The organism is Terriglobus sp. 2YAB30_2, assembly GCF_052114765.1.
In the GTDB taxonomy this organism is placed as follows: Bacteria; Acidobacteriota; Terriglobia; order Terriglobales; family Acidobacteriaceae; genus Terriglobus.
Map to the genome: position 1 here is coordinate 1 of NZ_JBFRFJ010000016.1, position 115,343 is coordinate 115,343.

Consider the following 115,343-nt stretch of genomic DNA (forward strand, 5'->3'; position numbering starts at 1 on the left):
TCGCCGTCGCCGCCACCGCCTACAACCTCAAACGCATCTACATCCTCCAGAAATCCCACTAAAACAGCTCCCATCCACACTCAACAATGAAATCCTCCAACAACGGCTCACTCATCCAGAGAGATGATGCCTCTCTCACACAGACTCTTTAGCCCATCTTTTATCGAACCGGTAGACCGTGGGCTGAAGCCCACGGCTCCCACCAGGTTCGAGCTTCGCTCGAATAGTTCGCTGCGAACCAAATTTACCAGGACCTCCGAATATCCCACCCATTGCGATGCAATGGGTGGGCAGCCCAGTTCGAGGTCAATTTATCGTTGCCCCCTGGTTCTGCAGCTCATAAGTGACGGGCGTCACCGCAAAATTTACCCTCATTCCACACCATAAGGGCAGGAGGTTCCTCTGCCATGGCAACTACGATCCTCGACCCAGCCCACATGGAGACGACACCCGTCTCATTCCGCCGAATACTCGTGACGACTGACTTTTCGGCACAGGCGCATATGGCCCTGGCGGATGCCGTGCGGTTGGCCATGCTGTTCGCCGGGGAGATTTTTGTGCTCCATGCATTGCCTCCCATGGATGTGCGGTATGGCGATGTCCTCGGAATGGAAGTACGGCAGGCGGCTATGGCCGCGGCCCAGACGGCGATGGCGCGGGAGGTCGAGTCGATTCCCGATTTCGCCCGCATTCCGTGTATGACGCGTGTCGAAGAAGGGTCGCTGGATCTGCAGGTCGAACAGATGGTGCGGTCGCATCATATCGATCTGGTGGTCGCAGGCTCGCGGGGAGCGCAGGGGCTGGATAAGCTGCTGTTCGGCTCCTCAGCGGAATCTCTCATTCGCCGGGCGCCATGCCCGGTGTTGATTGTGGGTCCCAACGCCAAGCGAGTCGATTCACTGCAATCGATCCTGTTCGCAGCGGATCTTGAGCTCGGTTCGTTGCGAGCCGCACAGTATGCCGCCGCTTTGGCGAAGACGATGCAGGCGACGCTTACGGTGATGCATGTGGTGAATCGTGTCGGGCCGCCTCAGCGGGAGCTACGCAAAGATTTGGAAGAACGTTTGAGGCATCTTCTGCCTCGCGATGCCGCTATGTACTTCAAGGCACACGTGCAAGTGGATCATGGCCTTCCGGCGCCGCGCATTCTTCGCGCGGCAAACCTGGGCGGCACCGAACTCATCTTAACTGGATGTCGGCATAACGGCGCCTTCGGAGATCACGCAGCCTGGCGCACATTGAGCAAGCTGATTCATGACGCGGTGTGCCCGGTTCTTGTCGTCAATGGCCGTCTGGGAGAACGCGCTCCGGCGTAAGAACTGTGACCTCCATCGAGGTCTGTGACCTCCATCGAGGTCTGTGACCTCCATCGAGGTCTGTGACCTCCATCACTGCCGCTGCCGGCAACTGCTGTAACTCTCTCATGGAGAGGAGGAGACCATGCTGAAATGCGCGATTCCGGGATGTGACGCTCAGGAGAAGTTCCTGCGGTCTGGCACGCTACAAATTGTCGATACGGCCCAAGAAGAGCGGATGACAAAAAGAATGATCTGGTTCTGCAGTGCCTGCACGCCGAAGTACGTCGTTCAGTGCTGGCGTCCTAGCGGGGAACAGGTACAGCCTCGCAATGAAATATCGGAATACGTGTTGCCGGAGAACATGCCATCACAGCAGACGCCCTGGTACTGGCAGCCGGTTCCAGCGCACAACAGAACTTCCCGGCCGCCTGCTGAAAGCCGGCACTCACGGGAAAATGTATCGAATACCGTAGAAATATCGCGGAGGATCTGGAACTCCCGCCCAACCGGCGATCGGCTACACCTTGAAAAGAGCCAGCCGGCCGCTCATGGCCACCACAAAGGCCGTTGAAAATCTAAAACATCCCGCTCGCGGGTCCTTTCTCCAGCTGAGATCGCGGCGAGCGGGATGGAGCATTTTCCCTGTAGATGTAATGTAGAGCCTCCACATCCATGGGCGTTTTCCGCAATGAAAACGCCGCCGCACGCCTCTTTCGGGATACCCAGCAACAGGGAAAACGCTCTTTTTTTGCTATCTTTCCGTCAGCATGCGCAGAGTTGCCGAAGCTGGGCAGGTTCCAGAATCGTAAGCGAAATTCCTTTGATCGCTATCAGCTTTTCTTTGCGGAAACGGCTGAGGGTACGGGTGACCGTCTCCCGTGTCGTAGCGGTCATGGAAGCCACCTCTTCATGAGTCAAAGGCATCGTGATGGTGGAAGCAGGCAAGGCCTGTCCATTCTCAGACCAGTCAAGAATAAGCCGTGCAACACGGCCTGCGGGGCTGTCAGGCAGAGCGATCCGCCGAATCTCCTGGAATGCGGCTTGATAGTGCTGGGCAAGCATACTGCTGGCAGCCATCGACGCATCGCTGAACTGTGTGAGCAGTTGCATCAGCAGCCGGGTCTGCAGAATTCTGATCTTGCAGGGTTCAACTGCCTCTGCACTCGCTTCATAAACAGTGCCATTGAGCGCTGCGCCGAGCCCGACAACGTCACCAGCGGCGGCGATGCGGAGGATTGCCGTCTTGCCTTCAGCGGAGCTCGCCGCAATCTTCACGCGGCCGGAGCAGAGGATGTAGACAGAATCGCTGGATGTTCCTTCACGAAAAAGCAAAGCTCCCCGGGGATATTCCACGGTCGTCGAATTTGCCTCCAGGAAGGCGCGCGCCTGGGAGCCGAGCTCACAGAATGGATGTTTTCCGGCATGGGGGCAGTTCTGGCAATTCAACATATCGTGCTCCTTCGTGTCAGGTTCACACTTCCTTCTGGCAACCGTGATGCCAAACACAGCTCATAGTGATTTCAAACACTTGGCTGTCCCCGCAGCCATTTGGGGCTGAGTCTTCCCACCCAGGCTGCGTCATTTGACGCAGGTGTTAGGGCGTGTCATCAAACTCCTGTCGTCAGAGCATTTTCCCTGTTGCTAGGTATCCCGGCAGTATCGTGCAGTGGCGTTTGCATTGCGGAAAACGCCCATAGATGCGGAAGCCCTACTTGACACCCACAGGAAAAATGCTCCAGCGTTGCGCCGCAACCCGAAGGGCCGGGGCAGATTTTCTTCACCCCAGCCAGCAAAGCTGACTGGGGACCCCGATTCCCGATCTCTTCGTCACTCGTCGTTCCAGTAGGCCAGCTACAGTTCACTCCTCACTCCTCGATCTCGTAAAAATCTGCTCCCGGCGCTGACTGGCACGAGTTTGATGACACGCCCTAGCCGCCATGGAATGGGGTACGATCAGCAAGAGTTACGGCCATGAGTGGTGTGATCCGGATAGTCATCATCGACGACAACATGAGCAGCCTGGAGCTGCTCAGCACCGCCCTGGAACGGGAAGGTCTGTCGATCCACACCGCCAATGATCCCAGGCAGGGACTCGAGCTCGTGCGCTCGCTTCGCCCCCGCATGGTCATTACGGATCTGGTGATGCCGGGGATGACCGGGCTGGACGTCCTGCGGCAGGTGATGCACATCGATCCGACCATTGATGTGCTGCTGATGACGGCACATTACACGACGGAAACAGCGGTAGAGGCCATTCGCAGCGGTGCAGCTGACTACCTGCAGAAGCCGGTCAAAATCGCCGATCTGCGAGAGCGTGTCCGCCGCCTTCTGGAGGCCGCGGAAAAACGTCGTCTTGCCGGCAGCGCCGGCGACAATGAGAGCGATGTCCGCTTCGAGGGACTCGTCGCAAAGAGCGAAGCCATGTGGAGCCTCTTCGCGATGGTGGAGAAGATCGCCCCACATTTCCGGTCGCTGCTTCTGCAGGGCCCGACCGGCTCCGGCAAAGATCTGGTTGCGCAGGCTCTGCATCAACGCAGTGGCGTGAAGGGCAGGTTTGTTGTGCTCAACTGCTCGGCGGTCGTTGAAACTTTATTCGAAAGCGAGTTGTTCGGTCACGTCCGCGGAGCCTTCACCGGCGCCGATCGCGACAAGGTGGGCCTCTTTCAATTGGCCGACGGCGGCACGCTCTTTCTGGATGAGATCGGCGACATGCCGCTCAACACGCAGGCTAAGTTGCTGCGCGTGATCCAGAATCAGGAGGTCATGCCGGTAGGATCGCTGACGCCGAAGCGCGTGAATGTCCGTATCATCGCCGCAACCCACCGCAACCTGCGGCAGGCGGTGCAGGAAGGCAGATTCAGAGAGGATCTCTACTATCGTTTGTCGATGGTAGAGCTTACCCTGCCGCCTCTCGCTGTGCGCAAAGAAGATATTGCTTTGTTGGCCGTCATCTTTCTCCGGAAGTTCGCGAAGGACTTCGGGAAACCGATCGAAGGTATCTCGCAGCGAGCACTCCGCATTCTGGAGCGGTACTCCTGGCCAGGGAACGTCCGTGAGCTCGAACATGTCATCGGACGGGCATGCATGCTGGCCGACAAGACGACGATTGATGTGGATGATCTGCCGGCAAGCATCATCGACGCCTGCAGTGAGGTTCTCGTCAGCGCTTCCGAGCCGGGCACATCCGTGCTTGAGAATCAGGAACGCGTTGTCATGGAGCGCGTATTGCGCGAGAGTAATTGGAACCAGTCAGAGGCGGCTCGCAAATTGGGCATCGGGCGCGACGCCCTGCGATACAAGATGAAAAAGCACGGGCTCAACCCGGGCTCCGCGATCAGCAGTTGAAATTAGCCAGCGCCTCCCGCAGAACAGCGGGGCGGATTGGTTTGGCAAGCCAACCGGTAAAACCGGCCTTCGCGAGGTCGTCGGGAGCTGATTCTCCAAGCCCCGCAGTAAGGGCAAGAATTGGCGTCCTGTAAAAATGCTGGATCCGCCGCAGCGCAGCCACCACACCGTATCCATCAATCTTCGGCATGCTGATGTCGAGAATCACGAAGCTGGGAATATGCTCAAGAGCAAGATCGATCGCCTCCTGCCCGTCACGGGCTTCGATGACTTCTACTCCTCGGCCTTCGAGGATGTATCGAAGAAGCTCTCTTGCTCCGTCAGCATCATCAGCAATTAGGCACTTCAACCGGTTCACCCCAATCGGGCCCTGACAGGCCCGAATCAACATTAAGAGTAGGATTTCCAGGAAACGGCCACAGTGACCTGAATCACAGGGCCTAGAGCATTTCTCCTGTAGGTGTAGTGTAGGGATTCCGTATCTGTGGGCGTTTTCCGCAATGAAAACGCCGCTGCACTCCCCTTCCGGGCTACCCAGCAACAGGAGAAATGCTCTAGCGTTACTGGGCCCAACGGGGCAGTGTGAAGGTAAACTCGCTTCCCGCACCTTTGGAGCTCGTAACTTCCAGGCGTCCTCCATGCATCATGACGATCTGACGGCTGATGGTCAGTCCCAGGCCGGTGCCTTCCTTCACTCCGCCCGTGGTAACACCGGCCTGGTAAAACTTGTCGAAGATCAACTCCTGCTCCTCAGGCGCGATGCCGATTCCGGTGTCATGGACTGCGACCCGCACCCAATCCTCGTCGACGGCTGCTTTGACGGTTACCGAGCCGCCGGACGGAGTGAACTTAATGGCGTTGCTCAAAAGGTTGAGGAGTACCTGGCGCACCCGCGTCAGGTCGGCGGAGGCATATAAATCGTCCTCGCTCTCGATGCGAAGAACGATGCTCTTCTCCGTTGCCTGGCCCCGCACGGACTCCACCGTCTGCTGCAGCAGGCTGGGTATGTCAATCTCTTCCGTACGAAGGGAGAGTCCGCCGGCCTCAATCCGGCTAAGATCCAGCACATCATTGATCAGAGCCAGCAGATGCTCCGAATCCCTCTGGATATGCTCTACGAACCGGAGCTGTTTCGGATTCAGGGCTCCATTACTCTCTTCTTTCAAAAGGTCAGTAAACCCAATGATCGTGTGTAGCGGAGTCCGCAGCTCGTGGCTTACGCTTGCCATGAACTCGCTCTTCAGACGATTCAGGCGCTCTGCCTCATGCTGACGCGCCACCAGTTCATTGAAGTAACCCTCCTGCAGGGTCCGCAGTTGTTGCTCGGCCTTGCGCCGTTCCGACACGTCACGGATGACGACTACGATCAGAACCTCCTGTGCGTTTCTGATCGGGCTCAGGCTGATCTCGACGGGAAACTCTGACCCATCCTTACGGCGTGCATTCAGGTCCAGCCCCTGTCCCATAGGACGGGTCCTGCCGCTTCGCACAAACCTTGCAACATTGTCAGCGTGATTGTTCTGATGCGGCATTGGCACAAGGATCTCGACCGGTTGGCCAAGCAACTGCTCGCGTGTGTAGCCAAAAAGAGTCTCGGATGTCTTGTTGGCGATCACGATATGCCCGGCCTGATTCACTTCGAGAATCGCGTCAGGCGCCTCTTCGATCATCTCCCGGAACTTACGCTCGGCAAGCACCTCCGCATGGGAGCGAGCAATCTGCTCCTCGGCCAGTCTGCGGTCGGTAATATTCCTGGCAATCTCGGCGATGCCTACGATCTTCCCGTCAGCATCCTCAACGGGGAACATGCTGAGGGAGACAAAGACCTGTGAGCCGTCTTTATGTCTCCGCGCTGTCTCGTATCCATCGATACGCTCCCCGTCCCGCACGATACCGAGCAACTCATTCATCGCCTCTGCTTCGCCGGGCCATGCAAGAAAGAGGACTGGTTTACCGATCGCCTCTTCGGCTGAGTATCCGAACATCTCTGTCGCGGCACGGTTCCAGCTGGTAAGAGTGCCATCCAGAGATTCACCCATAATCGCCGCATCGGACGAGTCGACAATCGCGGCAAGCCAGCGTTCAGGGTTTGTCCAGTTCGCGGGAGTGGGCGTATCGCCACTTTTGGGAGTCTTTTCCACGCCTTAGTGTAACGCTGGGTTTTTTGACGACGAGGCCGGAGCCGTGACTCAATTCTGTGACGGCGATCACTGAGCCAAGGCGGCAAAGCTCTGTACGCTCCTGTATACGGGAGGGACTCCGCGATGCGAAAGGTGCAGCTCGGAACAATCGTCATCCCAACGGATTTTTCGAAGGCGTCGAAGCTGGCGCTCGGATTTGCACATAGCCTGGCTCAACAGTATGGCTTTGATCTGAGTCTGATCCATTTCTTTCCTTACGTGGCGCATCACCGCTACGCAGCCCCGGCCGGCTGGATGATTTCGGATCTGCGTTCTCGAAGCAGGCGGCGGCTGATGGCGGCAAAGGCGAAGGTGCTTGCGACCGGTACCGGCATCCGCCTTTCTGTAGTCGATAGCGTTGGAGATATCCCTGGTCAGATCATCAACACCGCCGTCTCCGAGGGCGCGTCCCTCATTGTGATGGGGACGCATTCACGCGACGGAGTGGAGCGATTTCTCGTAGGGTCTACCGCGGAGGAAGTTCTGCGCCACGCCGTTCTGCCAGTGGTCGCGGTTGGGCCACACGTCAAGGACTATAGCCGCCGTAAGATCCAAACCCTGGTTTATGCCACCGATCTGAGCGCGCGCTCACTTGGCGTTCTTCGAATCCTGCCTCTCTTGATGGCCGGAGACACGCGGCTCTCAGTGGTGCATGTCAGGGAAGACCAGGCGCACGCACCGGCGTCAGTCGGTTGGGAGGTCTCCGTCCGCAACAGCCTGCTCGGTGTCCTCCCTGCCGACATCCTGGAGAGGCGAGTGGATTTCAAGACGCTGGAAGGCGATGATCCCTCCCGAGCGGTAGAGCGTCACCTGAAGCTGGTTCATGCGGACCTCCTGCTGATCGGCGTTCACAAAGGCCGCGGAATGACCACTCACATGGCTCCGCGTACAGGATTCCGCATGATTATGGCTGCTCCATGTGCGGTGCTTTCCATTTGCGAATAGGGAAAATGCTCTTTAGGACCGCGAAATCTGTTCAGGTCCCACGTTGCTATTAGCAGTCATTGACACAAGACAACAGAGGTTTCGATCTGACGTGCGGGGACGTCCCAATATTTCCGCAACAACTGATCCTTCTTGTCTGCTTCGACGACCCGAAACCCATGTTTCTCATAAAAGCGAATCGCCCAGGCAGCGTCTGCCCAGGTGCCGACGAGTAGAGGGCGCTGAGTCGACGCTTTCAAGTGATCTAACAAGAGGCCCCCGATGCCACAGCGCCGCATTCTGGTCCGAACGTACGCATGCCGAATCAGGGTGACATCCTGCGCGTCTTGCATCCCCATTACGGCTTGAAGTGCCCCGTTCTGTTCGTATCCCCAGAACGTCACTCCATTCGCGAGTTCGTCCCGGAGCTTTTCTCGCGTCATGTACGGTTCGTGCCAGCGGTCTTCGGGGATGATGCCGCGGTAGGCTTCGGCGCCATCGTTGATGACGGCCCAGATCTGGTCGAAGTCGGCTTCTTCACAGCGTCGGATCATGCCTCATCATCAGGTCATTGCCCGAATCGCGTCTTGAACGAAATTGCGTGAGACAGGTTCGGGCAAACGGCTGCCCGATAACGAGCGGGGGTGACACCTAATTGCCGCACAAAGGCACGGGTCATATGGCTCTGATCCGCGAATCCTGCTTCACAGCTCACTTGAACCAGTTCTTTTCCGCTTGCAATCAGTCTTCGCGCGAGTCGCACTCGCTGCTGAAGAATGTAGGCATGAGGTGTTGCACCCGTTGCGTACGCAAAAGCTCGAAGGAATTGAAATCGACTCGTATTGGCCAGGATCGCCATCTCCTGAAGAGAGTGCGGCAGCCCTGGTGACAAATCGATCTGTCTCTTCACCTTATCGATGCTGGGTGGAAGTACCTGCTTCCAGGAGCGCTGTGTACTGTGATGCCTGAAAGCATGAGCGACTGTATGCAGAAGACATTCTTCGCTGTGTCTTGGATCCGGGCAGCGCTCTGTGAGTGCACCGAACAGGCGTGAAAAGTGGATCGCCTGGCGCGAGTCGCGGATTCGGGGCAGCAGAACGGCGGCACTCACGTCTACGTCGCCATCAAACAGCTCGCAGATCACCTCCGGGGCAAAATAGATCATCTGCCAACGACGGCCGTTGCTGTCCAACGAACTGCCATCGTGCATCTCTCCGGGATTCACCATAATGAGGTCGCCTGCTCTGGCATCCACCCAGCCGAACCCGCTCCACGACCGATGAGCTCCTGATACGATCAGGCCGATCCCGAACTGGTCGTGCGAGTGACGTGGAAACCGCCTCGTCGAGGCGAGGCCGAACGCCTCGATTCCTGGAATCCCAGTGCGGAATGGTTGAACGGTATGCATCATCTCTCCATGTGCCGAGGCCCTACACCTACAGGGAAAATGCTCTAGCTGAGTCCCCGCTCCACCATGACGACTAGTCTCTCTCCCAGCGCCAGCACCATCTCCCGCGGCATCTTGTGCAGCGGTCCCTCAAGCGCCAGCAGCGCCAGACCGTGCACTGTCGACCACGCGAGATATTCCGCACCCTTGCGATCTTTTCTGTTGAGCAAGCCACTCTCCTGCATGCGATCCAGGGCTAGTGAGAGCAGCTGAAATGGGTTCAAGCCCAAAGACGCCGTATTCGCTGGGTCAGGAGAATGAACCGCTGGCGGTACCGAGAAAGCTGTGCGGAACATTCCCGGCTCTCTCATCGCGAACCCCAGATAGCCCATACCCACAGCGTGCAGACTCTTTCGCGCGAATGCCTGCGGATTGCGTCCGGCTTTGTGCTTCTTCATCTCGTCTTCAATTGCCGCGGCGACCCGCGACAGGCATGCTGACCGTACTGCATCCAGCAGCTCCGCCTGGCCGGCGAAATGTCTGTAAGCCGCATTCGGAGCGACTCCCGTCTGCCGGGTCGCCTCCCGCAGAATGACCGCATTGGGCCCTCCGGCGCGGGCCATCTCGAGCCCGGCAGCCACCAATGCGTTGCGCAGATCTCCGTGGCGAAAGGTTGTGCGCTTCTCAAGAGAGACGTTCTTTTTCATGGTGTATTCAAGAAGAGTGTACCGTGTAATGAGTGGAAAGTGGACAGTGTTCACTTTCCGGTGGTAGCGTATGTGGACGGTGTTTACTTTGAAGCGATAAAGCGCCGATGGAAGGGTGTGAAATGGCAGACGGTTTCATCTGGTACGAACTTGTCACGAACGATATGGGCAAGGCGGTCAACTTCTACAAGAAGGTAGTCGGGTGGGACGTCAAAGATGCCGGTATGCCTGGCTTCACGTACATGATCTTTGGCAAAGACGGCAAAGACGTCGGCGGCATGATGACCTGGGCTGGAGCCGGCGCTCCTGAGCTTCCTACGCAGTGGATGGGCCATATCCACACCACAAAGCTCGACGAAGAGCTTAAGGCTGTTACAGCCGATGGCGGCACGATTATGAAGCCGGCCCAGGAGATCCCTGGTATAGGTCGTTTTGCCGTCGTGCTTGACCCTCAGCAGGTAAAATACCTGCTCTTCGAACCAGGTAAGAAAGAGGCGCCACCTCGTCTGGATCAAATGGCAGTGGGAAACGTGGGCTGGCACGAACTGCTCACCGACGATCCGGCGAAGGCCTTCGACTACTACTCGAAGCACTACGGCTGGCAAAAAGACTATGCGCATGACATGGGACCGATGGGCACCTACCAGACCTTCCGGATCGACAAGCCCCTCTACACCGGCGGAATGATGGCTCGTAAGGGTCCGGGCATGCCCGAAGGGATTCCGCCGCACTGGCAGTATTACTTCCTGGTCGATGACATTGAAGCGGCGCAACAACGTGTGATCGACGCCGGGGGCAAGGTCCTTATGCCTCCCATGGACGTACCTGGAGGTTCACGCATCATGCAGGCTTTGGATGATCAGGATGGCCACTTTGCGTTGATGCAGGGACCAAAAGCGTAGCTGCGGCGCGAGTCATGTTGGGCGCGGCCGCTCTTCGCTCACAGCAGAGCGGCTGCAGAACCTGCGTTGAGATCTGACAACCCAAGAGGAGAAAGCAACATGTCCGAGAAGATGATCACCTGTCTGTGGTTCGACCATGGGAAAGCACGGGAAGCAGCGAAATTCTATGCCGCCACCTTTCCCGATAGCTCCGTCGGGAAAACAAGCACCTCCCCCATCGATACGCCATCCGGTCCGGAGGGACAGGAGCTCGTCGTTGAGTTCACCGTGTGCGGCCGCAAGTTCATGGGGCTGAACGGCGGCCCGAACTTTGTCCCGAACGAGGCGGTCAGCTTTGTGATTCTTACCGACGACCAGGCTGAAACGGACCGGCTGTGGAACGCCGTCGTAAGCAACGGCGGCCAGGAGAGCATGTGCGGCTGGTGTAAGGACCGTTGGGGTTTTTCATGGCAGATTACGCCACGCGCCCTGCTGGCGGCGATGGCGGACCCAGATCGCGCTGCGGCGAAGCGTGCGATGAGCGCAATGATGACGATGCGAAAGATCGACATTGCCGCAATTGAGGCCGCGCGCGCGAACCGATAGAGCATTTTTCCTGTAGGTGTGGATAGGGCTTCCGCATCTATGGGCGTTTTCCGCAATGAAAACGCCGCTGCACTCCTCTTTCGGGCTACCCAGAAACAGGGATGATGCTCTAGCAGATCATCCATCCCAGGACTTCACCCAGCTACGATGAAGTAGCGGGGTGAAGTGCTCCCCCGGCGGGTGAAGAGGGTGCGGATGACTCTACAGGAGCAGTTTGGACAGATTGATATCTATCTGTTCGACCAGATATTGCGCGGGAATATTTCGCCGGGCATGCGGGTGCTGGACGCGGGGTGCGGCGGCGGCCGGAATATCCGGTATCTGCTGCGTGAAGGGTATGAAGTGTTCGGCGTGGATATAAGCGCCGAAGCTGTGGCGGCGGTGCGGCAGATGACAAGTGAGCTGGCGCCGAAGCTGCCGGCGGAGAACTTCCAGGTGGCGGCTGTAGAGGCGATGCCGTTCGCGGATGAGTTTGCGGACGTGGTGGTGTGCAACTCAGTGCTGCACTTTGCGCAGGATGAGGCGCAACTGGAGGCGATGGTGCGAGGGCTGTGGCGGGTGCTGCGGCCGGGTGGAATGCTGTTCTGCCGGCTGGCGTCGACGATTGGAGCGGTGCAGGGGATAGCGTTCGAGGCGGTGAGAGGGCGGCGGTTCAGGATGTCGCATGGGGTGGAGTGGCTGCTGGTAGATGAAGCGCTGTTGATGGAACTAACGCGCGGTCTGGATGGGGAGCTGGTGGATCCACTGAAGACGACCGTGGTGCAGCGGCAGCGATGCATGACGACGTGGGTGGTGAAGAAGAATGATCTGAGTTCCCGTAGAAAATCGCAGGCGCCTTCTTGATTTGTTCCAGAATTGGAATTCTGTTTTCCAGTATCTGTTGACTCGTCTCCTCATGGCAAAGAATCTCTTCTATCGAGGCGACCGCGATTCTGGCGCCGCCATTCGAAGGGAGATGTATATGAAGGCACTGCGCATCAACGACTATGGGGCAGCTCTGCACCTGGATGAAGTACCTGTCCCAACTGCCGGCCCCGGACAAGTGTTGGTAGAGAATCACTTCACCAGCATGAATGGGGTAGATCCCGGGCGCGGTCTCGGCTTCTTGCGCCAGGTCTTTCCATTGCAGTTTCCATGGACGCCGGGTGGCGATGTTGCAGGCCGGGTGGCTGCGATCGGTGAAGGCGTCACAAGCTTCAAAGTGGGCGATGAGGTGTTTGGCTATACAAGGGAGGCTGGTGCGTACGCCGAGTTTGTGGTCGTCACGGCTACCAGTCTGGCCCACAGACCGGCAGCCATTCCCGCCGAGGAAGCAGCCGGAATCGCGGTGGTCGGCCAAACCGCGATGCAGATGCTGGAACTCTCGAAGGTCAAGGCGGGACAAACGTTGCTGATCCTGGGGGCATCGGGTGGAGTGGGATCGCTGGCGGTACAACTGGCGCGAAACGCCGGCGTTCATGTCCTCGCCACAGCCCGCCAAAGCAAGGCCGCTGCTCTTCAACAACTGGGAGCGGAGCGCGTCATCGACCTTGCACAGCAGCGGTTGGAAGAGACCCAGCAGGTTGACGCTGTCCTCAATCTGATAGGAGGAGACACTGTCGAGCCTTCCTACGCACTTGTGAAGCCCGGTGGCGTCGCAGTGACGGCGAATCGACCGCCGATCGCAGAGGAGGCGGCACGTCTTGGAATTGAAGCCGCATTCGTTGAGACTCACGTGACGACCGAAGGGCTAAATACCTTCGCAAAGCTGGTCATCGGCGGGAAGGTCAAGCCGCAGATCGCTGCCATCGAGACGCTCTGGTCGCCGGCCACGCTGTGGGAGAAGCGCGAACTTGATGGAATTGGCAAGGTCGTCTTCTCGATCCGGGCATGACGGCTTAGGAACATCAGGCCAGAGACTGAAGAGTCTCTGGCCTGATGCATGCCCGAAGGACTTTCATCGCAGTTGGAATAGTGCCCGCAGAAGAAAGCCGGGCTGCATAAGAACAGCCCGGCTGGAGGCAGCATGAGGCACTGCAACGTTAGAAGTTAAGTTTGAGAGCGAACTGGTACAGCCGGGGTGTGTAGTTCGAGTCGGTTGCGGTCACTGTGCCAAAGGCGGAGTTTCCCATCTTCACGTTGCCGCTGCCCTGGCCGATGATCCAGCTCGGTGTGTTGGAGATGTTGAAGGCTTCGGCACGGAACTGTACCTTCGCGCGCTCCGTCAGGAAGAAGTCCTTGAACAGTGACAGATCCACGTGCCGGAAGTTCGGACCGGACAGTGAGTTTCGTTGTGCCGTACCGATGGTGCCGAGTGTCTGGGGTGCGAATGCTGCCGTATTGAACCAGTGCTGGAAGCTCCGCTCAACGGCATGCGGATCACCGACCTGGTTCGGACGATCGCCTCCACCATTGTTGATGGGCGTAGCGCGATTGCCATAGCCGCCGGCGGCACTGTCATTCAGAATGGAGAACGGTTTGCCCGTCTGCCAGATGGTGATGGTATTCATCTGCCATCCGCCCAGCGTTAACCGCTCCAACGAGTTACTGAAGGTGTGGCCGGCCGCGAACTGATAGTTCAACGAGAGAGCAAAACGGTTCTGAATGTTGTTCTCCGCGATGCCGTAGTCGATCTGCCGGATGCGTGTCGGATCGGCGTTGTAGGCTCCCTGTGCGCCTTCCTGGCTGAAGCCGGTTACATCGCTCAGGCCCTTTGCCCAGGTGTAATTTGCGTCGAAGGCCAGTCCTTTCACAAAGCGCCGCTGGAAGCTGGTCTGCAATGCGTTGTAGTTGGAAATACCTTCGCTTACCAGCCAGTTGACGCCTGCGAGGTTTGGCAGGACGCCGCTGAGTGGGCGCGCGCTGGAGGCTCCACCGCTGACGCTGTTGGCTGGTCTCGGCACGTTGATGTCGTTGATGGTCTGCGGCAGATGTTGAGCGACGTTGCCCACATAGCCGATGGTCAGTACATTGGAGCTGAACTGCTGCTGCACCTGCAGGTTGAACTGCTGAATCATCGCCGACCGGAAGTTTGGAGACTCGGCGACGAAGCTCAAACCGGTGCTGTTGATCGTCTGTGGCTGCGGCAGCGGCAGGCCCTGGCTGAAGCTGGTGTTGGCGCCCGAGATGGTGGCACAGTCCGGGTTGCTGGCGCTTGCCGGAGCTCCATTTCGTGTCGTCTGGATCTGGAAGGCGACGCTCGAGATGCAGTTGGGGGAATAGACCGAGACGAATGGCGCATTCTTCAGGTCGGCGTTGGAGGTGTAGTTGCCGGGGAAGAAGCTCAGGCCATAGCCGCCACGCAGTACTGTCTGGGGCGCCAGTGACCAGGAGAAACCAACTCGTGGAGCCAGGTTGCTGTAGTCGGTGCTGATGCCGGCATGTCCGTCCACACCGTTTTGGTTTGCGACCTTCAGCGCCTGCCCGATGTTGCTGCTGTTCAGCGACAGCGCCTGATTGAAATCGAAGTTCGAGATGCTGCCATGCGCTTCCGTGAATGGCGTAAACACGTCATAGCGCACGCCGTACAGCAAGGTTAGTTTTGGGGTCAGCTTCCAGGAGTCCTGCACGAAGAAGTTTGGCTCGTAGGTCCGATAGTCCGGTGTGTTCAGGTTGTAATTGCGGCTTGATGAAGAAAACGCGCCCACGAGAGAGCTCGCCAGGTTGTTGTCCTGCCGCTGCTTCGCGGAGGCTGTCGCGTTGCAGGCTCCGGTTGCGGTGTTGTATCCGGTGCCGGGAACGCAGTTGTCTGTGTTCAGGCCAAAGCCGTACTGGCCGGCAGGAAAGGCGCTTTGCAGGTTGCGTGCCTGTCTGCGGATAAAGCTAGCACCGAACTTGACGTTGTGATTTCCCTTGTTCCAGTTGACGTTCGCGGCATATTGGAAGGTGTTGTCGATGTCCTGCAGCGGCACGTATGCGCCATCGCCGATGTCGCTGAATGGACCAAAGCTGATCGGTGTCAGTACACTCGCATTCTGCGTAAAGTTCATGTTTGAGCCGAAGCCCACCGTGGTATCCGCATTCTTGCCGTAGTTCAGTGGCAGTGACAGGTTGTTGATGCGCGTGAAGCCGGCCTTTAGATCGATGAGTAGATTCTGCGTGAAGATGTGGGTGTAGTCGAAGGCGTATTGCTGCGCTCCGTTCTTCGCCGGGCCGGCAAAGATGTAACGGCCTCCAGAAATCTCAAGACCATTCACGACGCCGAGCGCCGGCGGAATTGTCGAATCGACATGGTTGTAGGTGTAGCGGCCGTAGAACAGGTTGCCCGCGTTAAAACGGTGGTCGATACGAACGTCGAAGACCTGGCTGTACTGCGTCTTGCTCGGGCTGATGACGTAGTTATTCGTCAGGCTGGAGTTGGTCGGGGCGGGGAAGAGCTTCAGGTAGTTCAGTGCGATGGGATTGATAGAAAGACCCGCGGTGCCGTTGCCTGCCGCCACCAGCGCCTGCGGTGATCCCCCGCCGATGCTGTTGATATTGTTGTACTCATCCAGCGTCGGCACGTTGCTCTGGTAGGTCACGCCTGTCACCTGGCGGAAGCCCTCGTAGTCGCCGAAGAAGAAGGTGCGATCCCTCCAGATCGGCCCTCCAATGGAGCCGCCGAACTGGTTCTGCCGCAGTTCGGGCTTACTGCCCGAGGTTTGCAGCACCTGCCGTGCGTCGAAGATATCGTTGCGGAAGTACTCGTACGCGCTTCCATGGAACTGGTTCGAGCCGCTACGGGTCACGATGTTCACAACACCGCCGGCGGTGCGTCCAGCCTCGGGAGCGTAGCTGTTCGTCTGAACGCTGATCTCCTGGATGCCTTCGACATTGGGGCGAACGCCGCTGGTGCCGATGATGCGTTCGTTGTTATCGAAGCCGTCAATGATGAAGTTGTTAAGGGTGTCGTCCTGTCCGTTGACCGAGAAAGAGCTTGACTGCCGGCGATCGTCCGGACGTCCTCCGCTGGTCAGACCGTTTCCTGGTCCCTCATTCGCTCCGGGAACAATCTGGATAAGCTGGACATAGTTGCGGCCATTCAAGGGCAGATCCTGCACGCTCTGCGCTGTCACCGTTGAACTGACAGTGGCGCTCTCGCTCTGCAGCAGAGGCGTCTGCGCTTCGATGTTTACTGTCTCATTGACGTCGCCCAGTTGCAGGTGCGCGTCGTTGCGGGCGCGGTCTCCGGCTTCAACGGCAAGGTCCGGAGTGTTGAAAGCCTTGAAGCCTTGTACGGTGACCTTGATACTGTAGTGTCCCGGCTGCAGAAGAGGGAAGGTATAGTTGCCGCTCTCGTCCGTGGTCACAACGCGGGTGACGTTGGTGGCAATGTTCCTCAGCTCCACACGTGCGTTCGCCACCACAGCGCCGGTTGGTTCCGTGACCGTTCCCAGAATATCCGCCGTAGTCAATTGAGCATGCATCGGCACGGCGCCGAGCAGGAACAGGATCACAACTGCTGCGAGCTTCAGGGTTCGCAGTACCCATAGATGGCCTACCTCAAGAAAATGCACTGTCTGCTTCATGGTCGTTCCCTCTGTTGTTTGTGTGTTTTTTTGGAGGATTTTCGTGCCAGCGAAACTTCGGGGCCCGGCACAGGTGTACTTCTACGACCAGCGGAGTCTAGGTGCCGCATGTCATCCCATGTCAGGTCTAACGGGTATACACGGGGTACGCCCTGTCTTTGCTTGCACATGCAAAGAGGTAAGAAGGAGGTAAAGACAGGTAAAGACCCAGTTGCGAAAGCTGGTTATAACGGCCTATTCTTCAGTAACCATTGGGGAAGGCCAAATGCTGCCGAGCACTCCTGAGTCGCAAACGCTCGTACCGTTCTCATCGGAAGATAAAGAAAAGATCCGAGCGCAGATGGAGCGTCTGCTCCATTCCACTCACTTCCGCAACAGCAAGCGATACCCTACGCTGCTGCGCTATATGGTGGAGGAAACGCTCGAAGGACGAGGGGCGCATCTAAAGGAGCGAACCCTCGGTGTCGAGGTCTTTGGCCGCCCGGCAGACTACGATACTGCATCCGATCCTGTGGTCCGCGTGACTGTCGCGGAGATTCGTAAACGCATCGCGCAGTACTACCATGAATCGTCTCACTCCTCGGAGCTCCGCATTGAGCTCAACATCGGCTCCTATGTCCCCGAGTTCTTTCCGGCGCGCGATGCCAAGCCAATTCCGATCCACGATAGGTCTCCCGCTGAGGCGCCAACCCCTGCGAACGACGTGGCAGATGAAAGCGCACCTGTCTCCCCTCCAGTGAAGAAGTCGCGCTTCTCGCGCCGTTTGATCTGGACCGTTATCCCAGTGCTTCTTCTTGTGATTGGCATCGCTTCTGGATTTCTCTGGCGGAGCTATACGCCGACGCCGATGGATCGGTTATGGTCTCCATTCTTGGCTGCACCCGGACCTATTACGTTCTGCCTGCCAATCTCGGCGAAAAAACGCTGGCCGGGTAATGCCGCTACGACACCGGAGGCCATCGCGCACGCGTTGGACCTGGAAGACACTAAGCTGCTCTCTTCCGGAACCTTCTTTGACCATGAAACTTTAGGAGAGAATGTCGTCTACTCCGACGTTCTCGCCATGATGAGGCTGGAGTCTGTCGTAGGACATCAGAATCGGCCGGTTCGCGTTCGCCTGAATCTCGGCACCAACCTCAATGAGCTCCGCGAAGGGCCAACGGTCTTTCTTGGTGGTCTCGACAATCAGTGGACACTCAAGTTGATTGAACCGCTGCGATACCAGTTCGGTGGAAGCGACGTGGACTCTTTTTATATCCGCGACAGCAAAGATCCGGGGAATCGCCAGTGGAGCCTGCATCTGCAGGATAAGATGACCACGGTTAACCGCGATTACGCCATCATCGCCCGCATTCACAGCCAGGTACTCGGGCAGGTGATCGTGATTGTCGCCGGCATCGGTATGAGCGGGACAGCCGCCGCAGGCGAGTTCTTATCGAATCCGAATCAGGTTGCCGAGCTTGAACGCCGCATCGGCACAGGCAACAGCGATCGTGACTTTGAAGCAGTGCTGACGACCGACGTGGATAACGGCATCGCAGGGCCCGCCCGCATCGTAGCCGTGGACGTCCGTTAGGCTGACCATACACTGGGTGCTCCATGTCCGGGGTCCCCAGCCAGCCTTTGCTGGCTGGGGCGGTGTCCGTCGGGGACATGTGCCCGGTTTTCCTGTCCCAGGCCACCTGGCCTGGGAAAACGTACCCCGTCTACTCGTAGAAATCGGAGTCCTGCTACGATAACTCCGCAGATTCAACCTCAGAGCCATGACTCTGCTTGAGACCGGAAGCTTTCCGCCTCAACGAAAAAATCTCTATCGATAAGGGCCGATCGTCTATGCGGGTGCTTCCGCCGAATTTCGCCGTGTTTGGACTGCTTCTCTTGCTGAGCCATGGAACGAAGAATCTTGCAGGACAAGCTCCTGGAGCAGGCTCCAAAACGAAAGCTTCCGCGGAACATGCAAACTTTATCGACGCCAGTGACCGGCTCAAGCCCGGTTTTCAGGCGCGTGCTTACCACTCGTCTCACAAGTACATTCTGGAGACGATAGGCTCCGGTGTCGCAGCCTTTGATTACGACAACGATGGCCGTCTCGATATCTTTTTCGCGAACGGTGCGTCCGTGCCGAACCCGGCACCGAAGGGGACCATACCGCGAAAGAAAGGCCCAGAAGACTGGAATCGTCTGTATCACCAGAAAAGCGATGGCAGCTTTGAAGACGTGACCGAGCACGCCGGGCTGAAAGGTGTCGGTTATGGCATGGGGGTTGCCGTCGGAGACTTCGACAATGATGGTTTTGAAGATCTCTATGTGACGGCGTACGGGGGCAATCGCCTGTACCGCAACAATGGCGATGGCACCTTTACGGATGTGACAGAGAAGTCCGGCACGGGCGGCGCGGCCGCTCAAGGTGATATCTGGTATACCGCAGCAGCGTGGGTCGATCTCGACAACGATGGCAAACTTGACCTGATCGTGCTGCGGTATGTGCATTGGGACTTTGAAGATGTCTGGTGTGGAGAGCATCGCGAGGGCTATCGCGCCTATTGCCATCCCGATATCTTCCCGGCGATTCGTCCATTGGTCTATCGCAACAACGGGGATGGGACGTTTACAGAGAAGGCCGTTGCCTTCGGCCTCGACAAGCCGGCGAAAGGTCTGGGGATTGCTCTCGCGGACTTCAATCGTGACGGCAAGGTCGACCTGGCGATCGCGAACGACTCCATGTTTGAGTTCCTCTACCGGAATGACGGGGACAAGTTCAGCGAGATCGGTCTTACCGCGGAGATCGCGGTAGACAGTGAAGGGAAGACGTACGCCGGCATGGGGATCGACTTCGAAGACTATGACAACGACGGTCTTCCTGACCTGGTCATCACGAACCTCGCCATGCAGAAGTATGCGCTCTACCGCAACAACGGCGATGGTTCCTTCAACTACGACACCTACAGCTCCGGCATCGCGAAGATGACGCTCCTGCGCTCCGGCTGGGGTATTCGCTTCTTGGATTACGACAACGATGGCCGCAAAGATCTGATTGTGGCGCAGGGGCATGACCTGGACAATGTGGAGCTGAACTTCCCGCAGCTTCATTACCGTGAGCCGATGCTGCTTGCCCGCAATGTTGGCGAAGGAAAGTTCGTTGATGTTTCGTCCGAAGCCGGAGCAGTCTTTCGCGAACCGTGGGTGGGAAGGGGACTGGCGCTCGGCGACTTCGACAATGATGGCCGTCTCGATGCGGTGGTCTCGACCAACGATGGGCCGGCGCATCTCATCTTGAATCGGACTGAATCAAGCAATCACTGGTTGACGCTGCTACTCGTTGGACATACTTCGAATCGCGATGCGATCGGCGCTAACGTACACGTGATATATCACGGCCAATCGCAGTATGCCACGGTATCAACTGCGGGCTCGTATCTCTCCAGCAGCGACAAGCGGGTTCATTTTGGATTGGGTGGAAGTACGGAAGCAGACATAGAGGTCCAGTGGCCGAGCGGCATCCGGCAACATCTGCAGCATGTGAGTGTGGATCAGATGCTTCGTATCGAAGAGCCCGCGAAATAGAGCATTTTCCCTGTTGCTGGGTATCCCGGAAAGGGGCGTGAAGCGGCGTTTTCATTGCGGAAAACGCCCATAGACGCGGATGCCCTACTCTGCACCTACAGGAAAATGCTCCAGCTCGCTTTTTCGTTTGTGTTGTTAAGCGCACCATTTTTGCTGAGACGTCTCTCTCTAACTTCGATCCCTGAACTAATTCGAGCGACTGAATCGTCTCATAAAAGATTTCTTGACATAGCTTTAGCGGCGCGGATAACGTTTTCTCGCTATTAGATGAATCCGGATTCAAACACTCTATGAATCCGGATTCAAAAAAGCAGCAGCATTTCCATTCGAGGGGCAAAACGCATGAACGCACGCGCAGTTAACCAACTCTGCACGCGGCGAGGTATGGCATGGGCACTATCCATGCTTCTCGCAATTGTTTCTCTGGCAACTCATCCTCTGTACGCACAGGTCGACCAGGGTGCCATCACTGGCACCGTCTCGGATCCTTCCGGCGCTGCAGTCCCGAATGCGACGGTGACTGTAACGAACGTGGATACGGGATTCGTCCTGACGGACAGAACGGACTCCAGAGGAACCTACACCTTCTCCCCCGTGAAGATCGGCAAATACACCGTGAAAGTTACGGCGTCCGGTTTTTCCACCAAGCAACAGGAAAATATTCAGCTCCACGTCGCCGAACGCGCGACTGTGGACATCGCACTTCAGGTCGGAGCGGAAGAGACGGTCGTTGTAACGACGGAAGCGCCTCTGCTGCAGACCGGTGACGGTTCGACGGGACAGGTTATTGAAGCGCAGACCATCGTCGACACACCGCTGAACGGACGTAACTACGTCTTCATCGCGCAGCTCGCAGCCGGCATTGCTCCCGGTAATGGATCGCGCGGTTCAGGTAAAGGCGACTTCTCGGCCAACGGTATGCGGTCAGAGCAGAACAACTTCCTTCTGGACGGCGTCGATAACAACGTCAACGTGGTGGACTTCTTCAACGGAGCTTCGTACAGCGTGAAGCCCCCACCGGAGGCACTGGCTGAGTTCAAGGTGCAGACCGGCGCCTACAGCGCGGAATACGGCCACTCGGCCGGCGCGGTCGTTAACGTATCGGTGAAGTCCGGTACCAACAGCATTCACGGTTCGGCCTGGGAATATATCCGTAACGATGCCTTCGATATCCATGAGTGGTCGTCGTTTGGCAATCGTGTAGTCCCCAAGTACCGTCAGAATCAGTTCGGCGGCACACTGGGCTTCCCGATTATCAAAGACAAGCTCTTCCTCTTCGGTGATGTGGAAGCGAATCGCATCATCTTCGGCGAGAGCAGCAACGCCTCCGTGCCCACGACGCTGATGCGCCAGGGCAACTTCTCAGAGCTTCTGGACACCAACAAGACCGGAAATAGTAACCCCGTACAGTTGGTGCAGCCGAACTCGGGCAACATCGCCACGCCGATGAGCTGCAATGGCCAGAACAATGTCCTCTGCGCAAGCCAGATCAATGCCACTGCGCTAAAGATCCTGAACATGTATCCGGTCGCGAACCAGAGCATCAACGGCAGGATCAGTAATAACTACTTCAGCAACCGGAACGCGATCGATAACACGACGCAGTTCGATATCCGCGCTGATTACAACGCCACCCAGAAGGACCAGGCGTTCGTTCGCGCCAGCTACTCCGATACTCCTGGAACCCGTGCTCCGATTCTCGGGCCAGTTCTGGATGGCGGCGGCTTCGGCGACACCGGCAACATTGTCAACTTCTCAGAAGCTCTGGCAGCAAGCTGGACGCACGTCTTCAACTCGAGCTTCGTCAACGAAGCGCGCTTCGGCTACAACTACGGTCACTTCGGGTTCACGCAGCCGAACGCGACGAACTCGAACCTGGCGGCCAGCATCGGACTTGGCGGTATTCCAGGAGGCACCACCAACGGCGGTCTGCCTAACGTTTCTGTAACTGGTATCAACGGATTTGGCACACCGACCTGGACGCCAACCGACGAGCACCAGAACGTCTACCAGATCCTGGACAACGTCACCAAGATTGTCGGCAACCACAGCTTCCGTACCGGCATTAACTTCCAACGCATTCGTTTCTCCACGCTTCAGCCCATCGAACCGCGGGGAACCTATAACTACAGCGGTAAGTTCACCGCGGGAGCGGGTTCGCCCACAACCGGCGGAATCGCATACACGGGCTCCGGCGTTGCGGACTTCCTTACCAACAACATGGACACGGCAGCGCTCACCAACATCGCCACCACGGATGATGTTCGGTGGATTCGTGCGGCGTACTTCCAGGATGACTGGAAGATCTCGCAGCGGCTTACTCTGAACCTCGGTCTCCGCTACGAGTATGCGCAGCCCTACATGGAACGCCATGATAACCAGGCGGCTTTTGTCGTGAGCACGATCGGACCCAGCACAGGAACGGGTACCTATTACATTCCGAGCTCCAAGCGGAATGTATCGCTGGCAAGCAGCTTCACGAACACGATGGCGGCCAACCGTATCAACATTGCTTACTCAGACAACCGCTTCCTGATTCAACCGCAGAAGACCAACTTCGCACCCCGCTTCGGCATCGCCTACAAAGCGACAGACAAGCTGGTGCTGAGAGCTGGATACGGTCTCTTCTACGGCGGTCTCGAGAGCGCGGGATACTATCCCAACCTCGGCCTGAACTATCCGTTCATGTTCGAGTCTGGATATAACTCCACTACGCTGTATGGATCCTGCAGCACGACAAGCTGCCGTAACAACGGCATTACGTTAGAGAACGGCTTCTCCGCCGCGATCGCTGCAGGTTTGCAGAATTCGGTTTCTAACCCCAGCCTGCGCGGATCGGATGCTCAGGTGAAGACGCCGTACAGCCAGCAGTACAACCTCTCAACCGAATACGCGATCTCTCCCTCGCTCTCTGCGGGACTGGCGTATGTGGGCTCCAACTCACGTCACCTGATTGTCTTTCCGGATAAGAACGGATCGACAGCCCTTCTCGCATCGGGCCAGGATACAACCAAGTACAAACCATTCCCTGGAATCAACGGTACAGCCTACAGTTCGTACGCTGGAGGCTCCAGCTACAACTCGCTGCAGGCAAAACTCGATCAGCACATGCATAACGGGCTTAGCTTCCTGGCGAGCTATACCTGGTCGCATTCCCTCGATAATGCGCCGACACCATTGGGTAGCACAGGTGATGCCGGTTTCCGTAATCCGAACCTGATCGGCCTGGGGCCTGACTGGAGCAACTCACCCTTCGACGTGCGGCAACGCGTTGCGCTCAACGGCTCATATGCCTTCCCGTACGGCGTCGGCAAGAAGTATGGCAATCATCATGGTGCGATGGACATTATCCTTGGGGGATGGACGAACAGTTTGACGTTCATCGCGCAGACCGGTAATCCATTCAGCATGAACACCAATGTGAGCACCCAGGCCGGTGGAAACGCGCATCCGGTGGCCATCCGCGATCCGTTCGCTGCCGGTGGTTCGCCCGATTCGCGCCGCACCGATACCGTAAGTTGCGCGGCCCAGACCCGGACACCCAAACACTGGTATAACCCGTGCTCCTTCGTCAATCCACCCGCGGTTGCTTCTGGTTCTGTCATCACCGGATCAGCGGCGTTGCCGTATCTTGGTTCGCCACGTAACTCGGTCCGAGGCCCGGGCTACCAGCGCGTCAACGGTTCGCTCTTCAAGACCTTCAACATCTGGCGGGAGTCGACGACGCTCCAGCTTCGTGCTGACTACTTCAACCTGCTGAACACGCCCGCCTACGGCAACCCCGATGCCAACATCGGATCCGGTGGCGGACAAATTACCTCAGCCCGTAGCTTGGGTCAGTTCACCCCAGACTCGCGGTTCTGGCAGTTCGCGGGCAAGATCAACTTCTAACCTGCGGTTTCATACAATGATGTGCAGCCGGACCATGAGTTCGGCTGCACATCGCAGTCTTAAGCCATCAAATTTTCCGGACCCTGTGAGATCTGTTTCAAAAGCCGCCGTGCTTCTGCTCTGCTGTGTGCCTCTGACGTTGCATGGACAGACAACAGCGAAACATACGGTGCATCCCGCGACCTGTTCCCTTTCGCCGGCAGATGCCGCCCTGGCTCGCAACGCGCTCGAAAGCTATAACAAGGGTGATCTGGAACAGGCAAAACCCCAGCTTATAAAGCTTGCGCAGACCTATCCGTGCCAAACGGAACTTCAGGCCGCCGCCGGGATGGCGCTGGCAGACTCCGGTGACAATGCGGCTGCATTGCCGTTTCTGGAACGTGCTTATACCCGCAGCAGAAGTGATGCTGCCATCGCTTTCAACCTCGGCGTTGCTGCGATGAAGTCCGGAAATACGAAGCATGCCGAAGAGATTTTTAGCGACCTGGTAAAGCGCGCTCCCGCAAAGTCTGACTACCGCCTGGCGCTTGCCGCAGTGCAGATGCAGCGGGAGGAGTTCGCGGCTGCTGCCGTGTCCTTCGAGAAAGCGAATGTGGTGTTGCGAGCGGTCAACGCTCCGGTAAGTTTAGACATGCGGATCGATTGGGCGACGGCCCTACTGAAGAACGGGCAGCCGGCCAAAGCAAAGGATCTGCTCGCAGACCCTGAAGCTCTCAAGTCCGCACCCGCGCAAGAGATCCTTGCGGAGTCCGAGGAGAAGGCAGGGAACTACACCGAAGCGGTGAAGCACTTTCAGCTTGCTGCCCAGCTTGATCCCTCCGAGTCCATGATCTTCGGCTTCGGTAACGAGATGTTGCAGCACTGGAGTTTTGGCTCGGCGATCGATATTTTCAAGTACGGAGTTTCAAAGTATCCATCCAGTGAGCTACTGCAGATGGGGTTGGGCATCGCTTACTTTGGCAACCACAGTTACGATCTGGCTGCTCAGCCCTTTCAGGCGGTGCTGCGGCGCTCTCCCCAGAACGCCACTGCAGCGGAGTTGCTTGGCAGAAGCTGCGAGGTTGCATCCAATGCCTCTGTTGCCGGCTGCGATACGCTGCAGGCCTTTGCCGACGCACACCCTGAGAATGCAATGGCATCACTCTATGCCGCGAGCAGCATTCTTCATCAAGCAACCGATACTCGCGACACCGCAAGAGCGGAGCTGCTGTTGCAGCACTCCCTGAAGGCGGACCCCCGGCTTGCGGACGCCTGGTATGAACTGGGTGTGCTGCAGCAGAGCAGAAATCAATGGGATGAAAGTGCGGCATCCCTGGAGCATGCTGTCGAGCAGCGTCCCGCATTTCCTGAGGCGCACTACCGTCTCTCACGCGCCTATGCACGTCTCGGAAAAGGGGACAAGGCACAGACCGAGCTCGCATTACAGCAGAAGTACGCACAGCAATCCAAAGACGAAAACAACCGGCGCATGCAGGAAGTGATTACCTTTCTGACTGCCAAGAACTAAACCCATCTTTTTCTGACAGGAGCTATCGCATGCCTATCTCTGCCACTCGCCTGACCCTCGCGCTTGCAGCCACGCTGGCATTTGTCCCGCAGGCCGCACCGCAGGCACAGGCAGTTCCAGCGCCGAAGGTTGTTGAGCAGGACGGACGTCACGCCCTTCTGGTAAACGGTAAGCCATTCCTGGTACTGGGAGCGCAGATCAATAACTCCAGCACATGGCCTGACACCATGCCGCAGGTCTGGCCCGCGCTGGAGCGCATGCATACCAACACCATCGAAGCCCCGATCTATTGGGAGCAGATGGAGCCGGCCCCGGGCAAGTTCGATTTCTCCTCCGTGGACATGCTGGTGCGCCAAAGCCGCGAGCACAACATGCATCTGGTCATTCTGTGGTTCGGCACCTGGAAGAACGGCAACATGCACTATGTGCCGCAATGGGTGAAGGAAGATCCGAAGAAGTACGCACGGGTGATCAATCGGTCCGGTGAACCTCTGGACGTGCTCTCCGCACAGTCCCGCACCAACCTCGATGCCGACAAGCGGGCCTTTGCGGCGATGATGCATCATCTGGCAGAGATCGACAGTAAGGATCACACCGTGATCTTTGTGCAGGTCGAAAACGAGTCCGGCAACATCGGCACACCGCGCGACTTCTCTGAAGCCTCGAATCGCGAGGTCGCCGGCGCCGTTCCCACTGATCTTGTCAACGCGCTGCACAAACAGCCCGGCACCTGGTTTGAAGTATTCGGCGGTGATGCGGATGAGGCCTTCCAGGCCTACTATCAGGCTCGCTACGTCAATGAGATCGCCGCAGCCGGCAAGCACGAGTTCAACATTCCCATGTACTGCAATGTCTGGCTGGCCTATCCCATCGGAGAGCTTCCCGAACGCCAGGTACGCAACCCAGGCATCGGTTATCCCTCCGGTGGGCCAACCGTAGCGATGCTTCCACTCTGGAAGGCTCTTGCACCGTCGATCGATGTCATCGGTCCGGACATCTACTCCGACGATCCTGGTTTCTACAAGGGTGTGCTCGACGCCTATGCTCGCCCGGACAATGCACTCTGGATTCCTGAGACCGGCAATGGCGACAGCTACGCGCCCTATCTGTTCCAGGCTTTAGGCCATGGAGCCATCGGTTTCTCGCCGTTCGGTGTGGACGAGACCGGTTGGACCTTCGCCAAAGATGACGGACCGAAGGCTCACACCCGGAACTATGCTCTGCTGGGACCGATGGCGGATGAACTAGCCAAACTCAACTTTGAAGGAAAGCTGAAGACCTCGGTGGAACTCCCCGGCCAGGCCGAGCAGGAGCTCGACTTCGGTCCCTGGAAGGCGTCCGTACGCTTCGGTTTCCCGCAGCAGGACGGCCGCCATGCACCCGGCACTCCTGACCACTCCGGCCGAGCTCTCGTCGCACAACTTGGTCCCAACGAATTCCTGGTAACAGGCGTCGAGTCCAGCGTTGCGTTCCACGTTCCCGATCGGCTTCCGGGACTCCGGATGCAGATCCTCAGCGCCGAAGAAGGCGAGTACGTCAATGGAGTGTGGAAGGCGAAACGGTTGTGGAACGGCGATCAGACCGATCGTGGCCTGAACTTCCACCGCAGCCAGAACACCGTTGTCCGAATTCGTCTAAGCACCTTCTGAATGCCCAATGGAAACAATCATTTCGGAGATTTTGGAATTGATCTCGACACAGGTATCCCGGTTTTGATAACACACTGCACAAGTACGCGTATGACCGTCTCTGAAAGGTGGTGGCTAGCATGAAGCAGCGCCTTTTCTCCTTGCAAGGTATTGGCCTGCTGCTCACCGCGGCAGCCGTTCTCCCGTTGGGGATTGCGGTCGCGTTGCGTGGCAGCAGCGGCAAGGTTTCCGCTGCGACCGAGGCAGAGACCGCTGCTGCAAAACGGGCGGCGTACAACGAGAAGGTTAACGCGAACTACAACGACCGCTTCAGCCCGGAAAGGCACTTCCTGCCTTCACTGATGACGACGGACACGGACCAGTTCATCGACCCCAAGGACTTCCCAACAGCACAGTACTGTGGACGCTGCCATAAAGAAGCTCAACATCAGTGGCGTGAGTCCGCGCATTCCAACTCCAATCGGGCGCCGTGGTATCTGCGCAACGTGGACATGTTGAAAGACACGAAGGGCGTGGAATACACACGTCATTGCGAAGGCTGCCACGATCCCGTTGCCATGGTGGCCGGCACGCTCACGCAGGGTGCTGACAAACGCCGTCCCTTTGATGCCGATGGCGTTACCTGCTCCGTCTGCCATTCCATCCAGAAGACTGACACCCGCGGCACCGGCTCCTACGTGCTTGCCGTTCCAGCTGTACTCGTGGATGAAAACGGAGCCCGTATTACCCGCCAGGTCTCCGATCTTGAGATCCTTACGCATCTCGACCGCCACAAGGCGGCGGTCATGCAGCCTCTTTATAAAACTCCAGAGTTCTGCGCCGCGTGTCATAAGGCAGCTCTTCCCCGTGACCTTAACGACTATAAGTGGCAGCGTGCGATCTCGTTGTACGACGAGTGGCAGAACTCCTCGTTTGCCAAGCAGTCTCCGCTGCCGTTTTATGTCAAGGACTCTGTCTCCACCTGCGTGACCTGCCACATGGTGCGCGAGAAGATCAGCCTGCCCGACCCAGGAGCGAAGAACGGGGAACTGGCCTCGCACCGCTGGCTGGGTGCGAACACGATCATTCCGCAGTACTACGGCTACGACGAGCAGGCAAAGAAGATCGTCGAGTTCCTGCGCAGCAACTACATCAACGTCGACCTCTTCGCTCTGGAGCACGGCAGTGACGGCAAAGATGTCTCTGCTCCGCTGGGAATGCAAAGCTTCGAAGTGAAGCCGGGCGAGCTGATTACGGCCGATGTGGTACTGCAGAACAAGGGCATCGCGCACGCTCTCGTACCGGAGCAGCGCGACTTCTATGAGTCGTGGGTCGACTTCACGGTCAAGGACAAGGCCGGCAAGGTATTGTTCGAGAGCGGCTTCCTGCAGCCGAACGGTGATCTTGATCCGCGGGCGCATTCGTTCACGAATCGCCTGATCAATCCGGATGGTATTCAGAACCGCGAGCATCAGGTCTGGAATAACAAGATCGTTGCATACAACAACACCATCCAGTCCGGCCGTTCGCAACTAGTGCGTTACGCCTTCCACATGCCGGCTGCAAGTAGCGGACCGGTAACACTGACGGCGACCGTGCGGTATCGCCGCTTCAATCAACACTTCATGGACTTCGGCATGAAGAAGACCGGCAACGACCACTACCCGCAGCCGGTGGTAGAAGTTGTGTCTACGTCGCGCACGATCCAGGTCGGAAAGAACGGTCGTACAGAGCCGGTTCCGAATGAAAATCCCGACTGGATGCGTTGGAATAACTACGGTATCGCGCTGCTGGATGCGCAGCAGTACGCCGCCTCGCTCGACGCCTTCAAGCATGTAGCGGCCCTGCGGCCCACCTATGCCGATGCCTACACGAACCAGGCCATCGCGGAATTCTTCTGGCAGCGCTACAGTGAGGCCGCCAATCATCTGCGTGAAGCGCTGAAACTCTCACCTGGAAATGCTCGGGCGCAATATTACCTCGCACTGGTCCAACGGAATACTGGAGACCTGGAAGAGGCGATTGCTCTTCTTCGGCAGGTGATCGTCACTTTTCCGCGCTCGCGGGATGCGCATCGTGAGCTGGGCTTCTCGCTCTATCAGCTGCACCGCTATGCTGAGGCGAAGGAGGAGTATCTGAAGGTGCAGGGCATCGATCCCGACGATCTGGCGGCGCACTATATCCTTTCGATCCTTTACCGCAGGCTCGGTGATAAGGAGATGGCGGCAAAGGAGGCAGCGACCTTCAATGATCAGAAGGATGATCCCTCTGCCAATAGCTTCGCGCTGAGCTTTCTTAACCTGCACCCTGAGATTGCCAATGAAAGCGTGTTCTGGCATGCGCACGAGATCGATTCGGATCAGGATCATATCCAGGGCTCACTTCCAACGAACTTTACGGCGACGCAGAACTAGAGGACACGCGTGTATAGACGTCTTTCGCTCCTGGGTCTCCGCTGCATCGTGCTGCTCTTCGGGCTTGCGGCATGTGGTGTCCAGGCACAGGAGCAACAGCAGGAAAAACAGCCAGATCAGCCGCTCGATGGGGCAGCGTTGACGAAACAGAAGGGCTGCGTCTATTGCCATGGCGAACACCTTGAAGGTACGGAAGGAAAGGCTCCCTCTCTGCGTGGCGTCGGCCTGCGACGCGATAAGACTTTTATCGAAGGTCAGATCCGCAATGGTGGTCAATCGATGCCGCCCTTTGGCGAGGCTTTGACCAACGAAGAGATTCAGACCCTGGTGCAATATCTTTCTCAAATGAAAGAAGCACCGGCAAAGACAAGCACCGACGCAAAACAGCGTCCAGGGAAGAAGCATTGAGTATACGTCGGAATCTCTTTTTGTTCTGCCTCACTCTTGCCGGAGTCGCCGCTGCCCATCAGCCGGCATCGACGAAATGGAATACGCCTCATAATGGAAATCCGTTTATTCCGGGATACAACGCTGATGCCACCGTTCTGCAGGACAACGGGATCACCTATGTCTTCGCGACAGAAGATCCCTGGGGAGGCCGCACCCTGAGCTGCTGGATGTCCGCCGACATTGTCCATTGGTCTTCATGTTCTTTGAACTGGCCTACGAAGGAAGCGGCAACAAGCCCCACCTCCAAAAACAGCATGGTGTGGGCGCCGTCAGTGATTCATGCGCCCAATGGCCGCTACTACATGTATGTCTCGGTCGGCAGTGAAGTGTGGGTTGGTGTTGCAGACCGGCCGCTCGGACCGTGGAGCAATGCCCTGGGCGACCGTCCTCTCATAGGCGCGGATTTCGATCGCAGATACCACATGATCGATGCGGAGGTCTTTGTCGATACCGATGGCCAGGCTTATCTGTACTGGGGATCGGGATTGAACTGGGTCAACGGACACTGCTTCGTCGTCCGCTTGAAGTCCGATATGGTCACCTTCGACGGAGAGCCGAAGGATGTTACGCCCGGGCACTACTTCGAGGGCCCGTTTATGTTCAAGCACGGCAGTGCGTACTACCTGATGTACTCCGAAGGCAAGACTACGGATGACACGTACAACGTGCGGTATAGCGTCGCTGATAACCCATTCGGCCCATTCCTTGAAGGCGCCACCAGTCCGATTCTGGTGAGCGATAAGGAGCATGACATCCTTGGCCCCGGACACCATGCGGTCTTCGAGCGTAATGAAAAGACCTACATCGTCTATCACCGCCACAGCCTGCCGTTCCAGGCGGCATCGGTCCTGCGTCAGCTCTGTATGGATGAGTTGGTTGTCGACGATGCAGCTCGTACACTGCGCAAGGTAACGCCCACACATACCGGACCAGCACTGCTGCATACCAGCGTGCGCGATGCCGGCCACCTTCCTGTAACGGCGACTGCCTCGAGCACAGCGGGGCAGGACTTCGCGGAAGGCGCAGTTCTCGACGACAACTACGCGACGCGCTGGCAACCGGCTGCGGAGGATAAAGCTCCGTGGCTTGTTCTGGACCTCGGTCAACCGATTGCGGGAACAACGGCGAAGGTGAGCTTCGAATACGCATGGAAGCGCTACCGCTATCGTATCGAAGGTTCGCTGGATGGAACGAAGTGGTTCCCAATCGTTGATCAGACCGGAGAAGGCACGAGCGGCTCACCAACGGAGTTTCCGCGGCTGCCGCGTGTGCGCTATCTACGGTTGAACTTCGCAGCAGGCACACCTGCATCGGATCTTGCGATCTTTGAGTGGAGCGTCTATCGCGGTCAGTAGGTAGGTGGGAGGCGCGGGCTTCAGCCCGCTGCTCCCACCCAAAGACTGTTTAGACATAGAGCCAGCAATCCGATCCAGGCTCTCTGAACTCAAACCACCGCAAACGACGTCAGGGCCTGTTCGATCGTGACAGCCTGATTGGAGATCGTATTGGGCTTTGTCTTCGCGCTGACCATCACCGCCTTGGAGCTGCCCTCTACCCATGCCAGCACCGTCAGTTTGCCGGGCGCTGCAATACGGCCCATCTCGATCCAGTTGTAGTACGCGTCCATCTCGGCGTCGACCAGCGAGCCTTCTGGATCCAGTACCTTCGATTCCGGATCGCTCACCATCTCGTTGAAGCCACGATGACGCTGGCGTGGTGTATATCGCAGCAACACAGTGTGCGGTTGTGCACGGCGAGCAAGCTCGCGACCGGCCCATTGCACAAACGAGGTGCTGAAGATCTGTGTGCCTGATCCCGATGTGAACAGCTCGGTATAAAACCGCTGCAAAATGGGGTCAGGCACGATCTGTCCGCTGCGCAGTTCGCTCGGAGCAATCGTTGCGAGATCGCTGCGCATCTTCTCGGCATTCGCCTGATTTGTGTTAAGGATCGCCTGCATGCGTTCCAACACACGTTTCCGCAGGGGAGAGAGCTGGGGATAGCTGACCTGAATGGCGGCAGCCCGCACGCTCTCAGGCAGCACCCACGGCTGGCCGCCATCGACATACCAATGCGCGTAGGCCTCTTGCTCTTTCGCCGCGTGTTTCGCGAATGCTTCCAGCAGTTGTTGCTGCGCAGTTGCCGGGTTCACGCCGTTCAAGCGGACACCCTTCCGTGCAAGCTTGCTGAGGATCGATGCCCGGGACGCATCTGCGCCCTGCCCGACAACGATCAGTGCGAGCCGTGTGGCCTCGTTCTGTTGATTCGGAATGGCGGCAAAGAGTTCACGAGATGCATCATGGAAACTGTTGATCTGCCCGGTAGACCACAGATGCGCGCTCAGGCGCTCCACGAAAACCGCTGGAGAGTTAACCCAGTCCAGCTTCTCCAGCTCCGGCGCCATTGCAATGGCGCGTAAGGGAGCAAGCAGAGCATCGCGCCTTTCCTGCGGAAGAGCCGCAAGGGAATCGCATTGCCAGGCCAGCGTCTTCCTTTCGATGGGAAACCGGGTATCGAGATCAGAGATCTGCGCCAGGAACGACGGGCAGACCGTAAGCGGCAGCTGCCGCAGCAGGGCAAGGTGCTCCACCGCGAAGCTGCGCGCCAGCGGTGGATAGCGGTCGAACGAGGACGGCTGCAGTTGATCCGGTGTCATCGCAGCTCCTCAATGCACCGGCCCGGTGAGTTGGTGCTGAAGCCAAGGTGACAGCCGATGGTCGGCACCAGGTCAATGGACTCAATCGCGCGATCAACGACGGTGTTCTGACGGACATGCGGTCCCAGGGCAAGCAGCCATGTGGTGCGAGCCATTGCGCTGCCGGTGCGATGATGCTGGAATCCATTGCCGGCTGGGTCATCATCGGCATCGCGGCCAAAATCCGGCATGATGTAGACCGTCGTACGGTCCTTATATTCCGGATGAGACTGTACAGCTTTCCAAAGCTCGGCGCAGAGACGGTCAGCGCGCTGAATCGCGTCGATGTACAGCGAGAACGCTCCGGAGTGGGCAACGTCCATATCGTGCAGCGTCAACATCATGAGCGAAGGCGCCTGCTGATCCATCAGCCGCCTGGCAATAAAGATGGAGAGCTCGTCGGCACTGTCCAGGGTTCTGGCATGCTTCACGAAGTCCTGCACCGAGAGCCGCAAGGTCGACTCCAGCGTATCCAGATGCATCTCGTTATCCTGCGCGGTCACTGAGATGTCATACGAGGGCATCTCGTAGTTGTCCTGCAGGAAATGCTGTAACTGATCGTTATCGAATAGATTGGGGGTGTTTCGTGAAGCGGCGCTGAGCAGGCGTTTGGGCAGAATGACACCCGCGCCGAACTGGGGACCGAAGCCCTGGGCGCTGCTGCTGCCGATCTTCTGGAAGCCATTACTGGGGGCAATCACCCATGCATCGGTCTCCGGCCGCCGCAGCTCCCGGCGGAAGTACTCAAAGAGGGTAGGATTCGGCGGCGGCTGGGCGATGAAATTGTTGAACCGTTCGTAAACACCGGTGACGATGCTTGCCGTCGCAACATAGTGACCAAGGATGCCGGCGTTCCGAACCTGAGTGAAGAAGGTGCCCTGAGGCAGCAGGGTATGCAGCAGGTTGGGGATATTCGCCTGGCCCTCTTCCGCGAAGGTCTCCTCATCCCGCGCGCCGCCGCCGAAGGTCACGACGATTGTCTTGTCGGCTGGGCGTATCGCGGAACCGGTCAATGCCAGGCTGCTGCTGAACGAAGTTGCCGAAACCATCCCGACAGCGCCCCGCAGGAAAGCACGTCGTGAAGCTGAAACCGCCTGGGATGAAGCATCGAACTTCATTGAATTAATACAGATATTTCCGCTGTGACATGAAACTTTGAGCCCGATGATATCGTATAAAAACTAGCCCTTTCAAGTTCTGATTTCTCGCAGGAAATGCAGTGCGGCCATTCGGATGCGGAGGAATGGTGCCCGCTCAAAAACGGGTGACGGTAGGTGTCGTGGGTTCTGTAAACATGCGCGAGATCGCTCGGCGTGCAGGCGTGTCTTGTGCCACGGTGTCGCGTGTCTTGAGCGGTTCCTCCCTGGTCCGCGAAGACACAGCTAAAAAAGTCAGACACTTCGTCAGCGAAGCCGGATTCATCCCAAACCCCAGTGCGGCGATGCTGAAGTATGGCCGCAGTCGAACATACGGATTGGTTATACCGGACCTTCGCAACCCGTTCTTTGGGGAGTTCGTAGGCGCCTTCGAAGATCTGCTCATCGACATCGATCACGAAGTACTGCCCATCAGCGTGCAGACCTCCGACAAACTGCTGAAATCTGTCCGGCGCATGTTGATGCGGCAGGTCGATGGCGCTGTCCTGGTCTCCTCTGAGTTTGATACCGGTGCGGTAGAACCATTGCTCCTGCGCCAGATCCCGCTGGTAACCGTGGACCGCCGGTCGGTACAGGTCGGCTGCAGTGACGTTTCCATTGACTATGAGCGCGGCTTCGTCGAAGCCGTGCAACATCTGAAAACCCTTGGGCATAAACGGATCGGGTATATCGGCGGCACCAAAGGTCCTCATACCTCGGAAGTGCGGGCCAATGCGTTCGAACAGGCTATACGCGGCGCCGGTCTGGTCTTCTATCCAGGGCTGACACGGCGTGGGAACTATCAGGTTACCGGTGGTGAAGCTGCCGTTGTGTCGCTGATGCAATTGCCGGCTCCGCCAACCGCGATCATTACCGCCAACGACCTCACGGCTTTAGGAGCGGCGCTCGGCATTCATCGTCTCGGCGGAGTTGTTCCGCGAGACCTTTCGATCGTCGGTGTCGACGACCTTTTTCTGAGTGAGGTCGTGCAGCCTCCGCTTACCACCATCCGCATTCCGCGCAAGCGGCTTGCGACCGCCTGTCTGCAGGCAATGAACTATACGAAACAGAATCTCGATCGAATCGGTGCTGAGTTCTCCGTTCCCACACAACTGATCGTCCGCGAAAGTACCGCGAGGCCGAAGAGTGCGCCGAAGAAGAAGAAGAGCAAGCGTTGAGCATGCAATCCGGAAGGCCTCTGGGTGCCGATCTCGCTTTTTTTGCTGCCTATCTCGTCGCCACGATGGTCATCGGATGGTTCTCGAAACGGCGGAATGTCTCCGTCAACGAATATCTGAATGCGACCCACGTCATGCCTTTGTGGGCGGTGGTCACTGCCTACATCGCGACCAACTGCGGCGCCCTTGAGATTGTTGGACTTAGCGCTATGGCCGCGCAGTATGGAGCGCAGGCGCTTCATTTCTACTGGGTGGGCGCCATCCCGGCCATGATCTTTCTCGCGCTTTGGATGATGCCGATCTATCGGCGAAACAACATCACCAGCGTGCCGGGATATCTTCTTCTCCGCTATGGCCCGCGCATGCGCCTCATCAACGCATGCATCACCGCGATCATGCTTCTGCTTCTGGCCGGCATCAGCCAGTACGCTGTCGCCCAGGTTCTGGTCGCGACCATGTCGCTTCCATTCGAATACGGTATCGCTCTCTGCTCTATCGCGTTGACGATCTATGTGTTGCTCGGCGGCATTCGAGCCACCATCTATAACGAGATCTTTCAGCTTGCCGTCATCGTCGCCGGCCTGCTTCCGCTGGCGATTCTCAGCGCACGCCGCTTCGGAACACTTCCCGCCTGGGCTCTTGGTAACCGTGTGCATCTCTGGCGTGGTCTGCCGCTGGTTGCTCCGCACGCTCCGATGGATGTGCTCGGTGTTGCTGTCGGCCTTGGCCTCGTTCTCAGCTTCGGATACTGGTGCACTGACTTTGTGCTCATGCAGCGTGCCTTCACGGCCCGCACAGAACTTGAGGCCAGGCAGGTGCCGCTATGGGCGGGTTTCGGCAAACACATCTTTTCCATGATCGTGATCGTGCCTGGCCTGGTCGCCTACGGTCTGGTGCCGAACCTGGATCGCTATGACCGAGCGCTGCCATCCCTGATGACCTTGCTCTACGGCCGGTGGCTGACTGACCTGGGGATCACGGCGCTCGCGGCCAGTCTGATGTCGGGGCTGGCGTCGAACGTTTCGGCATTTGCCGCGCTGTGGACCGAAGATATCTACCATCAGGTGCTTCGGTCCGGAAAGTCTGACCGGCACTACCTGACGATGGGACGCGTGGCCGTAATCTTTGCGGTCATCGTCAGTCTGTTTGCGTCCTATCTCAACTTCCTCTTTGCCAACCTGATGGAGCACGTGCAACTGATCTTTTCGGTCTTTGCCGCGCCGTTCTGGGCAGTATTTCTCCTGGGAATCTTCTCTCGCAGAGCTTCGGAACGCGGCGCCATGATCGGTTTCTTCACCGGATCCATACTCTCCTCGCTGCATTCCATCGCTGTCATGCGCGGATGGCTGCACTACGGAAGCACGATGTCCGCAAATTTCTATGCCTCAATTTATGCGTTTACCATCGCAATGGTTGTAGGTTGGCTCTCGAGCCCGCCGGTGACGCTGGATGCTGCGCAGCAGCATGCAACACTCCGCTGGCAACGTGAAGACCTGATCCCGAGAAACCGGATGCTCTGCGTTCTCGCGGTCATCCTGTTCGCCTCCACTATCCTGATGAACATTCTCTGGTGGTAGGGCGAAAGGAAAAGGCCGCCTGACCGTAATCTGGACAGCCCATGCACTGGGTGCCCCATTCATGCGTAGCATGAGTGGGATATTTGCGAACATGGTTCGGTAGAGTGAACTATTCGAGCGTAGCTCGAACATCCCACCCATCGCGATGCGATGGATGGGGCACCCGATTCCGAGCACACTGAAGCTGTCGCGATACCTTCAGCGCCGCACTCACTGCCGCTCAAGCGTGAACATCGCCGCCTGAAAGTCACCCTTGAGCGCAAGATCGACTCCGTGATGCATCCAGTACGCTCCTGTCGCTTTGGCCGGAGTGCCTTCATTCACCTTCCCCGCGACGCTATGAAGTTCATACACAGCATTCTCATCGAGACCTCGCAGATAAAGCCGAGGGAAGGGATATATCTGAGTACTTGAGTGCAGGTACGCGAAGACCGCCGCCTGCTTCCCATCACGGGAGACGCTCTCGGTCACTGCCTGTTCCCCCTCACGAGGAGAGATCAAGCGATACAGATCCCCCTGCTGCACGGTCTGGCGAATAGTCTTATAGGACGCAACCATCTTCTGCGCGGTCGTAAAGTCCTCCGGTGTCCACTTGTTAAGGTTGGCTCCGATCCCAAGAGAGCCCTGCATGGAGGAGAGGAAGCGATACTCCAGCGAAAGAGAACGCTGATTCACCCACGTGGGCGAATCAGTGACCCAGGCCATCATGACTGCCGGTGTGTAGGCATAGCTGAAGCCCTCCTGCAGGAAGAGCCGGTCATAGGCGTCGGTGTTGTCAGAGGTCCAGACCTCGTCCGTTAGATGCATCACGCCAAGATCGACACGGCCGCCGCCGCCGGAGCAGCTTTCAATCTCAACCTCAGGATGTTTCTGGCGCAGCTTCTGCAAAATGTCGTAATAGTTACGAATAAAGTCTACGTATACATTTTTTTGTTGTTCGACAGGAACAGCCGGCCAGCCGGGCTCCGACCAGTTGCGGTTATAGTCCCACTTCAGGAACGCAATGTCGTTCTCGTTGAGCAGCTTGTCCAGAAAGCCCAGGACGTAATCATGTACGTCGGGCCGGGCCAGGTTCAGCACAAGCTGATTGCGGCCCTCGGTACGGGGACGGCTGGTAAAGTTCAAAACCCAGTCTGGGTGCTTTCGATAGAGATCGCTGTCCGGATTCACCATCTCAGGTTCGACCCACAGACCGAAGTCCATCTTCAGCGAGTGCACCTTGTCGATCAGAGGTTTCAGGCCGTTAGGGAACTTCTTCGAATTGACGTACCAGTCTCCCAGTCCAGCGTGATCGGTGACGCGCTCACCGAACCAGCCATCGTCCATGACGAAGCGCTCTATTCCAATGCCGGCAGCCTTTTCGGCCAGCGCCATCTGCCCGGCCTCGTCAACATTGAAGGTGGTCGCCTCCCAGGAGTTGTACAGAACAGGGCGTAGCTTCGGATGCGGCGCATGTGGCAGCAGTGCATCGACTTCGAAACGATGCAGCAGGCGCGACGCTCCGCCGGTGCCGTTGCTGGAGAAGCCGCCGTAAAAGTATGGCGTCTGGAATGTCTCTCCATTTTTCAGGTAGTAAGAGGAGTCGAAGGCATTCGGCCCACCGGTTACGCGCGTTCCTTTGGTTGAATCCTGCTCCACGGCAATCTGCCATGATCCGCTCCAGCCTAGCGCCGCGAACCATACATCTCCGTGATCCTGGTCGTGATCTCCGGTGCGATCGATCATGACCCACGGATTGTTCTGCGCACCGGTTGTTCCCCGGCGGCTCTCCAGAACCGTCTTACCGCCATGGATTGGCTGCTGTTGCAGGTTCCATTCCGCAGCCCATCTGCCGGTGACGTAGTGCAGTTGATAGTCCGTGCTGCGGGGCAGGTTGTAGGTTCCGCTTGCGACCTGTTCGATGGTGAGCGGTACGCCGGTGCGATTCGAGATCTCGGCAGACCGGCGGACGACGCCGGTTGCGGAATCCATGTGATATTGCACCTTCACGTAGACCTCACGTGAGATGTCCTTCATCACGACGTTCAATTCGTCGGCCGTCGCCGTGTGCGAGGCGTATTTCAGAACAAGATCGCGGTTCCCGTCAGGAAAGGTGATCTTGAGATCGGGTTCGAGGTAGAGCCCTCCACCCCAGCCGGTGAACTCCTGCGGAGTTGTATTCACGGACATATCGAACGAAGCCGCTTCCGGCCCAGGTTTCGGCGCCTGGAACTCCTGTGAGTCCGGGAGCCGCTTTCCCCAGTAGACCGTCTGCAGTTGGCCCTGATCATTAATTCCGACCACATAGCTCACGTCACCACCGTTTAGCCGAAAGACCTGCTGTCCGTCTTTTGTTCCTCCGCCGGAGCCCTGCAATGCAATTGCAACCGGTGTGAGGAAGAGAATGGCCCAGGTGACATGCTTCATGCAGGTGCTCCTTCTTGATTCGCCAAATACAGTAGTTGGGGTGCTCCCCGCATCGTTTCGACGGGGTACGTCTGGACTTCGCTGAGATGTTGTTGGAGTAAATCCTGATCGCGGGGACTCTAAGTCAAGTAAAGCGTTTACCTGTGGATTGTAGTGAAAGGCACTCAGAGTTGGGAAGGGTATAAAGCTACTCGCGGACGTCCGGAGATCGGACCTCTTGCAGGGCGCGCGAACCGGTCACTTCGGGAGGGTTATCTGAAGCGTCTCACCAATCATTTTTCTGCACCGGTTTGGGCTGTTTGCCCTGGCGGCCATTGAGCAGCCAATCCAGACGAGACGCGATGTCTTTTTCGCTCGCCTCACCCTCGATGCGGCCCACCAGCATGCCGTCTGCATCGAGGATTACCGTTGCCGGAACCAGTTCGCCGAGTGCAAGTTCTTTCAACGTATCCGCGGATGCCCCTTGCCATACCGGGATGGAAAACTTGCGTTTCGCGATCAGAGAAGGAATCATTGCTCGAGCATCCGCGCTGTCAATGGAGATGGCGACGAAGCGAACTTTTGGATAGCGTTCCTGGAGTTTTACCAGCCGCGGCATCTCGCTTTTGCAGGGCATGCACCAGGTCGCCCAGAAGTTTATGACGGCCGGCGTACCGTGAAGTTCCTCGATCAGATGGCGATGGCCCTGAAGGTCGGTAAGTAAGGCGGAAGGCTCTCGCAGAGCCTGTCCCTGTGCGAATCCTTCCCTTGGTGCGAGTGCAAAGAAGACCCCTAAAAAGATGGCCAACACCGCGAAATAAGGCGTATTCTTCTGTCTTAGTACTTCCATGAAAACGTTTACCCTGGTCGCCCTCATTGCATCTTCCACCTTTGCACTTGGTCAAGGTTGTATCGCCGCGCATACCAACCAGTCAATCTGCGCGATGGGTCCCCAGGAAGAGACGAATAGTGGTAAAACGCACGGCGGTCCTCACGACTTCATGCACAAGGTCTCGGTGGAGCTGGACTGGCGCAGCTTCAGCTCGTTCCGGCATTATGTCGGTACCGTCGAGCAGACACAGCGCGCGGTTCTCGGCACCCAGATCAAGAACCACCAGAACATCTACAACATCGCCGTCAACTACGACCTGAATCCCCGCTGGAGCTTCAATGTTTCTGTTCCGGTGCTGCAGGGAACGCGCAATCAGCTCTATACGCCCAAGGGTGTGTATGAGATTGCGGGCGTGGGTGACATCATCGTCGGTGCGCAATCGTGGCTCTTCCGTGGACCCACCGAGTGGGGAGGCAACGTCGCCATCGGCTTCGGCCTCAAGCTTCCGACCGGCGTAAGCGATGCTACAGGCACAGCTCTGCTATCAAACGGTACTTATGGAAAGGCAGTAGCCGACCAGTCGATGCAGCCGGGTGACGGTAGCTGGGGTTTTACGTTGTCGTCGCAGGCGTATAAGCAGACGTATTTCAAGACCACGGCCTACTTCCAGGGCTCATGGCTCTTCAACCCTCGGGACACGAACAATGTGCTGAGCTTCCGGTCCAAGCCGTTGGAGAAGTACATGTCCGTGACCGACCAGTATCTCTTCCGAGCCGGACTTGGCCGCCATGTTCCGAAGGTCCGCGGTCTCTCGGCTACGTTTGGAGGACGCATGGAAGGCATTCCTGTGCGTGATGCCTTCGGTAAGAGTAATGGCTTCCGTCGTCCGGGCTACATTATCTCGATCGATCCCGGCATCACCTACCAGTACCGCCGAAGCACTCTGATGGTGAACGCTCCCTGGGCTATCCAGAGGAATCGCCGGGCCTCGGTTCCTGACCTTGCAACTCATTCCCACGGTGACGCCGCCTTCGCGGACTACGCCCTTGTCATGGGAATTGCGCATCACTTCTAACATCCATCCCGCGACGAATGGGGCAAGGAACAGCGCATGACTGAATCGGGTGGGAGCAGCGGGCTTCAGCCCGCTGATAAAGACATAAAGTAAATGGGCTTTTTCCTGATGGAGAAAAAGACCCCAGGGCTAGAGCCCGTTTCTTATGGAGCCAACAAACGCGGGCTGAAGCCCGCGTCTCCCACCCGACTTGAGCTTTGCTCGAATCATTCGCTCTAACGAATTAATGACTCAAGACACGAGCGTGGGAGTATCGCGTTACGCGCGACTCATCCACCGCCTCATTGTTGAGCTGTAGCATCTGGCTCCATCGCGGTGGTGACGACATTTTCATTTCCGGGCTACGCTCGTAACATGTTCGTTGCCATGAGAAGGCTTTCGCAAAAAGAGGGAAATCCAGATGAGCCAGTCCGAAAGTAATGATCAGTCACAACCAGCCTACAAAAGCAGGCTGAGAGAACTTCATCCTTCCACCCGCGCCATCCTGGCAGGATACGCTTCTAAATTTTCTGAACGCTCTGTGAAGCCACCGCTCTTCAGAACTTCGACTTTTGAATTCAGTAATGCTGAAGAGGGCCGTCAGTTTTTCCAACGTGCTTACCATTTGCCCGACGACGATGGAAAAGAGCCCGGATTGATTTATTCGCGCCTCAACAATCCTAACGTCGAGATCTGGGAGGACAAGATGGTTGCCATCGAGAATGGAGCTGCGTTTGCTGCGGCCTTCCCTTCCGGCATGAGTGCCATCAGCACAACGCTGCTTGCGCTATTACCTGTCGGCGCGCGAATACTCTATACCGATCCGGTCTATGGAGGGACATACTTTTTCTTAAAACACTTTGGAGAGCGATTCGGTTATTCGGCGCATGCAGTAGATACGAGTGACTTGTCCGCCGTCGAATCGGTATTAGACAACTCTCCCCAACCGTACGACATGGTTTTCCTCGAAACTCCCTCTAACCCGAGTATGACGATTACGGACATTCAAGCTATCGTCCAATTGATCAGGACCCGCAACGGTGCCAAGACGTTGATTGCGGTCGACAATACCTTTCTTGGTCCCGTGTTTCAACATCCATTTCTGCAAGGGGCTGATCTCGTCTTTTACTCGGCGACCAAGTTTCTTGGCGGACACAGTGATCTGATCGCGGGTATCGTACTGGCTGGGGAAGGGCGTGGCAAAGATCTCATTGGAGCCATCCGCGACTTCCGGACAATCCTCGGCGGAACTCTGGCCGCAGACACCGCATGGATGCTTACTCGTTCCTTGGAAACATGCTGGTTGCGAATGGAGCGACAAGCGGAAAAGGCTACTAAAGTAGCGACTGCCTTGACACATCATCCTAAAGTCGAGCGAGTACTGTTCCCGGGCTTGCTCAGCGAGAATGACGGTCCTTCTTATGCAACGTACAAGAAGCAATGCACGGGACCTGGATCAATGATCACCTTCTATCTTAAAGATGCGGGCTTCGAGGAAGCTTCACGTTTTCTAGATGCAGTGAAAATCTGTCATCTTGCCGTCTCGCTTGGAGGTACGGAATCTCTGATAGAACATCCGCGAACGATGACTCATTCGGATATGAGCGACGATGATCTCGAGCGATGCAAAATAACCAACTCCATGATTCGTCTCTCCGTCGGACTGGAAAGCTCAAAGGATCTTGTACGCGACCTATTTGATGCACTCGATCAAATTTGATTGCTTTCTCGAACCCGATTCGAGCCAAGCTCGGTTTGCCGATTCAATCTCCATTGGAATACTTCCTTTCCCAACGGGACCAGGGCTACGACCTTGCAGAGCATCTCCGTGCGTGCCGACAATCTCTTGCAACGAAGGGCTCCAGGCGGCATCCATCCATATGCAAGGCTTATCAAAAGGAGATTTACCGTGCAACAGGAAGTAAACAAGCTGTCTCGCAGACGCATGTTGGGAGTTGGACTCTCTGCCGGGGCAGCGCTGTTAGGAGAACTGCCGCTCTTCGCCAAAGAAAATGAGATGCCGCCGGCGCCAAGTCCATCTGCGGCTGCCGCGCAGAGCACAACGTTTGACTCGCTCAAAGAAATAGATGCGGGCCTACTTCGTGTGAGCTACGCCGAAGTTGGACCTTCCAATGGAAAACCGCTCCTTCTTCTGCACGGCTGGCCGTACGACATTCACAGCTTTGTAGATGTTGCTCCACGGTTAGCGGCGGAAGGCTATCGGGTCATCGTACCTTATCTCCGTGGCTATGGTTCGACGTGGTTTCTCTCTGCGGAGACGGTTCGCAATGGTCAGCCTTCCGCTCTGGCGAGTGACATCGTGGCATTGATGGATGCGCTTCACCTCGATAAGGCCGTTCTAGCAGGATTCGATTGGGGCGCCCGTACCGCGGACATCGTCGCCGCGCTGTGGCCAGAACGCTGCAAGGCGCTCGTTTCCGTCAGCGGCTATCTCATCGGTAGCCAGGAAGCCGGTAAGATGCCTCTGCCTCCGAAGGCAGAGCTCGAATGGTGGTATCAGTTCTACTTCGCAACGGAGCGCGGGAGAGCAGGGTATGAGCGATATCGGAAAGAGTTCGCAAACCTCATCTGGAAGCTCGCCTCACCGAAATGGAACTTCGACGATCAGACCTTTGACCGTAGCGCAGCCTCCTTCGACAATCCCGACCATGTCGCCATCGTCATCCATAACTACCGCTGGCGGCTTGGACTTGCCGAAGGCGAAAAGAAGTACGATGATTTCGAAAAGCAACTGGCACAGGCCCCTTCGATTCGCGTTCCAACCATTACGTTGGAGGGTGACGCCAATGGAGCTCCGCACCCGGACCCTGCGGCCTATGCCCATAAATTCTCTGGCAAATATCAACACCGGAATATAACGGGCGGTATCGGTCACAACCTTCCGCAGGAAGCCCCACAAGCTTTTGCACAGGCGGTGCTCGACGCTGACCGAATGTAAGGCGGGAGTACGAACACCCAGGGCCACTGGAATGATCCCTCACCGATTTGGAAGGAGAAGCATATGGCAAGCTCAGTTCAAGAAGTGTCCAGCAACGCGGCCGTGAGCGCGGCAAGCGTGAAGCAGGTCGACATGAAGTTCGAAATCGTCGTTATTCCGGTTTCCGACGTCGGTCGGGCAAAGGAGTTCTACACCAAACTCGGATGGCGGCTCGATGCCGACTTCGCGAAGGGAAACGACTATCGTGTGATCCAGTTCACGCCGCCTGGATCCGGCTGCTCAATCATCTTCGGTAAAAACGTGACCGCTGCGGCGCCAGGGTCGGCGAAGGGGCTATACCTGATCGTCGCTGACCTTGCTGCAGCCCGTAGCGAGCTGCTTTTTCGCGGTGTCGCGGTCAGCGAGATCTTTCACGGTGGGGCCGATAACTACATCGGTTCAGACGAGCCTTATCTCTTCGGGAGCAATCGAGTCCCCGGCCCAGACCCAGCACAAAGCAGCTATCGTTCCTTCGCCTCGTTCCAGGATCCGGACGGGAACGAATGGCTCTTCCAGGAGATAACAACGCGCCTGCCAGGCCGAGTTGCAGGCGACACCAGCTACGCCTCGACGACTGACCTTGTCAGTGCATTGCGCCGCGCCGCTGCAGCGCACGGAAAGCATGAGGAGCGGACAGGCCAGGCAGATGCGAACTGGTATGACTGGTACGCCCTGTACATGGTCCGGGAACAGTCTGGAGAACCACTACCGGAGTAAGACGCTGGCGGATATCTCGCCGAAAACTAACCAGCCGGAAGGCAGGTGTGTTCCGTCTCATTGGGGACGGCAGACCGCCGACCGGTTGGCCTTCCCAGATCAAATTTCGAAAACAATGATGCAATGTGATATCACCATCGATGATGGTGTTGTCTGTGCATATTTGAAGTCCTTTGAAGAAGGGTCAGATTCATGGCTCCCCTGGTCCTATCTATCGCCTGACTTTCTTTTCCAACTCCCAGCAAACCAACCGTGTCCGAAACTCCGAGAGTGCGATTGTGGCCAGAACAGCTCGCTGCCGCGTGGCCGTGAAATCAAAAAAGAGCTATTCATTCTTACTCTTCGCCTTGATCTTCCTCGTGGCGATATCTCCGGTTTTCCTGTTGCAAGCTCAGCCTTTGCGGATGCCGCAATCGGGAGATGGCGGCCAGGAGCTAAGGAACTTTCATCACACGGCGTGGTCCTCTGAAAGTGGTTTAGGCGCAGTCTTCGACATTCAGCAGAGCCGGGACGGCTATCTATGGCTGACGACCTCCAAGGGAGTCTTTCGTTTTGATGGAGTTCGTTTTGAGTCGGCGGATGCAATCACCGCCGGAGCCGCGCAAAACGCGGAACTGAACTCGGTGTTCGTGGCCTCTTCCGGAGATGTCTGGTTCAGGACGCGGGCACCTGGACTGCTTCTTTGGAAAGACGGAAAGCTATCAGCCTTTCCCGGTAATGGCTGCACGCCAGGACTGCTGACAGGTTCCACCGTCGAGGATCGTGATGGGACGTTATGGGTCGCCGGCTCGGCTGGCCTCTTTCTTGTCCGTGATAACAGATGCGAGCTGGTCAGCAGCCGCTATGGTCTTCCCAGCGGCTTTCCTTCCGCCATCGCGATCGATGGCGCCGGCGCCATCTGGCTGAAGATGCCGTCTGGGAAGCTCCTTTATCTTCCGCGCGGCGGCAGCAAATTCATCGTCAGTCCCCATGGAGAAGGACCGGTCGGAGACTTTGCATACCTTCATGAGGGGCCGAACGGCTCCATGTGGCTCTCCGATGAGCTGGGGCTGCGGCGAGTATCAGAGGATAGTTCCACTTCAAACGCACCATCGCAACGCCGCTCTCAACTACCCAAACGCTCGCGTTTCGGTAACTTCACCTTCGATAGCAATGGCACACTTTGGGCAGCAAGCGGCAACGGAATCCTGCGCGTTCCAGCGCCAGAGAAAAGCCCAATCGATGTGAGTGTCGATCCGGCAAGCGGTCAGCGCTTCACCGTCGCTCAGGGACTCAGCTCCGACGTTGTATGGAAGCTCCTCGCGGATCGCGAAGGTAGCCTTTGGATCGCAACCAACTCTGGACTGGATCAGCTTCGGCGAAACCTGATCTCGCAGTTGCCAACACCCCCAGCCAGCGAACATCAGTTCGCTATCGCGATTGGCGACAACCAGAACGTCTGGATTGGCAGCCGGGCGATGCCGCTGACGGAGGTCTTCTTCGACGGCAGAAACAGGACACTCCCCGAGACCGGCCAGGTCATCGCCGTTCGCCGCGACTTTAAAGGCGGTATCTGGTCCTCCGGTCTGGGGAAGCATCTGCTCTGGAAGGTCTATGCCGATCATCTTGAGCCGGTCTCTTACCCGAATGATGACCGAGAAGTCGTTGCCTCGATCGCACTCGACAAGAACAACGAACTCTGGCTTCTGACATTCGGCCAAAATGTCTACCGGCGCGTCGGCCAGACCTGGGTCAATCAGAACGTTGCGCTCGGCCGTGAGCCCGGCATCCTGGGCACCATGGAAAGTGATCCCGCAGGCAATATCTGGTTCGCATTTTCAAATCATGTGGTGGAGTGGGACGGAAACAGCTACCAGAAGTACACCTACTTCGGAAAGAACCGCTTCCCGAACGCGCTTACGGTTAAGGGAGAACATGTCTGGCTTGGTTCTGAGACTGGCGTGCAGCTACTCAGTCGCGGCGAGTTCCGCATCATGCAATGGAACGATGCAAATCTGCCAGGACGCGTGTCGGGCATCGTGGAGACTAAGACAGGCGACCTTTGGATCAGCGGATTTTCCGGCATCGTCCACGTCAGAGCCGACGAGCTGGCAAAGTGGCTCGCGAATCCTGACTACGCCGTATCCGCCGAGAGCTTCGATACGCTGGATGGCCTTCCCGGTCTTGCTGCTGAACGATTTCCCGAGCCATCGCTGGTGGAAGCAGAGGATGGCCGTCTATGGTTTGCTACCACCAAAGGGATCGCATGGCTTGATCCAGCGTCGCTCGATCGCTCCTATAACCTGGTGCCGCCGACCGTTCTGATCAGTTCTCTGGTTGCTGGTGGACAAACTTACTCTCACCTGCAGAATCTCGTGCTTCCTCCAAAACATGGAAACATTGAGATCGGTTACACCGCGCTCAGCCTCAGGATTCCTGAGCGGGTGCAGTTTCGCTACAGGCTCGATCCCGTCGATACGGAATGGTCGGACGCGGGGACCAGGCGTCAGGCGTACTACACCAAGCTTCGGCCCGGGAACTATACCTTCCGGGTCATTGCAAGCAACGATCACGGCGTTTGGAACGAAACGGGCGCATCGTTCTCCTTCAGAATTCTGCCCGCCTGGTACCAGACGGCCTGGTTCGCAGTTCTATGTGGACTTGCGATCGTTCTGATCGTCTGGATGATCTACCGGCTGCGTTTGCGCCAGGTTGCGGCAACTTTGAGCGCCCGTTTTGACGACCGGCTGGCTGAACGAACACGGCTCGCACGCGAGTTGCACGATACCTTCCTGCAAACCGTACAGAGCAGCAAGATGATTGCGGAGGACGCCCTTCGTGAGGACACGGACGAAAAACGCAGGCAACAGACGCTCGAGAAGCTGTCGATATGGCTGGGGAGGGCAGTCGACGAGGCGCGGGCAGCGGTCCACTCTCTACGCGGCAGCACTACAGAGAAGAACCATCTTTCTGAAGCATTACAGCGGGCCGTCGAAGAACATGAGCGGCCGGCTTCCATGAGTGTTATCTTTTCCGCGGTTGGCGATGCCAGAGACATGCATCCGATTGTGCGCGACGAAATCTACCGCATCGCCGATGAAGCGATTCGCAATGCGGCTGCGCATTCCCGGGGAAGCCGTCTGGAAATCGAGCTTCGGTATGCAAACGATCTCTCCCTGCGCATCAAGGATAACGGCCAGGGGATCGATCCGGCTCTCCTGGCGGGAGGCCGGGAGGGACACTTTGGATTACAGGGGATGCGGGAGAGGGCCTCGCGAATCCGCAGCAAGCTGACGGTCGTAAGTTCCGCCAAGGCCGGAACCGAGGTGACGCTCGTTGTTCCGGGCACTGTGGTCTACCGCTACGAACATCCGACGCTGTTCCACAAGCTGAACAACACCGTCCGCCGGCTTTTCCACCCCTCCGGGGACGACGATATCCGACCTGACTGACGTTCGGGGAGCCGGACGAAAGGGCCGCACCCTTCCGGACATTTGGAGGGGTGCGGGCAATCTGCATCTGGTTAGAGCCTCTGGCGGGCTCTAGTTCATTAGTCGCGTATTTGCTTCGAGAAGGTTACAGATCCTCGCTGCACTAACGAAGCTACGTTTTAACAGCCCATAACGTCACCCATAACGTGTCCGGTTACGAAGCCGTGCGCGATTTTAAGTGCTTGAAATCAAAGGGAAATCGTTTTCCCGAACACCGGCTGAACTGTTTGGAACGTTGACGATCCGGCAGAACCATCGGGAGACTCGTCACGCAATACAGGGGACGTCTTTCCCGGCAATCACTGCAGTTTTAGGAAGTGCTCCAAAGGGAAACCACGGAGTGAAGGTGATTGTACGCACACACGCAGGGCCGTATGGAGGAGTGACAAACGTGAGAATGAGTGGAAAAAGACGGTTAGCGATCTGGTTGTGGTTCTTCTTTACCCTTTCATTGGAGCCGGGGCTGGCTCAGCCGGCTCTGACTTTTCAGCCGGAGATCATTACAACGATCGCCGGTACGGGAGCCGCGGGATATACCGGAGATGGCGGACCGGCAACCAGCGCTCTGATGTCGGGCGGTATTAAGGGGATTGTCGCCGATGCTTCCGGCGATGTCTTCTTTGTCGATGGCACCTACTGCACCGTACGCGTGATCTATGAAGGTGGGGCAACGGCAGCGCAGTTGATCGCCGCCGAGACCGGCGTCACCTCTCCGGTCGTCGGCAATATCTACGTGGTCGCCGGCATAGAAAATCAGTGCGGCACGCCGTCGAACGGCACCCTCGCTACAAGCACAAAGATCACCCCGAATACAGGTGGACTAGGAATCGACTCCGCCGGCGACATTTATGTCGCAGGGACCTCCTCGACAATATGGGTGGTCTATGCCGGCGGAACCAACACGGCCGGCACCAACCTCATCTCTCTTGAAGCGAGCGTCACCAACCCAACACTGGGAGCCATCTATCGCGTGGCGGGCAGCCGCACCAGCGCGAACGGCGGCGATGGAACCCTGGCGACCTCCAGCGCCGTCGGGCTCCATGGCATCGACGATATCAAGTTCGACTCCGTCGGCAACATGTACCTTGCGGACCAGGGGAATAATTCGATCCGGGAAGTGAGTGCCTCCACCGGGTTCATCAGCACCATCGCGGGAGGAGGCGGAACTGCTTCAGGCGCATCCGGCAATAGTGCAAACGGCACCGTCGCTTCTTCATCACTGCTGAACCAGCCCTATGCGGTAGCGGTAGATACTTCGAATAACGTCTACATCTCCGATAAGAACAACAACCTCATCCGGATGATCTATGTCGGCGGCAGCGCAGCGGCTGCGCTCATTACACTGGAAAATCCGACGATTACATCTCCTGTCCAGGGAAACCTGTACACCATCGCCGGAGGAGGCAGCACGCTCTCTCCCTATGGAGTACGGGCGACTACGGCAAAATTGAACGGCACCACAGGGTTGGCAACCGACCCGGCAGGCAACATCTATCTCGCCGTCAACGGATATAACGAGATCCTTGAAGTGAACGCGGCGACGGGCGTCATCTCCGTGGTTGCGGGCACTGGGACCGCTGGTACTGCGACGGGGACGAACGGAGATGGCGGCGTTGCCACAAGCGCTCTGCTGAGCGGTCCGCGAGGTGTCGCGGTCGATGCAGCCGGCCGCGTCTACATTACGGACTCCGGCAATCTCAAAGTGCGTCAGATGGGCCCGCAGGGGCTGCTGGTCTTTGCCGGGCAGGCTCCGAATACAACCAGCGCGGCACAGTCAGTGCTGCTCAGCAATGTGGGGAATACCACATTGAACTTTACCGGTGGCGCTCCGAGCATTGGCGGTACAAACGCGAGTAGCTTTGCTATCGCTTCGACTTCTTCCTCGAATGCCTGCAATTTCACCTCGCTGGCTCCGAGAGCAAACTGCACACTCGCGATCACCTATTCGCCGCAGGACAACAACGCGAGCTCGGCGGCTCTCTCCTTTGTGACCGATGGAGTGCTGTCGCCACAACAGATCCTGCTGCAGGCCGCGGCTCTGCCGGTGACAACCACCACCCTGCAGGCTTCTGTCAGTAGCGTAGTTATTGGAACCGCGATGACCCTGACAGCGACGGTTACCGGTGGCGCAAGCCCAAGCGGCACCATCTCGTTCTATAACAACGGCAGTTCGCTGCTGGGCACAGCAACGTTGAATTCGTCTGGAGTAGCGACACTGACATACACGCCGTCTGCAACCGGCGCACTGTCCATTACGGCGACTTATCCCGGAAATACATCGAATGCAGGCTCCATCTCGAACACGGTTGCGGTGAACGTCACTGGCAGCGCGACGTCGACGGCTTCGGTCGCGGCTTCTCCTGCAACCATCAACCAGGGGCAGAACGTAACCTTCACCGCTACCGTATCGGGCAGCGGAACAGTGCCGACAGGAACGGTCGCTTTCTACGACGGCACCACCCTGCTTGGCAGCGTTGTACTGAACTCTTCCGGAACGGCGGTTCTATCGACGACAGCCGTACCGGTCGGCCTCAACAGTGTTCGCGCAAGTTATCCCGGCGATGCCACTTATGCCGCCTCGTCGTCCACTGTCTCCGTTCAGGTATATGGAGTACCGACCGTAGCCCTCACGCCATCATCGGCCTCGTTGAATCTTGGTGTGAAAGAGACGCTGACAGCCACAGTATCCGGAGCGGGCGCTACCCCAACCGGTACGGTGACTTTCTACTTCGGAAGCACGGTCCTCGGTACTGGAACATTGACCGGCGGTATCGCAACACTTTCTACAACAGCACTCCCCGATGGGTCCGATGTTCTGACGGCAACCTATAGCGGAGACAGCAGCTATACCGGCGGCACGTCTCCGGCGATTACTGTGACCGTCTCAGGCCGCGCCTTTGTGCATCCCGGCGGGCTGCACACCCAGGCCGACTTCGACCGCATGGCAGCGCAGGTGGCCGCCGGAGCACATCCCTGGATCGACGACTGGAATCTGCTCATCACCGATTCACAGGCGCAGAGCACCTACGCAAACCGCGCGACGGCAAATATGGGAAGCAGCCGTCAGAATGCTGATCTCGATGCCCATGCCGCGTATCTGAACGCTCTCCGCTGGCGCATCTCCGGTGACACGGCTTATGCAGAGGAGTCGAAGAAGATTCTGAACGCATGGGCATCGAAGGTGAACCAGGTACCGACAGGCACCGATATCCCGGGTCTGATGGGTATCGCGATCCAGGACTTCGCTCTCGCAGGCGAAACCCTGCGCGGCTACTCTGGCTGGTCCGATAGCGATTTCTCTGCCTTCCAGAATATGTTCACCAACTACCTCTATCCGGTGGTCAATGACTTCCTCACCAGACATAATGGTGCGACCATCGATCACTACTGGGCGAACTGGGATGCATGCAATATTGGCGCCCTGATCGCCATGGGCGTGCTCAATGACAACACCGACTGGTTCAACCAGGGCGTTGCCTACTATCAGAATGGAGCAGGGAACGGCGCGATCAATCACGCCGTCTGGACGCTCTATAACGATGGAGCACTGGGCCAGTGGCAGGAGGCGGGCCGCGACCAGGAACATGCTCAGCTTGGTGTAGGCTTGCTTGGCTACGCGGCGCAGACAGCATGGAACCAGGGTGTCGATCTCTTCAGCTACAGCAATAACCGTCTTCTGGCTGGAGCTGAATATGTGTCGCTGTACAACATGAACCAGACTGTGCCATATACGTCCTACAACAACAGCGACAATGTGCTGCAGTACTACCCCTCCACCAACGGACGTGACCGTCTGAGCGATCGTCCAGTGTGGGAGCTGCTCTATAACCACTACAACGTTCTTCAGGGAGTAAGTACGCCCAACACGCAGGCGATGGCTCAGTTGCAACGGCCGGAGCATGGCAGCATCGATCACTTCGGGTATGGCACACTGACCTTCACTTTGAATGCTTCGGCGTCGGCGTATCCTCCGTCGCCTATACCTGCTGCACCAACCGGTCTAACCGCGACAGCCAGCGTAGGCCAGGTCTTCCTGAACTGGTCGACGACAGCGACTGCGAATGGCTACAACGTTCTGCGTTCCACGGACGGCGTGTCGTACACCGTGCTTGCCAGCCTTACACAAACCACAATGCCGCAGTACATAGACGCGAGCGTGACTAATGGCACGGCCTATTCCTATGAGGTGCAGGCGGTCAACCAATCAGGAGCCAGCGCGACATCAACCTCTGCCAGTGCTACTCCCATGAGTGCGGGATCGTTGCCGACAGGTTGGTTGGATGCGGACATCGGCGTCGTGCAGGTTCCTGGCAGTGCGCAGTATGCCACGGCAGCGAACAACACGTTCGTGGTCACCGGTCAGGGAAGCGGGATCGGAGGCGCCGCTGATTCGCTGCACTATGCCTATCAGCAGGTCACGGGGGACTTCACACTGACCGCGCGCCTGTTCGGTGAGAGCGGAACGTTGAGCAACACCGGCCTGATGATGCGGGAAACGCTGGATGCCAATGCTGTTGCAACGGCGATGGTTTTGGGATCGACCGGCGGCCGCATCGCACAGATGGGAGGACGGGCGACGACAGGCGACACCATGACCTGGAAATCCGGCAACCAATACACCTGGATACCGGTATGGCTCCGGCTGGAGCGTGCAGGCAATGTCTTTACTGCTTCGCAATCGTCTGACGGTGTGACGTGGTTTGTCGTCGATACCCGCACCATCAACATGGCAAGTACCTACTACGTTGGTCTTGCGGCATGCTCGGGCGACATCACCACCTACTCCACAGAAACCAGTAAGTTCGACAACGTGAGTTTCATTACCGGGTCGGAGCCTGCCTTGACCGTCACCGCAGCCTCTTCGACCATCACCTATGGCCAAACTGTGCCAGCTTATACGCCTGGCTACAGCGGGTTTGTGAACGGAGACACGGCGTCCATCCTGAGTGGCACGCCGTCGTTGACCACGAGTCCGGCTACTCCAACCGATGCCGGCTCGTACACCATCACGGCTGCGGTAGGAACGCTCAGTGTGGCGAACTACAGCCTGCACTTTGTAAACGGGACACTGACTATACAGCAGGCCGCATCTACCGTGGCCCTTGCTACAAGCTCTAACCCTGCGGCACAAGGAAAGACCGAGACATTGACGGCGACGGTCACCGGGGCAGGGCAGCCCGGTGGCTCCGTCGCCTTCAGCGCGGGCTCCTCTGTGTTGTGTACCGCAGCAGTGAGCTCGTCAGGAGTCGCAACCTGTTCCTTTGTGCCAACAACCTCTGGCAACGAAGTGATTACGGCTCAGTATGGTGGAGATACCAACCACCTTACCGGCTCGGCAAGCCTGACGTTGGGTGTCTACGACGCGGCTGTCACGCTTCAGTTCGCAAGCACACAACTGACATATCCCGGTGCTACCAATGTCACCGCCTGTGTCACCGGAGCTACGATGGCAACGCCTACCGGAACCGTTCAGATCGTAGACGGAGTCGCCTCGCTTACCACGTTGTCGCTGCAAGGGAATGGATGCGCCTACTGGTACATCTCACCCGGGCTGGCAGCGGGCACACACACCTTCACCGCGGTCTATTCCGGCGACGGAAATAATCCTGCAGGCACGTCGGCGCAAACCACAGTGAATGTCACTCCGGTTCCGGTTACCATGGGCGTCTCCTGTTGGAATGGATCTTCGCCTTACGGTTCCAACTATCAATGCACGGTCAACGTGAGCTCGAATGCGGGCACACCACAGGGTGGGATCAACTATAGCCTCGACGGCGGTGCGGCGGTATCTGTTCCGCTGAGCGGCGGCAGTGCGGGCTTTACCCTGACAAAGCCCGTGGCGGGCAGCCACACGGTCGTCATCAGCTATCCACCGCAAACCAACTACGGTGCAGCGACTCAGACGCAGAGCTTCACGATGACCGCAGCGCCGGTGAATGTATCGCTCACACCTTCGAGTTGGTACGCAAGCGCGGGAACAAGTCTGACGTTTGCAGCGGCAGTAACATCCTGGAGCGCAGGGCCGCCGGCCGGCGTCGGTTCAGTCTCCTTCTACGACGGCAGTACGTTATTGGCGACTATCGCAGTCGACAGCAATGGACGAGCCGCCTACACAACCTCCAGCCTGACGGTTGGCAGCCACACCATTACGGCCACATATAACGGAGCCAACTACGCCTCAGGCTCCGGAAGCGCAACCATCACGGTCGCACAATAAGAGCCTACTCAGGCAATACACTCGTTGCCCCATTCTTTCGCGTAGCGAAAGGGTGGGGCCCCCGACGAACTTGTTCGTTGGGGTAACAACGGTGGGGCCCCCGACGAACTTGTTCGTTGGGGTAACAACGGTGGGGTATCGAGCAAAGCGAGACCGCTTTTGTTTTCTTTTCAAGGCGACACCGCAGTCGGGGGAATGCACGCTCAGTTCAGCACCTCGTTTATGAGGATGATCTAGTCAGGAAAACAGGCCTATCGAGAAGCCAGCTCTTCTGCTGCGATAATTAAGGGTGAACGGAGGTATGTCCTTTTGCCCGAACTCCCACAGGTACCCCTGACGCTTGAAGGTTCCAACGTCCTTCACCAGATCTTCCGCTTTGACTGGACTGCTTGGAAAAAGCTTCCCCTTGACGAGCGCACGGCCATCTCAGAGGAGTTCAGCGGGCTCCTCGCTCGCTGGGAGGCCGGTAACACGGAACCCAATGGGCACCCGAACCAGTCAGCACTGTTCTCGCAGATCGGCCACAAGGGAGACCTCGTCCTGATCCACTTCCGCGATTCGCTGGAAGACCTGAACCGCGTCGAGCTTGAGCTGGCTCAGACCCGTCTCTATCCCTTTCTTCAGCAGACATCCTCGTACCTTTCCGTCGTCGAGCTTGGTCTCTACGAGTCTTCAGAGAAGATCTACGCCCAACTCGCCGAGAAAGGCCTTGAGCCGGGTACGCCCGAGTGGAACGCCGGCGCCGGCGAGGCCACCGCACGCACCTTCGCCTCGCTCAGTTCGCGCCTCTTCCCAGCCATCCCGCCGGCGAAGTATCTCTGCTTCTACCCCATGGATCGTAAACGTGGCGAGCAGGTCAACTGGTACACCGAACCCATGGCTGATCGCCGTGCCATGATGCACGAGCACGGCATGATCGGCCGCCGCTACGCCGATCACGTCCGCCAGATCATCACCGGTTCCATCGGCCTTGATGACTGGGAGTGGGGAGTCGACCTCTTCGCCGACAATCCCATCATCTTCAAAAAGCTGATCTACGAGATGCGCTTCGACAAGGTGAGCGCGGTCTACGCTTCCTTCGGTCAGTTCTTTCTATCGGTTCGCGTCCATGCCGCCAACGTCAGCCAGTGGTTTGACGGCACGCTCGCCTGATCTGTCTGTTCCGAGCTGTTACACCTCCAGCGCGACTACCTCGTAAAGCTCCACGCGAGGGACAGTAAGAGAAACGCGCTTCCCATTCTGCTGGAACACAATCGGCATCCCTGCGTGGAGCAGGGATGCTTTTTTGATCTTCTTCGCATCCGGTAATCGAATCTCCAGCCTCTGATCTGTCAGCGTCGCCGGTTTGCGCATGTGTCCACGAAACGCATTTGCCCCCGTGTAGTTCAGCAGGTGGAAGGCATAGCCCGGCTGTGTCTCCCATGCGGTGACTTCAATCAGCCCATCTCCACGCACGTCAACGACATTGGTGTCCTTCAGCAGCCAGCGCACGGCGTTCGTAATCCGCCGGCCAAGATCAGGATGGTCGAGCCTCCAGAACGCGCTATCCATATCTCCGGCCAGATACACCAGGCGTGATGTTCCTGTCTCCCGGGCCACCATCGAAGGCAGATTGCTCGGCTCTTCCCGTTGATAGACGGCCTCCGGCGGATAGACCGGATAGGGCTTGATGAAGGTCATGGTGCTGCTTTGGATGGGTTCGACCGGCTGTCGCCATACCGGACCAGCGATCCAGCGTGTCTCTTCGAAGCCTTCCGTGAGAGGCCCGCGATTGCGGATGTACTGAAGATGGATACCGCCGATTGGGTCCGCAGCCTGCGCCGTCGTGCGCACGGCTTCGCCTGCCTTCTTGATTCCGAATAGATCGCCAAGAGCGAAATCATTGCGAGGCTTCCCGTTCTCGTCGAACAGGCCAGTCTGAAAGGTAGCCAGCAGGGAACCGCCCGCCTGTACAAACCGCCTGATAGCGCTGGCTTGCGTATCAGAGAGCAGAGCGACGTTCGGCAGAATCAGGACCGAGTACGCATGCAAGCGCTCCTGATTCAGGTCTTCCTCATGAACGAAGTCGAACGGAATCCTCGCCTCAACCAGTGCTGCATACATCCCTTCGATATGGTCGGTACGATCTTCGGTGTACGGAGCCTGGTAAAGAGTTACTGAGCGTGGCGACGTAAGAATGGCCACCTTTGAGAGCGAGCGCTTGTTATGAAAGTGCGCGTCATTCTTCGCATGCCATGAGAGGAACTCCCGGCCGGGAGCCTGCCAGCGGCGATCGTCATGGAATCCCTGCTCTAGCCCCAGCCAGTGATACCAGATGATTCCCCCAGCCGCAGCCGTCTGCGCCATGCGGCACACCGGTTCGACTGACGTGTCCGCCACCTGCCGCCACATAATGCTGCCTGCACGTCCATAGCTCGCACTCACCGCGGCCACAGAACGATCTCCCATCAAAGCGCGCGCAAACTTCACCTGTTGTGCGTCCTGCCAGATGGGAGCAACGACACCGGACCGCGACTGGTTGTCGGCCGTGTACCAGGTGGCTTCACGCGTGAGACGCCACTGGTCCAGTCCAGACTCTTTCAATCCTCCGCCCAGGTTGCAGGAGTAGAAGTTGTTCGGGCTCTTCTCCATCACGGTTGCTTTGTAAAGCTGAATCAGCTCGAAGGCCTTATCCATCAATGCCGAACGATATTCCTTCGAGTGCGGGTCTCCGATCTTGCGGCAGTTCTCGCAGTAGCAGACCTGCATCGTCGGCCAGCCGTTCATATAGACGCCGTCAATATCGTAGTTCGCATTCAGCTCGCGAATGATGGCTGGCTGTTGCCTGGAGTAGTGCTCGCTGAAGATGCAGGTAAAGGCAATCTCCGGTGCAGACTGCTGCAGGCCGCCGTTCTGATTCCTGCGAAACCAGAGAGGCTGTGTCTGTAGCAGCTCCGGATCGGTCCATTGAATATCCGGACTCATGCGGCCATACACGCGGATGCCACGCTTCTTGGCGGCGCGGAGACATTCTCCAAAGAGATCGCGGCCCTTCAGGTAGATGCTGTGATGAAAGAAGGGAACTTTCGACGGGTAGAAGGCCACCGGGCCGGAGACCGAAAGGGCCACAGCCTGCACCTTTGCGGCGGCCCAGTAGTCGGCCCATTGTTCAACGTTCTGTGACTCTCCGTCCCGTTCGTTGAAGTTCGTCTGGCCAATCCGCTTGATGGTCCTATACCAGGGAAGAGCGTCGGTCTGTTGTTCCGGAGCCGTAAGGGTGGCTGCCAACTCATTGCCCACAGCGTTTTTTGCAGCCAGCGATATGAGTGTTCCTGCACTCAGAGCGTTGAATTCCCGCCGGTTCATGCTCATTGATGTCAGCTCCTGTCTCCCTGTTTGTTAATGCCGCTTTAAAGATGGCGACGTTCGCGACCGCAGGGTACCAGATAGCGGGCACGGGCGTCGTTTGCAGTCTCTGGCTGCGAGCCTGTATAAGTCCCACGACGTTCAGGATCCAATTTTTACTGCGATGAGGAGTTCACACGATGGGTCTCAACACCACACGGCGGCGGTTTGTACAGCTTGTGGCACTTTCGGCGACGACTGCCCTTGGACGCACCGCTACAGCGGCTCCTTCCCATGGAACGGTGGAGATCAAGACCGATCCTGCAGAAAAACTGACACAGCAGCCGGGTGTTGCATGGGCGTTGGAGCAGCTGCAGTCATCGCTGGAAGCAAAAGGCACATCTGTCAAAACCGGCGGCAAGCCGATGGCGACGATCGTGGTCGCTTCTGTTGGCAGTGAGCTCGCCAAAGGCTTTGAGGTGCCCGGCGATCACACCGCTGAGATGACCGTGATCGTCGCAGGAAAAGATCAGCATACTGTCATTCTCGTAAGTGGCCTCGACGGGCGAGGAATTACCTATGGTCTGTTGGAGCTGGCAGATCGTATTCGCGAGAGTGATCGCCTCGATGCAGCCTTCCAACTGAACGCGCCTATCGTGGAGCGAACTCCGAATCGTGTACGTAGTGTGGCGCGTGCCTTCTGCTCCGAGATCGAAGATAAGTCCTGGTTTTACGACCGTGCGTTCTGGACACATTATCTCGATAACATCGCTTCTGCGCGCTTCAACCGTTTCAACTTTGCGCTGGGGTTTGGATACGATTTTCCCACCGGAGTGACCGGGGACTACCTCCATTTTCCCTATCCCTATCTGGTCAAACTGGCAGCCTATCCGGATGTGCGCGTCGATCCACCGCTGGCCGCAGGAGAACGAGAAAAGAATCTGGAGACCCTCCAGTTCATCGCGAAGGAGACCCGGCGTCGCGGGCTTGATTTCCAGCTCGGCCTCTGGACACATGCCTATCAGTGGACAGCGAGCCCTCATGCCGACCACCAGATCCTTGGCCTGACCCCGGAGACACATGCGGCGTACTGCCGCGCTGCCCTGGAGGAGATCCTGAAGGTATGCCCGGAGATCACCGGACTGACGCTCCGCATTCACGGCGAAAGCGGTATCCCCGAGGGAAGCTATCCGTTCTGGGAGACGCTCTTCGAAGCGATACGAGACGCAGGCCGCCCCATCGAGATTGATATGCATGCCAAAGGCCTCAATCAGACGATGATCGACATCGGCCACAAAACCGGCATGCGTCTGACAGCAGGTGCGAAGTTCTGGGCAGAACATCTGGGGCTCGGCTATCACCAGGCCGACATTCGTGCGACAGAATATCCGCGCGAGAATGTGACCGGCACCTTCGCCGTCTCCAATGGCGCGAGAAACTTCACCCGTTATGGGTATGGAGACTTCTATCAGCAGGGATCCGAGATCGAGGTCCTCTATCGTGCCTGGCCGGGAACCCAGCGCCACCTGCTGTGGGCTGATCTTGCGCTTGCCTCAGGCTATGGCCACGCCGCCCACTTCTGCGGCGCCGCGGGCATGGAGCTTTGCGAGCCGCTTACCTTCAAAGGACGGGAAGGTTCGGGACATCGCGATGGCCGCAACGCCTATGCGAACCGGCAATTGGCGTCGTCGACACTCGATGCGGAGAAGTTCGAGCTTACTTACCTGATCTGGGGCCGTTCTCTATATAACCCGGATAGCGCACCGCAAGCGTACAAACGGTCTCTCCGTCGAACCTATGGCAGCGCAGCGGAGCATATCGAAGTAGCGCTGGCTAGCTCCAGCCGCATCCTTCCGTTGGTTACGACGGCATGGCTGCCTTCTGCGTCCAATCACTCGCTATGGCCGGAGCTCTACACGCCCATCTCCATCCTGCCGACGAAAGAGAAGCCTCTCTACAGCGACTCGCCGGCTCCGCACAATGTCGGCGCCATCAGTCCGCTCGACCCTCAGATCTTCCTCTCGATCGATGACTACGCCCGCGCTTTGCTGAGCCGCTCCGCCGTTGCGCACTATCACCCGCTCGAGGTGGCGCAATGGATCGACGAGCTGGTCTCGCAATCATCGAGTGCGCTTGCTACGGCGCAGAAGTCTGTCGCCGGCCGCACGGCATCCCCGGCATTCCGTCGCGCGGAAGAAGACATCCTCATTCTGAACGGCCTGGGCGGCTATTACGCCGGGCTCTTCCGCGCCGCTCTCTGTTATTCGCTCTTTCAGAGCACCGGAAACAAGAAGATAGCCGCTGAAGGCATCAAGTACTATCGCAAGGCTCTGGAGTCATGGAAGACGATGGCCACGCGCGCCAGCTCGGTCTACACCGCCGACATTAGCTATGGCTCCAGACCCGAGCGGCATGGCCATTGGGCCGACCGCATCCCCATGATCGAGAAGGATGTGTTTGCTCTCGAACAATACTTCGCTGCCGCAGATATCCATGAAACCAGCGCTGACTTGGAATCACTGCTCACACCACGCCCACGCCCGGAGTTCAGCGCGACTCATTCGCCCGCAACTTTCTTCCGTCCCGGCGCGTCCTTGGAATTGGATCTCCAGGTAGCATCGCCGGTCGACGAAGCGCGTCTCTGGTACCGTCATGTCAACCACGGCGAGCGCTGGTCGTCTATAACGATGCAGCGCAAAGGCAGCTCATTCCAGGCTGCGATCCCGAGCGCCTATACGCAATCTCCGTTTCCCTTGCAGTACTACTTTGAAATACGCAACTCCCAGGGCGCGGCATATCATCCGCCCTTGAATCGAACGCTATCGAATCAGCCGTACTTTGCCGTTCATCGTCGCGAACCCTAGTGAATGTCGTTGAAGCGACAGAGTGCAGGCTGGATGATTTTTGAAAACAACATCCGCAAAACGGTTAGGCTTGATTTCCAGTAATCGATCAAGACGCTCACCCGAATGAAGCCATTCCATTCAGTAGAACTGGGGGCAATTTAGAATCTGTGATTCGCCGCTCAAAGGTCGTTTTTTGTGTTTTCACCATGTGCGCTTCGTTCGCGTATGCACAGTCTGCGTCTGGAGCTGGTGAGCTGGTGGCTACTGTCGCGGGCCTTCCCGATTCACCTTCCCAGACATTGATTCAGTCACAGAAATCGCCGGCCCCTGACGAGCCACAGCAGGGGGATGCCGAGCGCCAGACCAGGGAACAGCAGGAGCAGGCTGCTCGCGAGGTCAAAGCACAGGAGAAGCAGCGTATTGGTGGAGTCCTCCCGAACTTCAATGTTGTGCTCAATGGCCACGCGGCGCCGATCTCTACCTCCCAGAAATTCGATCTTGCATTCCATAGCATCACTGATCCCGCCACCATCGGCCTGGCAGTCATCGCCGGCGGATATGGAGAATATTCTGACAATCACACTGGCTATGGTCATGGACCAGCGGGTTATTTCAAGCGCTTCGGCGCCGCTTATGCCGACAATGTGAACGGGACACTCCTCGGGAACGCGATCTTACCCAGCATTCTTCACCAGGATCCTCGCTATTACCGTAAAGGAACTGGTTCGATAAGGTCCCGCATGATGTACTCTGCGTTGACCGCGTTTATCTGCCATGGAGACAACGGCCATCGTCAGTTCAATGTGTCCAATGTACTGGGCAACTTCATGGCTGGAGGTATTTCGAATGCATACTATCCCAGCGACGAACGCGGGGCGGGCCTCACGATCGAAAATGCCTCCATCGTTACCGTGGAAGGAATGATCGGAGCACAGCTTTTGGAGTTTTCTCCGGATTTGACCTCCTATTTTCAGCGAAGACGGCAAGCAAGACGTGAGCGGAAGGCCGCGGCGATCGCGAGAGCCCGATAGCCACCGACGGATAAGTGGGTTCGGATCTTCGATCCTTCCTGAAATGACGTTGGTAGATGTAGAAGCAATCCGAAAGTGCCGAGCCCCGTAATCGGCAGTGCCCTTAAACACGATATCGCGCTTCGCGCGACAGGATACAGGGGCGAATCATACTCAGTCACATCCTTCCGTTGCGCGTAGCGCAACCATTTCGCACAGAAGGTGCGAATGCCTTGCTTAAGGGCATGGCTTTAGCCATGCCGTATCAGAGCAAGAACGAAATGCGGCTTTAGCCGCTGAGGTACAGGCTTAAAGCGTTTCCCTGCGTTGGGTATCCCGCAAGACGACGGACACTTTCGGTGCCTGCTTGACGGCCATTCGTTACCGTTTCGTGGGGCGTTCTTGTGAGAGCGGAATACGTACGTTATAGGTCTCCTCGCTTCCATCATCGATAGCAGCCAGCAGCAAGATGGGCTTGCCTGCCGCGTCGAACATCAGTTGCGGACGCTCCAGCCGCCGCACTGCTTGACGAGGCTTTTCTTTCCAATGAAGCTCTAGTGTCGATACAAGTGGATGTTCGGCCTTCTCCCATGTGACGGCATCGTGTGACTGAAATAGCACGAGCGAAAAGTGGCCGGTGCCGGAGATGACGCCGGCCATCTCCTTCATGATGACGAAGTACGTGTCACGCTTCGCGTCAAACCACAAATACGGATCTTCAAAGGGAAATGCGAGATTCTGAAACGTGAACATCGGCGTCAGATTCTTACGAAACGGCCCGGTAGGTGAATCTGAAGTCGCCATCAGATGGACCACGGGACCACCGCCCGGCAGCGGCTTTTGTTTTCCTACCGCTTTATAAAGCAGGCGGAACCTGCCATCGGGCCCTTGAGTAATACTTGGGTTCGAGATGCAAAGAGCGTCAGGTGCGTTGGCATCTGCGCTGACGTCCACCAATGGAGTATCAAACCGCTTCCATGGTCCATTAGGACTGTCAGCCACTGCCACCCCGATGCGTTGATTATTTCGATGGTCCCAGTTGAGGGTGGACATGACGACCCCATTTCCCAGGTTCCCCATGTAGTAGAGATAGTATTTCTTCCCAAACCGGTGAATGGTCGGGTTATGCGTCACCATCCCGTCCCAGAACTCTTTTCCACGCGCCGGTAGAGCTACGTCGTGAAAGACAAAGGGGCCCTCGAGAGAACTTCCAATCGCATGGGCGACCTCCGAACGTGTGACCCAGGACTCGAATCCGTCGGCGACCTTCCAGCGGGAATAGAACAGGTGATATTTCCCGTCGCTGCCCTTGATCAGCGCGCCGCACCAGACAAAATAGCCAGGATCATGAAAGGCGGCGGAGGCGGGAATGGGCTGCATCATGTGAGGAAAATCGAGCGGGGGAGCAGAAGCTGTTCTTCCCTTCGGGGATTGCGCGCCGGTCCGGCCCGAAAAGACCGCAAATAGCGGCAGACACACCGCGAGGAGGAAACTTGATCTCCACTTCCAGGTTTTCATTCAATACCCTGTGATCTGTATCTAAGAAATCGACAGGAGACTAGATGTTAACCGCTAAACCTGTCAAGCTATTTGAACCGGAAACCTATCATGGATGTCCCCAGGTTCCCCTCGCTTTGGGAGTCAATACGGTGATCAACTTTTGAGACAGCAACCATAGCGCGGGGCAAGAGCCCGATCCTTCTATTCATGAACCGCTGCGGCCGGAGTGCTTTTCCAGCTTTGGGCGTCTCGCCGTGGCGATCGCCCGAACATCCTGCTGTATTCACGGCTGAATTGCGAAACGCTGGCGTAGCCGACGTCACGCGCAGCAGACTCCACGGTCGCACCGCGGAATATTAATACTCGACGTGCTTCGTGAAGCCTGAGCTGCTTCTGATAGGCAAGCGGAGTGATGCCGGTAATAGACTTGAATTGACGGTGAAACGTTGCCTGACTCATGTTTGCAGCCACAGCGAGACCCTCCACTTGAACTGTCTCCCTGAGCTTGTCTCGGAGTGTGTGTATTGCTTGAACGATCTTCTGGTTCTGCCCATTCGCCATCATCATGATCTCGCTGATCTGCGAGCCTTCAGGACCCGTCAGCAGCCAGTAGCAGACCTCACGCATGATTCCCGGGTACAGTCTTGGGATTGCTTCGGGGATTTCGAGAAGGTTTATGGCCCTCTGGGTGCAGTCCAGAAGTTGAGGATTGAGATCTAAGACAAAGGCACCACGGGCTCTCGCTTTTCGGGAAGTCAGCGGAGACATATCGAGCTCCTCGACCATCTCCTGCATGATGGAAAAGTCCAGTGCAATCTGGATTCCGAGATAGGGTGCCTCCGCGCTTGCTAGAACTACGGTACCGCGTGAAGGTATGTCTACTGCGACCATCAGGGCTTGTCCTGCGGCAAACTTGTAACGTTTGTTTCCGAAGGAGCCCCATTTGGCACCCTGCAGAGTCAAGTACAAAGCAGGGTGGAACAGGCAGTTAGCTGGCCGATTCGCCTGGTCAGATCGGAGAATCGACAGTCCCTGGATAGCCGTGGGAAACGTATCGCGACCAACTGCACGATCGGTATATCGCCGCAGACTCTGTGCAAGTTCCTTTAGCGTCCTTGATGCAAGTTGGTTCATAGAGCATAAGTGTACGTGACAGTATTAGGCATGTATTTGAAAGCATCCGGTATTCACGTCAAACACCGTCGGGCCCTATGCTCAGGGTGTATGCCAGTGAACACACAGAAGACTCACCGTCGCTTGAATGAAAACCACGAACGATTTTCACCCAACCCTGCACTGTAGGAGACGATTATGCCGTTTGCGCGTGTGGACTTGCTTAAAGGCAAAACCCCTGAATACCGTTCTACCGTGGCCGATATCGTTTACCACGGCATCGTCGATGTCCTGAAGGCTCCGGATGGAGACCGCTTCATCGTTATTAGTGAGCATACGGCCGACAATCTGATCTACGACAAGACCTTCCTCGGTTTTGACAGGTCGCCTGACTTCCTGTTAATCCAGGTGACCAGCACTGTCGGAAACAACTTGGAGTCGAAGCTCGCCTTCTTCCGATTCATCGCCGACGAACTCAAGAGCAAGCTCTCCGTTCGTCCTGACGACATCATGATCAACATGGTCTATGTAGATCGTTCAGACTGGTCATTCGGCAACGGCGAACCTTGGACCTAGGTTGAACGGAAACTTGGGGACAGACGAAAAACTTGGGGACAGACGGGACGTAAGCAGATAAGGTTCGCACAGGCACAACTGATGTTTGAAGCGTAGATTGATCGCGTTCGGAATGGAAACGTCCCGTCTGTCCCCAGGTTTCCCAGGTTTCGTCCCCAGGTTTCCCTGTCCCCAGGTTTCCCAGGTTTCCGAGATCGAGGAGACATTAGGTGCTGCGGCACGTTGCGGGGTCATCGCTCACGAACTCGCCCACGAGCGCTTCTCCACAAACGAAACCGCAAGGAGACGACGCGCCAACACCGCGACCTGGAAGCGGAGTCTGTTAGCTTTGCAGTGCTCGCCCACTATGGCATCCGCACCGGAAGCCGCTTCTACCTTGCCAGCTATGACGTGACTTCGGAAATGCTCACCGCTTCACTTCAAACCATCACCCAGGCCGCTAGGCGTATCATCACAGCCATTGATGACAAGTTCGAGACTTTGAAGGACGCGGACGAAGGCTCCGCGTCTCCATCCATAGCTGCGTAGGTATCGCTGTGGCCGAGCTGGATACGCTCGTTGCAGAATTGGGTCACAAGGCATTCTGTTCAAAGCGGTATGGCAGCGATTCGCGCGAGAATGGACAACTTCTTGACCCCACGCGCATAGCGTGGGAAGCTAACCCTGTATTCAACCAATTCTGGGGAACGACACCTGGATAACCTTTTTGCTTCCTCCCGCTCTGTTCAAAGCAAATCAAGGAGATCCATTCGTGAGCATAAATCTCGAAAATGATAAGCAGCCCCACACAGCCCACCCCGAAAGCCAAGCCGGGCGGGTTGGTACCGGTAATATTTCCGGTATTGCCACCCAAACGGGTACTCACGCTGAGGACTGGCTGGGAGGGCCTCAGAACGGAAACGAAGCCTCCAGCGAAGCCGAGAAAACTCTTCAAGAAAAGCTGTCAAGCGATATCTCGGGCCCTACCGGATCGGGAAAGTACTCGGACTCCGAGGACCGGCCCCCCAACGAAGGCGTAGAAGTCTCCGACTCTCTCAGGATGGGGAGCAATGGAATCGAATCCCCCAGCGAAGCCTATGGAAGTGGTTCAGCTTCTGGCTTCTTGTCTGAAAATGCTAAGAATTCAAAGGATGCTTCTGGCTGGCTAGGAGGGCCGCAGAACGGAGACGAAACCCTAAGTGAGAGCAACACTAACGGTCAGAGGGCGATTAGTTTGGATCAGCCGATGCCTTTGGATGATCTACTCATATCTAATAAGGATTGTGGGATGGCTTTTACACTCGTACCAGGCGGTCTTGTACCCGCTACTGGCGAATCCAGAGATAACAAAATGATTCCCGAATGGTTGGAGGACCCTAGGTTAGGGTGGTTTATGTCGAAGCTGTTCCAATTCACTCACTCGAATGACCGCTATCCAAACCGTTTAGTTGTCGAATCGGTCGAAGGCGGGATCTTGTTCAGGCGGGGCCTTGTTTAGGCGTTGCACCTAGCGAACCTGGGCGCCACAGCGCGGCCGCCTTTCTCAAATGAACGGGTGGAAATAGTGTCCCTCACCGGGGAGACCTGGCTACGGAGCAGTCCGCCTTACCGAATCCAACAATGACGCAACAGTGGAGATCCGTCATGAGTACAGCTCTCAAAATCGCTAAGCAGTCGGAAAAATGGTCGATAGAGGACATTCTGGTCAACTTCGATTTTCATTGGTGGGGTTTCGACCTCCATCTCAACGAAGCCGGCGTTCAATTGCTCGGTGACGTCACCCAATGGGCAGACAAGATAACTGAGGCCTATAAAAGCGCGGCAGATGACAACGACGATGGCGACGAAGGTGACAATGATGACAAAGGCGCCAAAATTGCCGCTGCAATCGCGACTGTTATCTCGCTCTATGTTGAATTTATCCAATCGAAAGATAAGGGAGAGGGAGTAAAACTCACTTCTCCTTGGACGATGCCTACTCTGCTGTGGCCCTCGGCGGACGACTTTGATGACACGCAATTACGCTGGACAACGACTGACGGGCAACATGGCTGGGTTGCGGAAAAGAGTATGGCTGAGGCTTTTTCTGAAACCGGTCCCGCGTTAGCGGTTTTCCGAGACAAGCTCTTTTGCGTTTATAAAGGTGGCGGAGATAACAATCATATCTACTGGATGTGCTTCGGTGGACCCGATGCAACCGATGGAACTTGGACATCCCCTCAATGGATCCCCGATGTCGCGACTTCCGATACCCCAGCGCTGGCGGTTTCTCCGGACAACACGAGGCTCTGTTGTGTTTATAAAGGGAACGGAAATGACCATCTCTACCAAATGTGGTTCGACGGAAATAATTGGACTACTAGTGGCTCCCCGATCCCTCAGGCAGATTCCCAGAGTGGCTCAGCGCTGGCGTTGTTTCAAGATAAGCTCTTTTGTGTTTATAGAGGAGGAGGAAGCAATAACAACATCTACTACATCGAGTCCTGCGACGGAGCTAATTGGAGTGGCGCCAACCGTATTCCAAATGTAGCGACCGGAGCTGGCCCTGCGCTAGCAGTGCTTAACTATGGCCCCAGCAATTCTGACTACGTGCCATACCTCTGCTGCGTTTATCGAGGCAGTGGCGGAAATGACAATCTGTACTGGATGTGGTCCGACGGAAATAGTTGGACTAGTGGTAGCTCCCCGATTCCCATGGCAAACTCCCATAGTGGTCCGGCGCTAGCGGGTTTTCAAAACAAGCTCTATTGTCTTTATCGAGGTGCGGACGACAATGAACATATCTATCACATGGAGTCTTCCAACGGAACTGATTGGAATGCCAGTGGCTCCAACTGGATCCCCGATGTTAACTCCTATTACCAGCCTGCTTTGATCGTGTACCGGCAACCTGTGGGGACCAAAGACCTGCTGCTCTGCGTCCATAGAGGGGTGAATTACTAAAGGTTCCGGGAAGCAAACGGAAAAGTATGAAAGGCTGGCGAAAGGCCAGCCTTTCTCATTGCCCTGTGACAATCGTATTTCGGCGAGCCTAGGTTGTAGCTTTTGATCGTTCATTCTGAAAGTGACAGACGGCGGCCTGAAACTCAACGTTTAGCCGGTCGATATGACCGACGGCACAGAAGCCTGAGTAGTCCGTCGCGGGCATGCTTGGGGAAACTTGGGGACAGACGGGACGTTTTTCAGTGGACATTTGCCATCTGGGATATCAGCTACTATGCAGGACTCTGGGCGACGATTCGATGGCCCACATCCCTCAAGGATCTCGACATCTTGTTTCTCATCCCAGTGCCCTGGCTGGCAGAGGTCTGATATCCGCTGCTGGTGAGTTCCCTTACTTTCATCATCATCGTAGGGTTGAGCAGAAAAGAAAGCAGACTTGTCTGAGTGACACGATGGAAATCGGAATTATTCCCAACAGCACACTCCAAATTTATCCAGCGCTCACGTCATCCACGTCATCTGGGACAGACGGGACGTAAGCAGATAAGGTTCGCACAGGCACAACTGATGTTTGAAGCGTAGATTGATCGCGTTCGGAATGGAAACGTCCCGTCTGTCCCCAGGTTTCCCCCCGTCTGTCCCCAGGTTTCCCCCCAGGTTTCCGTCCCCAGGTTTCCCAGGTTTCCTTTATAAGTGCGAACTAGATACGGGGGACGTCGGGTTGATGATCATTAACGTTGTCGGTGGGGATGACTGGCCCAATGGCGATCTCAATCCCACACTGTCGTTGACGTTGACCGACGCTCTTTGACGTTCGTTGGCGAACTCCCGAGTCTTCTGGCACTGAATCAAAAGAAGCAGGCACCAAGATGGAGTAACCCAACATTGCCCTTGGTGACAGCAATGTTGGGTTTATCCCGGCGAGCGGGAATAATTCACGCAGCCCGGTGGCAAAGTGACAGCGGAGCTGATCGAAAGCGACGACTGCGCGCATGATCATGACCTGTTCATGCATGGCAGGCTGTGTCTCGTTCTGACGGGATAGAGCAAGAGTTTCCTAAGCCGCCACTCTTTGTATGCATGCGCCGAAAAAGAGTGGTCCGCGCGTAAACTGGCGTGCCATAGTGCCTCGCAGAGAGCTGGAATCATGATGCTATCCGATGCCCACCTTAGTTCCTAGCGAGAGAGGAGATCCAGCTGCGCACTATGGAGACAGTGGCGTCGTCTTCGGCGCCGCCACCGCTTTGCTACGGCAGAGACGATCGCGCTCACCCGATACCCCGCCCGACCGCAGACGCCTAATGTGACTCCAGCTCCAGCACTTTGGTTCCGAAGTACTCGATGACGTCGAGCGAAGGTACGACTTGGGGTCTGTCACATTTTCGTCTTATTCATTCATTGTCAATGTCGGTTAGGACTTTGTTAAGCTCGCCAACTGTCTTTGGCATACCCAAACCGGTATTGATGAAAGTGTTGAGAGCGTCATCAGCTTGCGTGACATGTGACTCGAGTCCCCCATAAGAATACATAATGCTCCATAGGGTGGCGATCGCGCTTTGCATGTCTTTACTTAGGTCATTGAAGGTTTGTGGATCAGTGTAAGACGCATTAGAGGCCTGAACCTTTGCGCGAACCTTTGCCATACGATCAGTTCGCGCCGTATCCCCACCATTTATGGAAGCGACTTCGGAGATGTTCCCGGTACCCATCCGCCCGGCGTCGCTTGATTTGGTTCCTTGAGCCGCTGCCGCGTTCACGTTGTCCGCTTCGATCTGACTACCATTTTCAAGATTTGCGCTCATGAATGAATCTCCTTAATTTGCAATGCACAGAAGGGAGGAATAAAGAGACCCATGATCCAGATGTCGTTGCCTGGAATTGGCTGAATACAGGAATTAGCTTCACACGCTTTCGCGCTAGAGACAAGATGGGATCGCATGCTCACCCACCACTCTAAGGCCGCATTCATCTTCGTGCTCAGCAGGGATCCTGCATTCTGGGGAACCTTCCGAGGCTGATTACAGCGCCAGATTACTTGTCAAAATAGGGAGTTCAAGTTCAGCTTCTTGGAAATGTGCCTCTTTTATTGTGCTGCGCATGATCCCGCGCCGATGTCAGAGCGTGATCAGCCGCCGAATTGACAATTGGACTCCGGAAGAATGATGAGGTACAAAGAGAGCACTGTAGTCAGACCGAATTCCGCGAGTCCTAATCCCGGATACCTTGCAGTCGGTTCTCCTTCCTCCCCCTGGGTTGCCCAATCTAGCAATGACAGAACAGTGGAGATTCTTCATGCCCGAAAATGCTCAGATTCCTGCCACCCAGAACCCCAGCGAAGCCGATGCTTCCTACCTGGACTACGAGCCAACCTGGAGAGCGTTCAACCAAATTCAAATCATCGTCAACAACTTGCCCTCGAGCACGTATGAAGAAGCCATTCAGGACAAGCTGGCGGGCATCCAACAGACCTCCAAATTCATGTTGGAGGAGCCGCCCGGGACGGACCAATTAAGCGCCAGCGATGCCGCCAGCGTTGCCGCCAAGCTAATGATGCCTTACGCCCAACAACTGCAGACATCTGCTGACACCGGCATCGCCAACCTCGCAGGGTTCATTCTCTCTTGGTGCCAGACCATTGTGTTTGATCAGCAGCATGGCACCGAAAGCGCCCAAATTCGATCCGACCAGAGCCTAGTCGAAATTCCCAGCGAAGTCGCTTATTCCAGTGCGAATTGGCAATCTGATTTTGATGCCTTGAGCGGTATTCAGTACATCCTCTACCTCCTTCTCGTTTCATCGCCGGAGAACGACCGACCGTGGTCACCCGATATTCAGAGCTGTCTAGATAAGATTTCGGGTTGCTGCACGAACCTCTATCACAACCCCACTCTTTGTAATCCGTTTCGCGGATTAACTCCCAGTGAGGCGGCCAAGCTGATTGCACCCCTCGCCATACAGTTCCGCGACCTATATCCGGATCCGGGTCCCGACGCCACCTTCCCCGGCCTAGACGGCACCACTTGGCTGGAGATGAATAACATTGTCAACTACTGTAAGGCTATTGATCCTTCTTCCGTAACGTTGTCCTGGCAATATTGCAGCGATCTAAGCGCAGGCCTGCAGACTACGTTTCAATGTATCGGATACGGGGCCGTGTCCCTAGAAACCGACGCAGGTCAGAACAGCGAGTTCGTACAGTTCATAGAAGGCTTCGCGTCCCCAACTTCAACGACCACAGTTCAACAGCTAAACTCTCAACTCATTTCGTGGGTTGGTTATTCACCTGGTACAAATCCGAATAGTTCGCAGAAATACAGTGACCTGAGTGAAGCCTTACAACAAACATTTGGTCTTTTGAAGGACGGAGCGCCTCCACTCGTAGGCAACCAATCTCTGTATAGTCAATTTTTGAATAGCATCGTCAATTTCGAAACAGGGCAACTCACAGTTGCAGACCTTAATACCCAGTTGCAGAGCTTAACATCCAGCTAAAAACCAGTCCTTCGAACGCCATTCCGCCTGTACGGTAACCAAAGAGCAGAGTAAATCGAATAGCCAAGGTCAATAGGCAGCTGACGAAGCTGTCTATTGACCCAGGAAGGCACCCCCCGATTACTGTAAACCTGGGACAGACGTAGACAGATAAGTTGAAGCTTGGGACGATTTGCGTGAGATACAGACCGAACTGATTCTTTGGAGCACCGGGCGGGAATTGAACCCGCGAATACTGGTTTTGCAGACCAGCGCGTTAGCCACTTCGCCACCGGTGCTCTAGGCTCCGCCGCGCCGCAGTGAAGGGCCCGGCGGAGTGAATTTCCTGTTACAGATTACAACACTACGTTACTTCGGCTGTGCGGTTGTGCGCAGGTAAGGCTTCACGGTCTTGTAGCCCGGGAAGATCTTGTCTGCTTCTTCGTTCGAGACCGCGCCGGTGATGATGACATCTTCGCCTGGCTTCCAGTTCGCCGGAGTCGCAACCTTGTGCTTGGCCGTGAGTTGGATGGAGTCCAGAACGCGCAGGATCTCGTCGAAGTTGCGGCCCGTGGTCATCGGGTAGGCGAGCTGCAGCTTGATCTTCTTGTCGGGTCCGATGACGTAGACCACGCGAACGGTGGCGTTGTCGGCCGGGGTGCGGCCTTCGCAGCTATCGCCGGCTTCGGCGGGAAGCATGCCGTACAGCTTGGCAACGTTCAGGTCGGTGTCGGCGATGATCGGATAGTTCACATCGGCGCCGGTCACGTCCTTGATGTCCTGTGCCCAGCGGCTGTGGCTCTCTGCCGGATCGATGCTAAGGCCGATGACCTTGGCGCCGCGGGCAGCGAAGTCCTTCTCGAGAGCGCCTACAGCGCCGAGTTCAGTGGTGCAGACCGGAGTGAAGTCCTTGGGGTGCGAGAAGAGCACCGCCCAGTTGTCGCCGATCCACTCGTGGAAGTTGATCGGGCCTTGCGAAGTTTCCGCCTTGAAATCGGGTGCGGTGTCATTAATCCGGAGTGACATCTGCTTTGTTTCCTTCCTTGAAGTTCGTTCGTTTCCTATCGGGTCAAAAGCGGCCGAAAGTTGAAAACCCACCCGGCCTGCAGGCGTCGGGTGGGTTTCTGAGTCCTAATCTCTGAACTTGTCAGTTCGATTCGCTCATTCGCACACCCGCACCGGGCCACAGCAACAGCAGCGGCAGCAGCACATGCAGGAGTTGGCAAAACGAGTGATCATTAGCTTGATACAAAGCCTAGCGCCATGGGGAGGCCGGTGTCAAACCTGCGGAATATGGCAGAATTCTCCGGGGTCACAAGCATCCTAAAGCGCGAACGCGAAAAACGGAGGAATGAGAGCAATGGCGTGGACAAGGCGTGAATTTACCAGACTAGGTGCACTGAGTACAGCAGCCATCGCTGTTCCTGGTGCGGTTCCAGACATATTTGCACAACAGCAGGAGCGGGTCGGATTCGCCGTCATCGGGCTGGGTGTCATCGCCGACCACTTCATGCGGGGTGTGAAGCAGTCACAGCGTTGTAAGATCACGGCCTTGGTCAGCGGCCATCGTGACAAGGCCGAGCGTATCGCGGCGGAGTATGGCGTCCCCAAGGACTCGATCTATAGCTACGWGGACTTCGACCGCATCCGCGATAACAAGACGGTGCAGGCCGTCTATGTGGCTCTGCCGAACTCCATGCATGCCGAGTACACCATCCGCGCGTCCAAGGCAGGCAAGCACGTCTTTTGCGAAAAGCCCATGGCGCTGAGCTCCGCCGAGTGCCAGCAGATGATCGATGCCTGTAAAACCGCGAACGTGAAGCTGATGATCGCCTACCGCATGCAGTATGAGCCGCTGACGCTGAAGTGCATCGAGATGGTGCGCAGCGGAAAGATCGGCGATGTTGTCGCATTTGAAGGGCAGTTCGGCTTCAATATTCAGCCTGGCGTATGGCGTACGAAGAAGGCCTTGGCCGGCGGCGGCAGTGTCTACGATGTCGGCATCTATGCGCTGCAGGCGGCACGCATGTTCACAGGGGAGGAGCCGGTAGAGATCAAGGCCGTCGCCGGCACTGTGCACAAGGACGATCCGCGCTTTGCAGAGATGGAAGAGTCGGTCGAATGGAGCATGCGCTTTCCCAGCGGTGTGGTTGCCAGTTGTGCCTCCACCTACGGTGGGCAGATGGAGGGCTTCATGCGCGTTCACGGGAAGTCCGGAGCCTTGGAGATGGGGCCAACCTTCGGCTATGACGGCGTTACCATGCGAGGCCGGGCGAAAGGCGAGCACTGGGAAGAGAGCAATCCGGAAAAGGACCCCAAGCAGTTTGAGCGCGAGGCAGATCACTTTGCGGAGTGCGTTCAGACCGGGCGGACTCCAAAGACTCCAGGGGAGGAAGGGCTGCGTGACCTTACCTATATTGAGAAGATCTACGAATCAGCAGGTATCAAGCTATAAGGAGCAGTATGGCGGACGGCCGAGAAGAGCGGACGGAAGAAGAGGCCCGGCGCGAGTGGGAACGTACGCGGCGCGGAGGCCACGAACGTGACTACGACAGCGAGTACGACGGACCCGAAGGCGATCGGGAACGTGGCGGTTCTTAGCCAGGTTCAGACGCGATGACCAGGCTCCGGGCCACTCGAAAGGGTTGGCCCGGAGCACGCTTGTCTGGTCTGGGATTTCCTCTGTGCGCACACTAGCCTGTGGTTTGAGGGGCTAAGTATGAAATGCGTGTATATCTCCGCAGCCACTGATGCCATTGAAACCTTCGAGTTCGCCCTGGCCGAGGTAGATACTCCAACCTGCGGCGAAGGCGAGATTCTGATCCGTGTTCACGCTGCCGCCATCACGCCGAGTGAGCTCCTCTGGTCCCCCACAACCCATACGAAAGACGGCAGTCCCCGCGTCAGGCCTATTCCCGGACATGAGTTCTCCGGTACCGTCGCCGCGGTTGGCAGCGGAGTTGCGGGCATGGTGCCTGGTCAGGCCATCTTTGGCATGAATGACTGGTACGCCAACGGCGCACTGGCGGAGTTCTGTGTCACGCGGCCGGATATGGTTGCCACCTTGCCAAAGAACCTTTCCTTTGCAGCAGCAGCAAGCGTACCGATCTCAGCCCTTACCGCATGGCAGGGGCTCTTCGACCGCGGCGACCTCAGGGCAGGCGAAAAGGTATTGGTATTAGGCGGCGCCGGCGCAGTCGGAGCGTATGTTATCCAGCTTGCACGGATGCACGGAGCGGAGATTCTCGCGACGGCATCCGAGGGGAAGCACGACTTCGTGAAGAAGCTCGGCGCAGAACGCGTGATTGATCCATCGAAGGACAGGCTGGCAGACGTCGTCACCGGCATGGATCTCATCTTCGATACGGTCGGCGGAGATCTGTTGGAACAGGCATGGCCGCTGCTCCGGGATGGCGGGCGCATGGTGACGATCGTTGAAGAAAATAGCCAGGATCCCCGGCAACACGCCCCGCGCAAGCAGGCCGCATTCTTCATCGTGAACGGAGACCGCACACAGCTCTCCGACATCGCCATGCTGCTCGATGCCGGATATCTCACGCCCTATGTGGCTGCCGAGATCGGTCTGGAACGTGTGCCTGCCGCCTTTACCAGCCGGGAGATCCGAGGCGATCGCCCCGGCAAGGTCGTCGCTACCATCACGTAAGCGCCGGTTCGGACTTCACTTCCTTGTCCTTGTGCAGGCGATAGTAAGCCAGAAACTCTTCACGTGGCATGGCCTTCGCAAAGAACCATCCCTGGCCGTAGCGGACGCCGCGGCTGCGCAAATACTCCGCCTGTGCGGCTGTCTCAATCCCTTCAGCAATGATCTCGAGCCGCAGCTCATTGGCCATATCGATAATGTGGGCGATCACGGTGCTGGTGGCTGACTCAGTGCCGATGGCATCCACGAACGACTTATCGATCTTGAGAACGTTCAGCGGGAGTGAGTGGAGAAGGCCCAGGTTGGAGTAGCCGGTTCCGAAGTCGTCGACCGCGATGACGTGTCCCTGTGCCTGCGCGCGCATCAGCGTATCCCGGGCGGCAGTGGCGTTGATGAATCCACGCTCGGTCACCTCCAGCCAGATGCGGTCTGGAGGGATTCGCTTTTCGCGCAGCAGCTCAGCCAGCAAGGGCAGGGGACGGCCGGTCTCCACATCGTCCGCGCATAGATTGATGGCAATATGCAGGCCGGTTTCGCTGGAGAGGAAGGGATGCATATCGGCGATGGTCTTCTCCACAATCTGATCGGTAATCAGGCAGATGAGCTCGCTCTGTTCCACCACCGGGATGAAGATATTTGCGCCAACGATTGTGCCATCGGGGCGGTGCCAGCGTGCCAGAGCTTCCGCACCGATGCATCGGCCGGTCGCCAACTCGACGATGGGCTGATACCAGGGAATGAACTCTTTGCACTTGACGGCGATCTCCAGCTCAGAGAGAGGCGAGAGCCGGCGGCGTAATGCCCAGGCGATCAGGCCGACCATGAAGCTCGCCATCAGGAAGCCAAGAGGCAACAGCATCGCCTGCTGACGGCGAAAGTTCGCGCGGGTATAGGTGCGGCGTTCGATGGCTACAGCTATCCAGAGCGGTGTCCGGTAGCTGGAGTAGAGGAAGTTACCGGCCGCGCCGGGACCTGGATGATCGATCGCGTGACGAACAACTGCCGGGTCAGGATTGTTGAGCGTGGCCAGGATCTCGCCTTTGCTGTTCGCCAGGGCGAGGGTCATTTCATTGTCGACCAGAACGTCGACCATGCGGATGGGATCGACCAGCACGTTGTGCGAGCCATACTCGAAGCCGATCATGGGCTGGCCCCGGGTGATAACGGGAATCACGCGTGTGTGGACGCCAATGCCTTCGATCTCGTAGTCCGCCGCCCGCCGCGCAGGAGGATGCTCGACCATGCCCCATGAGGTGCAGACAAGATAGCCATCCTTGAAGAAGCCCACCTCATTAATGGCGCGGTGATTCATGGTGTATCGCCGCATGGCGTCAATGTGCGCCTGGGAGCAATCATGCCAATGCTGGGCCTCCACGTCCTTCAACGCTGCAATCGCGTCGTTGAGCGTGATGTTGGCCCGCATGACGGTCCAGTTGCCGTAGTCGGTGAGGTGGCGCTGTTCTGTCTCGATGGAGCGAGAGCGGCCAAGCAGATACATCGCCATCAGCGGAAGCACGGCGGCGGTGCAGGAGAGAAGTACGGCTCCGGCGATGAGACGGGATCGCTTCAGGGCATCTACTCCTCGTCGGTTATAACGCTCAAGGGTATATCACTTGCCCGCAATTCAAATCTATGGAGATGTACATGGCCCGTTCCGGGATACCCGGCAACAGGGAAAACGCTCTAGCCCATGTACATGCCGCCATTCACATCAAGCGTGTGTCCAGTAATGTAGCCGGCCTCTTCACTGGCGAGGAAGGCGACTGCGTAGCTAACTTCTTTGTCGGTGCCGGGACGGCCGAGCGGAATCTGTGTGCCGAAGAATGCTTTTTGCTCGTCGGAGAGGAGATGGGTCATGGCCGTCTCGACAAAGCCGGGCGCAACCGCGTTGACGGTGATGTTGCGGCTGGCAAACTCGCGCGCCAGCGCCTTGGTCATGCCGACCAGGCCGGCCTTTGAGGCGGCGTAGTTGACCTGTCCGGCTTGTCCGATCTCACCGACAACTGAGGTGATGTTGATGATCCGGCCCCAGCGGTTCTTCATCATCGGCGAGATCAGCGCCTGAGTTAGAAGAAAGCTTCCGGTCAGGTTGGTGGAGAGCACGGAGTCCCAATCGTCGCGCTTCATACGCAGGACCAGCGTATCGCGGGTAATGCCGGCATTGTTGACCAGGATCTCTACCTTGCCGAATTTGGCGATGATCTCCTTGGCCGCGGCCTTGATGGAATCCTCGGAGGAGATATCGAGAGCGAAGGCCTCGGCGGTACCGCCGGCCTCGCGAATCTCGGCTGCGACGGCCTCAAGCTTGTCGATCTGGCGTGCAGCCAGTGCGACGGTGGCCCCGTGATGGGCAAGTTCAAGTGCGCAGGCGCGTCCAATGCCCTGCGATGCTCCAGTGACGAGTGCGATACGGCCTTGAAGTGTCGGCATCTTTACTGCGGGTACTCCTTTTTGCTGTCAGTGCCGATTATAGGCGGGCTAACGCCGATGTAGACCTCCATCCGCCGCCCCGGAAAATGACCGGCGTATTCCAGATGCCGATTGGCTATGCTTGGAGGTGCCATGAGTGACGTCCGCCAGAACCCCACCGCATTTCCAGAGAACATGAACACGACCGAGGTGTATGCCATTCACGGCGCCGATCCTGAAGTGCTGGCCTATGCCATGGCCAAGTACTCACGCTCCGCGCTTTCGATGAAGGAGTCGTTGAAAGAGATCAGCACCCAGCGCGCCGAGCAGTTCCTCAACACGTTCTACTTTGCCTACGGCCATCGCTCCATCGCTGACCTGGCTCACGTCGCCTTTGCGATTGAACGACTGAGTCTGCTGGCTGCTATTTCGCTAGTGGATGAGCAGCGCTGGGACGGACAGGAGCGCTCGACCCGCTACCAGGACTTTAAAAAGAGCGGCTGGTATACGCCGGCACTCGGCGAAAAGACCGCCGAGTACACCGCTGCCGCGGAAAAGCTGTTCATCGCCTACGACCGCATCGGCAAGCAGATGCTGGAGGCACTGAAGGGAGCTATCCCGCAGCCCGCCGAGATGAAAGACGATGCCTATGTGCGCACACTCAAAGCACGAGCCTTCGATGTCGCGCGTTATCTGCTGCCGCTGGCGACGAATACCTCCCTCGGACAGATCGTGAATGCGCGCACGCTGGAAGGGCAGATTGCACGCCTGCTGGGATCGGAGTTTGCCGAGATTCGGCAGCTTGGCGAAAAGCTTCGTGAAGCCGCCAGCGGACCGGCATGGAACGTTCATGCCGATGAGGCCCGGGTGCTGTGCCAGGAGATCTCATCCGTGGACGGAATGTGCGGTGACCGCGCCCTGTCGGTCCTGGGCCGCGAGGTGAAGGTCTCGCCCACGCTGGTGAAGTACACCCAGCCCTCCGCGTATGAGGCATCGACAAAGCAGGAGCTGCGTGCCGCCGCAGCGGAGCTGATGCAGGGAGCTGCGATTGAGCCGGCTCCGGTGGTCGACCTGGTGGATGACTCCGAGGGACTTGAGGTAGAACTCGCAGCGTCCCTGCTGTATCCGCATTGTCATTACTCCTACCGTCAGATTCGCAATGCAGTCACCGGTCTCTCGAGCGCGCGACGCGATGCCATTGTGTCTCTGGGCGCAAAGCACCGTGGACGGCACGACGAGCTCACGCGTGCATTCTCTTCAGGACATGGCTTCGGTTTCGACATCCTGATGGACATCGGCGGCTTCCGTGACATGCACCGCCATCGCAAGTGCGTCCAGCTCATCCAGGACTTTACGGACGCGCACGGCTACGACATCCCCGAATGCCCAGGCCAGCCAACGCTGGCCGATGCAGGTCTGGAAGAGGAGTACCGGGCAGCCATGGAGGCCAGCTTTGCCGCCTACCGTGCGCTCCGCGACTCTGGTCTGCCGGAGGCAGAACAGTCAGCCCAGTATCTTTTGCCGCTGGGAACGCGAGTCCGCTCGCTCTTCAAGATGGACTTCGCGGAAGCCCTTTATATCAGCGAGTTGCGCTCGGGTGTCGCCGGACATTTCTCCTACCGCAATGTGGCTTGGGAGATGTATCGTGCCGTGGCTGAGCGCCATCCCTCGCTGGCGAGCTACTTCCGCACGGTAGACATCGACGAACCCATCGATCTGTTGAAACGTTAGGGTGGGTGAGGAATACCCCGTAAATTCAACAAAACGAAATCTTTACAGGGACAAGCATCAACGGGGAGCGCTTCGCGCTCCCCGTTTCACTGGCAACCAGCAACTAGCAACCAGCAACTGTCTTTGACACAGCCGCGACCAGCCTCCCGGTATACTGCAAAGGCAAGCCTCCTCACCAAATGACTGAAAAAATTATCAATTTTCTCTTGCCGTACATTACCGGCCTGATCGCCGCGCTGCACTATCCCGGCATTGCTCTTCTTATGGGCATTGAGTCGGCCTGCATTCCGCTTCCCAGCGAAATCATCATGCCGTTTGCCGGCTACGTGGTCTACCAGGGCAAGATGAGCCTCTTCTGGGCGGCCACCATGGGTGCGCTCGGCTGCAATCTCGGCTCGGTGGTGGCCTATTGGCTGGGAGCCTACGGCGGACGTCCGCTGGTGGAGAAGTTCGGGCGTTATGTACTGATGAGCAAGCACGACCTCGATCGTGTCGACCATTACTTCAAGAAGTACGGAGACATCACGGTGCTGATCGGCCGTCTGCTTCCCGTGGTGCGCACCTTTATCGCTCTGCCCGCCGGCATCGCAAGGATGCCGCAGCTCCGCTTCCACATCTATACCTTCATCGGTTCGTGGCCCTGGTGCTTTGCGCTGGCATGGGTGGGCATGAAGGCCGGCGAAAGCTGGAACGACCCTAACTCCACGCTGAAGAAGGTGTTGCACAAGGCGGATGCAGCGATCCTGCTGGTGCTCGTCGCCGGCATCGTCTGGTTCATCTGGACACACCTGAAGAATTCACGTAGCGAAGCAAGCGCCTAAAAACAGTTGCAAGTTAAAAGTTGAAAGTTAAAGAGGGACCTTGTGGTGAGGCAGGCGGTTTGCTTCTCCTGCAGGGTCCTTCCCTTTGGCGTATAGAAAAAGAGGGGTCCGTGGTGAGACCAGAACTTCAACGCACCACGGAATCCCTCTTTAACTTTTCACCTTCAACTTTTAACTCTTCAAAGGGGCCAGAGCCACGCTGCTCCGCGCACACCGGAGGAGTCGCCGTGCTTGGCATGGACCACGGGTGTGTCGACGCCGCCGCCGAAACTGTACTTTTCGATCAGCGCTGGAAGGTTCTCGTAGAGGCGTTTTGCCTTCGAAAGCCCCCCGCCCATGACGATCACGTCGGGGTCGAGGATGTGGATAACGTTGGATAAACCCCTGGCCAAACGGTCCTCCAAACGAGAAAAAGCAGCCATGGCATCAGGGTCGCCACTCTCTGCCATCACCCCCACCTCGGCGCCGGTTTTTGCGACACCGGTAACGCGGGTAAAGTCGTTGCCCAGACCGGTCCCGGAGACCCAGGTCTCCATGCAGCCGTTCTTGCCGCAGTAGCAGGGGGGACCGGGAACCTCGTCGGCCGTGGGCCAGGGCAGACCGTTGTGTCCCCATTCTCCGGCGATGGCATTGCGTCCTTCGTGAACGCGGCCGTGCAGGGCGATGCCTCCACCGCAGCCGGTTCCGATGATGACGGCGAAGACGGTGGCGATGCCCGCGGCGGCGCCGTCGGTCGCCTCGGAGACGGCAAGGCAGTTCGCATCATTGGCGCAGCGGACCTCGCGGCTGAGTGCCGAACTCAGATCGCGCTCAAACGGTTTGCCGATCAGCCAGGTTGAATTCGCGTTCTTGACCAGCCCTGTGCTGCGAACGATGGTGCCCGGCATACCGACACCGACTGTGGCGGAAATACCAAGTTCAGACTCTATTCCGGTGACTAAGTCACGGATAGCTTCGACCGTTGCGGAGTACTCTCGCGGGGTTGAAATGCGTAACCGTTTACGTTCCTGGCCGTGCTCATCCAACACCAGGGCCTCTATCTTCGTTCCACCCAGATCAATGCCAATACGCGCGTTCTGCATGGTTAAAGCATAAGTTGTCGCACATGAAATTGGTGAGATACTTTAGCTTCCGTACAACGGAAAACAACGGAAAGTAACAAACATAGAGGGAAGGTTGTGACGCAGTATGTCTAATCACAACGCAGCCAACGAAGCTGCGGCGCAGATTCAGCCCGCCAAGGGAAAGCTTGGCGTCATGATTCCAGGCATGGGCGCAGTTGCGACGACGCTCATCGCAGGTGTTGAAGCAGTTCGCAAAGGTTTTGCAAAACCAATCGGGTCACTGGCCGAGATGGGAACCATCCGGCTCGGCAAGCGTACCGAGGGAAATTCACCGTTGATTAAGGACTTCGTTCCACTGGCTGACCTGAATGACCTCGTCTTCACCGGTTGGGACATCTTCGGTGGCAATCTATATGACGCCGCAAAAACGGCTCAGGTTCTCGATCGCGATCAATTGGATCAAATTAAGCCGTTCCTCGAAGGCATTGAGCCAATGCCGGCGGTCTTTGATAAGCACTACGTCAAGCGTCTCGATGGCAAGAAGGTGAAGACCGGCCGCAGCAAGTGCGATCTGGCCAATCAGATCCGCAACGACATCGCCGAATTCAAGACCAAGACCGATCGCCAGGTGATGATCTGGTGCGGCTCCACCGAGATCTTCCTGGAGCCGAAAGAGGTCCACTCCACGCTGGAAAAATTCGAAAAGGGCCTGGTTAACGACGACCCTGATATCGCTCCATCGATGATCTATGCCTGGGCCTGCCTGAAAGAAGGCATTCCCTTCATCAACGGCGCGCCCAACCTCACGGTGGATATTCCCGCGCTGCAGGACCTCTCGAAGCAGGCGGGCGTGCCGACTGCGGGCAAGGACTTCAAGACCGGCCAGACCTTCATGAAGACCGTGCTTGCGCCGGCCTTCAAGACCCGCATGCTCGGTCTTTCGGGATGGTACTCGACCAATATTCTTGGCAATCGTGACGGTGAAGTTCTCGACGATCCGGATAACTTCAAGACCAAGGAAGAGACCAAGCTCGGGGTGCTGGATTACATCCTGCAGCCGGATCTCCATCCTGATCTGTACAAGGATATCTATCACAAGGTCCGCATCAACTATTACCCACCGCGCGGCGATAACAAAGAGGGCTGGGATAACATCGATATCTTCGGATGGCTCGGATATCCGATGCAGATCAAGGTGGACTTCCTTTGCCGCGACTCCATCCTGGCCGCGCCGCTGGCGCTGGATCTGGTGCTCTTCATGGACCTTGCCAATCGCACACCGGCGCTGAAGAAGCTGGGCATGCAGGAGTGGCTGAGCTTCTACTTCAAGGCACCGACGGTGCCTGCTGGGTTATATCCGGAGCACGATCTGTTTATTCAGTCCATGAAGCTGAAGAATACTCTCCGCCACATTATGGGTGAGAGTCTTATTACTCACCTTGGTCTGGATTATTACGGAGATTAATAAGTCATTGAATAATGGAATAAATGAATGATTGAAGGATAAGTAAGCCTCCGTTCGCGGAGGCTTACTCATTTGTTCCCCCATGCACTGGGTGCCCCATCCATCGCAACGCGATGGGTGGGATGTTCGGGGTCCCCGGTGAACTATTCGAGCTCCGCTCGAATCCATCCAATGTCCTGAAAGAGCTATTCTTCGAACGGCAGAAGCGGTTCGAGCTTCGCTCGAATCTCCCACCCATCGCGTTGCGATGGATGGGGCACCCAGTGTGTGGGCTGACGCGCTGATACGCCCCACCGGAGGACCGGTTTGGGCTACCGGAAGCTCCGGAACCGCTCCGGGGTGGCCATCTGTTACCCTGCAGGCGCATACTACGTCTAAGAATGTGTCGGGGTGTGTCCCCCGGCGGATGAGGTGTCGCAATGCGTCGGTTACAGACAGCCATACTCGCGCTGGCGATGGCCGGATTGGCCGTCCCGGGTGCGGTCTACGCACAGTCGCAGCCCAGCGATAAGGACAGCAGCAAGTCTCCCCAGTCACCGACCGGCTCCCCCGTGCCGACCGACGCCAGCAAATCCACGCCTGAAGAGATCCAGAAGGCGAAGGAAGAGGCTGCGAAGAAGGCCGATTCGATCCCGCAGCCGGGCGAAAAGCTGAACAAGAATATTAAGAAGGGCAGCGACGACGACGTCGAGGCTGCCGGCACCCGCGATATCGGCGGCCGCGGTATGGGCAACTGGTACTCCACTGACTGGGAGATCCGGAACGGCAAGGGCTACGCCATGGAGATCGAGCGCAGCGCCCGCCTGATCAGCGACCCGGTCATCAATGAGTACGTCAACCGCATCGGCCAGAACATCGTAAAGAACTCTGACTCGAAGGTTCCGTTCACCATCAAGGTGCTGGATACCGACGAGGTCAACGCCATGGCTCTGCCCGGCGGCTTCTTCTACGTGAACAGCGGCCTGATCCTTGCCTGCGACGAGGAGGCCGAACTGGCCGGCGTCATGGCTCATGAGATCGCCCACGTAGCGGCTCACCATGCAGCCCGCGAGATGACCCGCATGAACTACATGCAGATCGGCCAGGTGCCGCTGATCATCTTCACCTCGGGAACCTGGACCGGGTACGGTATCTACCAGGCCAGCCAGCTCGCTCTGCCGCTGACCTTCCTGTCGTTCTCCCGTAACTTTGAGGCGCAGGCCGATTGGCTTGGACTGCAGTACATGTACCGCTCCGGCTACGATCCGCAGGCGTTCATCCAATTCTTTGAAAAGATTGACGCCCTGCAGAAGCACAAGCCGGGCATGATCTCCAAGGCCTTCAGCTCGCATCCGCAGACGCCGGACCGTATCGAGCGCAGCGAGGACGAGATCGCCACCATTCTGCCCTCAAAGCCGGACTACGTGGTCACGACCTCGGAGTTCGATGACGTGAAGGCCCGCCTGGCACGGCTCGAGAACAAGCGCAAGCTGAACGACACCAAGGACGGCAACAAGCCCACCCTGCGTCGCACCGCCGGCGGCAACAACGATCCGGACTCAAACGGCAACGGGAAATCGGATGACGATCGTCCAACCCTTGGCCGCCGCGAGTAGACGCAACACCTCTCTCCGCAAAGATGCCGCCCGGAGTCCCGGGCGGCATCTTCGTTTAATCAGCTGTCACAAATATTTCGATAACCCGCCGAATTCTTCTCGGCGTTCCCCCGTAGGGCTCGCCTTCCACGCGGGTTCTTCACTATTCAACCATTCAACAATTCAACAAGACCCGCCACCGCGACCGAGACTCCCACGGCCCATCAAGCAGGCACTAAAATAAAAAAATGGCAAAGAAGCAACCGCGTTACACCGATGAGCACGCTGCCGCCGGGCTCGACACCAAGTTTCCTGAGATTGAAACCTGGGCGAACCAGTTTCCGGCTTACGAGATCCTGATCGACGATCCGGAGTTCACCTCCGTCTGCCCCAAGACCGGCCTGCCGGACTTTGGCGTGCTGCAGATTCGCTACATGCCGAAGAAGCGCTGCCTGGAACTGAAGAGCCTGAAGGAGTATCTGTTCACCTATCGCAACCTTGGTATCTTCCAGGAGAACATCTGCAATCAGGTGCTGGAAGACGTGGTGAAGGCGACCGATCCGGTATGGGCCGAGGTGAAGGGCGACTTCCGCCCGCGTGGCGGCATCTCGACGATTGTTACCGCCCGCTGGCCGCGGCCGAAGAAGTAAATAACAGACAAAGGCGCTCTTCGCGCCTTTTGTTTTTTTGGGGTTGTTATGCTCGTCCGCAAGGTGTAAACGCGTGAACTTTGTCATCTTGTGTGCTGCCTTTATCTTGGCGTCTGGATCCGCAGTCGCTTCCATGGTTTGTGTTCTCAACATGGAAGCTGAGCTCAAGATACGGCTTTCGGACTCGCTCCTACGGAAGCGCTCCGCGTACAAAACTGTTCGTCAATACCGTCGGACTTTTCCCGGCGGGAAACAATTGCTGCGTCTCTTTGTGTGTGTTGCCGGATTGTTTGCAGGGTGGTGTATCGTCGCTCTTGAGCTTTTTGTCTTTTTACCGAAGAACACCTTACCGTCGAGATAACAGGACGAATGACGACCTCCACCAAGCTGACGACCTCCACGAAGCGTGTGGCCGGGGCTACGACCGCCCTTATCCTGCTCACCGCTCTCAACTTCGTCAACTACATTGACCGCTACATCCTGCCCGGTGTGCAGGAGATGGTGAAGGGCGAGTTCCACGCCTCGGACGCGGAGATCGGTTCGCTGACGACCTGGTTCATGCTGGCCTATATCTGCGCCGCACCCATCACCGGTTGGCTGGGCGATCGCTTTTCGCGCAAGCCGCTGGTGGTCTTCGGCGCGATCTTCTGGAGCAGCATGAATCTGCTCTCGGCCACGGTCCATACCTTCGGTGCGCTCAATCTGCGGCATGCGGCCCTGGGACTGGGCGAGGCGAGCTTCGGCATCTTCGCACCCGCTATTCTCTCCGACTTCTTTCCGGCGGAGGAACGCAACCGGGTGATGACCATCTTCAATCTGGCTATTCCCGTCGGAGCCGCGCTCGGTTATCTGATCGGCGGCATGGTCGGCAGCCATTACGGTTGGCGTGCTCCTTTCTATGTCTCTGCGGTTCCGGGCATCCTCTTTGCGTTGATGATCCTCTTCCTGATGCGTGAACCGGAGCGTGGCGCCAGCGAAGCAGAGAAAACAAAGATCGGCAAGGCCGACCTGCTGGCACTCGTGACCAACCGCGCCTATCTCAGCTCCATTTTGGGGTATGCGTTCATCACCTTCTGCATGGGCGGCCTCTCCTGGTGGATGCCGTCGTTCCTGCATCGGGTGAACGGCTACTCCCTGGGACAGGCCGGATTCACCATCGGAGCCATCACCGCTGTCACCGGCATTGTGGGCACAGCTACGGGTGGCTGGATCGCGGGCCGGTTACTGAAACGCAATTCCAGTGCGTTGTACCTGGTCTCGGCGTTCGGCTGTCTCTCCTCCATTCCGTTTGCGTTGCTGACTTTTTTCGGCCCCTCATGGATCACGTTGCCTGCGCTCGCGGGGGCAGAGATCTGCCTGTTTCTCGGTACCGGCCCAATCAATGCTGCTACGGTCAATGCGGTGACCGCCGCGAACCGGGCCTCGGCGCTGGCCGGACAGCTTTTGCTCATCCATCTGCTCGGCGATATGCCTTCGCCACTGCTGATCGGTCTGGTAAGCGACCACTCTAACCTGCGGCTGGGTATGGGCATTACGACCCTCGCGCTTGTCGTTGCGGGAGTGATCCTTCTTGCGGGTGGCCGGTTCGTCAAACGGCATCCCGCAGCCGTATAACGAAGTTTCATAGCCGCATAACTTCGACATCGCTCGAAGCGTTTACGGAAGTGACGTCATCCAATCACCATGAGCGAACTTCGCCTGAGCGTTCTGGACCTGGTGGGGCTGCGGCCCGGAGAAGATGCTTCGGAGGGCATTGCCCGTTCCGTAACCCTGGCGCAGCACGTTGAGAAGCTTGGCTATCAGCGCTTCCTGCTGGCTGAGCATCACTCCATCGCGGGCATCGCCAGTTCTGCGACGGCTGTGCTCATTGGACATATAGCGGGTGCGACGAAGTCGATCCGTGTTGGTTCGGCCGGCATCATGCTGCCCAACCACGCTCCGCTGGTGGTGGCAGAGCAGTTTGGCACACTGGAAGCGCTGTATCCCGGGCGTATCGATCTTGGCCTGGGACGTGCTCCTGGGGGTGACTTCCACACCATGCGGGCCTTGCGCCGCGATCTGAAGCAGACTGGCGATGACTTCCCGGCGCTTCTGGAAGAGTTGCGGACATATCTTGGCGATCCCCGGCCGGACCAGGTCGTACACGCATTTCCGGGTGAGGGAAGCCGGGTCCCCGTTCTCCTGCTGGGCTCCAGCGCCTTCGGCGCGCAGCTGGCGGGCATGCTAGGCCTGCCGTATGCCTTTGCGGCGCACTTCGCGCCCGAATATCTCTACGCCGCAGCTCGGCTTTACCGCGAGATGTTCCGTCCGGGTGTATTGCAAGAGCCGTACATGATGGTCGGCGTACAGGTGATCGCCGCGCCGACGGACGCCGAGGCCAAGCGTCTGTTCACCACCCCACAACAGCGCTTCCTGCGGCTGATCCGCAACCAGCCAGTGGAGCTGCTGCCGCCGGTGGATTCCATGGACGGCTTGTGGGCCGACTATGAACAGGCCGCAGTGGAGAGCAAGCTGGGCGCTGCGATTGTCGGCAGTCCGGAAACGGTGCGCGGCGGCATCGAGAAGCTTGCTCGCGATACCGGCGCCAAAGAGATCATTGCCGTGACTGACACCTACAGCTTCGACGACCGTTTGCGCAGCTATGAATTGCTGGCAGAAGCCGTTCGTCCCGTTTCTACTGTGTAGGATCGATCAGCTTCATGCCTGAGGGATCGTCCGGCCGCTTCTTCAATGGAGTGTTGTTCACGGTCACGAAGAATTCAAGTGTTGGATTAACGTTCAACTCCCACACGTGACCGCCGACCGTGGAGCCGTCGCGTTTGCTCAGGACAGCGTGCATGTGCACGACCGGCTTCTCCTGAAAGGTCGCGATATCTCCTGTCAGCGAGGCGACCTCGACCTGCTCCTGCACCGGGATAGCGACGTAGATCTTGCGGGAGAGGTCAAGCCAGCCGAGAGTGGCGCTGCTGATGGCTCCGATGGCGGTAAAGTGCGCATCGTTGGCGTGGTACTTCGTTGCGAAGTCCACCATGCCGCTCAGTGCTTCATCACCTTTCAGGAAGATCACGGCGTAGACCTTCTCTTCCGGTGTTTCTTTCACCAGCTTGACCTGCATATGAGGAGCTTTGCCCGGCGGAATAGGACGTGTGGGCAGGATGGTCTGTTCCTGTGCGTGGGCTTGCGGGAAAGCGAGACAGAGGGAGAGTGCCAGAGAGATCACAAACGGTCGCATGCCGAAAGAGTATCGTGGATTCATTAAGAGCATTTTCCCTGTTTTGGGGTATCCCGGAAAGCATGCGGCGGCGGTTTCATTGCGGAAAAACGCCCATAGGATGCGGAAGCCCTACACTACACCTATAGGGAAAATTCTCTAACAGTGGCGACGCTCAAGGAACAGGCAAAACAGATCTACCTGCGGACTCTCGAAGCAGCCAGGCTCGACAAGCATCTTGCCGAGCAGGTGCGATGGGCCGACGGTACCCTTCAGGTCGGAGAACATAGTTTTCCGCTTGAGCAATATCGGCGCGCCATCATCATTGCACTCGGCAAGGCAGCAGTTCCAATGGCCGTATACAGCGCGGATCTGCTGCGAGGGTACCTGCCATTCACGGGACTGGTGCTGGCTCCGGAAAACTCGGGAGCTCCGGCGGAGCTTACGTTCCTGCGCGGCTCTCATCCCTTTCCGGATGAGAGCTCGCGCCGTGCCGCCGAGCTCGCGCTCGAGCTAGCGCGCGAAGCAGACGGTGAGACGCTGGTGTTGTGGCTCATCAGCGGAGGAGCCTCCGCGATGATGGAGATGCCGTTGATTCCTGAGGTCTCCATGGATGAGATGGCGGCGTTCCATCGTATGCTTGTGCACTCGGGCCTGAACATCGCCGAGATGAATGCACTGCGCAAACACGTATCCGCAGTCAAAGGAGGGCGATTGGCTGTTGCCGCAGCAAATGCTGCGACGCAGGTGACCCTGCTGGTGAGCGATGTACCGGAGGGGCGCCCGGATGTGATCGCCTCCGGGCCTACCATTCCGGATGGGAGTACGATCACCTACTGCCGGGTGTTGCTGTCTCGCTTGACGGAACCGTTGCCTGCGGCGATCGCTGAACTGTTCGCGAGTCTCGAGCTGCCGGAGACGCCAAAGCAGAATGATCCTGCTTTTGCCAGGGCCTTCTATCTCGTAGTGCTTTCGTCGTCCACTCTCTGCAGGGAGGCCGCTGCCATCGCTCGAGATTTCGGATTCGAGGCTGTAGTCGACAACGGATGCGATGAATGGCCTTATGACAAGGCAGCAGTCTATCTGCTCTACAAGCTTGCCCGCCTGCGCCAACCGGGCAAGCGGATAGCATTGATCTCCGCGGGAGAGGTCTCTGTACCGGTTACCGGCCCAGCCGGCAACGGCGGACGCAATCAGCACTTCGCGCTCTACGCTGCGCAACTCATCGACGGCATGGCAAATACTGCCGTGTTGAGTGCCGGCAGTGACGGTCTGGACGGCAACAGTCCGGCTGCGGGAGCAGTGGTTGATTCCGATACCTGGGAACATGCAGCAGATCCTGCAGGAGCGCTGGAACGATTCGACTCAGGAGCGGTCCTTGCTGCCATGGGAGACGCCATTGTTACGGGACCGACTGGCAATAACCTGCGCGATCTTCGGGTGCTTCTGGCGGAAGACTAACGTGGCGTCTCAGAAGTTCCTGCCATAAATGTTGTCATCCTGAACATAGTGAAGGACCTGCTTTCTGACGTTTCGGGATATCTAACTCACTTCGTTTGAAGTGATCGTCGAAAAGAGCGATCCATCCTCCATCCTCCGGAGAAAGCGGCCCATCGAAAGAGCTCTTGGCAGGGCGAGCGCATAATCGCCGGACAAACTGGGATGAAACTCAGAAGGCCACCGTTCCACCAAGCGTTGAATCCGAGGCAGGTCGATGGCACGACGGACCAGGTCGATCTGCTGCATCTGCGCAAGCTCCATCCGGATCGCGGGCAGCTCTGCCGTAAGCAGCGAAAGAAAGTCGGCGGCCTGTAGCCCGCGACGGCGTTCGTTGCGGACCATGTCAGGAAGACGATCCTTCATCGTGGTGCGGATCAGGGAGCGCCGGTCTCCATCCAGACAGCAGATCTCTTCCGGGATAGAGAGTGTGAACTCGATGAGATCCCGATCGAGAGGAGGGACGACATCATCAATCGATGCAACCGTCCGTCCGAGCATGTGGACCTGTTCCAGGTCCAGTCCTCGAAGAACGACAGCGCGTTCTGATCGTCCGTTAACGCTGGGTTGTAGACGTTCGGCGAGATATCCAGACCTCCGTAGAAAACTGAGAGATGCCCCCATGCTAATCGCGCGTGATGCCGGCTTTCTCTTGAAGAACGACAGCGCGTAATGGTGCATTTTAGGGAAGAAAGGCTGCATGAGATTCGCGAGGATGTGCTTCCAGCTTTCGCCGTTGCGATGCAATCCTAAGATCACGCGGCTCAAGGTGGGTATGCGTCCCGCCGCGAGCAGGCCGGGAAGAGCACGCTGACCGTGATAACTCAGGGTAAAGTTTCCGCCGATTCCATTGAGCAGAGTGACCGCGCCGCGCTTGGCGGCTGCCTGCAGAATTGCCAGCAACCACACGGCATTTGGAGGATTAAGGAAAGGCCGTTCCGTGGCATCGGTGCATCGATCGAGGGCCTGGAAGAGACTGTTCGCATGATTCGAGATCAGGATGTGCTCGATATTCGAGTGTCGCTGAGCTACGGCACGGGCAAAAGGAGCCTCATCGGTAAAGCGGCCTCGGAAAAGGGTATCGTCGAGGGGCGTAGCTGGAACCGCGGTGAAGGCGAGGAGAGAGCGGTCACAAGGGGCCAGAAACCGTGCCGCGGTGTCGGTGAGGGTGGAGCTATCCAATCCCCCGCTCAAGTGCGTTGCCAGTAGACCATGATTGGGAATGCGCCGCCGGACTGCCTGTTCCACGTGATGCAGCATCCCTTCGACATACTCCCGCGGATCGCGAAGACGGAGAACGGCCGTTTTCAGGGGATTCCAGAAAGAATGGACTGTATGCCGGCCATTCTGCCAGATAAGCGTGTGTCCCGGGGCAACTGTCTGAATTCCATCGAAGAAGGTATGTGTGGAGGTGTGAAAATGCCCTCCAAGCCACTCCGCGACTCGCTCTTCATCGGGCTTAGCGGGTTTGCCGGTGAGTTGCAGCAGATGCCTGACGAGCGATGCGAACGCGATACCTTTTGGGGTTAAGCTGAAATGAAGCGGGCGAGTTCCGGCGACATCGCGAGCGAGCAGAAGTTTGCGTGGTGGGCCATCCCAGACCGCGAAAGCGAAGTCCCCTATGAGGTGACCCGGCAGCTCCTCTCCCCAGCGATGCCAAGCGTGTTTCAGTAACTCCGAGAGCGATGTTCCGAAAGGCAGATCGAGCATCGAGGCCAGCTCTCTCTGGTTGTCGATACGTCCATCGAGCAGAAGAAATAGTTCTGGCGTGGAAATACAGACACTGTCGGGCGCGGCAAGGAGAAGGAGGCCTGGACGCGAGTACCGTGTTCCCTCCGGGAAATCTGCCGGAATACGATGAGGCGATGTTGGGGATACCGCTTCACGACAGATTCCTGCGATCAACATGCTCAAACTAAGTCAACATTATGTCAGGTTAGGAGTAAAAATCGTTATCTACGCCGCCGGCGGCAGATGATGTTTCGGAACCTTCGGTATCGAGAATCATTAACGTTGATTCGTACCAGCTTCAAGACGCGGTAGCACAACGACTTCGGCTCGAAGAAGAAACGGAGACAGCCGACGGCAAAGGCTATTGTCTATGCGAACCGACGCTAAATGTAATGAGGCGCCGGAGAAGACGACGCCCCATTTCAGATTGCTGCTACGGTAAAAATTCAAATTTTACCAGTGTGAGTTAGGAAAGGCTGGAGCCGTCGGAGCCGGGGAAAGTGCCCGTTTCGGCATCTGCGGCTTCCAGAACCGTGAGAGATGGCTGGTGCCACTTGGGGGTGGTTTCAGGGGCCTTGGACAGTTCAGGGGTGGCGGTAACTTCCTGCATTAACAAACCTCATACGTAAAAATTGTGGTGATTTCGAAGCTAAGGTAACATGGCAAATTCAACGTAACAAAGGGCTACAGGTTACGATGATAACCAATGTTTCGCTCAATTCCCATTTTGGGAACAATTGAGCGAGCTCTGGTTACGCTTTGCAGCCCCACCAATATCATCGGCGGGTCTTGCAGTTTCGAGAGACGGTTTTCCTCGATTGGAAGGATCAGCTGATCAACATGCTGACGATCGAAGCTGAGACCAGGTTGGCCATCGTTCCGGCCAGCATGGCGCGCAGGCCCAGCCGGGCTAGATCGTTGCGGCGACTGGGGGCCAGGGCTCCGATACCCCCGATCTGCATGCCGATGGAGCCAAGGTTGGCGAATCCGCACAGCGCAAAGGTGGCAATGGAGAGCGACCGAGTAGAGATGCCGTGCGCGTTTGCCAGGTCTCCGAGGTCTTTGTAGGCGATGAACTCATTCAGAATGGCGCGGGTTCCAAGCAGATTCCCTACCGTGCGGGCCTCATGCCAGGGAATGCCGATCAGCCAGGCCACCGGCGCGCAGAGAAATCCGAGTACCGAGTTCAGCGAAGGCGGAAAGGGAATATGTTTCGCAATGCCCCCCATGATGCCGTTTGCCAGCCCTACCAGGGCCAGAAAGCTGATCAGCATGATGGCCACATTGAAGGCGAGCTGTCCGCCATCGATGGTGCCGCGGGCGATAGCGCCGATCAGGTTCTCTTTGGAGTGTTCCCCATCCTGCGGAGGCATGTGAACCGTACCGGCGGTAGCGGGAACTTCCGTCTCCGGCACCAGCATCTTCGAGAGCAGGATAGTGCCGGGCGCCGTCATGATGACCGCCGAGAGCAGGTCCTTCGCGTGAATGCCGAAGGAGATATACGCAGCCATAATGCCGCCAGAGACGTGCGCCATGCCCGAGGTCATGATGGTCATCAGCTCTGACCGTGTCGCCCCATTCAGAAACGGGCGAATGGTTAGCGGCGCTTCGGTCTGGCCCATGAAGATGCTGGCGGCAACGTTCGTGCTCTCCGCGCCGGAGGTTCCCATCGTCCGCTGCATCACCCATGCCATGCCACGGATGATCCACTGCATGATTCCCAGGTGATAGAGCACGGCAAAGAAGGCGGAGACGAAGATGATGGTTGGCAGCACAGCGAAGGCAAAGATGCTGAGCGGACTCTTCGGATCGCCCAGCGGGCCAAAGACCATCGAGGATCCATCGACCGAGTGCCCCAGGAAGCTGGTGATGAAGTAAGAGCACTTGGCCAGGATCTGTTGTCCAACCGTCCACTTGATGACCAGGAAGGCGAAGAGCAGTTGCAGCCCCAGGCCCCAGCCGACGGTGCGCCAGCGAATCGCTTTGCGGTTGGTGGACAGAACGTACGCGACGCCAAGCAGCGTCACCAGGCCAAGCAATCCGGTAAATCGACCCAAATCATGACTCCAAGCGATGGACGGTGTACACGGAGTGTAACGGCCTCCGCGCCGCTACACCAGTGCTACTTCACATCGGCTGCGGTAATGGGTTTCAGAATGAGCGGTCGCACCTGTGGTTTGTGATCGCTGATCTCCATGGTCTCGAGCAGCATCTCCGCTGGCCCGTCGATCTTCGATGAACTGGCCGCGAAGATCGTTACCAACGGATCGCCTTCCTTCAGAGAGTCGCCAAGCTTGGCATGCATCGTCAGGCCGGCGTCGGCGCTGACCGGGTCGCCCGGCCGTTCGCGTCCGGCGCCCAGCCGCTGGATCGCCCAGCCAACCTGGGTGCAGTCCATCGAGGCCAGATAGCCGCTGCGCTTAGCTTTCAATGTCCGGGTTGCGGCGGGCTTGTGGAAGGCTGCCGGGTCGTCGAAGACGCGGACGTCGCCGCCATGGGCTTCAACCATCAGCAGCCAGTGCTCCCACGCCTTGCCGTTCTCCAGCAGTTCCTTGCTGAGGCGTTCGCCCCCTTCCGCAGACCCTGCCTTACCGCCGAGGAAGAGCATCTGTCCAGCCAGGGCAATCGTCAGCTCGATGAGGTCCTCGCTGAAGGGATGGCGGATGCCCTTCAGGATGTCGACGCACTCCCACACCTCGACCCAGTTGCCACTGAAGCGTCCGAGTGGCTGATCGACGGTGGTCAGTAGAGCTCCAGTCCTCGTGCCGGCAAGCTCGCCGGTTGAGACCAGAAGGCTCGCCAGAAACTCCGCGTCTTCTACTTTCTTCATGAAGGCGCCGGAGCCGGTCTTTACGTCCAGCACCAACGCATTGAGGCCGGCAGCGAGCTTCTTGCTCATGATGCTGGCGCAGATAAGAAAGGGCGACTCCACCGTGCCGGTGTGGTCGCGCATAGCGTAGAGGATGCGGTCGGCGGGGACCAGGCGCTCGGTCTGCCCGATGATGGAGCAGCCGGCCTTGCGGATAACCTCGCCGAACTGTTCCATGGTGAGCTGCGTGTTGTAGCCGGGAATGGTCTCCAGCTTGTCCAGGGTCCCGCCGGAGTGGCCCAGCGAACGGCCCGAGATCATCGGAACACACAGGCCCGCGGCGGCCGCAATTGGGGCCAGCAACAGCGAGGTCTTGTCTCCGATGCCGCCGGTGGAGTGCTTGTCGACATTGGTTCCGCGCGAGATGGCGGCATCGAAGACCTCGCCGGAAAAGCGCATGGCGCTGGTCAGGTAGGCAAGCTCGGTGCGCGTAAGACCGCGCTGGAAGACGGCCATCAAGAAGGCGGCCAGCCGCGCGTCGGTGACGTCACCGGAGACGACGTCGGCTATAAAGTTTTCGATCTGCTCGCCGCTCAATTCCTTGCCGTCGCGCTTGGCAAGAATGATGTCAATTGGATGAAGATGTTCAGACATGGTGCTGCAGGTCCTTCGCGTGCATCAGGACAGCATACCGGCTCATAGGCGGCTAGAGCATTTTTTCCTGTTACTGGGTATCCCGGGAGGGGCGTGCAGCGGCGTTTTCATTGAGGAAAACGCTCATAGATTCACAAACCCTCCACAACACCCACAGGGAAAATGCCTTAGTCGTGGGCCAGTTTGAAGCCGAAGGGGATCAGGGCGGATAACGGCGCCGAGGCGGCGACTCCATCCAGGCCGGGGAAGAAGATCCAGGTGTCGGTATCGCCGAACTCCAGTAGTGTCTGGCGGCAGGCGCCGCAGGGCATGCTGGCCGCACCGTTCAGGTTGGTGACGGAGACGGCGCGAATCTTGATCTCCGGTCCTTTGTGCGACACTGCCGAGGAGATGGCGCTCTGTTCGGCACAACTGGTCAGCCGGTATGACGCGTTCTCCACGTTGCAGCCCACATGGATTGAGCCATCGGAGAGAAGCACCGCCGCTCCCACCTTGAACTTCGAGTACGGGGAATAAGAGTTCCGTGCAACGCGCTGGGCGAGCGTGTGGAGTTGCTCAATGAGTTCATGGTCCAGGCCGGAGGCGTGTTGTTTCGGAGCTGTCGTCATCGTGGAAAACGATCATATCAAAGGCAATGGCGGGTTTGAGTGTTGGTGCAACCTACACTCGCCATAAGGTAGGGCGCGTCATCAAACTCCTGTCAGTCAGCGCGCAACGACGAGTGACGAAGAGATCGGGAATCGGGGTCCCCAGTCAGCTTTGCTGGCTGGGGTGAAGAAAATCTGCCCCGGCCCTCCGGGTTGCGACGCAAATTCGCCCATACTTTGTTGTCGGCCTCGACTGTGGACCCGCCACAGCCTTCGGCCTCCGCCTCGTCTGGACAAATTTGCGCTCGCAACGCTACGGCAGGAGTTTGATGCCACGCCCTGGACCGGCATCTAATAGACGCAACGCATGGCCCGTACGACGAAAGACGCCTCCAGCTCCGCCACTCTCGCAGCCGATGTGCTGGAGCTCTTCCATCCGGTCACGGCAGCATGGTTCCGCGCCGTCTTTGAGGCGCCGACACCGCCGCAGGTGGAGGGCTGGCCGGCCATCGCACGTGGCGAATCGACGCTGATCCTGGCGCCGACCGGCACCGGTAAAACGTTGACCGCATTCCTCTGGTGCCTCGACAAGCTGATGCTGCAGACGCCTGCGGAAAAGCAGGGGCAGGGTGTGAAGGTGCTTTATCTGTCGCCGCTGAAGGCGCTGGCTGTAGACGTCGAGCGCAATCTTCGTTCGCCGCTCGCAGGTATCGCCAACCAGGCGCAGCAGATGGAGATGGAGTTCTACGAGCCGGTCATCTCCGTCCGCACCGGCGATACCAGCCAGTTGGAGCGGGCGCGCTTCCGCCGCCATCCCGGCGACATTCTGATCACGACTCCGGAGTCGCTCTACCTGCTGCTGACCAGCGAAGCTGGAGAGGCGCTGCGGTCCGTCGAGACCGTCATCATCGACGAGATCCATGCCCTCGTTCCCACCAAGCGTGGAGCCCACATGGCGATGTCGCTGGAGCGCTTGGAGGCTCTCTGCGGACGCCGGCTGCAGCGTATTGGTCTCAGTGCGACACAGCGCCCGCTGGAGGAGGTGGCACGGTTCCTGGGCGGAGCAGAGAGTCGCCCGCCGGTGGAAGAGACGCAGTCGCAGCCAGGCGGAGAAGAGCCTGACGAGGTCGCAGCCGGCATACGCTTTCGGCCGGTAACGATCGTCAATGCCGGGGCACGCAAACGGCTGGAGCTTCGCGTCGAGGTGCCGGTCGAGGATATGGCCCGCCTGGGAGAAGTGGAAGACCTTCCGAGCGGCCCGGCATCGCAGGGGCCGAAGCGCACCAGCATCTGGCAGTCGATCCATCCACGCCTGCTGGAGATCATCCGTCAGCACGAGTCCACCATTCTGTTCGTGAATGCACGGCGCATCGCCGAGCGCCTTGCGGGCGCGATCAATGACCTTGCCGGAGAGCAGATCGCTCGTGCGCATCATGGCAGCCTGGCGGCGTCGCAACGCTCTGAGATCGAGGAGATGTTGAAGGAGGGCCGCCTGAAGGCTCTGGTGGCGACCTCATCGCTCGAGCTTGGCATCGACATGGGCGCCGTGGACCTCGTCATCCAGATCGAGGCTCCGCCATCGGTCGCCAGTGGCCTGCAGCGGATCGGGCGCGCCGGACATACCGTGGGTGCTCCCTCGTCGGGCATAATCTTTCCCAAGTATCGGGCCGATCTGGTGGCCTGCGCGGCAGTAACGCGCGCTATGCATGAAGGCCACGTGGAGGCGACTCGTTTTCTGCGCAATCCGCTGGATGTGCTGGCGCAGCAGATCGTGGCTGTCGTCTCGCAGCCGCCGATGGATGCGGAGACGGCGGAGGGGTGGCGCACGCGCCGCCGAGAAGAGTCGCCGGGCATTGGGTATGACGCTCTCTTCGATCTGGTGCGAGGGTGTGCGAACTTTGCCGGACTCTCACGTACCAGCTTCGATGGAGTGCTCGATATGTTGGCTGGCCGCTATCCTTCGGACGAGTTCGCCGAGCTGCGTCCGCGTGTGACCTGGGACCGCACCGCCAACTGGCTTCTGCCGCGCGAGGGTGTAAAGCGCATCGCGATCCTCAATGCAGGCACCATTCCGGATCGCGGCCTCTATGGTGTCTTTCTCTCCGGAGAGCGGGCAAAACCGGTCCGCGTCGGTGAGCTGGATGAGGAGATGGTCTTCGAGTCGCGCACCGGGGACACGTTCGTGCTGGGCGCGTCCACATGGCGGATCGATGAGATTACGCATGACCGGGTGCTGGTCTCGCCTGCTCCGGGAGAGCCAGGCAAGATGCCCTTCTGGCATGGAGACGGAGCAGGGCGTCCGCTGGAGTTCGGACGCAGGATCGGTCAGCTTGTCCGTGAGCTGCGCGATATGCCACGGCCTGCCGCGGTGACAAAGCTGACGCGGGAACATGATCTCGATCCCATGGCGGCTGAGAATGTACTGCGCTATCTCGCTGATCAGGAGATAGCAACCCGCATCGTTCCGGATGATCGCAATCTCGTCATCGAGCGTGTGCGCGATGAGCTGGGCGACTGGCGCGTCTGCGTCCTCACACCATTCGGATCACGCATTCACGCACCGTGGGCGATGGCGGCAACTGCGCGCGTGAAGGCGGCAAACGGCGGCGATGTGGAGACCATGTGGTCTGAAGATGGCTTTGTCCTGCGCTTTCCGGAGACCGATGAGCCTCCCGCCGTGGAGCAGCTTCTGCCCGAGCCGGACGAGGCCGTGCAACTGGTGATGCGCCAGCTGGGGGCAACAGCATTATTCGCGGCAAAGTTCCGTGAGGCTGCAGCGCGCGCGCTGCTCTTGCCTCGCCGTCGCGCCGATGGACGAGCTCCGTTGTGGCAGCAGAGGAAACGCGCTTACGACCTGCTGGCGGTGGCATCACGCTATGCGGAGTTTCCCATCTTGCTGGAGGCATACCGCGAGTGCCTGCGCGATGTCTTCGATCTGCCTGCGTTGCGAGAGATCCTCGCACTCATCGCACGCCGCGATCTGCGCGTGCATACGGTTGATTCGCGCACGCCCTCGCCCTTTGCTTCGGCGCTGCTCTTCAGCTATGTGGCGAACTATATCTACGATGGCGATGCGCCGCTGGCGGAGCGTCGTGCGCAGGCCCTGTCGATCGATCAGGAACAGCTTCGCGAGCTGATGGGCGATGCCGATCTGCGTGAGCTCCTGGATGCAGCGGCTATTGCCGAAACAGAAGAACAGCTCCAGCTTCGCGCCGAGGGATATCGCGCACGCAACGCTGACGGCGTGCATGATCTGCTGCTGCGTCTTGGTGATCTGCGTCCATCGGAGCTGCTGGAGCGCGTGGTCTCTCCCGAGGTGGCGCTGACAGTGGATCGTCTGAAGAAATCACGGCGCGTATTGGAGATCAACATCGCCAGTGACAAGCGCCTCATTGCGGTGGAGGACGCGGCGCGGTATCGCGATGCGCTCGGTATCCCGCTACCTCCGGGATTGCCGGCGGCCTTCCTGGAGAAGACACAGGATGCGCTGACGGATCTGGTCCGTCGCTATGCCCGCACGCATGGGCCTTTCACGACTGCGGAAGCTGCGCGGCGGTTTGCTCTGCCGGCGCCGCAGGTCGAAGCAACACTGCAGCGCCTGGTGCAGGTTGGCCGCGTCGTGGAAGGCGGCTTCCGTCCTGAAGGATCACATCGTGAGTGGTGCGATGTCGAGGTGCTGCGCACCATCCGCCGTAAATCGCTGGCGAAGCTGCGCAAGGAAGTGGAGCCAGTCGAGCAACGCGTGTTAGCCCGCTTCTTCACCAATTGGCAGGGAGTGGTCACACCCCGTCGTGGTCTCGATGCGGTGTTGGACGCGGTGGAGAATCTGCAGGGCTCTCCTGTACCGGCATCACTGCTGGAGAACGAGATCCTTCCCGCACGCATCGCGACATACAAGCCTGCCGATCTCGACACGCTGATCGCCGCAGGCGAGGTGATCTGGACCGGAGTCGAACCCTTAGGAGAGCGCGATGGCCGTGTCGGCCTCTACCTCGCCGACAAGCTGCCGCTACTATGGACGCCACGGCCTGTGCCGGAGCTCGCAGGCAAAGAACTGCAGGTCGTCGAATACCTGCAGCAGCGCGGCGCGACCTTCTTCGCGCAACTGTTGGAAGGAACCGGTGGAGGATATCCCGGCGATCTTCTCGATGCGTTATGGTCGCTGGTCTGGAAAGGACTGGTGACGAACGATTCACTGCACGCGCTGCGTGCCTACAGCGAACGGTCCACGAGCTCGCGAGTGCCGGCACGCCGCATCCATAACCAGCAGGCTGCTTCCGGTTTCCGATCGCGGCGGACGACACCGCCAACAGGGCAGGGACGATGGGCGCTGAACGCGGTTGCCTTTGCCGATCCAGTGGAGCGAGCTACACACTGGTCGCATGCCATGGCGCAGCAGCTTCTCGCACGATATGGCATCGTCTTCCGGGAGACGGCGCATGCGGAAAACCTGCCCGGAGGTTTCTCGGCGATCTATGACGTGTTGAAGGCAATGGAGGAGTCCGGCAAAATTCGCCGCGGCTACTTCGCTGCCGATCTGGGCGCAGTGCAGTTCGCACTGCCGGCAGCATTGGATCTGCTGCGAACCCTGCGTAACAAGGTGCAGCAAGATGAGCCCGAGATGCTGCTGCTGGCCGCGACCGATCCGGCCAATCCCTACGGTTCCTTGCTGCGCTGGCCCGCGGCTCCCGATGCAGCCAGCACGCTCACACGTTCCGTCGGCGGCCGGGTGGTCCTGTGCGATGGAGCACTCGCCGCCTATCTTCGTCGCGGCAATCCGAATGTGCAGGTCTTCCTCCCCGAAGAAGATCCGGCGCGCACCCAGATGACTCGATCTCTCGCGCAATTCTTCGCCGAGGTTGTCGGCCGTAAGGAAGAGGGAGATGAACATCGCTCGCGTGCAGGCATGCTGATCGCCACCGTCAATGGCGTGCCTGTGGCCGAGAGTCCGATGGCGAAGGCTTTGCTGGAAGTAGGATTCGTTGCCGCGCCCATCGGCTTCAATCTTAGAAAACGGCTTGCTCCTGTCCAGCAATTCACCTGAGTGTTGATCTCCTATTTGTATGCCTGAAGGCGATACCATCTTCCGCGCTGCACGAACTCTGACTAAAGCGCTGACCGGCAAGACAGTCACGCGCTTTGAGAGCGCACTGGCTCCATTGCAGCGTGTTCATGACGATTCGCCCATCACCGGCCGCACCGTGGAGAAAGTAGAGTCGCGTGGCAAGTGGCTGTTGATCTATCTCTCCGGCGATCTGATCCTGCTCACCCATATGATGATGAGCGGCTCCTGGCATATCTATCGCCCGGGAGAACGCTGGTGGCGTCCACGCAAGGACATGCGCCTCATTCTGGGTGTTGATGGTTTCGAAGCCGTAGCGTTCAACGTTCCCGTCGCTGAGTTCCATACCGCACAGTCGCTTACGCGTCATTCGTCCGTGTCAAAACTCGGACCCGATGTTCTGGATGCGGCCTTCACTCCACAGACCGGCCTGGAACGTCTCAAAGCCCGAGCCGCCTCACACCCCGAAGAAGAGATAGCCGTCGTCCTTCTGAATCAGCAGGTAATGGCCGGACTGGGCAACGTCTACAAGTCGGAAGTGTGCTTCACCGCGCAAGTACATCCGTTCCGCAAGATGAGCACGCTGACGGAAGAAGAGATGCTGCATCTCGCTGACCACGCCCAGCGCTACATGCAGGCCAACATCAAAGACGGTGCTGGAGGCGACATAGTGACCTTCACCGGCCTGCGCCGCACCACCCGCCGCATCGACCGCGAAGAACGCCTCTGGGTCTACGGCCGAGCAGGAGAACCCTGCCGCCGTTGCGGCGCCACCATCCTCTCGCGCAAACAAGGAATTCAGGCACGTTCAACCTACTGGTGCCCGGAGTGCCAGTGCTCGCAGGGCGAGCTGTTGAATGGTTGAATTGTTGAATGGTGCCTAAGCGGTATCGGAACGGCGTAGATAGTCGGCAAACTTTGTCAGGCTTCGCCCGATATCCTCGCTCAATGATTCGAGCCGATCACGCATCTGTTGGTCGCCGAAATCCAGGCGCTGTGCGATGACCAGTTGAGTCTGGAGCTCATTGTTGGAGCCTCGCGCCATCACGACATACCTGTGAAAGTCACCCCGGCTTCGCGCGCTTCCTTCAGCGATGTTCGATGCGACCGAAACACTGGCTCGCCGCATCTGCGCAGCCAGCCCATACAACTCTTCTTTGGGAAAAGCCTTCGTGAGACGGTAGGTCAGTTCCGCTAGATCGACAGCACGCTGCCAAACCACCAGGTCCTTATAAGATTTCGGCATCCTCGAATGATGCCTAAAGCAAAGGAACCATTCAACTATTCAACAATTCAACCATTCAACCCGCCCTGCACAAGCAGGGCCGGGCTGGTGATTGAATTATTCAATTATTCAATCACTCCTCCCTTCCTATAGGATGTTTCCATCGGGCTACAGTTCTTGGTTTTCCTCGTCGGGGGATTCGTCCATCTGCGTGGGGACCAGCTTCATCTCCCAGGTCAGTCGCAACTAAAGGAGTGTTTTTCCCATGGGTATTACACGGCGCGATTTCCTTACGCGCGTAGGGCAGGCTGGCGGTTTCAGCGCTGCAGTTGTCACCATGCAAGCTCTCGGCCTGATGCCGATGAAAGAAGTTGAGGCTGAGCAGGTTAAGGCCACAACCGGTGCGGGTAAAGGTGTCAGCATCGTTGTCCTTGGCGGGGGCGTCGCCGGTCTCGTGACTGCCTACGAGGCTCGTAAACTCGGATACAACGTTACCGTTCTGGAAGCCCGCCATCGTCCCGGCGGCCGTGCTTATTCGGCCCGCGGTGGAGACGTTCTTGAGTTCGTCGACGGCACCAAGCAGAACATCAACTGGGCTCCCGGCCTGTACTGGAACATGGGTCCCGCCCGCATCCCATCGGTGCACGGCACCATCCTGCACTACGTGCGCGAGCTCAAGGTGCCGATGGAAGTCTGCGTCAACACCTCCCGCTCCACGCTGCTGCAGAACGACAAGGTCAACGGCGGCAAGCCCTACACCCAGCGCAAGGTCATCAACGACACCCGCGGCGAAGTGGCCGAGCTGCTGACCAAGGCCCTGAACGGCGGTTCTCTGGACACCGAGCTCACTAAGCAGGACCGCGAGCGCCTGGCCGACATCATGCACCTGTGGGGACCGTTGGACGGCAAGAACAAGTACACCGGTTCTGACCGCGCCGACGTCACTCAGTATCCCGGCGCCGGCCCGCAGGAGATGATCGTCAACCGCGAGCCCATCCCGATGCACGCGCTTCTGGACGGCAACTTCTGGAACGCCGAACTGTACGAAGAGCAGTGGGACTGGCAGGCGACCATGATGCAGCCGGTCAACGGCATGCAGCAGATCTCAAATGCCCTGGCCAAGTCGCTCGGCCCCATCGTGAACTTCAACTGTCCGGTCACCGAGATTACCAAGACCGGTAAGGGTGTGAAGGTTGTTTACGAGAAGGCCGGCGTCCAGCGCACCATCGAGGCCGACTACTGCGTCTGCGCCATGCCGCTGACGATCCTGAACAAGATCAAGGCGGATCTGTCGCCCGAGGTGAAGGCCACCGTCTCTCGCGCTGCCGACTCCTACCGCGGCTCCTATAAGGTGCCGTGGGAAGCCTCGACCCGCTTCTGGGAGAAGGACTTCAATATCTACGGCGGCCTCAGCTTCCTGGGCAAAGGACCGCAGCCGATCTGGTATCCGTCGAACAACCTCTTCGCAGAGGGTCCCAGCATGATCTGCGCCGGCTATCAGGACGAGGCGATCGACGGCTTCAACAAGCTGTCGATGGACGAGAAGTTCGCCTCCTCGCGCGAATCCATCGAGAAGATGCATCCCGGCTACGGCAAGCTGGTCTCCAAGCCCGTCTTCTGTGGCTGGAAGCATGTGAAGTGGAATGAGGGTTCGTGGATCGGCGCCATCACCAAGGCCGACTATGCCACCATCACGCAGAACGATGGCCCCATCTACTTCGCCGGTGACCACACCTCGCACGTGGTGGGCTGGCAGGAAGGCGCCGCCGGAAGCGGACGCCGCGCCATCCAGATGATCAGCGATCACGTGAAGGCCGCCCGCCTCGGCGGAAAGCACTCCGACACGGTAAGCGCCTAAGATAACCAGGGGCGGGCCTGAATGGCCCGCCCCGTTTTCCTTGTGAACGAATTTTTCAGGAGACCTCGCATGAAGAAGATCATTCTCGCTCTCGCCCTGGCCGCTGCTGCCGCCACTACCGCTCACGCGCAGACCACGGTCAAGCACATCCAGGACGACAAAGGCTTCATCGCCACTGGCGTCTGGGCCGGCGACATCTACTATCTCTCCGGCCAGCTTCCTTCGCCTGTAACCCCGGCCGACCCGGCCAAGGGAACTCCGGCCGACTACGGCGACACCAAGACGCAGGCTGCGTCGGTGCTGGCCAAGATCGACGCGCAGCTGAAGGCCCAGGGCCTGACCATGGGCGACGTCGTGAAGGCGACTGTCTTCCTGGCTGCCGATCCCAAGACCGGCAAGCTGGAGTTCGCCGCGATGAACTCTGAGTTCGTAAAGTACTTCGGCACCAAGGAACAGCCGAACAAGCCGGCTCGTTCCGCCGTGCAGGTAGCGGCCCTGGTCGCTCCCGGCGCCGCCCTGGAGATCGAAGTCATCGCCGTAAAGAGCAAGAAGTAATCCCGCCGCAGGCAGGAAAAAGGCCGGCTCTTAGAGCCGGCCTTCGTTATTCCGACAAGGGATGTGTGCGGTTTGCTTCGAGCTCACGATTTGCCGAGATGCTTTGGAAAATCGATTCCTACTCCTCCATCAAATCCGCCGACGCATCCAGAATCTCAGCACCTAACCCCGGCGCCAGCCGGTGTGCTGCATCTTCCACCTGCTGCAGCAGGCCAAGCACGTAATCGCGCGAAGCCGAGATCGCCACAACGCCAATCGTCGCGCGATTCCACAGGCTGGCGTCATCCAGCTCCGCTATTCCAATATTGAAGCCATGGCGCAGCTTGTCCTTGAGCGAGCGCACAGCCTGGCGGCGGTCCTTCAGGGACTGCGCGTGTTCGATGTGAAGCTCGATCGTCAGGCGACCAATGGGCATCTTAGAGAACGCGGCGTACCACGGAGCGGACCGTCTCTGTCACCACGCCGTACACAACGTGAGAGATCATCTCGCTGCTCTGCTCACGCGCATCCTGATCTTCCGGTTCGGCTGCCAGACCCAGCTTCGGAAAGGCGCTTTCATGAGTCAGGGTGGCGAGCACGACACCAAACTGTGCTCCGTTACGCGCTGTGGCAGCGGGGTAGAACTCCGCGAGCATTCCATAGGCTCCGCCGGCGAGTGCGCCGAAGCTCCAGTGGATCGTCTGTGCCGCAGTGGCTTTGGTGGAAGGGGAGAGGTGGTGGCCCGCAAGCTTCTCCACCAGAAGCTCCGACGGCTCCGGCTCGCCGTGCGTGTGCGGGGGATAGAACTTCTCGACGAGGCCCTTAGCAGCGGTAGCGACGAGGCCCGCGGCGACACCCGCCAGCAGGCCCTTCAGTAGATTCGGTTTTACGTTCGACATAGCAATTCGTTGGATGCTCTATTCGTAGTCGTCGTCATCCTCTTCATCCTCATCCTCGTCGTCGTAGTCCTCGTACTCGGGCTCGTCTTCTTCGTCCTCGTCGATTTCGTCGTCATCCTCCTCATCTTCGTCGTCGTCGGCGTCGTCTTCTTCGTCCTCGTCGAACTCGTCGTCGTCCTCATCATCCTCGTCTTCGTCCTCGTCGTAATCCTCATCCTCATCGTCATCGTCGTCGGTCACGGGGGCGGCCTGCCACATCTCGGCGGCGTTGAAGGCCAGCAGGCCTTCGGGTACGAAGTCGTGGGTGGCGGGTTGCATCAGGAGGTTTTCGTTCAGTTCCATGATTCGTCCTTTTGGGATGGGGTTAGGTTTGGGGTCGTTTCTGTGAATGCACGAATAGACGCTGAGAAAACAATACGGGATGTGACTCCCACACGAAAATTCTAAGCCGATAACCGGGCTAAGTGTTCCTTATCCGGTGGCGGCGTCAGGTAGCTTACAACGAGCAGGCACAGGAGTGAAACCAGCAATGCAGGAAAAATTGCGTCCCGTTCCGCAATGGCCTGAGGAAGCAGATGCTTAACCCAGGCCGTATCCCACCAGACGGTCACTACCGTACCCGCTGCAATGGATGCGACAGCCGCGGCAGCGGTCGCACGCGGCCAGAAAAATGCAGCCAGAATCACCGGCGTCAGCGCCGCTGAATAAATGGTATAGGCATAGAGTGTCTTGGCAAGAACGCTGGTAATACCAACCGCCTGCCAGAGAGCCCACCCACCCAGCAAGACTACTGTCAGCCGCGAGACAATCAATACTTTCTTATCAGACGCATCCGGAGAAATATAGCGTACATAGATGTCGTTGATCAGGTTGGTGGCGGGCGAGAACAGAAAGCTGTTCGCCGTAGAGATGACCTTGGCAAAGATGGCGCCCATCATGATGGCGCCCAGCAGGCTGGGCAGCGAGTGCAGGGCAGTAAAGGCCAGAATCTCGCGCGGATAGGGCTGCGAGCCGTTCTGCTTTGAAAGGACATTCCCCACGATCGCCAGCGCCACGATCACTGTCTCAAGGATGACAGTACCGATGATCCAGCCCACCACGGCGACCCTGGCATCCTTCTCGCTTTTGGCCGAGAAGAACTTCTGATACATCGACTGGTTGCCCAGCATCAGCAGGCAGGTCGGCAGAAAGATCTCCAGGGCCTGGATCAGGGAAAAGTCACCCAGGGGGGTGAAGTAGCTTGCCGGCAGCGCCGCATGCACGGCGCCCCATCCTCCTGCCGTATGAACCAGCAGCGGGAAAGAGATCACCAGTGAGAAGGTTGCAAGCAAGCCAATGACCAGATCGGTATAAGCCACCGAAGACATACCCGCAATCGCGGTGAAGAAGATCACGAAGGCAGCGATGATATACCGGCCCAGCATCGGCGAGATCGTGTCTGGGAAGATCAGCGCAAGAATGTCGCCGCCGCCGATGAACTGATAGCTGGTAATGGCGGTAAAGGCAAACAGAATGGCGATCACACCCAGCACGCGGGCTGTCTGGTTGTAGCGTGCTTCCAGAAGATCGGGAATGGTGAACTGCGCGAACTTCCGTGCCCGGGGAGCGATGAAGTAGATCAGCAGCAGTCCCGCCCATCCACCGCCACCCTGCCACAGGGCAACAAAGCCGTGCTTGTAGGCATTCTCAGCGCCGCCAAGAAGTGAGCCTGAGCCGATCCACGACGACAGCAGCGTGAAGACCAGGACAAAGGCGGGAAGGGAGCGGCCTGCAACCAGGTAGTCCGCCTTGGTCTTCACCTTGGAAAGCCGGGTGACAGAGACGGTCAACAGGGTCGCGACGATGGTGCCCAGAACGATGGCATACAGGTTCATAGCAAACGGTGTCACGACAGTGTAGCGGAAGCATCGTGGATCGAATGGCTTTTCTTGCCCGCCGGTTAGAGCATTTTCCTGTTGCTGGGTATCCCGGAAGCACCGTGCAGCGGCGTTTTCATTGCGGAAAACGTCCATAGATGCACGAGCCCTGCACTACACCTACAGGAAAATGCTCCAGGTCTTTGGATGGCCGCTCCGTTTTCTCTGGCTGACAATAGGGTCAGTTGTGGCATCGTAAGGAACAGATTCGGCACGGAGGCTGTGTGAACGGTAGAGTCCTGGGTGGTCGTGTGTTTGCCGCGGCAATGATCGCGGTTCTGGTAACAGCAGGCGGTTGTAAGCGAAAGCACGGTGTCGGCAAGACGCTCGAGACCTTCTCCCCGGACTACTCCAACCAGCTGCAGCAGTTGGATGCCACCGGCAATCTGCCCATACTGCGCTGGCCCAACTACACCGACTACAAGAACTATGTACAGAACTTCTATGCCATGCGCGAATATCGCCTGGCGTGGACACGCGATAAGCAGCCGGTAAAGGCAACGACGGATGTCATCCATCTCTTCCAGACGATCGACCGTAAGGGGCTGAACCCGGAAGATTACGATGCTGACCGTTGGCCGCAGCGCCTGGCCGGGCTGTCTTCCGCATCAAACGATGAGCTGGCAAAGTTCGATATCGCGATGACGGTCTGCACCATGCGCCTCATCAGCGACCTCCACATTGGCCGCGTCAACCCCCAGCACTTCGACTTCGACGTCAATGCTCTCGGCAAGCGTTACGATCTGCCGACCTTCCTTGCGGAAAATGTCGTCGACTCCGAAGATGTCGTCTCGCAGATCGCATCGGTCGAGCCCAACAGCGACCAGTACCGCGCCACCGAAGATGCTCTCGGCAAATACATCGACATGGCGAAGGCGAATCCCCAGTGGGATCCGCTGCCGGCGGTAACAAAGCCCATCCTGCCCGGTGGCGGGTATCCCGGTCTGCAAGCCATGTGGCAGCGGCTCACGATCCTCGGCGATGCGCAGCAAGGTGCTCCGCAGGGAAATGAGTATACGGCGAAGGTCGCGGATGTCGTGAAGCACTTCCAGCACCGCCATGGTCTGGAAGAGAACGGTAAGCTGGGGCCGCAGACGATTGCGGCCCTGAACATCTCTCCGGCTGTACGGATTCACCAGTTCCAGGACACACTGGAGCGCTGGCGCTGGCTTCCTGACGAGTTCCTGAAGGCGCCACTGCAGGTCAACCTGCCGGAGTTTGTCCTGCGCGTGCACGACCCAGTGACCCACAAGCTCGACTTCAGCATGCGTGTCGTCGTCGGCCAGTTCATCGGTCAGCACCAGACGCCGGTCTTTACGCAGAAGATGAAGTACATCGTCTTCCGTCCCTACTGGACGGTGACGACCAACATTGCGCGCAAGGAGATCGCTCCACACGTCGCGAAAGATCCGGGATATCTGGGAAAGAAGAACTTCGAAGTCGTGAATGCCCAGGGCCAGCCGGTCACGAGCTATAACGCTGACTCCATTGCGCAGGGCCGCGTGATTGTCCGCGAGAAACCAGGGCCGAAGAACTCTCTCGGTCTGGTGAAGTTCATGTTTCCCAACCAGTACGACGTCTACATGCACTCCACGCCTGCGACGCAGCTGTTCGCCAACTCCAAGCGCGACTTCTCGCATGGCTGCATCCGTCTGCAGGAGCCGGAGAAGCTTGCTAACTGGGTTCTGCAGAATCAGCCGGAGTGGACAGAAGAGAAGATCCACGACGCCATGAACAATGGCCCAGACAACAAGACTGTCGTGCTGAAACAGCCGCTCCCGGTAGTGATCTTCTATGCCACGGCCCTGGTCGCGGAGGATGGAGACATCCACTTCTATGACGATGTCTACCAATACGACAAACAGCTCGAAGACGTCCTGAGCAAGGGATATCCCTATCCCTGGTTCAAAGAAGAGGTAAAGCCCAAAACCGCACCAGGCGAGACCGTTTAGGAGAAATCAATAAGAGCGCCAATACGGGTGCCCCATCCATCGCACATCGGGGTCCCCGGCGAACTTGTTCGCTGGGGTGATATCGCGATGGGTGGGATACTTGCGGGGCTATAAAATGGGCCTTCGTCTCTAAACTAATCGTTATGCGCAGTACCGTAGGTCCACTGCCGCACCGGACCCACATCCACATGCACAAACTGCGACACGGGATAATACCCAACACCTCCGGCATGCAGGCTCAGCGCCGTCTGACGCAGCTTCGCGGTGGTGATCCCGGGGACACGGATATCGATTGCCTTGGCCAGCACATGCTGCGAGTTCTTCGCCACGCCCGTATTCGCAGTGCGGCCGCGCAGGAAGTTGTTGCTCCACGGCGTGCGATAGCCGCAGACGATATCGATCACGTTGTTGGGCCGTCCAAGACGGGCAAGCAGCGTGTGCAGCACGTCAAACTCTTTCGGGTCATAGTGGGCAACATCACCCGTGCGATGGTCCCGTAGAAAGCTGTTCAGCTTCGCAATGCCCGAGGGGACATACTCGTTGCCGATCTTGTAGACCACATCGATGTCCTCGCCGGTATGCAGATGATGCAGACGCAGGCGGTACTGCTCAAGAGGACGGCTGGGAACCGGCTTTATGCCGGTGGGGATGTCATTGGCGTGTGCCGCAGTGCGGGAGCCAAAGAGCATCAGGAGGAGGGCGCTAAATACGGCGCCGCAAGCCAGACGGCGAAACTGCATGAAAAATGTCTCCGAATGAGGAATGGCGATTCGCAAATCGCAATCGGGATTTGGGCTTGCTCTTCCTTAAGTATACGTGGCCGGGGTCAGCTTCGCTGCGACCTCCTCGGCCCGGATGCGTGTAATCAAAACCATTTTGGATCGGTTGGTCTGGCCGCTCTTCAGCTCTATCCGGCTTTGAGGAAGCCCCAGTATTTCAGCAAGATAGCGCAACAATGCGACGTTGGCTTTGCCGTCTACGGGAGGTGCTGTCAATGCGATTTTGAGTGCCCCATCGTGCTGGCCGGTAATCGCGTTGCACCGGGCGCCGGGATGGAGACGGACTGGCAGCAAGCAATCCTCGCCAACCTGCTGCAGTCGCAGACTCATGGCTGCAGGTACTCCCTTTCGCCGAAGATGGCTGTCCCCACACGAACGCAGGTGGAACCTTCTTCAATGGCCACGGTGTAGTCGTGCGACATCCCCATGGAGAGCTGAGTGAGGGTAGCGATCCTGGTCTGTGCCTGGTCGCGCAGCTCACGCAGACGGCGGAAGTAAGGACGTGCCTCTTCTCCCTGCGCATCCAACGGTGGCACCGTCATGAGGCCGACCGGCACCACATGTGTGAGCACGGGCAGAGCCTCCAGCAAGGCAGGGAGTTCCTCCGGAGCCATGCCATGCTTTGAGTCTTCGTGCGAGAGCTTGATCTCAAGCAGGATCGGAAGCTTGCGCCCAAGTGCCTGTGCGGCCGTGTCGAGCCGTTGTGCGATGCGTAGCGAATCGACGGCCTCAATCGTATGGAAGATCCCGGCGGCCTTATTGGTCTTGTTCGACTGCAGGGGGCCGATGAGATGCATCTCCAGGCCTGGCAGAGAGAGCTGCGCGGACTTCGCCTCCCACTCCTGCACGCGATTCTCACCAAAGAGCCTCTGTCCCGCGGCATAGGCCTCTTCAATCGCCGATGCGGGATGTGTCTTGGAGACCGCCATCAGGGCGACATCGGCTTCACTTCTGCCGGCCTTGGCGCAGGCTACGGCGATCTGTTCGCTGACGCGCTCCAGGTTCTCTACGATGGACATATCTCTAGTTTTGCATCTGAGGAAGATATGTGGACGATTCTGCTTCTCATTGGTTCGAACATCTTTATGACTATCGCCTGGTATGGCCACCTGAAGCATCGCGATGCCGCGCTGTGGAAGGTGATTCTCATAAGCTGGGCAATTGCCTTTTTTGAGTACTGCCTGCAGGTCCCGGCCAACCGCATCGGCGCCGGCAAGTTCTCTCCGGAACAGCTCAAGGTGCTGCAGGAGGTCATCACCATGTCGGTCTTCGGTGTCTTCGCCGTGTTGTATTTCGGCGAGAAGTTGCGCTGGAACTACTTCGCCGCCTTCGGGTGTCTGATAGGCGCCGCCTTTTTCATGTTCCACCGCTTCTAAACGGGCAGCAAAAACGGTGCAGCGTGCGTCTTAGCAAAACGCACGGAGGTGAAAGATGACCTACATGACACGCGCTGCGGTGCTCGGGTGCGCCCTGAGCCTGGGCTTGGCCGGTTTGGCTCAGGAGACCAGCCAGCAAACCCGCCAGGAAGCTAATAAACAGGAGCAGAAACAGTTGAAGAAGGACGCCAAGGCTGAAAAAGCTCAGGCAAAGGCAGATAAAGCTAAGCGGAAGCAGCTGGATTCCAGCGAACAGAAGAAAGCCGACAAGACCCAGGACAAGGCCGATAAGAAGGCCACAGAAGCGGCAGAGCCGCCGAGGTAGTTCCCGGTTGCTAGTTCCTGGTTGCTGGATAAAAACGAAGCGGATCGAGCCCAGCTCGATCCGCTTTTGCCTGCCATGGCTGCCAATACACTGGGTGCCCATCCATCGCAACGCGATGGGTGGGATATTTGCGAGGTCCCAAGGCCCAAACAATCCTAGTCTTGCTGCAACCGCTCCCGCGCCGTATTCAACCGTCCTATCGCAGGCACATGCTGTCCGGCACTGGCCAGACCGAAGCGTGGCATATCCGAGTAGATCGCTTCGTACTGTCCGGCCTTGACCAGATAGGTCTCGTGAAAGACACCCACGACTCCGCTCTTCACCACGCGGCGGTTGAACTCAGCCCATGCCGGCAGATGTTCATGATTGCGGGCATGCGCATAGGCATGAAGCTGGTCGAAGGTGCGCCAGTACTGTACCGTCATCAGCGTGCGCCGGCCCAGGAAAATCTCGTGCCGCAGAAAGCCGAGCTCCGGCTGGTGATAGAGCTCCTTCAGCATGCGCGGCATCGTCTTCGTGACTGGCATCCATTTGTGTATAGCCAATAGCGAGTTGATGCGCATGCCGATCAGGAAGACGACAAAATCGCCTTCGAGCTGTGCGGTGTAGCGTCCCGTTTGTACCGACATACCTACTTTGCCCTCCATTGAAGTACGATGCCGAACCCATCCGGATCACGCATTTCTAGCTGCCGCATGCCGTACCAGGCTGTCTGCGGAGGCTTGCAGGAAACGCCCTTTGCCTTTAGCTCTTCATAGGCGCCATCCACATCCGGACAGCCAAGATAAAGCGTGGTGTCCTGGTGAGCCGCAATGCGCATAGGGTTTTCCAGGTTGGGACGTCGGCCTTCGTCGTAAGCGGTATTCAGCATCAGCTCCGCATCATCGCGCTTGAGCCATGCCCAGTGAAAGAGCTCTACTCCGTCCTCAACCGTATAGGTCGCGGAACGTTGATGGATCACAAAGCCGAGGTTGTCGCAGTAGAAGCGCACTGATCGCGGCATATCGAAGACTCCAAGAAGCGGACAAAGGCCGCGAATCTCCATGAAGGGACCTCCGTAAAGGTGCCGACAGGATATCGCGGCCTTATGAATTACGTTTTGTGCTCTTAGAGCGTTCTCCCTGCTGCTGGGCATCCCGGAAGGGGTGTTTCCTTGCGAAAACGCCCATAGATGTGGAAGTCCTACACTACACCCACGGGAAAAATGCTCTTACCTTCCGTGCTCTTCGAGGAACTTCTCCACTTCCAGCGCGGCCATGCAACCGGTGCCCGCAGCCGTGATGGCCTGGCGGTAGCGGCGGTCCTGCACGTCGCCAGAGGCGAAGACGCCGGGAACAATCTGTCCGTTCAGAGTGCAGAAGACGTTGTTCACGGTCTTGATGTAGCCGTCGTCGTCCAGGTCGATCTGGTGGCGGAACATCTTCGCGTTCGGCTCGTGACCGATCCCGAGGAACAGACCCGACAGCGGCAGATTCTCTACGACGTTGGTCTTGATGTTCCGCAGCTTCAGACCTTTGACGTCCTTCTCTTCTACGCCCAGAACCTCGTCCACTACCGTACTGGTGCGGAAGACGATGTTCGGGTGAGCCATCGCGCGCTCCAGCATGATCTTGCTGGCACGGAAGCTCTCGCTGCGGTTGATCAGCGTGACCTTGGTCGCGAAGCGGGTGAGGAAGAGAGCCTCTTCCATGGCGGAGTCGCCGCCCCCCACGACTGCGATTTCCTTGCCGGAGAAGAAGAATCCGTCGCACGTAGCGCAGCTCGAGACGCCGTGACCGATCAGGGCCTGTTCGCTGGGAATATTCAGCCAGCGGGCCGAAGCTCCGGAGGCGATGATCAGCGTGCGGGTGTGGATAGTCTCCTTGCCCAGGTTCAGCTCAAAGGGGCGCTTGGAAAGATCGACCGAGACCAGGTGAGCCATCGTGAGCTCCGCGCCAAAGCGCGTCGCCTGCTGCTTCATGTTCTCGATCAGCTCGGGTCCCTGTACGCCCTGGGGCCAGCCGGGGAAGTTCTCGACCAACGTGGTGATGGAAAGCTGTCCGCCGGGCTCATGACCCTCCAGAACGAGGGGCTTCAGGTTGGCACGGGCGGTATAGATGGCGGCCGTCAGGCCGGAGCAGCCGGAACCGAGGATGACTGTGTCGCGGGTTGTATGGTCGGACATGGCTAAGGTTTGATTGTAAACGGCCTCCCGAAGATTCAAACCCACCCCACCCTCCGCCGTGGCCCGGTTTTCAGAGCGACAATAGACCTATGGCGAATCTTGTACTTGTCTATGGAATGCGACTTCTGCCCGCCGATGAGATCTCCTCGATCGGCGATGCCCCCATCGAGCTGAAGAACGGCAACGCGGCCCGGGTGACCATGCATCTGCTGGAAGGCTCCCGGGAACAGATTGAGGCCCAGTTGAAGCAGAGCCTGGACGCGTTCTTCGACTTCTATCCCGAAATTTAGGGGTTTTACCGGCCCCTACTTTTGATCTCGGGCCGGCTGGGATTTGGGTGAGCCGGTAGCGCAACCTGTTGCATCGTATTGTTTAGAGCGTTTTCCATGTTGCTGATATTCCGCAAGGGCGCGCGACGGCGTTTTCACTGCGGAAAGCGCCCATAGAATGCGAAGTCCTACACTACACCCACAGGGAAAATGCTCCAGGGGGTAAAGATGGCCGAACGGAAGCGGGTAGTCATTCTGGGAGCAGGCTTTGCCGGTCTGGTTGCGTCACAGAAGCTGGCAAAAGAGGCGGTCGATATCACGATCGTCGATCGCCGTAATCACCATACCTTTCAGCCGCTGCTCTATCAGGTGGCTCTGGCCGTGCTGAATCCTTCCGATATTGCACAGCCTATCCGTGCGGTGTTCCGGCACCACCCGAATGTCGAGGTGCTGATGGACGAAGCCATCAGCTTTGACGTTAACCGCAGACGGGTTGATCTGCGGTCGGGTGCACAACTTACCTATGACTATCTGATCGTCGCCACCGGATCGACGCATTCCTACTTCGGGCGGGATGAGTGGTCCAAGTTGGCTCCCGGTCTCAAGACGATCGAAGACGCCGTGGAGATCCGCCGGCGCGTGTTGCTGGCCTTCGAGCTCGCCGAGCGCGAGATGCTTGAAAAAGGCACGCACCCGGAGCTGACCTTCGCCATCATCGGCGGCGGACCGACCGGGGTAGAACTTGCCGGAGCCATCTCCGATATCGCTAAGTTATACATGCGGCGTGATTTCCGGCATATCGATCCATCGCAGGCGAAGGTTCTGATCCTGGAGGGCTCCCCCAGCATTCTGGCGGCGTATCCGGAAGACCTGCGCGAGAGCGCCGTTCGGCAGCTCAACAATCTCGGAGTGCAGGTATTGACCGGGCAGCACGTCACCGATGTTCAGCCGGGATATGTGGTGTTGGGCAGCGGACCGGACGCAAGGCGGATCGATACCGTCGTGACGCTATGGGCCGCCGGCGTGCAGGCCTCTCCTCTCGGAAGACTGCTAGGCGTAGAAATCGACCGGCGCGGTTGCGTCCTGGTGGACCAGTTCCTCAATCCGAAGGACCATCCCGAGATCTTCATCTGCGGCGACCTGGCGCATGTGGAGCAAGACGGCCGCCAGATTCCCGGCACCGCGCAGCCGGCCATGCAGATGGGGGCGCATGCCGCAAAACTCATCCACAACGATCTCAATGGTGAGAAACGCATCCCCTTCCACTACTTCGACAAGGGCGATATGGCGACCATCGGCCGCAAGGCGGCGGTGGCCAAGGTGATCTGGCCCTTCAAGGCGCACCTCTCCGGCTTTCTCGCCTGGATGGTCTGGCTGGTGATCCACATCAGCTTCCTCATTAACTTCCGCAGCCGGCTTTCGGTCTTCCGCCAATGGGCGTACACCTATCTCTTCTTCAAGGATGGTGCACGGCTGATTGTCGGCTCGCAGAACCTGCCGGGATGGAATGAGCAGCAGGTCGAAGAGAAGCTCGACCTCAATGCTCCGGAGCTCACGGCAAAACGATAGGAGCATTTCTCCTCTAGGTGTAGTGCAGGGCGTTTGCATCTATGGGCGTTTTCCTCAATGAAAACGCCGCTGCACGGTCTTTCCGGGATACCTAGTAACAGGAGAAAGGCTCTAGGAGCATTTCTCCTCTAGGTGTAGTGCAGGGCGTTGCATCTATGGGCGTTTTCCTCAATGAAAACGCCGCTGCACGGTCTTTCCGGGATACCCTGCAACAGGAGAAATGCTTAGGAGAAGTCATGGCGCACGCGAAGCTGCTCATGCT

General features: G+C 57.8%; 86 protein-coding genes and 1 tRNA gene (1 of these 87 running past the window's edge). 51 read left to right on the forward strand and 36 right to left on the reverse strand.

Features of this window, described 5'->3' with window-relative positions:
- The first annotated feature begins 407 nt into the window (after positions 1 to 407).
- Positions 408 to 1,316 (forward strand): universal stress protein, encoded by a 909-nt coding sequence (locus tag AB4Y89_RS19715; RefSeq protein WP_442302655.1) that lies wholly within the window; start codon positions 408 to 410, stop codon positions 1,314 to 1,316.
- A gap of 744 nt (positions 1,317 to 2,060) precedes the next feature.
- Here the strand turns inward: AB4Y89_RS19715 and AB4Y89_RS19720 are convergent.
- Positions 2,061 to 2,747 (reverse strand): Crp/Fnr family transcriptional regulator, encoded by a 687-nt coding sequence (locus tag AB4Y89_RS19720; RefSeq protein WP_442302656.1) that lies wholly within the window; start codon positions 2,745 to 2,747, stop codon positions 2,061 to 2,063.
- Between the two features lie 522 nt (positions 2,748 to 3,269).
- On the opposite strand from AB4Y89_RS19720, the gene AB4Y89_RS19725 reads away from it, so the two are divergent.
- Complete coding sequence (locus AB4Y89_RS19725) at positions 3,270 to 4,643, forward strand: sigma-54-dependent transcriptional regulator (RefSeq protein ID WP_442302657.1); 1,374 nt, start codon at positions 3,270 to 3,272, stop codon at positions 4,641 to 4,643.
- On the opposite strand, the gene AB4Y89_RS19730 is transcribed toward AB4Y89_RS19725, so the two are convergent.
- Entirely contained in the window at positions 4,633 to 5,034 is a 402-nt protein-coding gene (locus AB4Y89_RS19730; protein ID WP_442302658.1) for a response regulator, read from the reverse strand. The genes AB4Y89_RS19725 and AB4Y89_RS19730 overlap by 11 nt on opposite strands.
- Before the next feature lie 169 nt (positions 5,035 to 5,203).
- On the reverse strand, positions 5,204 to 6,784 hold the full coding sequence (locus AB4Y89_RS19735) for a PAS domain S-box protein (RefSeq protein ID WP_442302659.1): 1,581 nt from the start codon (positions 6,782 to 6,784) through the stop codon (positions 5,204 to 5,206).
- 123 nt (positions 6,785 to 6,907) lie between these two features.
- On the opposite strand from AB4Y89_RS19735, the gene AB4Y89_RS19740 reads away from it, so the two are divergent.
- Positions 6,908 to 7,768: a universal stress protein gene (locus tag AB4Y89_RS19740; protein ID WP_442302660.1), complete on the forward strand. Its 861-nt coding sequence runs from the start codon at positions 6,908 to 6,910 to the stop codon at positions 7,766 to 7,768.
- 56 nt (positions 7,769 to 7,824) lie between these two features.
- Here the strand turns inward: AB4Y89_RS19740 and AB4Y89_RS19745 are convergent, their stop codons facing one another.
- From AB4Y89_RS19745 to AB4Y89_RS19755, 3 genes are read right to left on the reverse strand one after another with little or no spacing between them, the layout of a single operon-like run.
- Positions 7,825 to 8,301 carry a GNAT family N-acetyltransferase gene (locus tag AB4Y89_RS19745; RefSeq protein ID WP_442302661.1) on the reverse strand — a complete coding sequence of 159 codons (477 nt, stop codon included), beginning with the start codon at positions 8,299 to 8,301 and terminating at the stop codon, positions 7,825 to 7,827.
- A 14-nt stretch (positions 8,302 to 8,315) separates the two neighbouring features.
- On the reverse strand, positions 8,316 to 9,158 hold the full coding sequence (locus AB4Y89_RS19750; protein ID WP_442302662.1) for an AraC family ligand binding domain-containing protein: 843 nt from the start codon (positions 9,156 to 9,158) through the stop codon (positions 8,316 to 8,318).
- A 41-nt stretch (positions 9,159 to 9,199) separates the two neighbouring features.
- Positions 9,200 to 9,841, reverse strand: a complete 642-nt coding sequence (locus tag AB4Y89_RS19755; protein WP_442302663.1) for a TetR/AcrR family transcriptional regulator — start codon at positions 9,839 to 9,841, stop codon at positions 9,200 to 9,202.
- Between the two features lie 122 nt (positions 9,842 to 9,963).
- Here AB4Y89_RS19755 and AB4Y89_RS19760 point away from each other — a divergent pair, with 122 nt between their 5' ends.
- The 4 genes from AB4Y89_RS19760 to AB4Y89_RS19775 all read left to right on the forward strand — a co-directional run bounded on the left by AB4Y89_RS19760 (position 9,964) and on the right by AB4Y89_RS19775 (position 13,201).
- The gene (locus AB4Y89_RS19760; protein WP_442302664.1) at positions 9,964 to 10,743 is read left to right on the forward strand and encodes a VOC family protein; all 780 of its coding nucleotides are present in this window, start codon (positions 9,964 to 9,966) and stop codon (positions 10,741 to 10,743) included.
- A gap of 99 nt (positions 10,744 to 10,842) precedes the next feature.
- Positions 10,843 to 11,328: a VOC family protein gene (locus AB4Y89_RS19765; protein ID WP_442302665.1), complete on the forward strand. Its 486-nt coding sequence runs from the start codon at positions 10,843 to 10,845 to the stop codon at positions 11,326 to 11,328.
- A gap of 195 nt (positions 11,329 to 11,523) precedes the next feature.
- Entirely contained in the window at positions 11,524 to 12,171 is a 648-nt protein-coding gene (locus AB4Y89_RS19770; RefSeq protein WP_442302666.1) for a class I SAM-dependent methyltransferase, read from the forward strand.
- 118 nt (positions 12,172 to 12,289) lie between these two features.
- On the forward strand, positions 12,290 to 13,201 hold the full coding sequence (locus AB4Y89_RS19775) for an NADP-dependent oxidoreductase (RefSeq protein WP_442302667.1): 912 nt from the start codon (positions 12,290 to 12,292) through the stop codon (positions 13,199 to 13,201).
- Positions 13,202 to 13,349: 148 nt separating this feature from the next.
- Here AB4Y89_RS19775 and AB4Y89_RS19780 read toward each other — a convergent pair whose 3' ends face one another.
- Complete coding sequence (locus AB4Y89_RS19780; protein ID WP_442302668.1) at positions 13,350 to 16,814, reverse strand: TonB-dependent receptor domain-containing protein; 3,465 nt, start codon at positions 16,812 to 16,814, stop codon at positions 13,350 to 13,352.
- A gap of 265 nt (positions 16,815 to 17,079) precedes the next feature.
- On the opposite strand from AB4Y89_RS19780, the gene AB4Y89_RS19785 reads away from it, so the two are divergent.
- The 8 genes from AB4Y89_RS19785 (at position 17,080) to AB4Y89_RS19820 (ending at position 31,623) form a co-directional block, all read left to right on the forward strand.
- Positions 17,080 to 18,390: a hypothetical protein gene (locus AB4Y89_RS19785; protein ID WP_442302669.1), complete on the forward strand. Its 1,311-nt coding sequence runs from the start codon at positions 17,080 to 17,082 to the stop codon at positions 18,388 to 18,390.
- Between the two features lie 284 nt (positions 18,391 to 18,674).
- Positions 18,675 to 20,378, forward strand: coding sequence for a CRTAC1 family protein (locus AB4Y89_RS19790; protein WP_442302670.1), 1,704 nt, complete (start codon positions 18,675 to 18,677; stop codon positions 20,376 to 20,378).
- A gap of 342 nt (positions 20,379 to 20,720) precedes the next feature.
- The gene (locus AB4Y89_RS19795) at positions 20,721 to 24,269 is read left to right on the forward strand and encodes a carboxypeptidase regulatory-like domain-containing protein (RefSeq protein ID WP_442302671.1); all 3,549 of its coding nucleotides are present in this window, start codon (positions 20,721 to 20,723) and stop codon (positions 24,267 to 24,269) included.
- 85 nt (positions 24,270 to 24,354) lie between these two features.
- Positions 24,355 to 25,776, forward strand: a complete 1,422-nt coding sequence (locus AB4Y89_RS19800; protein WP_442302672.1) for a tetratricopeptide repeat protein — start codon at positions 24,355 to 24,357, stop codon at positions 25,774 to 25,776.
- A 29-nt stretch (positions 25,777 to 25,805) separates the two neighbouring features.
- The gene (locus tag AB4Y89_RS19805; protein WP_442302673.1) at positions 25,806 to 27,425 is read left to right on the forward strand and encodes a GH35 family beta-galactosidase; all 1,620 of its coding nucleotides are present in this window, start codon (positions 25,806 to 25,808) and stop codon (positions 27,423 to 27,425) included.
- Between the two features lie 119 nt (positions 27,426 to 27,544).
- A complete protein-coding gene (locus AB4Y89_RS19810; protein ID WP_442302674.1) occupies positions 27,545 to 29,818 on the forward strand; it encodes a tetratricopeptide repeat protein in 2,274 nt (757 codons plus the stop codon).
- A 9-nt stretch (positions 29,819 to 29,827) separates the two neighbouring features.
- Positions 29,828 to 30,226: a c-type cytochrome gene (locus AB4Y89_RS19815; RefSeq protein WP_442302675.1), complete on the forward strand. Its 399-nt coding sequence runs from the start codon at positions 29,828 to 29,830 to the stop codon at positions 30,224 to 30,226.
- A complete protein-coding gene (locus tag AB4Y89_RS19820; protein WP_442302676.1) occupies positions 30,223 to 31,623 on the forward strand; it encodes a family 43 glycosylhydrolase in 1,401 nt (466 codons plus the stop codon). Before AB4Y89_RS19815 ends, AB4Y89_RS19820 begins: the two co-directional genes overlap by 4 nt.
- Positions 31,624 to 31,712: 89 nt before the next feature.
- Here the strand turns inward: AB4Y89_RS19820 and AB4Y89_RS19825 are convergent, their stop codons facing one another.
- Positions 31,713 to 32,924 (reverse strand): hypothetical protein, encoded by a 1,212-nt coding sequence (locus AB4Y89_RS19825; protein WP_442302677.1) that lies wholly within the window; start codon positions 32,922 to 32,924, stop codon positions 31,713 to 31,715.
- Entirely contained in the window at positions 32,921 to 34,081 is a 1,161-nt protein-coding gene (locus AB4Y89_RS19830; protein ID WP_442302678.1) for a hypothetical protein, read from the reverse strand. Before AB4Y89_RS19830 ends, AB4Y89_RS19825 begins: the two co-directional genes overlap by 4 nt.
- Before the next feature lie 125 nt (positions 34,082 to 34,206).
- Between AB4Y89_RS19830 and AB4Y89_RS19835 the strand changes: the two genes are divergently transcribed.
- The gene (locus tag AB4Y89_RS19835) at positions 34,207 to 35,277 is read left to right on the forward strand and encodes a LacI family DNA-binding transcriptional regulator (protein ID WP_442302679.1); all 1,071 of its coding nucleotides are present in this window, start codon (positions 34,207 to 34,209) and stop codon (positions 35,275 to 35,277) included.
- 2 nt (positions 35,278 to 35,279) lie between these two features.
- Positions 35,280 to 36,854 (forward strand): sodium:solute symporter family transporter, encoded by a 1,575-nt coding sequence (locus AB4Y89_RS19840; protein ID WP_442302680.1) that lies wholly within the window; start codon positions 35,280 to 35,282, stop codon positions 36,852 to 36,854.
- A 210-nt stretch (positions 36,855 to 37,064) separates the two neighbouring features.
- On the opposite strand, the gene AB4Y89_RS19845 is transcribed toward AB4Y89_RS19840, so the two are convergent.
- Positions 37,065 to 39,260: an alpha-galactosidase gene (locus AB4Y89_RS19845; RefSeq protein WP_442302681.1), complete on the reverse strand. Its 2,196-nt coding sequence runs from the start codon at positions 39,258 to 39,260 to the stop codon at positions 37,065 to 37,067.
- Between the two features lie 265 nt (positions 39,261 to 39,525).
- Complete coding sequence (locus AB4Y89_RS19850) at positions 39,526 to 40,128, reverse strand: TlpA family protein disulfide reductase (RefSeq protein ID WP_442302682.1); 603 nt, start codon at positions 40,126 to 40,128, stop codon at positions 39,526 to 39,528.
- Between AB4Y89_RS19850 and AB4Y89_RS19855 the strand changes: the two genes are divergently transcribed.
- From AB4Y89_RS19855 to hemQ, 7 genes are all read left to right on the forward strand, one after another.
- Positions 40,088 to 41,146 carry a hypothetical protein gene (locus AB4Y89_RS19855; RefSeq protein ID WP_442302683.1) on the forward strand — a complete coding sequence of 353 codons (1,059 nt, stop codon included), beginning with the start codon at positions 40,088 to 40,090 and terminating at the stop codon, positions 41,144 to 41,146. The genes AB4Y89_RS19850 and AB4Y89_RS19855 overlap by 41 nt on opposite strands.
- A 400-nt stretch (positions 41,147 to 41,546) precedes the next feature.
- Positions 41,547 to 42,845, forward strand: coding sequence for a trans-sulfuration enzyme family protein (locus AB4Y89_RS19860; protein ID WP_442302684.1), 1,299 nt, complete (start codon positions 41,547 to 41,549; stop codon positions 42,843 to 42,845).
- 189 nt (positions 42,846 to 43,034) lie between these two features.
- A complete protein-coding gene (locus tag AB4Y89_RS19865) occupies positions 43,035 to 44,084 on the forward strand; it encodes an alpha/beta fold hydrolase (RefSeq protein WP_442302685.1) in 1,050 nt (349 codons plus the stop codon).
- 63 nt (positions 44,085 to 44,147) lie between these two features.
- The gene (locus AB4Y89_RS19870) at positions 44,148 to 44,840 is read left to right on the forward strand and encodes a VOC family protein (protein WP_442302686.1); all 693 of its coding nucleotides are present in this window, start codon (positions 44,148 to 44,150) and stop codon (positions 44,838 to 44,840) included.
- A 404-nt stretch (positions 44,841 to 45,244) separates the two neighbouring features.
- Positions 45,245 to 48,271 (forward strand): two-component regulator propeller domain-containing protein, encoded by a 3,027-nt coding sequence (locus tag AB4Y89_RS19875; RefSeq protein WP_442302687.1) that lies wholly within the window; start codon positions 45,245 to 45,247, stop codon positions 48,269 to 48,271.
- A gap of 436 nt (positions 48,272 to 48,707) precedes the next feature.
- On the forward strand, positions 48,708 to 54,527 hold the full coding sequence (locus AB4Y89_RS19880; RefSeq protein ID WP_442302688.1) for an Ig-like domain repeat protein: 5,820 nt from the start codon (positions 48,708 to 48,710) through the stop codon (positions 54,525 to 54,527).
- 309 nt (positions 54,528 to 54,836) lie between these two features.
- Entirely contained in the window at positions 54,837 to 55,679 is an 843-nt protein-coding gene (hemQ, locus tag AB4Y89_RS19885) for a hydrogen peroxide-dependent heme synthase (RefSeq protein WP_442302689.1), read from the forward strand.
- A gap of 18 nt (positions 55,680 to 55,697) precedes the next feature.
- Here hemQ and AB4Y89_RS19890 read toward each other — a convergent pair whose 3' ends face one another.
- Entirely contained in the window at positions 55,698 to 57,872 is a 2,175-nt protein-coding gene (locus tag AB4Y89_RS19890; RefSeq protein ID WP_442302690.1) for an alpha-amylase family protein, read from the reverse strand.
- Between the two features lie 179 nt (positions 57,873 to 58,051).
- On the opposite strand from AB4Y89_RS19890, the gene AB4Y89_RS19895 reads away from it, so the two are divergent.
- Both AB4Y89_RS19895 and AB4Y89_RS19900 read left to right on the forward strand, forming a co-directional pair.
- A complete protein-coding gene (locus tag AB4Y89_RS19895) occupies positions 58,052 to 60,715 on the forward strand; it encodes a hypothetical protein (RefSeq protein WP_442302691.1) in 2,664 nt (887 codons plus the stop codon).
- 239 nt (positions 60,716 to 60,954) lie between these two features.
- Positions 60,955 to 61,728: a hypothetical protein gene (locus AB4Y89_RS19900; protein WP_442302692.1), complete on the forward strand. Its 774-nt coding sequence runs from the start codon at positions 60,955 to 60,957 to the stop codon at positions 61,726 to 61,728.
- A gap of 360 nt (positions 61,729 to 62,088) precedes the next feature.
- On the opposite strand, the gene AB4Y89_RS19905 is transcribed toward AB4Y89_RS19900, so the two are convergent.
- Both AB4Y89_RS19905 and AB4Y89_RS19910 read right to left on the reverse strand, forming a co-directional pair.
- A complete protein-coding gene (locus tag AB4Y89_RS19905; protein WP_442302693.1) occupies positions 62,089 to 63,090 on the reverse strand; it encodes a glycoside hydrolase family protein in 1,002 nt (333 codons plus the stop codon).
- Positions 63,091 to 63,408: 318 nt separating this feature from the next.
- Complete coding sequence (locus AB4Y89_RS19910) at positions 63,409 to 64,341, reverse strand: AraC family transcriptional regulator N-terminal domain-containing protein (RefSeq protein WP_442302694.1); 933 nt, start codon at positions 64,339 to 64,341, stop codon at positions 63,409 to 63,411.
- 177 nt (positions 64,342 to 64,518) lie between these two features.
- On the opposite strand from AB4Y89_RS19910, the gene AB4Y89_RS19915 reads away from it, so the two are divergent.
- From AB4Y89_RS19915 to AB4Y89_RS19925, 3 genes are all read left to right on the forward strand, one after another.
- Complete coding sequence (locus AB4Y89_RS19915) at positions 64,519 to 64,896, forward strand: tautomerase family protein (protein WP_442302695.1); 378 nt, start codon at positions 64,519 to 64,521, stop codon at positions 64,894 to 64,896.
- Between the two features lie 751 nt (positions 64,897 to 65,647).
- Positions 65,648 to 66,373, forward strand: coding sequence for a hypothetical protein (locus AB4Y89_RS19920; protein ID WP_442302696.1), 726 nt, complete (start codon positions 65,648 to 65,650; stop codon positions 66,371 to 66,373).
- A 146-nt stretch (positions 66,374 to 66,519) separates the two neighbouring features.
- Positions 66,520 to 67,818: a hypothetical protein gene (locus AB4Y89_RS19925; protein WP_442302697.1), complete on the forward strand. Its 1,299-nt coding sequence runs from the start codon at positions 66,520 to 66,522 to the stop codon at positions 67,816 to 67,818.
- A gap of 1,391 nt (positions 67,819 to 69,209) precedes the next feature.
- On the opposite strand, the gene AB4Y89_RS19930 is transcribed toward AB4Y89_RS19925, so the two are convergent.
- Positions 69,210 to 69,620, reverse strand: coding sequence for a hypothetical protein (locus AB4Y89_RS19930; RefSeq protein WP_442302698.1), 411 nt, complete (start codon positions 69,618 to 69,620; stop codon positions 69,210 to 69,212).
- A gap of 490 nt (positions 69,621 to 70,110) precedes the next feature.
- Between AB4Y89_RS19930 and AB4Y89_RS19935 the strand changes: the two genes are divergently transcribed.
- Entirely contained in the window at positions 70,111 to 71,310 is a 1,200-nt protein-coding gene (locus AB4Y89_RS19935; RefSeq protein WP_442302699.1) for a hypothetical protein, read from the forward strand.
- 202 nt (positions 71,311 to 71,512) lie between these two features.
- Here AB4Y89_RS19935 and AB4Y89_RS19940 read toward each other — a convergent pair.
- Both AB4Y89_RS19940 and AB4Y89_RS19945 read right to left on the reverse strand, forming a co-directional pair.
- Positions 71,513 to 71,588 (reverse strand) — tRNA-Cys (locus tag AB4Y89_RS19940).
- Between the two features lie 70 nt (positions 71,589 to 71,658).
- The gene (locus tag AB4Y89_RS19945) at positions 71,659 to 72,315 is read right to left on the reverse strand and encodes a peroxiredoxin (protein ID WP_442302700.1); all 657 of its coding nucleotides are present in this window, start codon (positions 72,313 to 72,315) and stop codon (positions 71,659 to 71,661) included.
- A gap of 334 nt (positions 72,316 to 72,649) precedes the next feature.
- Here AB4Y89_RS19945 and AB4Y89_RS19950 point away from each other — a divergent pair, with 334 nt between their 5' ends.
- The 3 genes from AB4Y89_RS19950 (at position 72,650) to AB4Y89_RS19960 (ending at position 74,953) form a co-directional block, all read left to right on the forward strand.
- On the forward strand, positions 72,650 to 73,744 hold the full coding sequence (locus AB4Y89_RS19950; protein ID WP_442302701.1) for a Gfo/Idh/MocA family protein: 1,095 nt from the start codon (positions 72,650 to 72,652) through the stop codon (positions 73,742 to 73,744).
- Between the two features lie 8 nt (positions 73,745 to 73,752).
- Positions 73,753 to 73,890 carry a hypothetical protein gene (locus tag AB4Y89_RS19955; protein WP_442302702.1) on the forward strand — a complete coding sequence of 46 codons (138 nt, stop codon included), beginning with the start codon at positions 73,753 to 73,755 and terminating at the stop codon, positions 73,888 to 73,890.
- A gap of 118 nt (positions 73,891 to 74,008) precedes the next feature.
- Positions 74,009 to 74,953, forward strand: a complete 945-nt coding sequence (locus tag AB4Y89_RS19960) for an NADP-dependent oxidoreductase (protein WP_442302703.1) — start codon at positions 74,009 to 74,011, stop codon at positions 74,951 to 74,953.
- On the opposite strand, the gene AB4Y89_RS19965 is transcribed toward AB4Y89_RS19960, so the two are convergent.
- Entirely contained in the window at positions 74,946 to 76,466 is a 1,521-nt protein-coding gene (locus tag AB4Y89_RS19965) for an EAL domain-containing protein (protein ID WP_442302704.1), read from the reverse strand. The genes AB4Y89_RS19960 and AB4Y89_RS19965 overlap by 8 nt on opposite strands.
- Before the next feature lie 167 nt (positions 76,467 to 76,633).
- Positions 76,634 to 77,380, reverse strand: a complete 747-nt coding sequence (gene fabG / locus AB4Y89_RS19970) for a 3-oxoacyl-ACP reductase FabG (protein WP_442302705.1) — start codon at positions 77,378 to 77,380, stop codon at positions 76,634 to 76,636.
- Positions 77,381 to 77,512: 132 nt separating this feature from the next.
- Between fabG and AB4Y89_RS19975 the strand changes: the two genes are divergently transcribed.
- Both AB4Y89_RS19975 and AB4Y89_RS19980 read left to right on the forward strand, forming a co-directional pair.
- On the forward strand, positions 77,513 to 79,090 hold the full coding sequence (locus AB4Y89_RS19975) for an FAD-dependent thymidylate synthase (protein ID WP_442302706.1): 1,578 nt from the start codon (positions 77,513 to 77,515) through the stop codon (positions 79,088 to 79,090).
- 179 nt (positions 79,091 to 79,269) lie between these two features.
- The gene (locus tag AB4Y89_RS19980) at positions 79,270 to 79,911 is read left to right on the forward strand and encodes a DedA family protein (protein ID WP_442302707.1); all 642 of its coding nucleotides are present in this window, start codon (positions 79,270 to 79,272) and stop codon (positions 79,909 to 79,911) included.
- A 179-nt stretch (positions 79,912 to 80,090) separates the two neighbouring features.
- Here the strand turns inward: AB4Y89_RS19980 and AB4Y89_RS19985 are convergent, their stop codons facing one another.
- Positions 80,091 to 80,993, reverse strand: a complete 903-nt coding sequence (locus tag AB4Y89_RS19985) for an ROK family protein (protein WP_442302708.1) — start codon at positions 80,991 to 80,993, stop codon at positions 80,091 to 80,093.
- Between the two features lie 106 nt (positions 80,994 to 81,099).
- Between AB4Y89_RS19985 and AB4Y89_RS19990 the strand changes: the two genes are divergently transcribed.
- The 5 genes from AB4Y89_RS19990 (at position 81,100) to AB4Y89_RS20010 (ending at position 87,349) form a co-directional block, all read left to right on the forward strand.
- On the forward strand, positions 81,100 to 82,440 hold the full coding sequence (locus tag AB4Y89_RS19990) for an inositol-3-phosphate synthase (protein WP_442302709.1): 1,341 nt from the start codon (positions 81,100 to 81,102) through the stop codon (positions 82,438 to 82,440).
- Between the two features lie 419 nt (positions 82,441 to 82,859).
- Positions 82,860 to 84,035 (forward strand): M48 family metalloprotease, encoded by a 1,176-nt coding sequence (locus AB4Y89_RS19995; protein ID WP_442302710.1) that lies wholly within the window; start codon positions 82,860 to 82,862, stop codon positions 84,033 to 84,035.
- A 227-nt stretch (positions 84,036 to 84,262) separates the two neighbouring features.
- On the forward strand, positions 84,263 to 84,664 hold the full coding sequence (gene queF / locus AB4Y89_RS20000) for a preQ(1) synthase (RefSeq protein ID WP_147649461.1): 402 nt from the start codon (positions 84,263 to 84,265) through the stop codon (positions 84,662 to 84,664).
- 369 nt (positions 84,665 to 85,033) lie between these two features.
- Positions 85,034 to 86,278, forward strand: coding sequence for a spinster family MFS transporter (locus AB4Y89_RS20005; RefSeq protein ID WP_442302711.1), 1,245 nt, complete (start codon positions 85,034 to 85,036; stop codon positions 86,276 to 86,278).
- 69 nt (positions 86,279 to 86,347) lie between these two features.
- The gene (locus AB4Y89_RS20010; protein WP_442302712.1) at positions 86,348 to 87,349 is read left to right on the forward strand and encodes an LLM class flavin-dependent oxidoreductase; all 1,002 of its coding nucleotides are present in this window, start codon (positions 86,348 to 86,350) and stop codon (positions 87,347 to 87,349) included.
- On the opposite strand, the gene AB4Y89_RS20015 is transcribed toward AB4Y89_RS20010, so the two are convergent.
- Positions 87,339 to 87,896 (reverse strand): PPC domain-containing DNA-binding protein, encoded by a 558-nt coding sequence (locus AB4Y89_RS20015; protein WP_442302713.1) that lies wholly within the window; start codon positions 87,894 to 87,896, stop codon positions 87,339 to 87,341. The two genes, AB4Y89_RS20010 and AB4Y89_RS20015, sit on opposite strands and share 11 nt — an antisense overlap.
- Before the next feature lie 144 nt (positions 87,897 to 88,040).
- On the opposite strand from AB4Y89_RS20015, the gene AB4Y89_RS20020 reads away from it, so the two are divergent.
- Positions 88,041 to 89,336, forward strand: a complete 1,296-nt coding sequence (locus AB4Y89_RS20020) for a glycerate kinase type-2 family protein (RefSeq protein ID WP_442302714.1) — start codon at positions 88,041 to 88,043, stop codon at positions 89,334 to 89,336.
- Positions 89,337 to 89,417: 81 nt separating this feature from the next.
- On the opposite strand, the gene AB4Y89_RS20025 is transcribed toward AB4Y89_RS20020, so the two are convergent.
- From AB4Y89_RS20025 to cdd, 4 genes are all read right to left on the reverse strand, one after another.
- Positions 89,418 to 91,280, reverse strand: a complete 1,863-nt coding sequence (locus AB4Y89_RS20025) for an asparagine synthetase B family protein (protein ID WP_442302715.1) — start codon at positions 91,278 to 91,280, stop codon at positions 89,418 to 89,420.
- A gap of 650 nt (positions 91,281 to 91,930) precedes the next feature.
- Positions 91,931 to 93,160, reverse strand: coding sequence for a NupC/NupG family nucleoside CNT transporter (locus tag AB4Y89_RS20030; RefSeq protein ID WP_442302716.1), 1,230 nt, complete (start codon positions 93,158 to 93,160; stop codon positions 91,931 to 91,933).
- Positions 93,161 to 93,225: 65 nt separating this feature from the next.
- On the reverse strand, positions 93,226 to 94,566 hold the full coding sequence (locus AB4Y89_RS20035) for a thymidine phosphorylase (RefSeq protein WP_442302717.1): 1,341 nt from the start codon (positions 94,564 to 94,566) through the stop codon (positions 93,226 to 93,228).
- A gap of 167 nt (positions 94,567 to 94,733) precedes the next feature.
- Positions 94,734 to 95,174 carry a cytidine deaminase gene (cdd, locus tag AB4Y89_RS20040; protein ID WP_442302718.1) on the reverse strand — a complete coding sequence of 147 codons (441 nt, stop codon included), beginning with the start codon at positions 95,172 to 95,174 and terminating at the stop codon, positions 94,734 to 94,736.
- Between the two features lie 346 nt (positions 95,175 to 95,520).
- On the opposite strand from cdd, the gene AB4Y89_RS20045 reads away from it, so the two are divergent.
- Positions 95,521 to 100,197 carry an Lhr family helicase gene (locus tag AB4Y89_RS20045; protein ID WP_442302719.1) on the forward strand — a complete coding sequence of 1,559 codons (4,677 nt, stop codon included), beginning with the start codon at positions 95,521 to 95,523 and terminating at the stop codon, positions 100,195 to 100,197.
- Between the two features lie 19 nt (positions 100,198 to 100,216).
- Entirely contained in the window at positions 100,217 to 101,080 is an 864-nt protein-coding gene (locus AB4Y89_RS20050) for an Fpg/Nei family DNA glycosylase (RefSeq protein ID WP_442302720.1), read from the forward strand.
- A 15-nt stretch (positions 101,081 to 101,095) separates the two neighbouring features.
- On the opposite strand, the gene AB4Y89_RS20055 is transcribed toward AB4Y89_RS20050, so the two are convergent.
- Positions 101,096 to 101,461, reverse strand: coding sequence for a four helix bundle protein (locus AB4Y89_RS20055; RefSeq protein ID WP_442302721.1), 366 nt, complete (start codon positions 101,459 to 101,461; stop codon positions 101,096 to 101,098).
- Between the two features lie 244 nt (positions 101,462 to 101,705).
- On the opposite strand from AB4Y89_RS20055, the gene AB4Y89_RS20060 reads away from it, so the two are divergent.
- Together AB4Y89_RS20060 and AB4Y89_RS20065 are read left to right on the forward strand one after the other, a co-directional pair.
- Entirely contained in the window at positions 101,706 to 103,298 is a 1,593-nt protein-coding gene (locus AB4Y89_RS20060) for a flavin monoamine oxidase family protein (protein WP_442302722.1), read from the forward strand.
- Positions 103,299 to 103,367: 69 nt separating this feature from the next.
- On the forward strand, positions 103,368 to 103,853 hold the full coding sequence (locus tag AB4Y89_RS20065; protein ID WP_442302723.1) for a Rid family hydrolase: 486 nt from the start codon (positions 103,368 to 103,370) through the stop codon (positions 103,851 to 103,853).
- 118 nt (positions 103,854 to 103,971) lie between these two features.
- Here AB4Y89_RS20065 and AB4Y89_RS20070 read toward each other — a convergent pair whose 3' ends face one another.
- The 4 genes from AB4Y89_RS20070 to AB4Y89_RS20085 all read right to left on the reverse strand — a co-directional run bounded on the left by AB4Y89_RS20070 (position 103,972) and on the right by AB4Y89_RS20085 (position 106,605).
- Positions 103,972 to 104,268 (reverse strand): DUF503 domain-containing protein, encoded by a 297-nt coding sequence (locus tag AB4Y89_RS20070; protein ID WP_442302724.1) that lies wholly within the window; start codon positions 104,266 to 104,268, stop codon positions 103,972 to 103,974.
- 1 nt (position 104,269) lies between these two features.
- Positions 104,270 to 104,731 carry a DUF1440 domain-containing protein gene (locus AB4Y89_RS20075; protein WP_442302725.1) on the reverse strand — a complete coding sequence of 154 codons (462 nt, stop codon included), beginning with the start codon at positions 104,729 to 104,731 and terminating at the stop codon, positions 104,270 to 104,272.
- An 18-nt stretch (positions 104,732 to 104,749) separates the two neighbouring features.
- Positions 104,750 to 105,073 carry a hypothetical protein gene (locus AB4Y89_RS20080; RefSeq protein WP_442302726.1) on the reverse strand — a complete coding sequence of 108 codons (324 nt, stop codon included), beginning with the start codon at positions 105,071 to 105,073 and terminating at the stop codon, positions 104,750 to 104,752.
- A gap of 101 nt (positions 105,074 to 105,174) precedes the next feature.
- Complete coding sequence (locus AB4Y89_RS20085) at positions 105,175 to 106,605, reverse strand: sodium:solute symporter family protein (RefSeq protein WP_442302763.1); 1,431 nt, start codon at positions 106,603 to 106,605, stop codon at positions 105,175 to 105,177.
- A 266-nt stretch (positions 106,606 to 106,871) separates the two neighbouring features.
- Here AB4Y89_RS20085 and AB4Y89_RS20090 point away from each other — a divergent pair, with 266 nt between their 5' ends.
- Entirely contained in the window at positions 106,872 to 108,599 is a 1,728-nt protein-coding gene (locus AB4Y89_RS20090) for a L,D-transpeptidase family protein (RefSeq protein ID WP_442302727.1), read from the forward strand.
- Positions 108,600 to 108,733: 134 nt separating this feature from the next.
- Here AB4Y89_RS20090 and AB4Y89_RS20095 read toward each other — a convergent pair whose 3' ends face one another.
- The 3 genes from AB4Y89_RS20095 to AB4Y89_RS20105 form a co-directional block, all read right to left on the reverse strand.
- Positions 108,734 to 109,339: a DUF882 domain-containing protein gene (locus AB4Y89_RS20095; RefSeq protein ID WP_442302728.1), complete on the reverse strand. Its 606-nt coding sequence runs from the start codon at positions 109,337 to 109,339 to the stop codon at positions 108,734 to 108,736.
- 66 nt (positions 109,340 to 109,405) lie between these two features.
- Positions 109,406 to 109,708, reverse strand: a complete 303-nt coding sequence (locus AB4Y89_RS20100; RefSeq protein WP_442302729.1) for a DUF167 domain-containing protein — start codon at positions 109,706 to 109,708, stop codon at positions 109,406 to 109,408.
- Complete coding sequence (locus AB4Y89_RS20105) at positions 109,705 to 110,397, reverse strand: YggS family pyridoxal phosphate-dependent enzyme (RefSeq protein WP_442302730.1); 693 nt, start codon at positions 110,395 to 110,397, stop codon at positions 109,705 to 109,707. The genes AB4Y89_RS20100 and AB4Y89_RS20105 overlap by 4 nt, the downstream gene beginning before the upstream one ends.
- Positions 110,398 to 110,424: 27 nt before the next feature.
- Here AB4Y89_RS20105 and AB4Y89_RS20110 point away from each other — a divergent pair, with 27 nt between their 5' ends.
- Entirely contained in the window at positions 110,425 to 110,754 is a 330-nt protein-coding gene (locus AB4Y89_RS20110) for a DMT family protein (RefSeq protein WP_442302731.1), read from the forward strand.
- 55 nt (positions 110,755 to 110,809) lie between these two features.
- On the forward strand, positions 110,810 to 111,079 hold the full coding sequence (locus tag AB4Y89_RS20115; RefSeq protein ID WP_442302732.1) for a hypothetical protein: 270 nt from the start codon (positions 110,810 to 110,812) through the stop codon (positions 111,077 to 111,079).
- 155 nt (positions 111,080 to 111,234) lie between these two features.
- Here AB4Y89_RS20115 and AB4Y89_RS20120 read toward each other — a convergent pair whose 3' ends face one another.
- The 3 genes from AB4Y89_RS20120 to trxB form a co-directional block, all read right to left on the reverse strand.
- Positions 111,235 to 111,708 carry a DUF4188 domain-containing protein gene (locus AB4Y89_RS20120; protein ID WP_442302733.1) on the reverse strand — a complete coding sequence of 158 codons (474 nt, stop codon included), beginning with the start codon at positions 111,706 to 111,708 and terminating at the stop codon, positions 111,235 to 111,237.
- Positions 111,709 to 111,710: 2 nt separating this feature from the next.
- A complete protein-coding gene (locus AB4Y89_RS20125) occupies positions 111,711 to 112,124 on the reverse strand; it encodes a VOC family protein (protein WP_442302734.1) in 414 nt (137 codons plus the stop codon).
- 165 nt (positions 112,125 to 112,289) lie between these two features.
- Positions 112,290 to 113,243, reverse strand: a complete 954-nt coding sequence (trxB, locus tag AB4Y89_RS20130; protein WP_442302735.1) for a thioredoxin-disulfide reductase — start codon at positions 113,241 to 113,243, stop codon at positions 112,290 to 112,292.
- Between the two features lie 89 nt (positions 113,244 to 113,332).
- Here trxB and AB4Y89_RS20135 point away from each other — a divergent pair, with 89 nt between their 5' ends.
- The 3 genes from AB4Y89_RS20135 to AB4Y89_RS20145 form a co-directional block, all read left to right on the forward strand.
- A complete protein-coding gene (locus tag AB4Y89_RS20135; protein WP_442302736.1) occupies positions 113,333 to 113,533 on the forward strand; it encodes an allantoinase in 201 nt (66 codons plus the stop codon).
- 207 nt (positions 113,534 to 113,740) lie between these two features.
- Positions 113,741 to 115,081 carry an NAD(P)/FAD-dependent oxidoreductase gene (locus tag AB4Y89_RS20140; protein WP_442302737.1) on the forward strand — a complete coding sequence of 447 codons (1,341 nt, stop codon included), beginning with the start codon at positions 113,741 to 113,743 and terminating at the stop codon, positions 115,079 to 115,081.
- Positions 115,082 to 115,317: 236 nt separating this feature from the next.
- Positions 115,318 to 115,343 carry the 5' portion of a DJ-1/PfpI family protein gene (locus tag AB4Y89_RS20145; RefSeq protein ID WP_442302738.1) on the forward strand. The gene runs 586 nt beyond the window's last position, so 26 of the gene's 612 nt are visible here — the first part of the coding sequence; its start codon is at positions 115,318 to 115,320; its stop codon lies off the right edge, out of view.

Excerpts from the sequence above, each read along its gene's own strand:
- AB4Y89_RS19715 (WP_442302655.1), top strand. The coding sequence starts at position 408 with ATGGCAACTACGATCCTCGACCCAGCCCACATGGAGACGACACCCGTC.
- AB4Y89_RS19720 (WP_442302656.1), bottom strand. The coding sequence starts at position 2,747 with ATGTTGAATTGCCAGAACTGCCCCCATGCCGGAAAACATCCATTCTGT.
- AB4Y89_RS19725 (WP_442302657.1), top strand. The coding sequence starts at position 3,270 with ATGAGTGGTGTGATCCGGATAGTCATCATCGACGACAACATGAGCAGC.
- AB4Y89_RS19730 (WP_442302658.1), bottom strand. The coding sequence starts at position 5,034 with ATGTTGATTCGGGCCTGTCAGGGCCCGATTGGGGTGAACCGGTTGAAG.
- AB4Y89_RS19740 (WP_442302660.1), top strand. The coding sequence starts at position 6,908 with ATGCGAAAGGTGCAGCTCGGAACAATCGTCATCCCAACGGATTTTTCG.
- AB4Y89_RS19745 (WP_442302661.1), bottom strand. The coding sequence starts at position 8,301 with ATGATCCGACGCTGTGAAGAAGCCGACTTCGACCAGATCTGGGCCGTC.
- AB4Y89_RS19750 (WP_442302662.1), bottom strand. The coding sequence starts at position 9,158 with ATGATGCATACCGTTCAACCATTCCGCACTGGGATTCCAGGAATCGAG.
- AB4Y89_RS19755 (WP_442302663.1), bottom strand. The coding sequence starts at position 9,841 with ATGAAAAAGAACGTCTCTCTTGAGAAGCGCACAACCTTTCGCCACGGA.
- AB4Y89_RS19760 (WP_442302664.1), top strand. The coding sequence starts at position 9,964 with ATGGCAGACGGTTTCATCTGGTACGAACTTGTCACGAACGATATGGGC.
- AB4Y89_RS19765 (WP_442302665.1), top strand. The coding sequence starts at position 10,843 with ATGTCCGAGAAGATGATCACCTGTCTGTGGTTCGACCATGGGAAAGCA.
- AB4Y89_RS19770 (WP_442302666.1), top strand. The coding sequence starts at position 11,524 with ATGACTCTACAGGAGCAGTTTGGACAGATTGATATCTATCTGTTCGAC.
- AB4Y89_RS19775 (WP_442302667.1), top strand. The coding sequence starts at position 12,290 with ATGAAGGCACTGCGCATCAACGACTATGGGGCAGCTCTGCACCTGGAT.
- AB4Y89_RS19780 (WP_442302668.1), bottom strand. The coding sequence starts at position 16,814 with ATGAAGCAGACAGTGCATTTTCTTGAGGTAGGCCATCTATGGGTACTG.
- AB4Y89_RS19785 (WP_442302669.1), top strand. The coding sequence starts at position 17,080 with ATGCTGCCGAGCACTCCTGAGTCGCAAACGCTCGTACCGTTCTCATCG.
- AB4Y89_RS19795 (WP_442302671.1), top strand. The coding sequence starts at position 20,721 with ATGAACGCACGCGCAGTTAACCAACTCTGCACGCGGCGAGGTATGGCA.
- AB4Y89_RS19805 (WP_442302673.1), top strand. The coding sequence starts at position 25,806 with ATGCCTATCTCTGCCACTCGCCTGACCCTCGCGCTTGCAGCCACGCTG.
- AB4Y89_RS19810 (WP_442302674.1), top strand. The coding sequence starts at position 27,545 with ATGAAGCAGCGCCTTTTCTCCTTGCAAGGTATTGGCCTGCTGCTCACC.
- AB4Y89_RS19825 (WP_442302677.1), bottom strand. The coding sequence starts at position 32,924 with ATGACACCGGATCAACTGCAGCCGTCCTCGTTCGACCGCTATCCACCG.
- AB4Y89_RS19830 (WP_442302678.1), bottom strand. The coding sequence starts at position 34,081 with ATGAAGTTCGATGCTTCATCCCAGGCGGTTTCAGCTTCACGACGTGCT.
- AB4Y89_RS19835 (WP_442302679.1), top strand. The coding sequence starts at position 34,207 with ATGGTGCCCGCTCAAAAACGGGTGACGGTAGGTGTCGTGGGTTCTGTA.
- AB4Y89_RS19840 (WP_442302680.1), top strand. The coding sequence starts at position 35,280 with ATGCAATCCGGAAGGCCTCTGGGTGCCGATCTCGCTTTTTTTGCTGCC.
- AB4Y89_RS19845 (WP_442302681.1), bottom strand. The coding sequence starts at position 39,260 with ATGAAGCATGTCACCTGGGCCATTCTCTTCCTCACACCGGTTGCAATT.
- AB4Y89_RS19855 (WP_442302683.1), top strand. The coding sequence starts at position 40,088 with ATGAAAACGTTTACCCTGGTCGCCCTCATTGCATCTTCCACCTTTGCA.
- AB4Y89_RS19860 (WP_442302684.1), top strand. The coding sequence starts at position 41,547 with ATGAGCCAGTCCGAAAGTAATGATCAGTCACAACCAGCCTACAAAAGC.
- AB4Y89_RS19870 (WP_442302686.1), top strand. The coding sequence starts at position 44,148 with ATGGCAAGCTCAGTTCAAGAAGTGTCCAGCAACGCGGCCGTGAGCGCG.
- AB4Y89_RS19875 (WP_442302687.1), top strand. The coding sequence starts at position 45,245 with ATGCCGCAATCGGGAGATGGCGGCCAGGAGCTAAGGAACTTTCATCAC.
- AB4Y89_RS19880 (WP_442302688.1), top strand. The coding sequence starts at position 48,708 with ATGAGTGGAAAAAGACGGTTAGCGATCTGGTTGTGGTTCTTCTTTACC.
- AB4Y89_RS19890 (WP_442302690.1), bottom strand. The coding sequence starts at position 57,872 with ATGAACCGGCGGGAATTCAACGCTCTGAGTGCAGGAACACTCATATCG.
- AB4Y89_RS19895 (WP_442302691.1), top strand. The coding sequence starts at position 58,052 with ATGGGTCTCAACACCACACGGCGGCGGTTTGTACAGCTTGTGGCACTT.
- AB4Y89_RS19905 (WP_442302693.1), bottom strand. The coding sequence starts at position 63,090 with ATGATGCAGCCCATTCCCGCCTCCGCCGCCTTTCATGATCCTGGCTAT.
- AB4Y89_RS19910 (WP_442302694.1), bottom strand. The coding sequence starts at position 64,341 with ATGAACCAACTTGCATCAAGGACGCTAAAGGAACTTGCACAGAGTCTG.
- AB4Y89_RS19915 (WP_442302695.1), top strand. The coding sequence starts at position 64,519 with ATGCCGTTTGCGCGTGTGGACTTGCTTAAAGGCAAAACCCCTGAATAC.
- AB4Y89_RS19925 (WP_442302697.1), top strand. The coding sequence starts at position 66,520 with ATGAGTACAGCTCTCAAAATCGCTAAGCAGTCGGAAAAATGGTCGATA.
- AB4Y89_RS19930 (WP_442302698.1), bottom strand. The coding sequence starts at position 69,620 with ATGAGCGCAAATCTTGAAAATGGTAGTCAGATCGAAGCGGACAACGTG.
- AB4Y89_RS19935 (WP_442302699.1), top strand. The coding sequence starts at position 70,111 with ATGCCCGAAAATGCTCAGATTCCTGCCACCCAGAACCCCAGCGAAGCC.
- AB4Y89_RS19945 (WP_442302700.1), bottom strand. The coding sequence starts at position 72,315 with ATGTCACTCCGGATTAATGACACCGCACCCGATTTCAAGGCGGAAACT.
- AB4Y89_RS19955 (WP_442302702.1), top strand. The coding sequence starts at position 73,753 with ATGGCGGACGGCCGAGAAGAGCGGACGGAAGAAGAGGCCCGGCGCGAG.
- AB4Y89_RS19960 (WP_442302703.1), top strand. The coding sequence starts at position 74,009 with ATGAAATGCGTGTATATCTCCGCAGCCACTGATGCCATTGAAACCTTC.
- fabG (WP_442302705.1), bottom strand. The coding sequence starts at position 77,380 with ATGCCGACACTTCAAGGCCGTATCGCACTCGTCACTGGAGCATCGCAG.
- AB4Y89_RS19975 (WP_442302706.1), top strand. The coding sequence starts at position 77,513 with ATGAGTGACGTCCGCCAGAACCCCACCGCATTTCCAGAGAACATGAAC.
- AB4Y89_RS19980 (WP_442302707.1), top strand. The coding sequence starts at position 79,270 with ATGACTGAAAAAATTATCAATTTTCTCTTGCCGTACATTACCGGCCTG.
- AB4Y89_RS19985 (WP_442302708.1), bottom strand. The coding sequence starts at position 80,993 with ATGCAGAACGCGCGTATTGGCATTGATCTGGGTGGAACGAAGATAGAG.
- AB4Y89_RS19990 (WP_442302709.1), top strand. The coding sequence starts at position 81,100 with ATGTCTAATCACAACGCAGCCAACGAAGCTGCGGCGCAGATTCAGCCC.
- AB4Y89_RS19995 (WP_442302710.1), top strand. The coding sequence starts at position 82,860 with ATGCGTCGGTTACAGACAGCCATACTCGCGCTGGCGATGGCCGGATTG.
- queF (WP_147649461.1), top strand. The coding sequence starts at position 84,263 with ATGGCAAAGAAGCAACCGCGTTACACCGATGAGCACGCTGCCGCCGGG.
- AB4Y89_RS20005 (WP_442302711.1), top strand. The coding sequence starts at position 85,034 with ATGACGACCTCCACCAAGCTGACGACCTCCACGAAGCGTGTGGCCGGG.
- AB4Y89_RS20010 (WP_442302712.1), top strand. The coding sequence starts at position 86,348 with ATGAGCGAACTTCGCCTGAGCGTTCTGGACCTGGTGGGGCTGCGGCCC.
- AB4Y89_RS20015 (WP_442302713.1), bottom strand. The coding sequence starts at position 87,896 with ATGCGACCGTTTGTGATCTCTCTGGCACTCTCCCTCTGTCTCGCTTTC.
- AB4Y89_RS20025 (WP_442302715.1), bottom strand. The coding sequence starts at position 91,280 with ATGTTGATCGCAGGAATCTGTCGTGAAGCGGTATCCCCAACATCGCCT.
- AB4Y89_RS20035 (WP_442302717.1), bottom strand. The coding sequence starts at position 94,566 with ATGTCTGAACATCTTCATCCAATTGACATCATTCTTGCCAAGCGCGAC.
- cdd (WP_442302718.1), bottom strand. The coding sequence starts at position 95,174 with ATGACGACAGCTCCGAAACAACACGCCTCCGGCCTGGACCATGAACTC.
- AB4Y89_RS20045 (WP_442302719.1), top strand. The coding sequence starts at position 95,521 with ATGGCCCGTACGACGAAAGACGCCTCCAGCTCCGCCACTCTCGCAGCC.
- AB4Y89_RS20050 (WP_442302720.1), top strand. The coding sequence starts at position 100,217 with ATGCCTGAAGGCGATACCATCTTCCGCGCTGCACGAACTCTGACTAAA.
- AB4Y89_RS20055 (WP_442302721.1), bottom strand. The coding sequence starts at position 101,461 with ATGCCGAAATCTTATAAGGACCTGGTGGTTTGGCAGCGTGCTGTCGAT.
- AB4Y89_RS20060 (WP_442302722.1), top strand. The coding sequence starts at position 101,706 with ATGGGTATTACACGGCGCGATTTCCTTACGCGCGTAGGGCAGGCTGGC.
- AB4Y89_RS20065 (WP_442302723.1), top strand. The coding sequence starts at position 103,368 with ATGAAGAAGATCATTCTCGCTCTCGCCCTGGCCGCTGCTGCCGCCACT.
- AB4Y89_RS20070 (WP_442302724.1), bottom strand. The coding sequence starts at position 104,268 with ATGCCCATTGGTCGCCTGACGATCGAGCTTCACATCGAACACGCGCAG.
- AB4Y89_RS20075 (WP_442302725.1), bottom strand. The coding sequence starts at position 104,731 with ATGTCGAACGTAAAACCGAATCTACTGAAGGGCCTGCTGGCGGGTGTC.
- AB4Y89_RS20080 (WP_442302726.1), bottom strand. The coding sequence starts at position 105,073 with ATGGAACTGAACGAAAACCTCCTGATGCAACCCGCCACCCACGACTTC.
- AB4Y89_RS20085 (WP_442302763.1), bottom strand. The coding sequence starts at position 106,605 with ATGAACCTGTATGCCATCGTTCTGGGCACCATCGTCGCGACCCTGTTG.
- AB4Y89_RS20095 (WP_442302728.1), bottom strand. The coding sequence starts at position 109,339 with ATGCAGTTTCGCCGTCTGGCTTGCGGCGCCGTATTTAGCGCCCTCCTC.
- AB4Y89_RS20100 (WP_442302729.1), bottom strand. The coding sequence starts at position 109,708 with ATGAGTCTGCGACTGCAGCAGGTTGGCGAGGATTGCTTGCTGCCAGTC.
- AB4Y89_RS20105 (WP_442302730.1), bottom strand. The coding sequence starts at position 110,397 with ATGTCCATCGTAGAGAACCTGGAGCGCGTCAGCGAACAGATCGCCGTA.
- AB4Y89_RS20110 (WP_442302731.1), top strand. The coding sequence starts at position 110,425 with ATGTGGACGATTCTGCTTCTCATTGGTTCGAACATCTTTATGACTATC.
- AB4Y89_RS20115 (WP_442302732.1), top strand. The coding sequence starts at position 110,810 with ATGACCTACATGACACGCGCTGCGGTGCTCGGGTGCGCCCTGAGCCTG.
- AB4Y89_RS20120 (WP_442302733.1), bottom strand. The coding sequence starts at position 111,708 with ATGTCGGTACAAACGGGACGCTACACCGCACAGCTCGAAGGCGATTTT.
- AB4Y89_RS20125 (WP_442302734.1), bottom strand. The coding sequence starts at position 112,124 with ATGGAGATTCGCGGCCTTTGTCCGCTTCTTGGAGTCTTCGATATGCCG.
- trxB (WP_442302735.1), bottom strand. The coding sequence starts at position 113,243 with ATGTCCGACCATACAACCCGCGACACAGTCATCCTCGGTTCCGGCTGC.
- AB4Y89_RS20135 (WP_442302736.1), top strand. The coding sequence starts at position 113,333 with ATGGCGAATCTTGTACTTGTCTATGGAATGCGACTTCTGCCCGCCGAT.
- AB4Y89_RS20140 (WP_442302737.1), top strand. The coding sequence starts at position 113,741 with ATGGCCGAACGGAAGCGGGTAGTCATTCTGGGAGCAGGCTTTGCCGGT.